This window comes from Brevibacterium yomogidense (assembly GCF_016107685.1).
GTDB classification, from domain to species: domain Bacteria; phylum Actinomycetota; class Actinomycetes; order Actinomycetales; family Brevibacteriaceae; genus Brevibacterium; species Brevibacterium yomogidense.
Map to the genome: position 1 here is coordinate 634,387 of NZ_JABASY010000001.1, position 115,343 is coordinate 749,729.

A 115,343-nucleotide genomic window follows, 5' to 3' on the forward strand; every position below is an offset into this window, starting at 1 on the left:
CACGTGCCCGCACCTCGAAGGCAAGACACACACCATCACGTCCGCAGCCCCTCTCGTAGGATGATCGCGGACTCCCGCTACGCCGTCCGCGCTTCGCGGCGACGTCCCCCACCAGGAGAATCGATATGGCAGAACGGACAGCCCCCGCGGCGCACCTGACGGACGACGACCTTGCGATCATGACCTCAGGCCGCCCCTACCTGGGTGGCTGGGGCACGGGAGCGCCGTGGATCCTCACCCCCGAAGCACTGACCGAGTTCCGCGGCCGCATGCTGGCGATGGCGACGCACGAGCACGCGCACTGCTTCGATGCGGAGCAGGAGGAACTGGGCTACGTCGACTCGGTCCCCCCGCTCGTGCAGCTGACGGCGTACCTGTTCGAAGCTCTCCAGGGACCTTTCGTCGTGCTGGACGACACGGCGTACAACACTGTGATGGAGGGTTTCAAGCCGGGTGGCGCGGGGAACGGGCGCAGCCTGGCCATCATGTTGTGGCCGGCGTCGTTCAACGGGATAACGTCCGTGTGGCGGATACTGCGCAGGTACAACGACATCGAGACGACTGCCACGATCATCGTGGAGATGCTTGACGTGCTGGGCGATCTTCCGCCCTTGGCGACTGCTGCGCACGCCGCAGCGAAGGCGGTGAGTGCGGCGACGAGCATTCCGCAAGCTCAGCTCGACGCCGCAGACGATGCGCAGCTCGCACTGCACTTCGCAGGGTCTCTCGACGTCGACGAACTTGCCGCAATACCGTGGCTGCGTGGCCCCGAACACGCGCTGGCGACACTCTCCGGGGAACTCGCCGCGTCTGCGAAGGCGCTCGCAGACGCAGACATCCACCTGCCTGCTCTTGAAGAACTGCTTGTGAGCGAGCTGGTGGCAGTGGAGGGCAGCGTCGCGCCCGAGTTCAGGACGATGTTGGGCGGAGCAACGTTCAGGCGCGTGAGGGAACGAGTCTCTGCAGGGGAACCCACCGAGGTCGACCGGTCCACGCTCTCGAACCTCTTGGTCCGAGCGATCCGGGGTGGCAACGCTGGGCCGGCTCACCAGTGGACGACAGCGGCCCACTGGATACTCCTCGCCGCGCGGGACCTGAGCGGTGCGGACCTGGCCCTTTCCTCGATCGACCTCCCGGACTTCGCGGACGACCTCAGCGATCTCCTCAGAGACCAGGGCCAGAGCGTGCCCGACTCTGGCGACTCAGTGGAGCACGGCAAGGCTCCGGTGCCTGGTGGACCTTCGGAGCAAGATGAAACAGGCGCGGATACGGACGATCCCTGGACACGCCTCGACGGCATGGTGGGCCTCAGCGGTGTGAAGTCGACAGTGCGCAGGGCGCTGCGCGGCGCGGAGCTCGCGCAGCGGCGCCGGGAAGCGGGCATCACCCTCAAGCCCCCGGCACGGCACCTGCTCTTCCTGGGCAACCCGGGGACGGGGAAGACCGAAGTCGCGCGCCTCATCGGCCAGATCTACCGCGACAGGGGAGTGCTGCGGACCGGAAAGCTCGTCGAGGCCTCACGCGCAGACCTTGTAGGCGAAGGCATCGGTGAGACAGCGCCGAAAGTGCGGAAGAAGTTCGCCGCTGCGATGGGCGGAGTGCTCTTCATCGACGAGGCGTACACCCTCAACGTCGAAGGGCACACCGATTACGGGAAGGAAGCCGTCAACGAGCTCATGACGCTCATGGACAACCACCGCGACGACGTCCTCGTCATCGCTGCCGGCTATCGCGAACAGATGCAGACGCTGCTGCGGGCCAACCCGGGACTGGAATCGCGATTCGGCAACCGGGTGATCTTCGACGACTTCTCCGACGACGAGCTGGTGGAGATCTTCGAGGGGATGGTGCGGGACGCACACCTGGAGCTGGAGGACGGAGTCGTGAAGGAGGTCCGCTCCACGCTGCCGCGCAAGCGAACTCCGCGCTACGGCAACGCCCGCGAGATGCGACGACTCTTCGAAGCGACCGTCGAGCGGCAGGGGATGCGGCTGAGCGGCCGCCTGGACGACCTCACGGATGAAGAGGTCCGCACCCTCACCGTCGCGGACGTGAGGGAGGACCGGCAGGACGACGAGCAGCGACGCCGCATCTTCGTCTCCGCGGAACGTGACCTCAACAGCCTCGTGGGCCTGGAGCAGATCAAACGGGAGGTCGGCGGGCTGGTCGACGAGGTGCGGATGGAGGAGACGCTGCGAGCGGCGGGTGTGAGCGCAAACGACGACGCACGACACATGCTGTTCCTCGGGAACCCCGGAACCGGCAAGACGGAGGTTGCGAGGATCCTCGCACGGATCTACCACGGACTGGGCCTGCTGTCGCAGGGGCATCTCGTCGAAGTCCACCGATCCGACCTGGTCGCCGGATACATCGGCCAGACGGCGCTCAAGACGGAGGCGAAGATCGAATCCGCGATCGGCGGGGTGCTCTTCATCGACGAGGCCTACAGCCTCGTGAACGATACGGAGAACGACTTCGGTCAGGAGGCGGTCGCCAAGCTGCTGACCTTCATGGAGGACTACCGGGACGACCTCGTCGTCATCGCCGCCGGCTATGGAGACGAGATGGACGACTTCCTCGCCTCCAACAGCGGACTGCCGTCCCGGTTCCCCGTCCACTTCACATTTCCCGACTATTCCGACGACGAGCTGGTCGACGTCCTCGTCCGCTTCGCCCATGCGGACAACCGCAACGTGGGGCCCGAGGCCCTGGCCGAGGCCCGATCCATCCTGGCGACAAAGCGGAATATGCCGGGATTCGGCAACGCCCGCGACGTCCGCACCCTCTACGCCTCCGCGAAACGGCACCAGATCAGCCGTCTGGCAGACGAGCTCTCCTTCCAGGAAGTCACTCCCGAACGCGTGCGGACGCTGCTGCCGGTCGACCTGGCGCGGGCACTGGTCTGACGGGTGCGAGTAGTCTCGTCGGGACGAGTCCAGAGCAGGAGAGGGTGCGGGGATTGAAGATTCTGATCGTGGGCGCAGGCGCCACAGGTGGCGCGTACGGTGCCAGGCTCCTCGACGCGGGGCGCGATGTGACGTTCCTCGTGAGGGAGCGCCGCGCACAGCAGCTCCAGCGTGACGGGCTGCGCTTCCGCGACCCGGAAGGGGAGCGCCGGTACGACGTGCGGGCGATCACGGCTGTCGATGACGCGTACGACCTCGTCGTCGTAGCAGTGAAGGCGCCCGCTCTGCCAGCGGTCATCGAACAGATCCGCCCCGCCGTGGGCCCTGCGACCCGCATCCTGCCGCTGCTCAACGGGATGCGGCACATCGACCAGCTGGCGGATGCGTACCCCGGCCATGCGATCGGCGGGCTCGTGAAGATCATCGGCACGATCGACGACACGGGGACCGTCCTGCAGATGACACCTATGAGCGCGATGATCATCGGAGCACTGGACGGGAGCACACTCCCCGACGACGTGCGCACCGTGTTCGACGTCCCCGGCGTGAAGCTCGCCGTGGTCGACGACATCCTCGACCGTCTCTGGGAGAAGTGGGCGTTCATCGCCTCCGCTGGAGTCGTCACGTGCCTGTTCCGCGGCGAGGTGGGCGACATCATCGCTGCCGGGGGAGAGCCCCTGGTGCTCCAGGCGATCGCGGAGGCCGAAAGCGTTGCCGCCGCAGCAGGCCACCCCGTCAGCGACGAAACCCACGCGCAGGGCGTGCAGACACTCACGGCAGCAGGCTCGCGCTTCACCTCATCGCTGTACCGCGACCTGCAGCAGGGTGACCCGCAGGAGGCGGAGCACATCCTGGGCGACCTGGCGGAGCGGGCACGCACTCACGGGGTGGCGACCCCGCTGCTGGACGCGACCGTGGTCCAGGTGCGCGCCCACGAGCAGGCCCGGCTCCGGCGGGAGCGCGAAGCCGAAAGCGCTGTGTGACCGCGAGCTGATCGTCGCGGCGCTCACCCCATGAGTGTCATACCCGATGTCCAGCCCCAGAACGCGTGCGTCGGCGGAAGGAACCGGCAGAGGACTGCGAGCAGCGCGGGCGCGGACCCGGTGACGACGGCGACGGCAGTGAGTGCGGCGACCGATCACGATGATGAACGGCGCGAGCACGGGGAGGATCCACCGACCGGACTCCGTAGGGTTCCGCGCTGTCATGGCGGAGTGCTGGAGCGCGTCTGTGTCGAGGCCCGTCGCCCCCGCGCACACGTCATGACTGTTCTGCGAGCGCCTTGAGTGCGTGCTGGACCGTGCTGAATCCCGTGAGGTCGGCATTCCCCGGGTCGCCCCACACGACGATGACGCGCAGCGGTTCCTCTCCAGTGTTCACGAGGTCGTGGTCGGTCCCTGCCTTGCTGAGCATCGCGTCGCCAGGGCCCAGCCGGTGCACCTCGCCGTCCAGAGTGAGGGTCGCGGTGCCGGAGACCACCAGGTAGACCTCCTCCAACGGCGGGTCGTCATGCGTGTGCATCCCTTCGCTGGCGCCCGGGTCCAGTGTCCACATCTGCACCGATACGGGGAGATCCGATTCCTTGACGAAGTAATGCTTGATCGTGGTTCGCCCCTCCCCGCCATGCAGGGTGAGGTCGAATGCGTAGTCACCGTCTCGCTCGATCATGTCCTTCAAGCCTCCTTGCATGAGGAACGTGGTGGGGCAATCGTGTCATCGAAGCACCCCGCGTCGCATCGTCGTTCCTCGGCTCATGGAGCAGACTGGCGGCTCACGGCGTCGGCTGGCGGCTCAGCTCGATCTGGCGGGCCGCCTCATTCAGCGCCGTGAGCGCCGCCTCCACCATCGGGCGGCGGCCACTGCCGCGACGGATGCCGGTGAGGATGCGGCGTGACGGTACGGGGTCGCCGGTCAGGGGGATGCGCACCACGGCGTGACCCGCAGGCAGGCGGGCCAGTCGAGGGACCAGGGACACTCCCAGCCCTGCGCCCACCAGCGCCGCGCCCGTCTCCCATTCCCGGGACAGGTGCGCCGCGGTGGGGTGGAATCCTGCAGCGGAGCACGCGACCATGACCAGCCGGTGGTAGGTGCTGCCGGGCTTGTCGACGATCCAGTCCTCCTCCGCCGCTTCGATGAGCGCGACGGAGGTGCGGCCCGCCAGGCGGTGGTCTGCCGGCACCAGCAGGTCCAGCGGGTCCTTGAGGAGGTCGTGCTGGACGAACCGCGGATCGTTGCGTGCGGGCAGCGGCTCTGTCGCGACGACCACTGCGACGTCCGCCCGTTCCGCCAGCAGCAGCTCGAAGCACTCCTCCGGGTCCGCCTCGATGATCGTGATCGCGCCCTCCGGGAACGCCTCCGTCACGGCGTATGCGGCTGCCGGGAGCAGGGAGCCCGCCGCCGTCGAAAAGCCGCACAGCGTCAGGCTGTCATCCTGGTGGTCCTCGTCGGCCCGCAGCAGATCGCCCCGCATCTCCTCCCACCGCGCACTCAGTTCGTGCGCGTGCTCGAGCAGGATCCGCCCGGCCGCAGTGAAGCGCAGGTTGCGGCCCTGTTGCTCCACGACCGCCACGCCCAGGTCCTCCGACAGCGTCTTGAGCTGGTGCGACACAGCGGACGGGGTGTACGAGAGGGCCTGCGCGGTGGCCGTCACCGTGCCCTTCTCCGCCAGCATCCTCAGCACCGTGAGCCGTCGATCGATCATGCGCTCATTGTGCCCTGTGCGTTGAAGGCGGTCACCGGCGATCCAGGCCACTGAAGACCATGCAGATATTCTGCATGGTCTCATCGAATTCCATTCGCTTTTCTTTCCGCTGATCTCGCCGGACACTGGGGGTACAGCCCGGGCATCCGTCGGCAGAGTCGCCGACGCCCCCACTCCGGGCGGATCCACTGCATCGACGCAAGGAGGGACCGACAATGACGACGATCCCACGGGGCTCGACCAGCGCACAGGACGCGACCACCCTGGCGACGGAGTACACCCGGGGCACCTGGGAGCATGCGGTCGCGCACCGGCGGCCGGGCTACTCGCTGGAAGCCCCGTTCTACACGGACCCGGACTACTACCAGAAGGACCTCGAGGCGGTATTCCAGAAGACGTGGATCTTCGCCGCCTCCGTTGCGGAAATCCCTGAGCCCGGCGACTACATCACCCTCGACGTGGGGCGGGCCTCCGTCATCATCATCCGTGACGACGACGAGCAGGTCCGCGCCCACCACAACGTGTGCCGCCACCGCGGCGCCCGCCTGCTGACCGACACCACGGGCTCCGTCGGCAACATCGTGTGCGGCTACCACCAGTGGACGTATTCGCCGGAAGGCGACCTCATCCACGCGGGCGTGCAGGCGCCGGACTTCAACCCGGCCTGCTTCTCCCTGCTGTCCGTCCACGTCAAGGTCATCGCGGGCCTCATCTTCCTCTGCCTCGCGAAGGACGCGCCCGACGACATCGACGACGTCGCCGACCGCATCAGCCCCTACATCGCCCCGCACGCCCTGGAGCGCACGAAGGTCGCGTTCCAGGAGGACCTCGTCGAGCACGCCAACTGGAAGCTCGTCATGGAGAACAACCGGGAGTGCTACCACTGCGAGGCCGGCCACCCGGAGCTCACCTGCACCTTCTTCCCCACCTACGGCTACAAGGTGGAGGAGATCCCCAAGCGGCTGCTGCCCGCCCACGACCGGTACCTCGCCGCAGAGCAGCTGCTGAGCGTCAACGCGGACCGCAACGGGCTGCTCACGGAGGCGATCGAGGAGCTGAGCGGTCGTCCCACCGGGTTCCGCATCCAGCGGGAAGCCCTGGACGGGGCGGGGGAGTCGTACACGAAGGACGGGGCGTCCGCCTCGAAGAGGCTGCTGGGGTCGTTCGACACCCCCGTGCTGGGGCGCCTGTCGCTGCACGTCCAGCCCAACACGTGGTTCCACTTCCTGGGCGACCACGTCGTCACCTTCACCCTCGTGCCGCTGGGCGTGGACCGCACCCTGGTCCGCACCACCTGGCTGGTCCACGAGGACGCGGTCGAAGGCGTCGACTACGACCTGCCGACCCTCACGGAGGTGTGGCACATGACGAACGCCCAGGACGCGGAGCTGTGCGCCCGCGCCCAGGTGGGCATCAGCAGCCCCGCCTACCTGCCGGGGCCCTACGCCCCGCACGAATACCAGGTCGAGGAGTTCGTCACCTGGTACATCGAACGGCTGCGGGAGCACGCGGGCATCGAGGCCGCGCCGGCAGCATCAACACTGGCAGCGCCGGCGGGCACGGAGGAGGCGGCACCATGACGACGTACTACGACGGCGGAGGGGCACCTGTCACCGGTGCCGCGACCGGATCCTGGTCGCCCTCGCTCCCCGCCGGGTTTCCCCGCGACGAGTTCACCGGCGACCTCGTCTGCTCGGGCGTCACCCCGGTCAGCCACGACGTCGTCGACCTGAGCTTCCGTGCGTGCGACGGCGGGACCCTGCCGTTCTCGCCCGGCCAGTACTACACGTTCACGTTCCCGCAGCTGGGCGTGGACCGGTGCTACTCGGTGAGTTCCGCGCCGGCGCTGGACGGCGGTGGGGTCGAGGAGTTCACGATCACGGTCAAGCGGGTGCCGGGCGGGCCGGTCTCCACGTTCCTCCACGAGCACTTCCGGGTGGGCGACACGGTGCGCGCGGACGGCCCGTACGGCGTGTTCGGATCCGACGTGCGGCCCGGCGCGGGTGCCCTCTACCTGTCCGCCGGCAGCGGCATCACCCCGTTCCTGTCGATGATGCGGGCCCGCCGCGCGCTGCTGGAGCAGGGTGAGCGGACCCTGCCGCTGTGGTCTTCCGTCGTGCACGTCCACGCCGCGCACACGCCGGCGGACCTCGTCCACCGCGCCGAGGTCATGGCCATGTCCGACCGCCACGCCACCACCGTCATCCCGGTCTGCTCGGCAGACTCCGCCGCCGAGGCCTGGGCCGGCGTCCGCGGCCGCCTCACCTCCCAGAAGCTCGTGGTGCTGGTCCCGGACCTCGCGGATCGCGAGGTGTTCATCTGCGGGCCCACCCCCTACATGGAGGCGGTGCTCGCGATGGTCGTCGACCTGGGAGTGCCGCACGATCGGATCCACCTCGAGTCCTACGTGTTCGGGGAGACGCCCCGCGTGCCGCAGCCGGTGCTCGAACCGCCGGGGGAGAGCGGCACCCCGGATTCCGCGGCGGCATCGAATCTCGCAGTGACATCGGGCCCAGCAGCGGCGCCGGCTCCCGCGGCGGCGTCAGACTCAGCTGCGGCGTCGGACCCCGCTGCGGCGTCGGACCCAGCCGCAGCATCGACGCCGGCAGTCGCTCCCGTGGCACTCGCCGACCCTCAGGTGCGGCCCGACGAAGGGGACGCGGGCGGGGGAGGTGAGGGGACCTCGGCGGCGGTGTTCTCCATCGAGTTCCGCGGTGCCGGCTGCAAGGTCGAGTGCCCACGGGGGATGACGATCCTGGAAGCCGCGCGGCAGGCGGGTGTCGCCCACCCGTCGTCGTGCGCGGAGGGAGTGTGCGGCACGTGCAAGGCGACGAAGGTGAGCGGTGAGGTGGACATGGACCACGCCGGCGGCATCCGGCCCCGGGAGATCCGGGAGGGCAAGATCCTGCCGTGCTGCTCCGTGCCGCTCACGGATGTCGTCATGGAGTGACGGCGATGGTGAAGCATCCCTGGTCAGAGGAGACGCGTGTCATCTATGAGGCCGCCGCCACTGCGCGCGGGGCGGAGGGGGACGCGCGGGCGATGCTCGGGGCGAAGCTCGCACACATGCGGGTGCAGCGCCGACTCTCCCAGCTGGCGCTGTCCCTGGCGAGCGGCGTGCAGCAGGCAGAGATCAGTCGCATCGAGAACGGTCGGGGCAACCCCACCCTGGCGACGCTCGAAAGGCTCGCAACCGTGCTCGGTGCGAGGCTCGATCTCGTGGACGTCGACGAGCCCGACACCGCGCGGTGCCTCGTCGACGCGGGTGACGGGAGCACAGTGGCCGACCTCGTGTGACGACCCTCCCGGTGACGTGAGGGCCCCAGTCCTACCCAAGAGACGTTTTGTGACGTTTAGACTCGAGATATGACGATGCTGCCCGGATCGCCGCTGGCCCGTGTGGTGATGTGTGTCTACCCGCACTGCGGCCGCACCCGCTCCGGGACAGCTGCGACGCGGCACACCCAAGACACCTAGCCGGGTAACCGGGTTCACAGGAGAGAATCATGTCCGACGCCATCCGCACCTCGCATGCAGGTTCGCTGCCGCGCACCCCTGCACTCATCGAGGCCAACGCCGCGAAGGCCAACGGCACTGCCGGTGCCGACTACGAAGCGCTTCTCACGGAGAGCGTGGTCGACCTGCTCCAGAAGCAGAAGGACCTCGGTATCACAGAGCCGAACGATGGCGAATACGGTCACGCGATGGCGTCCCAGTTCGACTACGGGGCGTGGTGGCACTACTCGTTCAACCGCACGAACGGCCTCGAGATCTCCGGTGAGGGCCTGTGGAACCTCCCGGCGCAGGTGAGCGAACCGGGCAACATCAAGCTCACGAGCTTCGCGGACCGCCGCGACCGCAACCTCTTCCCCGCCGCCTACAGCGACCCGGACGCAGGCACGGACACCGGCTCGCAGCCCGGATTCCCCATCGCGGTCGGCCCCATCTCCTACGCGGGTCAGGACGCGGTCGCCCGCGACATCGCGAACGTGAAGAAGGGTCTCGAGGCCGCGGGCTACGAGACGTCGCGCGGATTCCTCAACTCCCTGTCCCCGGCATCGGCCGCGCGCATCGAGAACGAGCACTACGGGTCCTACGAGGAGTTCGTGTGGGCGTGGGCGGACGTGCTGCGCGAGGAGTACCTCGCCATCACGCAGGCGGGCCTCACGGTGCAGATCGACGACCCGTCGCTCGCGGAGAACTTCGACCAGATCAACCCGGAGCCGTCCTACGAGGACTACCGTGCCTTCACCCAGCTGAGCATTGACGCGCTCAACCACGCGCTGCGCGGCATCGACCCGCAGCAGGTGCGCGTCCACACCTGTTGGGGATCCTGGCACGGCCCGCACGTCACGGATCTGCCGTTCTCCGTCATCGTCGACCAGGTCCTCACGATCAACGCCGCCGGCATCACCTTCGAGGCGGCGAACGTGCGCCACGAGCACGAATGGAAGATCTGGAAGGACGTCACCCTGCCGGACGACAAGTACATCATCCCCGGCATCGTCTCCCACTCGACGAACGTCGTCGAGCACCCGGAGCTCGTCGCGGACCGTGTGAAGCGCTTCGCGGAGCTCGTGGGCGCCGACCGGGTCGTCGCGTCGACGGACTGCGGCCTGGGCGGCCGCGTGCACCCGGAGATCGCGATCGCGAAGCTGCAGTCCCTGGTCCAGGGCACTGAGATCGCATCCGAATCCTTCAAGAAGACAGTGCTCGTCTGAGTCGACGAGGACACGAGGACTGGAGAACACACGACGGGGTCGCTCCGCGAGGACAGACGGAGCGGCCCCGTTGTGCGTCGGCCCTCATCCCGGGACCTCCGGCTCAGCAGGTTCCTCGGCCCCGAACACACACCTCCCACTCGACCACAGAGACGTGCACGTCAAGGAGACAGCCATGACCACTTCCGCACCCACCCCCGCCTCCGGCATCGCGCCGGCCACCGCACCCACCCTCACGGAACGCCTGGACGACGGCCCCGTCATCATCGCGGAGGGCTTCCTCTTCGAACTCGAGCGCCGCGGCTACCTCACTGCCGGTGAGTTCGTGCCCGAGGTCGCACTCGAGTTCCCGGAGGCGCTGCGCGCCCTCCACGTCGACTTCCAGCGTGCGGGCTCCGACATCGTCGAAGCGTTCACCTACAACGGCCACCGCGAGAAGATGCGGGTGATCGGCAAGGAGGACCTGCTGGAGCCCCTCAACCGGTCCGCCCTGCGCATCGCCCGCGAGGTCGCGGATTCCCGCCCGGGCGACCTGGTCGCCGGCAACATCTCGAACTCCAACATCTGGGATCCGGCGAACCCGCAGAGCCAGGCCGAGGTCCGCTCGATGTTCGAGGAGATGGTCGGCTGGGCCGTCGAGGAAGGTGCCGACATCATCGTCGGCGAGACCTTCTACTACGCAGGTGAGGCGCTCGCCGCACTGGAGATCGCCAAGGCCAGCGGCCTGCAGGTCGTTCTCACGCTCGCCCCGATGGCGTTCGAGGAGATGGCGGACGGTGTGAGCGTCGTGGAGACGGCGCAGCGCCTCGAGCAGGCGGGTGCGGACGTGGTCGGCATGAACTGCTTCCGCGGGCCGGACACCCTCCTGCCGTACATCCGGCAGATCCGCGAGGCGGTGTCCTGTCATGTGGGCGCGCTGCCCATCCCGTACCGGACGACGCAGGAAGAGCCGACCTTCTTCAACCTGAGCGACCCGCACGCGCGCGTGCCCGCACCGCAGGGTCGGACGTTCCCCACGGCGCTCGACCCGCTGTACTCCAACCGCTACGAGATCAGGCGGTTCGCAGAGGAGGCGTACGAGATCGGCGTCAACTACCTGGGTGTCTGCTGCGGTGCGTCCCCCGCGCACATCCGCGAGGTCGCCGAGGCCGTGGGCCGTGTGACCGACGCCAGCCGGTTCTCCGAGAAGATGGCGAACCACTTCATGTACGGCAGCAACGAGCGGCTGCCGGAGCACATCGTCGCACTGGGCGACCGCGCCTGAACCTGCCCGCCCTGAGCTGACGCACCGGGAACTCCGGCTCACCCGGAGCCGAGCCGGACGCATTCTGAGCCGGAGCCACTCGGAGGCGGCTCACCCGGAGGTGCGCTGTGCCCTCCCCGCGTCATCGGCCCCCACCTGTGTTGACAGGTGGGGGCCGATGCGTGATCGTAGGGTCCGGCGCAGATCCACCGCCCAGCCCGCGCACCGGCCCCAGCCCGGACGCACAGGTGAAGGGGAGCAGATCCTCGGATCGCCGCACGATGATCGTGCAGCACGGTACACCGGTGAACAGGACATGAGTCACGCGCCGTGCAGGCTGGGGATGCTCGTGGCGCGGGAAGACTGCACATGACTGCTCACAGCGACTTCAAGAAGCTCGTCCGCGCACGGATGGATCGCACGGGTGAGAACTACACGACCGCGCGCGCCGCGCTGGAACTCGACCGCGATGCCGCGCGTGCACAGCACGAACGACTCGTCCGCTCCCATTTCGAAGACGGCCGTTTCGAGGATGGTCGGCTCCTGCGCATCCCCGCCCGCCGCCGCGCACGGTTCGCGGTGCTTCTCGAGCTGCTCAGCCGCTTCACGCCGGGGCGCACCTACACGGAGACCCAGGTCAACGGCATCCTGCGCCCCGCCCATGACGACGTCGCCTACCTCCGCCGCGAGCTCGTCGACTACCGGCTGCTGGAGCGCGACGGGCTGGGCACCTACTGGGTGACGACGACACCTCCTGTGCGCGATGCCAACGAAGCACAGGAATCCGGCGACTGGGAGAAGATCTGGCTGCCCGAGTTCCTGGGTGCGGGCGCGGCGTGACCCGCCGGGGCGTCAGTAGTCGTACGACTCTTCGGGGGCGGCTCCCGGTGCGATCCGCTGCAGGTGGAGGTGCCGGGCGAAGCGGATCACGGGGCGCAGGAGCATCTCCGCGCTGCCGATGACGAAGAGGACGGTGCCCGCCGTCTGCGTCGTCTCGGAGAAGAACATGAAGCTGCCCACGAGGAACCACAGTCCGATGAGGACGTCGTTCGCGATGCTCAGCGCCTCGTAGCGCTTGCGGATGACCAGCTGCTCGTGTCCGAAGTGGAGGACGAAGTCGTTCCTCCCCTTCGCATCGTCTGATCGGGCCATCTTCGGCATCATCCTTCTTCTGCTCAGTACCGGGGGCGGACCCACACTTCGCTGATGAGTGCGTCCTCGGGTGCGTCGACGACATGGCGGACGGTGCGTGCGACGCTCGCCGCATCCAGCCGGAAGTCCCTCTCCGTCACCGGGTAGTCGTGCGGCGCTTTCGCCGTGGCCATGGGCGTGTGGGTGGGTCCCGGCGCGACAGTCGACACCCGCACGCCGTCGGCGGACACCTGCTGGCGCAGCCCGTCCGTCATCGCCTGCAGCGCGTGCTTCGACGCCGAGTACACCGTGTGGAACGGCACGGACGTGCGCGAGGCGCCGGAACCGATGAACACGACCGTCCCCTTCACGGGCCGCAGCCACGGCAGCAGGGCCCGCGAGATCTCCGCGGGGGAGATGACGTTCGTCGCGAAGGACTCCCGCCAGTCGTCCGGGGTCGCGTCCTCGACCGTGAACCGCGGTGCGATCGCCGCGCAGTGCACCAGCACGTCGACCCTGCCCAGCGGGGTGATCTCCTCCACGAGGATCTCCGCCGCCGTCTCCGGATCCTCCAGATCCGCGAACACGGGGATCACCAGCGCCCCGTTGCTGGGAGGCGCGGCGGCGTGTGCGGTGGCGGCGGCCTCGGGCGCGGAGCCGGAGGCCCGGTCCACGACGGCGTGCAGCCGCTCCATGTTGCGCCCCACCGCCACGACCGTGTGGTCACGCGCCAGGTCCAGGACGATCTCCGCACCGATCCCACTGGAGCCCCCGGTGACGACGGCGACCGGTGCCGCAGACTTCGACCGCCTGCTCGACAGGTCGAGGACATCGGCGTCGAGGTTGGAGGGAGCGGGCGTGAGCGGCCCGCCGGAACGTGTGAACGGGGAGTGCGGCATAGACCCCATTGTCGCGCACGAATCGACCGAGCGGTACGTGATCTGAACGGCATCCGTCTCAGGGAAGGGCTCAGTCGAGAACGCACCCCGGACATCGGCGACGGCGGAGGCCCCGCACAGTTAATGTGGATACTGGACAGTTCTCAAATGGAACGGCGGTGCACTCATGCTGCGGTGGACACGGGCAGCGACGGCTGTCGCGATGATCGGGGCTCTCACGATCAGCGGAATCACCCCCGGCGCGATCGGCGCCGATGCCCAGACGAACACGCCCATCGGGGACTTCACCGCGGCTCCGTCACCGTCCCTCGACTTCACCGGCGCACCCTCGCCGTCACCGGACTACACGGGGGCGCCCTCACCGGACCCCGACTTCACGGGGGCGCCGTCGCCCACACCCACGGACCCGGCGCCTACCTCGCCGGCTCCCGCCCCCACTTCACCTGCTCCCAGTCCGACCACCGACCCCACGCCGGACCCGGATCCGAGCGAACCCGAGCCAGGCCCGAGCGAACCTGCGATGACCGCCTACGAGGCGCTCGTCGCCCTGGATGCGCGCAGCGAGACCTGGACGGGACCGGACGTCCTCACGACCCTCGCCCGGGTGCGCGTCGACTCCGACGCCGCACACGCCGTGGACACGACCGTCGCGACCGCGCACGTCGTGCTCCCGGCAGATGCGCAGGGCACCGTCGAGGTGTCGCGCGGCGGACGCGACCTCACCGTCACCCTGCCCCACCCGACGACGGGGGACGCAGCGGAGGAAGCGGCCGTCGGCGTGGTGGAGTACCGCAACAGCGAAGGGTTCAGCTCGTTCCCGATCGTCCGCGACGACGCCTCGATCAGGCTCACCACCGTCGTCGTGGAACCCGACGCTCCGACCGACTACTCCTACACGATGGGCGGCGACGCCTCCCACGTCATGCCGACGTCCGACGGCTACGCCCTCTTCGACGACGGGACCGGCATCTACACCGGCGCGGTCGTGCCCAGCTGGGCCTTCGACGCCGACGGCAACGCGGTGCCCAGCCACTACGAATCCCGCGGTGGAGTGCTCACCCACGTCATCGAGCACACCGGCGAGGGCGTCGTCTACCCCGTCGTGGCCGACGCCCACATGGGTGAAGGGCTCATCAACCTGGTCGAGAGGACCACGGCGGAAGGCGCTCCCCGGTATAAAGTGCGCCCGTCCTCGTGGGGGATCGCGGTCGCCCGGGACTTCGGCGACGGAGTGCTCGACCGGCCGCTGCGCGGCTCCTACATGATGCGCACGGAGATGTGGGACGAGGCCGTCGCGAAGGGATCCGGCGACTCCGTCTCCCTCAAGCAGCAGTTCGACTGCCACGCGGTGTTCGCGCCCCTCAAGCACACGTGGAACCTCGAAGCGTTCCGGCCGCCCAACGACGACTGGTACGAGGAGAAGTCCGGCTGCAACTGGTGGTGAGGACGACCGGACGACCGGACGACCGGACGTCCGCGGGGTCGACGGGGCGGTCGGACGATCGGGCAGACAGCCGGTCGGACGACTGCGCGGTGGACAGGTCCACCAGTCTGCGCAATGGTGGGAAGCAGGTGGCCGCGCTGCGGGGTACCTTGCTCGACCACCCGTTCCGATCCATTCGACGATGAGGAGACGACATGAACACCCCGGAGAACATCGCTTACACGGCACGCGCAGAAGTCACGGGAGGTCGTGACGGGCACGGCGCCACGGACGACAAGACGCTCGAGGTCGACCTCCGCGCACCCAAGGAGATGGGCGGCGCGGGCGGCGGCACGAACCCGGAGCAGCTCTTCGCGATCGGCTACGGCGCCTGCTTCCAGGGAGCCCTGGGCCTGGCGGGCAAGGAGATGGGCGTCGACACGTCCGACTCCGTCGTCAACGCAGAGGTGGGCATCGGCAAGGAGGGCGAGAGCTTCGGTCTGAGCGTCAAGCTCTCCGTCAGCCTGCCGGGCGTCGACAAGGACCAGGCGCAGAAGCTCGTCGACCGCACTCACGAGCTGTGCCCCTACTCGAAGGCCACCCGCGGGAACATCCCCGTCGAGGTCGTCGCAGTCTGAGCCGTGCGACACGTGGTCCCCGGTCGAATGCTTCGACCGGGGACCTTCTTGTGGGGCCGCGAGCGCCGCTTGCTCAGATCGCCAGCGTCTGGAGGTCCAGCACCTGCGTGTCGAGCGGACGGGGGATCGCTGCGAGCAGCCGCTTCGTGTACGGGTCCTCCGGCCGCGCGAACACCTGGTCCACCGGCCCGGACTCCACCTGCCGCCCCCGCGACATGACGGTGACGGAATGCGCGATCTGCCGCACCACCGCCAGGTCGTGCGAGATGAACAGGTACGTGAGCCCCAGCTCCTCCTGCAGCCCCTGGATGAGGTCGAGGATCTGCGACTGCACCGTCACGTCCAGCGCGGACACGGCCTCGTCGAACACGACCAGCCGCGGTTCGATGACCAGCGCGCGGGCGATCGCGATGCGCTGCAGCTGCCCGCCGGACAGCTCCCGCGGACGCCGCGACGCCAGCGCCGGATCCAGCGCGACCGTCTCCATCGCCTGCGCCACCCGGTCCGTACGCTCCGCCTTCGACCCGATCCGGAAGTTCCGCAGCGGCTCCGCGATCGACGCCCCCACCGCATGTGCAGGATCCAGCGCGCTCGCCGGGTTCTGATGCACCAGCTGCACCGTCTTCCGGAACTCCCGCAGCTGCTTCTTCGTGAGGGCCTCCGCCTGGTAGTCGCCTACCCGGATCGTGCCGGACTGCGGCGTGTAGAACCCCGCGAGCGCTCGCCCGATCGTCGACTTCCCCGACCCCGATTCGCCCACCAGGCCCAGGGTCGTCCCCTCCGGCACGGTGAAGCCCACGTCCTCGATGCCGATGATCGCGGACCCTGCGGCCTCGCCCTCGTGCACCTCGTCCGTCTCCTCCCGCGGCACCCGCGCGAACACCTGCGTGAGTCCGCGGACCTCGACGAGGTCGGCAGCGGGAGATGAGGGCACCTCGGCGGTGGTGCCGGTCGAGGTCGGGGCGGCACCTGCGGCGCCGGGCACTGCCGGCCCGGCACCTGCGGAACCGGACACTGCGGGCCCGGCACCCGTCGACGGTCCTGCTGTGGCGGCCTCGCCGGCCCCGGGCGCACTCCGCACCGCCCCGCGCAGCGTCTGCATCGACGGCGCGTCGGCCAGGAGCCGGCGCGTGTAGTCGCTCTCCGGCCTGCCCAGCAGGCGGCGCGCAGGGCCGCGCTCCTCGACGATCCCGTTGCGCACGACGACCAGGTCGTTCGCCCGCTCCGCCGCGACCGCCAGGTCATGGGTGATGAAGAGGATGCCGGTGCCGGCGTCGCGGCGCAGATCGTCCAGCAGGTCGAGGATCCGCTTCTGCACCGTCACGTCCAGTGCGGACGTCGGCTCGTCGGCGATGAGCAGCTGCGGGTCCAGGCTGATCGCCGCCGCGATGAGTGCGCGCTGCCGCATGCCGCCGGACAGCTCGTGCGGGTACTGCTCCGCCCGCATCTGCGGCCGGTCGATCCCCACCCGGTCCAGCAGCTCGTGGACGCGGGCCCGCCGAGCATCCGCCCCCAGCCCGGTGTGCAGCCGCAGCGACTCCGCGACGTTCGCCCCCACCGTCTTGAGCGGGTTGAGGGACGTGCCCGGGTCCTGAGGGATGTATCCGATCCGTGCCCCGCGCACCCGCTGCCACTGGGTGGGTGACAGTGTCCGCAGATCCAGCTCCGGGTCGTCACCGTGGGCCCCCAGCTGGATGTCACCGCTGGTGACCTGCGCGTTCGCCGCGAGCAGCCCGATGACCGCACCCGCCGTCGTCGACTTCCCCGACCCGGATTCGCCCACGACCGCGGTCACGGCGCCGGCCCGGATGTCCAGGTCAATGTCCCTGATCGCCGCGGTCGGCTCCCCGGACCGCGTCGCATACGACACTCCCAGCCCGCGGACAGTGAGCACGGAGGCCGCGCCCGAGGCCCCGGTCGCCTCCGCGAACGACTCCGGGTACTCGATGGAGTAGTCGATGCCGATCCGGCTCTGGTACTTGGCGGGCGTGCCGGTGCCGATGCCGCGGGAACCGGGTTTGACGGGTGGGAGGTGGGGGGAGGGCTGCGGGAGGTGGGAAGACTGCGGGGAGTGGGGAGAAGACCGAGGGGGGTGGGACCTCGACTGCGGGGGGTGGGACGAGTTCGGCTGCTCGGGGAGGTCGCTGCTCATTCGGCTGCCTTTCTCAGTGCGGTGCCCAGGCGGTGCGTGGAGACCACGACGGCCATGACGATGAGGCCCGGGAGGACGGTGAGCCACCAGGCGGTGGCGACGAAGTTGCGGCCTTCCGCGATGATGAGGCCCCATTCGGGGGTGGGAGCGGGTGCGCCGTAGCCCAGGAAGCCCAGGGTGGAGATCTGGAGGATCGCGCTGCCGACCTGCAGGACTGCAAGAGCGAGCACCGACGACACCGCGTTCGGCACGACGTGGCGCAGCAGCACCGACCAGTAGGTGCCGCCGGATCCGTAGGCGGCCTGCACGTAGTCCGCCTGCATGATCGTGACGGCCTGCGACCGGGACAGGCGGGCGAACTGGGCGATGGCTGTGATGCCCACCGCGATGGCGACGTTGACGATGCCGAAGCCCAGCACGATGACGATCGTGAGGCTCAGCAGCAGTGCGGGGATCGACAGGAGCACGTCGACGATCCGCATGAGCACTTCGCCGACCCAGCCGCCGCGCGAACCGGCGATGAGTCCGATCGCGGAGCCCACGACGAGCCCCACCCCCACCGCGATGAGCGCGGCGAGCAGCGAGCGGGACGCCCCGTGGACGACGCGCGAGTAGACGTCGCGGCCGATCTGATCGGTGCCGAACCAGTGCTCCGCCGACGGGCCGAGCAGTGCAGCGGTGTCCCCGCCGTCCACCGGATCGTGGCCGGTGAAGAGGCCGGGGACCAGTGCCCAGATGATCGTGACGCCCAGGATGACCGCGGCGATGATTGTGCCCGGCGTGAAGAAGCTGCGCACGGTGGAGGGGCGGCCGCTGCGTCCCCGGCCCCGGCCCAGGCGCCCCGGACCGCTCTGATCGGTCGATGTCTGTGCGGTGGTGGAGCGGGCATCGGCGCCCGCGAGTTCGACGGTGCTCATGACGTGGCTCCCTTCAGCTGTCTGCGTGCCGCCTTCCCCACCCGACCGCGGTGGCGCAGGCGCGGGTCGATGAGCGGGTAGAGCAGGTCGACGACGAGGTTGACGATCACGAACCCGACCGTCGCGATGACGACGATCGCCAGCAGCACCGGGTTGTCCCGGTTCGCGACGGCCTGCGCGGTGAGGCTGCCCAGGCCGTTGCGGCCGAACACCGTCTCCGTGACGACGGCACCGGCGACCAGCTCACCGAACAGCAGACCCGCGATCGTGAGGGCCGGCAGCGTCGCGTTGCGGATGACCGCGTTGACCAGCAGCCATCCCTCGGAGGCCCCCTTCGCGCGGGTGACGTGGACGAAGGACTGGGCCCGCACCTCGGCGACGGCCCGGATGAGCACCTGCGCCAGCGGTGCCGACAGCGGGATCGCAAGGGTGAGCGTCGGCAGGATGAGTGCCTCGACGGGCCCCGGGTCGACGACGTTCACCCAGCCCAGCTGGAAGCTGAGCACCTGGATGATGACGATGCCCAGCCAGAACACCGGCACGGACACGAAGAGGCTGGGAGCGGAGTCGATCGCGGTCGCAAGCCACGCCGGCTTGCCGTAGGAGGCGAGCACCGTGACGATCAGCGCCAGCAGGACCGCGGCGACGAACCCGCACAGTGCGAGCACCGCGGTGGACGGCAGGGCTGCGGCGATGAGTGTGGCGACCGCGGCACCCGAATTCACGGAGAAGCCGAAATCGCCCCGCAGGAACCCGGTGAACGACTGCCAGTACTGGATGTACCAGGGGGCATCCGCACCGTAGGAGTCGCGGATCGCCTCGACCTGATCCGCGGACAGTCCCAGGGCGGGGTTCGCGAACCGGGCGAGCACGCCGTCGCCGGGCAGGATCATGAGCAGCAGGGCGGCGAGCGTGTACGCGAGGAACAGGACGAGCACGGCCTGCCCCAGGCGGGACGCCACATAGCGGAGTGTGGGGGACAAGATCAGGCGCTCCTCTCCTGGTCCGCGAGCCAGACGGAGTAGAACCGGGGGCGGCCCACCGGCTCCGTCGCGAAGCCCTGCACGGCGCGGCGGAAGCCGAACACCTGCGGCTCCTCGAACAGCGGCACCACCTGGGCCTGGTCGACGAAGTGGTCCTGGAGCTCCGCGACGGCGGCCTCACGGTCCTCTGCGCGGGCGGAGCCGGTGACCTTCGCGAGGATCCGCTCGACCTCCTCATCACCCCACTCGCCGGTCTCCGCGTCCTCGTTGAGGAACGCGTTGCGGTTGTCGACCGACCACTGGCTGGCGACCACGTCGTAGTCCGCGCGCGCCACCATCGAGTGGTAGATCTGCACGCGGTCCAGGTTGGCGGAGTCGATCGTCTGCTGCGCCTGGTCGCCCTCGTTGATGAGGAGCCGCACGCCCACGCGGCGGAAGTCCTCCTGGACGAGGCTCTGCACCTCCCGCGACCGCGGCTGGGGCAGGGCGATGTTCACCCGCACGCTCAGCATGGTGCCGTCCTTCACGCGGTAGCCGCCGTCCGCGGGTCGCTGCCAGCCGGCCTCGTCGAGCAGCGCGTTCGCCGCCTCCGGGTCGTACGCCCACGCTCCGGGCGCTTCGACGTAGCCTGCCGCACCGCGGGCCAGGATGCCGGTGGCGACGGGGTAGTTGTCGGTGAAGAGTTTGCTGACGATGCGCTCCCGGTCGATCGCGGCGGTGAGCGCTCGGCGCACCCGGAGGTCGGACAGGACCGGGTCGCGCTGGCGGAGCGTCATGCAGTTGTTGATGCCGTTGGTGGGCTGCGCGAACAGCTGGATGCCCTTCTCCACGATGCGGGCCTCGTCCGGCGCCTGGACGTCGCGCACACCGTCGGCCTGTCCGGACACCAGCGCGCCGATCCGCACGGAGTACTCCGCGTTCACCAGGTAGTCGAGCCCGTCGAGGTACGCGCGGCCCTGGTGCTCGAAGTGGGGCGGGGCCCAGTCGTAGTCCTCGCGGACGCGGATGGACAGGCGGGTGCCGACGACCTCCTCCGCGATGTAGAACGGGCCGGACGTCGCGACCCCGGTCGCCCGCCCGGGGCCGAACCCCTCCGAGTCGAGGTCGAGAGTCGCGGATGACAGGAGCCCCTGATTCATCGTCGACGTGGCCTGCGGGAAGCCGGGCGACGGCGCGTCGAACCGGAAGACGACGGTGCGGTCGTCGAGGACGTCGCTGCCCGCGTAGTTCGTGATCTGCTCCGAGATCGGCAGCCCGCGCGCGTTGTCGCCCAGCCCGAACAGGTCGAAGTTCTGCGCGACGTTCTCCGCGTCCAGCGGGGACCCATCGGAGTAGGTGACCCCCTCGCGGATGCGGAAGGTGAACTCCGTGGCGTCGTCGTTGACCTCCGGCAGCTCCTCCGCGATCCACGGGTGCAGCTCGAGGGTCTCCTCGTCCTGGTACAGCAGCCGGTCGGTGATGTTGTTGACGATGCCGCCGTTCGGGTAGAACCCGGCCTGCGGCGGGAACAGCGTCGTCCACGTGAGCGGCTCGAAGTACCGCAGGACGCCACCCGGCACCGGTTCCCCCGTCACGTCGAGAGGCGACGTGTCCGTGGGCGTGCAGGCGGCCAGCGTGAGCAGGGCGCCGAGGCCCAGGCCGCCTCCCAGCACCGCTCGCCGGGAAACGGGCTGGGCGGGAGTGGAAAGGGCGGGAGCGGAAAGGGCGGAGCCGGGACGAGCGGGGATGAAGCGGGCGGGGGTGGATCGGGCTGGGATGGAGCGGTGGTTCAGAGGAGGCACGGAGGTCTTTTCGTCCGAAGAGCGCGGGAAGCCCAAGCGTGGTGAGCACGCGAAGGTACAGGAGTCACGCGAGGTGCGGTCGCACGCGGGCAGGGGCACAGGAGGCCGGATGCGGGTGCGTGAGGGGGCTGACGGCCGGGGCCGGCAGGTCAGCTCAACAAGACGACGTGGTGACGACCATGTTGTCGATGTGCCGGCGGCGCCAGCACAGCAGGGTGTCGAGTCGTGTCATCACGTAGGAGATCACACCACCGATCGCTTGAAGTGTCAACTGATCGCTGACCTGTCACTTCTCCTGTGCGTTCTGCCGAATCTGTGGCCACCCGCCACTTCCCGCGATAAAATCAGGGGAGCTTGCATCTTCAATGAAGGAGGCCAGCGTGACCGACGGATCAAGCACACGAGGCGGAGTCGGCGGAACCGGGCATCCGGGCCGCCCCGGCGATGTGGAGGACCTCAACGGGTACGACGGCATGACGGCCGACCACAACAAGCAGCGGATCGAGGAGGCGGACGAGAAAGTGGCACCCGCACCAGACGAATCCAGCGGTGTCGAGTCGATCGACAAACTGAACGAAGGGGTGCGCCAGGTCTTGGGCGACGCCCAAGTCGACTACAGCGAAGCCGAGCTCTACATGGAGTCGGACGAGGCAGCGATCGACGCCGCCGCCGCAGTGCATGGCGACCGCGTCGAACGGTTGCCCGACGGCACACACGAAGTGCAGTCCGTCGCGAAGGGCCCCGCCGACGACCCAGCGGGCGGCTGGGCCGACAAGCCCGTCGGGCGCAAGGGAGACCGGGTGTTCAAACAGAATGCTGACGAAGCGGACGAGCAGAGAAGCCACTGGGGCGAATGACGCTGAACCCGGGTGGGCAATGCCGGACCGGGGTTCAGCGGCGCTGAACCGGGACGGTAGAAGCTGAACCGGGAGAAGGGGCCGAGTGCGCAAGCGCTCGGCCCCTTCTCGTGCCCCGCGTCGCTGTGCTGGCGCCGTGCCGCCGTGCGCCGCGCCATACGCGATGCTCTTTGACTTGCGCACATGGTGAGTTGTGCGGGCCAAACACCTGGAATACCGTCGGAGGAAATCAAGCGGTGGGCGTGCCCCACCGCGGTCTCGGAGCGGTGGAGGTGCGTGATGGCGGTTTCGCCTCGGCGGAATGCGTGGAAGACGGTGAGTGCGGCAGCTGGTGCGGCGACGCTGCTGGCGCTCACCGGGTGTGCGGGCGACGCGGCAGGCCAGGGCTCCGATGGTGGTGACCCCGCCGGTGAGGGCCTGCCGGTCGTGCTCACGACCTTCACGGTGCTCGCGGACATCGCGCAGAACGTCGCGGGGGAGCAGCTGGAGGTCGTCTCCCTCACGAAGCCGGGCGCGGAGATCCACGGCTACGAGCCCACCCCGGCGGATCTGCGCCGCGCGCAGGACGCGGACCTCGTTATCGACAACGGCATGGGTCTGGAGGCATGGTTCGACCGGTTCTTCGCGGACGTCGACGCCCCGCGCGTGGTGGCCTCCGACGGCATCGACCCCCTCGACATCGCGGAAGACGCATACGCGGGCGCACCCAACCCCCACGCGTGGATGAGCCCCCTGAACGTCCAGACCTACGTCGACAACATGGAGGACGCCTTCGCGGAGCTGGCCCCGGAATCAGCCGACGAGTTCGCAGCGAACGCGGAGGCCTACAAGAGCAGCCTGCAGGACGTCCACGACGAACTCATGAGCGACCTGGAGGAGGTTCCCGCCGGTCAGCGGGCGCTCGTCACCTGTGAAGGGGCCTTCAGCTACCTCGCGCAGGACGCGGGGCTCGACGAGGCGTATCTCTGGGCAGTGAACGCGGAGGGCGAGGGCACTCCGCAGCAGGTCCGCGACGTCATCGAGTACGTCGACGGGAACAGCATCCCGGCGGTGTTCTGCGAATCGACCGTGTCGGACGCCGGCATGCAGCAGGTGGTTGCCGCGACGGACGCGGAATTCGGCGGGACGCTCTACGTCGACTCCCTCTCCGAACCCGGTGGCGAGGTCCCCACCTACCTCGACCTCATCCGCTACGACGCGGAGACCATCACCGCCGCTCTCACCGGAGGCGCCCAGTGACCGCGCGGCGACCGGCAGGCACCCCGGAGCCCGCGACCACCCGGGAACCCGCGACCACGCCGGAGTCGGCCCCACCGGAGTCGGCCCTGCCGGAGTCGGCGCCACCGGTGCCCGCGCCGGGCCTCGAAGTGGTCGACGCCACCGTGCGGTACGGCAGCCTCCTGGCGCTCGACGACGTGAGCCTGCGGGTGGACTTCGGTCGGGTCTGCGGCCTCATCGGGGTCAACGGGTCCGGGAAGTCGACGCTGTTCAAGACGATCATGGGGCTCGTCGCCGCGGACGCCGGCAGCGTGCGTATCGCGGGGGAGTCGATCGCGCGTGCCCGCACCAGGGCGACCGTGTCCTACGTCCCGCAGCACGAGGACGTGGACTGGGGCTTTCCCGTCTCCGTCCGCGACGTCGTCATGATGGGCCGCTACCCGCATCAGGGCTTCACGCGGCGACCGCGCGCCGCGGACCGTGCGGCGGTCGCCGACGCGATCGAGCGGGTCGGCCTGTCCGACCTCGCAGGTCGGCAGATCGGGCGACTGTCCGGCGGGCAGAAGCGGCGGGTGTTCGTCGCCCGCGGCATCGCCCAGGGGGCGCGGGTGCTCCTCCTCGACGAGCCGTTCGCCGGCGTCGACACGACCTCCCAGTCCCTCATCACGGACCTCCTGCGGGAGCTCGCCGCAGACGGCGCGGCGGTGCTCGTGTCCACGCACGACCTCACGACGCTGCCGGACCTCGCGGACGAGGCGGCACTGCTCCTGCGCCGGCTCGTCGCCCAAGGACCACCCGCGGACGTCCTCAGGCCGGACGTGCTCTCCCAGGCCTTCGGCCTCTCGATCCAGGACGGTACCCCGTGATCCCCGCTCTCCTCACCACGACCATGACCCCTCTCGCCACCCTCACGGCCCCTCTCACCACCACCTCTCCCGCAGCCGTCACCACCGTCCTCAGCACGGTGACGACCTGGCTGACGGAGCCCCTCACGTACGACTTCATGCTGCGGGCGATGGCGATCACGGCGGTGGCGGCGTTCGTCTGCGCACTGCTGTCGTGCTGGCTGATCCTCATCGGCTGGTCGCTCATGGGCGATGCCGTGTCGCACGCCGTGCTGCCCGGTGTGGTCCTCGCCTACATCGTGGACCTGCCGTTCGCGGTGGGTGCGGTGGCGTTCGGCCTCATCGCGGTCCTGCTCATCGGCATCGTGCGGGACACCAGTCGGATCAAGGAGGACGCCGTCATCGGCATCGTCTTCACCGCGCTCTTCGCGCTGGGCATCGTCCTCGTGTCCGTCACTCCCAGCCACGTCGATCTGGGGCACATCGTGTTCGGCAACCTCCTGGGGGTGTCGCCCTCCGTGCTCGTCCAGGTCGCTCTGCTGGCGGGGATCGTGTCCACGGTCCTTCTCCTCAAGCGCCGGGACCTCATGCTCATGGCGTTCGACCCGGTCCACGCCCACGCGATCGGTCTGAGCCCCCGTGTGCTGAGCGGCCTTCTGCTCGTGATGCTGGCGCTCACCTCGGTGGCGGCGCTGCAGGCGGTGGGGGTCGTGCTCGTCGTCGCGATGCTCATCATCCCCGGCGCCACCGCGCACCTGCTCACGGACCGATTCAGTCGGATGCTCGTCATCGCGGCGACGGTCGCGGTCGTCTCCTCGCTGGCAGGTGCGTACCTGAGCTACTGGTGGGACACCTCGGCGGGAGGGATGGTCGTGCTCGCGCAGGCGGCCGTGTTCGCGCTCGTCTACCTCTTCGCACCCCGCGAAGGTGTGGTGACCGGGCGGATCCGTGCGCGTCGCAGAGCCGCCGCGCCCGCATGATGTGTCAGCATGGCGGGTGGACAGACGCACCCCTGTGAGTTCGGGTGCGGCCTCCGCGGATCGATGTCGCGGGCCGCACTCCACTTCCCCACGAACAGAGGTTCACTACATGCATTCGCGACCCCTGGGCGCGCTGGTCGGCGGAACGACCGCGCTCCTCTCCCTGCTCACGCTCTCCGCCGGACCCTCGCTCGCCGCGATCGACGAGCAGCCGGAGACCTCCGAATCGGACCTCCTGGGCGTCGACGAGGAAGGCCTGGGGCTGCCCGGCGCCCGCTCCTCGTCGACCGCGACCTCCGCCGCCACCCGGACCCTCACAACGAACCTGCCGTCCCTGCTGCGGGCACCCGCCGCACAGACACAGGCGTCGGCGGCGTTCACCCAGGCGATCGCCCACCACGTGCGAAATTCCGGTGCCGCAAGTGCCGCAAGTGCCGCAAGTGCCGCGGGTGATCGAGGGCCGGCGCCGGCTGCTGCGGTCGGTGGTGCTGCTGCGGGCGGTGCGCACGCGGCGCCCACCGGGGGTGCGACCGGTGGTGGGAGCGCGGTCGGTGGTGCGCAAGCGGCGCCCGCCGGGGCATCCCCGAGTGAGTTCGAATCGTCCCCAAATCTGTCATCCACGGACGAATTGCACTCACTCGGTGGTGGTGCGGCGGCGACGACCGCCTCGGACACGGCGATCGAATCGGCCGAGCCCCAGCCGTACGGCTCGGTCGCCGAGACGACGGAGGACGGCATCGCGATCGCCGCGCTGTCGCAGGAGATGGTGCTGCCGGACGATGCGCCGGCGGTCGTCGGCCTCGTCTACGACGAGCAGTCCGACGTCGAATTCGAGGTCCGCACCCAGCAGGACGGTGAGTGGTCCGACTGGAACCACATCCACGTCGAGGATGCGGACGACGGCAATCCGGGCACGGACCCCTACTACGTGGTCGGGGCGGAGAGTCTGCAGGTGAGGATCCTCGGCGACGACTGGGACCCCAGCGGCACCCGGATCCTCCTCGTCGACCCCAAGACGAAGGAATCCGACGCCGAGGCGGTCCGCGACAACCAGCCCATCGCCCCTCCCACGGAGGTGCCCGCTGAAGCTCCCACTGAGGCTCCCACTGAGCCGCCCACAGAGGTGCCCGTCGAGGACGGGACGCAGGCGGAGCAGGCGGCGGCGCACCCCGGCCACAGGACGAACGGCGCCGCGTGCACTGGCGCAGGCTGCTCCTGCCCGCAGTGCGCGGGGGCCGCCGTGGCGAACGCGGGGATGACGGTCAACGCGGGACTGGCCGTGGAGACCGGGCACACGGCCGGGCGCTCAATGACAGCCAAGAACTCTGAGACGGCCGGAAGCACTGCGACAGCCGGGACCACCGCGCAAACCGGAAGCACTGCGACAGCCGGGACCACCGCGCAAGCCGGGACCGCCGCACGTGTTGTGAACACCTCGGCGTCCGTGAAGAAGGTCGACAAGCCGACGGTCCGCAGCCGGAAGGACTGGGGTGCGGACGAGAAGCTCGGCAGCACGGACCCGGCGATCGCCTCGGAGGCGACCGCCGCGGTCGTCCATCACACCGACGGGCAGAACGACTACGACGCAGAGGACGTGCCCGCGATCCTGCGCGGCATCCACACCTTCCACGTGGACGGCCGCGGCTGGGACGACGTGGGCTACAACATGTTCGCGGACTCCTACGGGCGGCTGTGGGAGGGCCGGGCCGGTGGCCTGGACAAGGCGGTCGTGGGCGCGCACGCGGCCGGCTACAACACAGGCACCTTCGGGATCTCCGTCCTGGGCTCCTACGGGTCGAAGGCCCCGCCGCAGAAGACGCTCGACGCCGTGAGCGGTGCGATCGCCTGGAAGCTGTCGCTCAGCGGGACGTCCGCGGACGCGAAGACGACCGTGTCCGGCGACACGATCCGCACCGTCGTGGGCCACCGCGACGTGGGAGAGACGAGCTGCCCGGGCGGGGCGTTCTACGAGAAGCTCGGCGGCGTGCGGTCCACGGCCGTGGAGATCCAGGAGGGGAAGCGCAGCGTCGACCCCCAGGACGACAAGGCCGAAGACAAGAAGGCCGACGACAAGAAGAAGGACGAGAAGGCCAAGGACGAGAAGTCCGGCGAGGCCGGGGACGACAAGGCGAAGGCCGAAGACAAGAAGGGCGGGGACGGGTCGGGTGACGACGACCTCGGCGGTGGGGTCCAGGACCTCATGCCGGGCGTCGAAGAGGACTGAGGGGCCGCCCGATCCCGGCGGATAGGCTGAGGCCATGTCCGTCTCCCAGCTGTCGATCAGCACGCAGAACTACCTCAAGGTGATCTGGAGCCTGCAGGAATGGTCGGACGCACCCGCGTCGCCCGGGCGGATCGCGGAGAAGACGGGGCTGCACCTGTCGACGGTGTCCGGGGCGATGCCCAAGCTCGCGGAGCAGGGACTCGTCGAGCACGTGCCGTACAGCGGGGTGAGGCTCACCGACGCCGGTCGCGCGATCGCCGTCGCGATGGTGCGGAGGCACCGGCTCATCGAGACGTTCCTCGTCCGCACGCTGGGGTACGGCTGGGAGCAGGTGCACGACGAGGCCGAACACCTGGAGCACGCGGTGTCCGACTTCATGATCGACCGGATCGACGCCGTGCTGGGCCACCCCGCGCGGGACCCCCACGGCGACCCGATCCCCGCGGCGGACGGGACGGTGGACCGGCCGGAGGCGACACCCCTGTCCGAGGTCGCCGCGCGCCTCACCGATGCGGCCGAGCGGGCGCGGGTGCGGGTGGAGCGGATCTCCGACGAGGATTCGGGCCTCCTGCTGCACCTGGCCTCCCGCGGCATCACCGTGGGCGCGAGCCTGGAAGTGGGAGGCGGGGACCCGTACTCGGGAACTCTCCTCGTCGAGGTCGTCGCATCGGCAGGCACTGCGGAGGGAGGCGCCCAGGTGGACGCTGCCGGCGACGGGGGCCCGATGGATGTTGAGGACGGTGCGTCGCAGGCGACCCCCTCGGGCGTGGTGCCGGCCACGGTCGCGGAGCCGACGAGCCTGAGCGTCGACGCCGCCTCGCACGTCTACGTCTCACCCCTATAGGGCTCAGCCTTCCCTCCTCTCTGGTCCCACCCCTGTGAACACGCGCTCTTCCCACGCCTCACCAGCCCTTCCCACCCCTGTGAGCGTGCAACGTTCCCTGCGGATGTGACGTCAGCACCACCACACGGCGCCGAGGGTCGGTAGGGTCGCACCATGGCGATCACGACAGCATTCGACCACCTCGTCTACGTCGTCCCGGATCTAGCGGCGGGAGTCGAGCAGTTCGCGCAGACCACCGGGGTGCAGCCCGTCTACGGCGGTGCGCACGTGGGGAAGGGGACGGCCAACTACCTGGTGCGCCTGCAGCCCGCCGGGTGGGAGGAGACTCCGCGGCCGCTCACCTACCTCGAGATCCTCGGGCCGGACCCGGAGCAGGACCTCGACGACGGTGTCGAGCGTCCGCTGGGTGTCGACGACGTCGACGCGCCGCGGCTGCAGACGTGGGCGATCCACCCGGACGGGTTCGACGCCGTGCTCCAGCGTGCGGAGGCGGAAGGCGTGGACTTCGGCGAAGCGCGCGACATGTCACGTCGGACCCCCGAGGGCGACCTCCTGGAGTGGCGCCTCACGACCCGGGGTGCCCTGCCGTTCCACGGACTCCAGCCGTTCCTCATCGACTGGGGCGACTCCCCGCACCCGGCCTCACGCGACCTGCCCGTCCTCACCCTCGAATCGCTCACCCTCACCCATCCGGACGCCACCGGGCTGCGGCCCCACCTGGGTGTCCTGGGTGCGAGCGGCACCGAGGTCGAAGAAGGCCCCGCACCCGCGATGCACGCCCGGCTGGGGACCCCGAACGGCACGGTGACGATCTGAATGGCCAGTGACGCCGCGCGTCCGCCAGTGGATGATTCTGGTCCGGCAGCCGGTTCCGCTCCAGTTGACAGTTCTGGTCCGGCCTCCGGAGAACCTCCGGGGTCCGGTTCCCCCACGGCACCCGGCGTCGTCCGCACCTTCGATCACCTGGTCGTCGCGGTGCCGGACCTCGCCGCGGGTGTCCGCGAGTTCGAGCTGCTCACCGGGGCCCGCACCGTCCCCGGCGGCAGCCATCCCGGCCGCGGCACCGCGAACCACCTCGTGCCGCTCATCCCGCGTGGCTGGGAGGGCGCGCCGCTCACCTACCTCGAGATCCTCGGCCCCGATCCCGCGCAGGACCCCGCGCTCGCCGCTCGCTCCCTGCCGGGCGTGACGGGACTGTGCGCGCAGCGGTGGGCCGCCCACCCCACCGGCTTCGACGCGGCCGTCGCCCGCGCGGACCAGGCCGGGGTCGACTACGGCGACGTGTTCGACATGAGCAGGCACACCCCGGACGGCGGCCTGCTCGCGTGGCGGCTCACCCGCCGGACACCCCTGGCGCACGGCGGCGCGCAGCCGTTCCTCATCGACTGGGGCAGTTCGCCGCACCCGGCGCACGGACTGCGCCCGCAGCCCACCTCGTCACAGTTCACGACTGCAGACCCCGCCGCCTCCGACCCCGCCGCCTCCGACCCCGCCGCCTCTGACCCCGCCGCCCCCGCTCCTGCCGCCGAGGCGCCGGTCACCCTCCTCCTCGAGCGTCTCGAGTTCTTCGGTCCGGATCCGGAGCGGCTGTCCGACGCGATCCGCGTGCTCACGGAGGAGCAGGTCAGCGTCGAAGCTGCCGCGGAGTCGGGGTTCCGCGCGACCATCAGTGGACCGCGAGGGGAGCTGACGCTCACGAGTGTGGGCGTCCACCCCTGAGAGAGGTGTTCGTCAGTCCTCCGGGAGGCAGCCCTCCGGAAGGAGGCCCCCGGTGGCGCCAGGCCACCGGTGTGTCCGGGAACGCGGAGGCCCGCCGCTCCCCACAGGGGAGCAGCGGGCCTGCGTGACACGAGTGCGGCGGAAGCGCCGCCTGCATCAGTCGGGGCCGGCCGGGGTCAGTCGGAGCTGGCCCGCATCGGTCGGAGCCGGTCGGCGTCAGTGGGAGCCGCCCGGGATCAGTCGAGCTTGAGTTCGCCCATCTCGTCCCAGCCGTTGCCGTCGACCTGACGGGAGATGATGCGGGGCGTCTTCGTGAGGTGGGGCCGGATCGCCTCGAGCCCCTTCTTGAAGTGGTCGCTGTTCACGTGGGGGCCTGCGCCCTCATCGGTGAAGCCTTCGACGAGGATGAACTCCTGGTCGTTCTCCAGGCTCTTCGACCAGTCGAAGAAGAGGTTGCCCTCCTCCGCACGCGTGGCCTCGGTGAACTCGCGGACCGCTTCCGGGAATTCGGCGACGCTCTCCGGCTTGACCTCGAAGCGGACGACGATGAAGTACACGATTCCTCCTGGGGTGTCGGCTGTCTGAGTGTTCCGGACCAGCTGATCATGGATCGCCGGGTCCGTCACCGCCATCCTCTCACTGGCTGAGAAGCCGACGCACGGCACGGCGTGCTGAGAGCCCACACGCCCCGTGCGGTGCGTGTCCGGACCGGGCAGTGCCGGTCAGACGCGGTCAGGCCCGGTCGGGCCGGTCCCGCCTCACGCGTGTTCGGGGTGCAGCGGGGAGTGCGGTGCCGACACGTGGTGGAGCAGCGCGTGCACGGTCGCATCCGTGAGCCGCCACCGCCGGTGCCTGCCGTCCCGGCGGGGGACAGCGATCTCCAGGTCCTCCAGCTTCCGCAGGGCCTGCGTGACGGCGTTCGGGCTGACGCCCACCGCATGCGCCAGGTCGGACACGGACGCCTCCGGTGCTGCATGCAGGGCGACGAGCAGCTTCAGCCGTGTGGGGTGGGCGCACACGGTGAACGCACGCTCCCATTGCCCCAGCTGCGGCTCGAGGCTCGTGACCGCCTCGACCGCGATGTCGCGGTGCTGATCGGAGCCCTCCGTCACCGGCGCCTTGACGCCCGTGATGACGTGCTGGAGCTGGACGTGATGGCCCGGCACCGCTCCGCGGGCCGTATCGATCTCCAGGATCTCCGTGAGCGGAGTCGCCGTCACGTGCAGGAATCCGGCCTGCCGCACGACCGCCACCGTGTCCTCGATGCTGGAGGACTCCGCCAGCGGCAGCTCGCGCGCAACGCCCGCGCTGTAGTGTTCGGCGAACCTCTCCGTCTGGTTCGCCTCGATGCCGTACGGGAACCACGGTGCGTCGACGACCGCGATCGTCCCTCCCGGCCGCAGCAGCCGCTTCCAGTTCGTGAGCGCCGCCAGCGGATCCCGGAGGGTCCACATGACGTAGCGGTTCACGATCGCGTCGAAGCTGCCGGGCGCGAACGACGGTTCGACGGCGTCGTCCTGACGGAAGTCCGGAGCCGGACGCCCCTCGCCTGCGCGATCCGCAGCCCTTGCCCGGGCGATGTCGAGCATGCTCTCCGACAGGTCTGTGCCGACGACCCGCTTCCCGAGGTCCGCGAGGAGGAACGCGAGGTACCCGGAACCGGTGCCGACGTCGAGCACGTCGACCGCGGCCTCGGGCAGCGCCTCCGTGAAGCCCCGCCCCCACGCGGCGTGGTCCACACGGAGGCGGTCACGACTCTGCTGGTGTGCGTCGTACTCCCGGGCACGACCGTCCCAGTAGTGGGTGAGGGTCGGCTGGACGGTGCGGTCCGTGCTGACAGGGCGGGTCATGGGACTCCTTCCGCGGGTGCTCACGGCACGTGCGCAGTGAGAGGGGAGAACAGCAGATTGGGTGTGCCGTGGACGTCGACGCGTAGACGTGCCGGATGAGCTCCGGCTCAAGGCCCTCCTGCGGCGTGCCTGCTGGTCCTCGTCCGCCATGAACTCCTCATCGGTGGCCGACGAGTTCTTCACGGGGGACACGGTCTCCGTCTGCTCGCCCTCGATCTTCTGGGAGGGTGCCGCCTTCTGACGGTAATCCTCGTGGCGCTCCGCCAGATCCGGGTCGCGGGCGATGTCGTAGCCGGCGCTGCCGCCGATCGCCTCCGTGGAGAACATGGAGACGGTGGAGCCCACTGGCCCGTTCACCTCGTCGCGGAGGCCGTACACCTCACGCGCACCGCCCAGCTCCACGAGGTGGACGCTGCGGGCGTCGCCCGGTTCGAAGCGCACGGCGGTGCCGGCGGGGGAGTCCAGGCGCATCCCGCGGGCTGCGAGGCGGTCGAACTGTAGCTGAGGGTTCGCTTCGGAGAAATGGTAGTGGGAACCCACCTGGATCGGCCTGTCGCCGCGATTGACGACATTGATGATCCGGGTCTTCTCGTCCGCGTTGCAGGTGATGGGTTCTTTGCTCAGGATGTATTCGCCGGGAATCACGACAGCCTCCGCTCAGCGTATGGGTTTGTGGACGGTGACGAGCTTCGTGCCGTCGGGGAACGTGGCCTCCACCTGGACGTCCGGGATCATCTCCGCCACCCCGTCCATGACGTCCTCGCGGGACAGGAGCGTGGTGCCCCAGTTCATGAGATCGGAGACGGTGCGGCCGTCGCGAGCGCCTTCCAACAGCTCCGCGGTGATGAGCGCCACCGCCTCCGGGTGGTTGAGCCTCAGGCCGCGTTCACGTCGCCTCCGGGCCAGATCAGCTGCGACGACGATGAGCAGCTTCTCCTGTTCGCGCGGTGTGAGGTGCATGCCACTCCTTCAGTTCAGGCTGCAGCTGAAGGGCCGTCCCCCGGGCGGTGGTGCCACCCGCTCCGGGTGACAGGAACCTTGCCGCGAAGAGTCTGCGGGGCAGGCCGGCTCCTCCAGCGATCACAACTCCTTCGACAGTAGCGAACCGATCGGCGAAAAGATGTTCGGGAACCTTCCGGGAATACTCCGAACAATGCGGGGACCAGCATGGGCGCGTGCTTTCAGGGAAAAGCCCGGTAGTCCATGTTTCGAAAAGAGGAATCGCTTCCTTCGTTAGGTGAGGCGCGACTGCGCAGGATGTTTCCCCCTCCCTGTGTGAGAATCGGTGCATGTCGCAGTCAGGCGTGGTGTCCGGCGGAGACCCGAACGCGGAGCGGGGGCCGGACGGCTTCGGACCTCCTCCGCGGGACCCCAAGCCCGGTCCCCTCAAGCGGGCGGTCGCGGTGATTGACGCGATCGCCGCTCACGGCAGCTCCACTGCGAAGGAGCTCTCCGAGCACACAGGCCTGCCGCTGCCCACGGTCTACCGCATCGCGAACGAGCTCTGCGGCGTCGACTACCTCGTCCACCTCCGCAGCGAGAAGCGGTTCGCGCTGGGCTATGCCCTCCACGACCTGGCTGTCCGCCTCCATGATGACTTGGGGGTCGTCCCCCAGGTGCGGCGTGAGATCGCGGCACTCCAGCAGACTACGGGCATGGCCACCTATCTCGCGATCCATCGCGGCATGGACTTCGTCATCGTCCACGTCGTCGACTCACCCGCCTGTCGCCGTCTCCGTCCCATGACCTTCGGCTTCCGCGAGAACCCTCACGCAACGGCGTTCGGGAAGCTGGGTCTGTCTGACCTCGATCCGGCTGCCCGCCGTGAGCTGCTGGGCGACGGCCCATTCCCCGCCCTCACCCCGCACACCCTCACGGACCCGGACGAGCTGGCCGCGGAACTCGACTCGATCGGGGCAGATGGTGTCGCATGGGAGACGGAGGAATTCACCGTCGGCACCCGCTGTGCGGCTGTCCCGCTGCGCACGGAGCTGGGGACCCTCATCGGCTCCGTCGCGCTGTCCGCCCCGGTTGCGGCCTATGCGGGCCGAACCACGCACGTCGAACACCTCCTGCGCGCCACCGCCGCCCGCGTGAGCCGGTTCTACCGGCTGGGCACCCCCTGAGCCTCCTGTCGAACCGCTGCTGGAGCGTGATTCTCATCCAGCGATATAAGCCCCTTCTGCGGCGTGAGGCACGCGCCTAGCCTGACGTCAGCACGCAGGCACCATGCCGGCACGCCGGATCGCTCCGGCCCGTCAACGACGACGAAGGAGACACCATGGCCTTCCCCGGCCCGTACCCCTCGAAGTATCCGCAGCTCAACGAGATGGCGTTTACGGACGAAGCACGCGGTGTGCTCGTCCACATCATCCGCGCCGCCTTTCCGCATGAGGCGATCCCGCTGGGTCCCTACGAGCGCATGGCCGACCGCATCATCGAGATGGCCGACGAGTCGACCTGGTTCCGCATCAAGCTCCTCCAAGGGGTCCAGACCCTCAACGACCTGGCGGGCGGCGCGTTCGCCCAGTTGGGCCTCGAGGACGCGGGCAAGGTGCTCCTCCACGTCGAGAAGACCGACTTCTTCGGGTTCATCCGCCGCTCCACGGTCCTCGAGATGTACGAGGACGAAGAGGTGTGGGAGGTGCTCGGCTACGAAGGCCCTTCCTTCGACCAGGGCGGCTACCTGCACCGCGGGTTCGACGACCTCGACTGGCTGCCCGACCCGCGGATCGACGAATACGACGGCGAACCCCTTGTCGAGGTGCCGGCCGGCCCCGCCGCGGCACTCGCCTCCGCGACCCCACCGGTGGGCGACGGGGGAGGCGGCGGCGACGGCGACCTCGGGCGCGGTGACGACCCCGGCCGCAGCCGGGACCTGAGTGACATTGGAACGGACAGCGGCGTCGAGACGGCGGCGAACACGGCAGGGACCCAGGTGGAGCCCGGCCGCACGACGGAAGGTGCGTGAGAGCAGTGGCGCGAATCGATCACAACGACGAGGCGATCGTCATCATCGGATCCGGTGCCGGCGGCGGCACCCTCGCCTACGAGCTCACGGCGAAGGGACTGCCCGTCGTCGTGCTCGAGGCCGGGCCGTACCTGCGCAACGAGGACTATGTGAACCTCGAATGGGAGGCGTTCAACCAGATGGCGTGGCTCGACCCGCGCACCACGTCCGGGTCCTGGCGCGTCTCCCGCGACTTCCCCAACCTGCCAGCGTGGATCGTCAAGGCGGTCGGCGGGACGACGACGCACTGGTCCGGGGCGACCCCGCGGTTCAAGGCCCACGAATTCAAGGCCCGCAGCACGTACGGCCGGGTGGACGGCGCGAACCTGCTGGACTGGCCGCTCACGCTCGAAGACCTCGCACCGTACTACGACCGCGCGGAGAAGGCGATGGGCTCGACCCACCGCCACGGCCGCCCCGCCCTGCCGGCGAATAACAACTACAAGGTCTTCGCGGGAGGCGCGGAGCGCGCCGGCTACAGGCACTACGCGACGGGCCCCTACGCGACGAACGCGGAACCGTACGACGGGCGCCCCGCCTCCGTCCAGGACGGCTTCAACTTCCAGGGCGACAAGAACGGTTCCAAGTGGTCGACGATGGTGCGGGAGATTCCGCGGGCGGAGAAGACGGGTCTGCTCGACCTGCGACCGGAATCGCAGGCGGTGCAGATCACCCACGACTCGAACGGGCGCGCGGACGCCGTCGTCTACCTCGACGCGGACGGCAACCTGCACCGGCAGGCGGCGAAGGTCGTCTGCGTCGCGGGCAACTCGATCGAGACGCCGCGGCTGCTGCTCATGAGCGCGAGCGCGCAGTACCCTGACGGGCTCGCGAACTCGTCCGGGCAGGTGGGCCGCAACTACATGCGCCACCTCACCGGCAGCGTGTACGGGCAGTTCGAGAAGCCCGTGCGCATGTATCGAGGCGAGACGATGGCCGGGCTCATCGCGGACGAATCGGTCCACGACCCGTCCCGCGGGTTCGTCGGAGGCTTCTACATGGAGACGATCTCCCTGGGCCCCGCGTTCCTCGCGAGCTTCATCGACCCCGGCGCGTGGGGGAAGGAATTCGCACAGAGGATCGATGCCTACGCGAGGACGGCGGGCATGTGGATCGTCGGCGAGGACATGCCGCAGGAGTCCAACCGCGTCACCCTCAATACGTCCGTGGAGGACGCGTTCGGGCTGCCCGTGCCGAACGTCCACGTGGACGACCACGCAAACGACGAGGCGATGCGGGAGTACGCGTATGCCGCCGGTGAGCGTGTGTACCGGGAAGTGGGCGCGGTCGGCACACACCGGACACCGCCGTATCCGTCCACGCACAACCTTGGCACTTGCCGCATGAGCGAACGGCCCGAGGACGGCGTCGTCGACCGCTGGGGACGCGCCCACGACGTGCCGAACCTCTTCGTGTCTGACGGATCGCAGTTCACGACCGGCGCGGCCGCCAACCCGACGCTCACGATCGTGGCGCTTGCGATCCGCCAGGCGGAGTACCTGGCCGACCAGCTCGCGACCGGCGGTGTGTGAGGCGCGGGTCGTGGAGTCCCGTACGGGATGAGCCGGGCGTAGGCGGGGCGGGAGCGTGAGGTGGGCCGGGTCAGGTGCCGGCGGCCTCGGCGGAAGACCGCGACTGGGCGTGGAGCGTGATCGCGACGGCGAGTGCGGCGCGTTCGTGCCCGTCGTCCAGGTCGACGGCCAGCAGCTCCTCGATGCGGGTGCGCAGCGTCTGCATCGTGTTCCTGTGCACGCCCATGCGGGCGGAGGCGGCCGTGACGGACACGGTGGCCACGAGCGCCTCGAGCGCCGTGACCAGCTTCGCCGCGTCAGGAGCCGTGAGCAGCGGGTCCAGGATCGCCGAGGTGACGGCGTTCTGCAGACCCATGGGAATGAGGTTGACGATGTCGGTGAGGTCCGGCGAGTTCGCGTATCGGAGGCCGACGGGCGGTTCGGCCCGGACGAGGAGGGCGGTGGACAGCGCCGCCCGGTCCTCGCCGGACAGGGGTTCGCCGATGAGGATCCCGTCGCGCGTGCCGGGCGCCAGGGCGCCGCGCAGTTCGGCATCCGCCGGCAGTTCCGCAGTGCGGCCGTCGTCCAGCGGGGACACGGACGCGAGGATGATCGTCCGGCCCTCGACGTTGAGCGTGAGGGTGTGGAAGGCGTCGCCGATGAGGGCCGCGAACCGGCGGGCGAGCAGCTGCTGACGCAGCGGTGTCCGCGCACTCACCCGGATGGGCTGGATGAAGCCGGACGGGGGGACCCCGCTGGCACCCACCTCCGCCTTGACCTTCTCCGACGCGCCGAAAGGATCGGACAGCAGCTGGGCCAGATCGATGCCGAGCGAGGCGCCGACCGTCGTGAGATGCCGGGCGAGCACCATCGCGATGACCGTCGCGGCGGGGGACAGGAGCAGCCTGGCCTCCACCGGGTGCTGCACCCGGGCCCGCAGGGTCCACGTCGCCTCGCCCGCCAGCGCGAGAGGGATCTCCAGGAGGGTCGTGTCAGGGTCCGGCGGCTCCGCAGCGGTGGGTTCGGCCACGTGCGGGTCGTCCAGGAGGTGGAGGTCCGCAGCGCGGGTGCGCGCGGTGACGAACTCCTCCCCGACGTCGTCGACGATCGTGAGGTCGATCCCCGTGTGCGCGCGGATGATCTCGAGCAGACCCTGCACGTCGTCGTCGATCGCCGCCTGCCGCGTGCACTGCTCCGCGATCTCCCACGCCCTGCGTGTGTTGCGGTAGCGGGCTTCGGCGATCGTCTGCATGACCGTCTGCTGCATGCGGAGGAAGGGGAGGTCCTCGGGCACGACGAGGACGGGCAGCCCCCGCACGTTCGCCGCGTTGCGCAGGGCGGGCGGCACGCGCATGTGGTGGCGGCTCACACCGAACGCCAGTGCTGCGGCGCGGGCGCTCACGAGTCCGTCGACGTACAGCTCCAGCGCCCATTCGTCCGAGGCCTCGAACGCCATGCCGGTCGTGAGGACGAGTGTGTCCGGTTCCAGGTACGCGGCCGGTGCGAGGGATTCGGTGGCGACGACTGCGCGGACGGGCCGGTCCAGCATCTCCGGTGACGACGGAGTCAGGAGTTCCACGTCCAGGGACGTGTCGATGATGAGATCTCGAATCTTCATCGTTCTGCCGTCCTTCTGCTGGCGGGGACCCGCGAACGGCGGTGGGTGCGGCATCGGTCGCGGAGCGTGACCTCCATTGTGCACTACGCACTGGTAACAGGCGGAAGTTCAGCATTCTGTCCAAAGTCCACGGCCTCGTGGGTCCTAGGCTCAGGGACACCACGGAGGCGCCGAGCGAACGGAGGGAACGCAATGCAGATCGTGAGTGACGCGGCGCATGCTGCGAGGAATCCGTCCGAACCGGCGCTCACACCGCTCTGGATGGCGGACGGACCCCCGGTGTGCACGACGATCGACGGCGAGCACTTCCCGTTCGTCACCCCCGTCCGGGACGGATGGTCCCACCTGCTGCTGCCCGTGCGCCGGTCCTACCGCGCGCAGCTGGAGATCGAGCAGGCGCACGTGGTGCTCTGCCACCTCCTGCCGGGCGTGGACTCCGTGGGGCTCGCCTTCTGGCCGGACCTGGCGCGGAAGCGCGCTTCCGCGTTCACACTGGACAGGCGCGACGGCGACGGCGTCGTCGACCCCCACGATCCCGGACTGGTGACCGTCCGCGACGACCGGTACCTCGTGGACACGTTCACGGGCAACGGCGCGGACCTGCTGCTGCGGCTGGACGACGGTGCGGGCGGCTTCGAATGGCCGGGCCTCATCTGGAACCGCGACCGCACGTGGGTCGTGGATTCGGGGCCGGGGCGCGCCTTCTCCCTGCTGTCCGCGCCTCCTCGGATCTGCGAGGAGATCGCATCGGATCCCAGGTCCGGAGGAGTCTCCTCCCTCTGACACGCAGCCGGGCCGGAACCGGGTCCTCAGAAGCCCGTGTGGAACCTGTCCCTGACGACGCGCAGCCGGGCCGCGCCCCGGTCGTGACGACCCGGTTGCAGCCCGGCTGCTGCCCTGTTCCTACGAGTCGAAGCCCATTCCGACCGCGTCGAGGAGCTTGAGCAGGGGCCCCCGCTTGCCGCCGTTCTCGTCGGAGCGGATCATCGCCTTCGTCGTGAGTGTCACCCCGGCCCACGCGAATGGCTCCGGTGGGAAGGGTAGGGGCATCTTCCGCACCATCTCCAGCTGTGTCAGCTCCGTCTCCTCACCGGAGAGCAGGTCGAGCATGACGCGACCGCCGAACCGGGACGCGCCCACCCCCAGCCCGGTGTACCCGGCGGAGTAGGCGACCCTGCCGCCGTGCGCGGTCGTGAAGAACGGGAAGAACCGCGAACACGTGTCGATCGCCCCGCCCCACTTGTGGGTGAAGCCCAGTCCCTCCAGCTGCGGGAACGTCTCGAAGAAGTGGCGGGCGAGGGTGTCGAACGTCTCCGGCCGCTGGTCGTACTTCCAGCTCACCTGCTTGCCGTAGTGGTAGACGGCGTCCCACCCGCCCCACAGGATGCGGTTGTCCGCGGTGAGCCGGAAGTAGTGGAAGCGGTTGGCGGCGTCCGACAGCCCCTCACGGTGCTTCCAGCCGATCGCCTCCATCTGCGCGTCGCTGAGCGGCTCCGTCATGAGCGCGTAGTCGTAGACGGGCACGGTGTGCAGCCGGGTCCGCTTGAGCAGCGACGGGAAGACGTTCGTGCCCAGGGCCACGTGGTCCGCGGTGACACTCCCGTCGTCGGTCGTGAGGAGGATGCGGGACCCGTCGCGGTCCAGCGACCGGACGATCGAGTTCTCGTACACCTCGACGCCCAGGTCCTGTATGACCCGCTGCAGACCCCAGCACAGCTTCGCGGGGTCGATGATCGACGCCGTCCGCGTCTCCCGCAGCCCGCCCAGGTACTGCGGGGAGCGGATGTGGTCGCGCAGGGCCTCCGCGTCCAGCCAGTACCGGCCGCCTGCGGGATCGTGGTCCGGCGCCATCGCATCCACCTGGTACTGCTCGGTGGCGACGTTGATGATGCCGGTGCGCTCGAAGTCGCAGTCGATGCCGTAGCGGTGGACCGCCTCTTCGATCGCGTCGAGGTTCTCGATGCCCAGCTCGATGAGGCGGTCGTTCTCCCTCGGCAGGTGCTGCTTCCCGTTGTCCGGGCCGTGCGTGAGGCTCGACTCGCAGAACCCGCCGTTGCGCCCGGACGCGGCCCAGCCGATCCGGCCGCCCTCCAGCAGGATCACGCGCCTGCCGGGGTCCGCCTCCTTCGCGAGGAGTGCGGTCCACAGCCCCACGAAGCCGCCGCCCACCACGGCCAGGTCGGTCGACCTCGGGCCCGTGAGCGCGGGCAGGCGAGCGGGACGGTCCGGGGTGTCCAGCCAGTACGGGATGGTCGAGGCGGAAGCCAGCGATGCAGTCGGTTCCATGGTGTCCTTCCGGCGGGGGATCACCCCGCCATGGTCTTGATGATCTCTGTGGACGACGATCCGGAGCGCCGCAGCACGTACCCGACGACACCCAGGGCGAACAGGGTGAGCAGGAGCATGATCGTCGACATCGCCGCGACCTCCGGCCGCAGTGCGACGCGGACGGACGCGAAGATGTAGACCGGCCACGGGGTGTAGCCGGGCTGCTGGACGAAGCTGGACAGGATCGTGTTGTCGAGGCTGAGTGTGAACGACATGAGTGCTCCGGCGAGCACCCCGGGTGCGGCGATCGGCAGGGTCACGTCGCGGAACGCCTGCCAGGGGCTCGCCCCCAGGTCACCGGCGGCCTCCTCGAGGGACGTGTCCACGCCCGCCATCCGCGCACGGACGATGAACGTGACGATCGCCATCGAGAACATCGCGTGCGACACGACGAGCCGGACCATGCCGTTGCTGAACGGGGTGAGGCCCGCGTCGACCCCCAGGGTGACGAACCAGGGGAGGAACGCGATGCCGTCGACGATCTCCGGGGTGACGAGCGTGAAGACGAGGACCCCGGTGAGGCCCAGCGCCCACCACGCGCCGCCGCGTGCCCGGGCCAGCGCGATGCCGCCCACGGTGCCGAGGATCGTCGACAGGAGCGCCGCCCCCACCGCCGCCTGCAGCGACGTGACGACGGAGGACACGATGATGTCGTTGTTGACCGCGTTGACGTACGCGCCGAACCCGAATCCGGACCAGCGGGCCAGGACTCGTCCGCTGTTGAACGAATAGGCGACGATGACCGCGATGGGGGTGAAGAGGAAGACGAAGACGATCGCTCCCCACACCGCGAACAGGGTGTTGCGCAGCCGTGCGCGCTTCTGGCCTCCGTAGGAGCGGGTCCGCCCGCCCGTGTGCGTCGTGCTCATGCCGGCACTCCTTCCAGCTGGACGCGGGTGAGTCGGTGGAACAGGGCGCGGCCGGCCCACAGCAGCAGTCCTGCCACGGCGACCACCAGGAGGGTGACGGCCATGAGGGAGACCGCCATCGCGGAGCCCAGCGCCCAGTTCTGGGCCGTGTTGAACTGGTTCGCGATGATCTGGCCGATCATCGAGCCGCTCGCACCGCCCAGGACGGACGCGGTGATGTAGTCACCGGTGAGCGGGACGAACACCAGCACGCAGCCGCTGATGACGCCGGGCATCGCCAGCGGCATCGTCACGCGGAAGAACGTGGAGATGCGGCCTGCGCCCAGGTCGTAGCTGGCCTCCCGCAGCCTGACCCCCGCGGTGTCCATCGCGACGAACAGCGGGAGGATCATGAGCGGCAGGTAGTTGTAGACGACGCCGATCTGGACGGCGGAGCGCGTGTAGAGGATGTCCAGCGGTGCGGCGAGGACGCCCAGCGCCTGCATCCAGTCGGACAGGAACCCGTCGGGCGACAGCATGATCTGCCAGCCCAGGGTGCGGACGAGGAAGTTCGTCCAGAACGGCACCATGACGAGCGCGAGCATGAGGCCCCGCCGCTCCGGTGACACCTTCGTCGCCAGCCAGTAGGTGAAGGGGATGGAGATGGCCAGGCACAGGAGCGTGCCGACGATCGAGATCCGCAGGCTGGCGAGCAGCGTGGAGAGGACCGCCCCGGAGAACACCTCCCCGTACCGGTCGAAGCTCAGCTGGTCGGTGGCGACCGTCGTGTACTCGTCCGGCTTGTGGCCGAAGCTGTAGAAGAGGACGAGCGACACGGGGACGACGAAGAAGAACACGACGTACGCCCATGTAGGGAAGGCCAGTGCTCCCGGCCCCAGGACTCTTGCAGCCAGTCGTCTCATGCTCCGCTCCTCGCCTGGGCGTCGGTGAAGATCTCCACGCGACGCTGCTGTCCGCTGTTGAATTCGCTCGCGACCAGCCGGTCGAGCACCTCCTGCGGTGGGAAGACGATCTCCGGGTAGTCGAACTCGTCCTCGACCGCCGGGTCGGCGAGCACGCTCGATCCCGTGTGGTAGCCGATGTAGTCGACCTGTGCCAGGGCCTGGTCCGGTCCGATGATGTAGTCGATGAACGCGTGTGCCGCGTCCGGGTTGGGCGCCCCGGTGGCCAGGCACCAGTTGTCCATCCAGAGGTTGGCGGTCGGGGTGGGGAACACGAACTTCCAGCGGTCGGGGTCCTCGGCCTCCATGATCCCCTGGCGGGCGTCGCCGTTGTACGCCTGCATGAGGACGAACCCGCCCTGCGCCATCGCCGTGTTCGCGTTGCCCAGGTAGGCGCGTGCGGTGGGCGCCAGCTGCTCGACGACGATCTCCGCGGCTTCGTCGAGCTCCTTCTCGTCGACCGTGTTGAGGTCGTAGCCGAGGGCCCCCAGCGCGATCGAGACGAGCTCCCACGGGTCCTCCAGCAGCATCGTCGTGCCGTCGGCCTCCGCCTGTGCGACGTCGATGAAGTCCTGCCAGCTGGTGAGCTCCCGGTCGACGACGGTCGTGTCGTAGACGAACCCGGTCGTGCCCCACGCCTTGCAGACGGAGTAGTCGTTGTGGGGGTCGAAGTCCTGCCCCAGGAAGTTCGGGTCCATGTGCTCGATGTTGGGGATGAGGGACAGGTCGAGCTTCTGGATGAGTCCGTGCTCCGCCATGTCCGGGACCCGCAGCCCGGTCGGGACGACGACGTCGTAGCCGGAGGTGCCGCGTGCGGCGGCGAGCTTCGCGATGAGCTCTTCGTTGGAGCCGTACGCGTCGACCTGCAGCTTCACGCCATGCGCGCCGGACCACGCGTCGAGCACGTCCGGGTCGTCGTAGTCGCCCCACGAGTACACGTTGAGCATCGATTCGAGCCGTCCGTCCGCCTGCGGGCTGGTCGCGACGCGGTCGCCCGTCTGGCAGCCGGCCAGCAGTCCCAGCCCCGCGGCACCCGCTCCCGCGAGCAGTCCGCGTCGACTGAAACCGCCGCCGAGGCCGCCGCCGGCTCCCAGCCTGCGGATCACCTGCCGTGGTGCCAGGATCGACATGCGCTCACTCATCGCGGAACACCTGCACTGCCTCGGGCGCCCAGCTCAGCTGCGCGCGATCGCCTTCGTGGACCCCCGCCGTCGTCGTGAAGGGGACGCGGGCCAGCACCTCCGGGCCGTGGTCCAGCCGGACGAGGTACTGGACGACGTCGCCCAGGAAGGATTCTCCGACCACCACGCCGGAGGACGTGTTCGGAGCCGTCGCCGCCCCCGCGAAGGGGACCACGCTGATGGATTCGGGACGGATGGCAGCGCGAACGCGCGTGCCGGACGCCATCCCGGCCACGGCCTCGGCGGTGGTCTCCAGGGGAGTGTGGTCCGTGGTGAGGGGGACGGCCCGCCCGTCTGCGGCCGGGCTGCCCACCTGCGCGTCGACGAAGTTCTGCTTGCCGATGAAGCCCGCGACGAACGAGTTGGCGGGGCGCTGGTAGATCTCCTCCGCACCGCCCACCTGCTGGATCTCCCCGTCGCTCATGACGACGATGCGGTCGCTCATCGCGAGCGCCTCCTCCTGGTCGTGCGTGACGAACACGAAGGTGAGGCCCAGATCCGTGTGGAGACGGATGAGCTCCAGCTGCGTCTCCTCCCGCAGCTTCCGGTCGAGCGCGGACATCGGCTCGTCGAGCAGGAGGACGCGCGGCCTGTTCACCAGGGCGCGGGCCAGCGCGACACGCTGCTGCTGACCGCCGGACATCATGGTGGGCTTCCGCTCCGCGAACCCGCGCATGCGGACCATCTCCAGCGCCTCCGCCACGCGGGTCGCGATGTCCGCCTTCGGCACCTTCGCCCGCTTGAGGCCGTACGCCACGTTCTCCGCCACCGTGAGGTGAGGGAAGAGCGCGTACGACTGGAAGACCGTGTTGACGGGGCGGCGGAACGGCGGCAGCGCCGTGAGGTCCTCGCCGTCCAGCTCGATCTCCCCGTCCGTGGGGTGCTCGAAGCCCGCGATCATGCGCAGGAGCGTCGTCTTCCCGCAGCCGGACGGGCCCAGGAGCGAGAGGAACTCGCCGGCCCGGACCTCGAGGTCGACGCTGCGGATCGCGGTGTGCTCGCCGAACTGCTTCCGCACTCCGCGCAGCGAGAGCGCTCCGCCTGTGGGCGATGCTGCTCTGTCGGTGTGGGTGAGTGCCCTGTCGGCACTGGCCTCATGTGTCGTCACTGTCGTGTCCTTCCGGGGAAGCGTGCTCCGGTGGTCGAGTGGCGGCTCGCAGTCACACAGCTCCGTGTGACCCACGCCATGTCGGTGACGTCACGCTAGCATGTCCCGGCCGAGCGGACAACGGTTTGCGTTTCGATAACTGTTCTTGGAAGCGGGATCCGTCGTGGTCTGGGGGTTGCAAGGACGGAATCCGTGAGCGATAGTGTGTGGAGGGAGGTGCGCAGTGAGCGACAACGGACAGGGCGCGGGCGGACGTCCCGGCGGACCCGCAGAGTTGCGGGCGGCGGGGTCACCCGTCCGGGCAGTGGGATCGGACCGGCATGCGCGGTTCGGCGATGTCGACCTCGACGAGAAGTCGAAGGCGATCATCGAGGTCCTGCAGCATGACGGCCGCAGACCCTATGCGGAGATCGGCAGAGAGGTCGGGCTGTCGGAGACGGCGGTCCGCCAGCGGGTCGCGCGGCTCGTGGAGAACGGGACGATGCAGATCGTCGCCGTGACGAACCCGCTCCAGCTGGGATTCCAGCGTCAGGCGATGATCGGCGTGACCGCGACCGGCGATCTGAGGGAGACCGCGCGAGCACTGGAGGAGCTGCCGCAGGTCGACTACATCGTCCTCACCGCGGGCCGTCACGACCTCCTCGTCGAAGTCGTGTGCGCCGACGACGACGAACTGCTCGACGTGCTGGGGAGCGTCCGCGCCCTGCCGCACGTCCAGCGCACGGAGACGATGACCTACCTCAAGGTCTGGGACCAGATCTACAACTGGGGGACACGATGAGTACGGACACGATGAGAACGGGCACGATGAGAACGGGCACGATGAGTACAGACATGCAGGCCGGCATCCGCGATCACCTGTGGATGCACATGGCCAATCAGAAGCACCTCTACGAGGGCGGGCGCACCCCCGTCATGACGCACGGAGAGGGCGTGTACCTCTTCGACGACGAGGGGAACCGCGTCCTCGACGGACTCGCGGGGCTGTTCACCGTCCAGGTGGGCCACGGCCGTGAGGAGATCGCGCAGGCGGCGTACGAGCAGACGAAGAAGCTCGCCTTCATGCCGCTGTGGTCGTACGCGCACGAACCGGCGATCGAGTTGGCGGAGCGGCTGGCACGGTACGCGCCGGGAGACCTCAACCGCGTCTTCTTCACCTCCGGCGGCGGAGATTCCGTCGAATCCGCTCTCAAGCTCGCGAAGAACTACTTCCAGCTGCAGGGGAAGGCCGGCAAGCACAAGGTGATCTCGCGGGCCACCGCCTACCACGGCACTCCGCACGGCGCGCTGTCCGTCACGAGCCTGCCGGGGCTGCGCAACCAGTTCGCGCCGCTGGTGCCGGGTGCCCACAAGGTGCCCAACACGAACTTCTACCGCGCGGACGACCGGTTCGCGGGCGACGAGAAGGCGTTCGGCCGCTGGGCGGCGGACCGGATCGCAGAGGCGATCGAATTCGAGGGCGCGGATTCCGTCGCCGCGGTGTTCGTCGAGCCCGTCCAGAACTCCGGCGGATGCTTCCCGCCGCCGCCCGGCTACTTCGAGCGGGTGCGGGAGATCTGCGACGAGTACGACGTTCTGCTCGTGTCGGACGAGACGATCTGTGCGTTCGGGCGGGTCGGTTCGATGTTCGCGTGCGACGACTTCGACTACGTCCCGGACATCATCACGTGCGCGAAGGGGATCACGAGCGGGTATGCGCCGCTGGGCGCGATGATCGCCTCCGACCGACTGTTCGAGCCTTTCGGCCGCGGCGGGGAGACCTTCTACCACGGCTACACGTTCGGCGGACACCCCGTCGCCTGCGCCGTGGCGATGGCGAACCTCGACATCTTCGAGAAGGAGGGGCTGAACGCCCGGGTCCACGAGAAGGCGGGCGCGTTCCGCACGACGCTGGAGAAGCTGCACGACCTCCCGATCGTGGGCGACGTGCGCGGAGCCGGCTACTTCTACGGCATCGAGCTCGTGAAGGACAAGGACACGAAGGAGACGTTCACGGAGGAGGAGTCGGAACGGATCCTCAAGGGCTTCGTGTCGCAGGCGCTCTACGAGGGCGGGCTGTACTGCCGTGCGGACGACCGGGGCGACCCGGTCATCCAGCTGTCGCCGCCGCTCACGTGCGGTGAAGAGGAGTTCGACGAGATGGAGCGGATCCTCCGGTCCGTCCTCACGCAGGCGTGGGACAGGATCTGAGGATGCCGACGGCCCGAGTTGTGACGGTACGAGGAGGGATCATTCGATGAGCCAGGGATATCGCGTACAGGATCCGACGACCGGGGAGGTCGTCGAGGAGTTCGACACGATCGCGGATGCGCAGCTCGACACGGTGCTCGCGACCGCCGTCGACGCTCAGACGGAATGGGCGGCGAAGACGATCGAGGAGCGTGCGGAGGTGGTCCGCGCGATCGCGGACCTCTTCGAGGAGCGCAAGGACCGGCTCGCCGCGATCATCGGCGAGGAGATGGGCAAGCGGGCGTCGGAGGGCGTCGAGGAGGCGGAGTTCTCCGCGGAGATCTTCCGCTACTACGCGGACAACGCGGCGACGCTCGCGGCGGAGCAGCCGATCGAGACGCCCAGCGGTTCCGCTGTGCTGCAGCGGCTGCCCGTGGGCGTGCTGCTGGGGATCATGCCGTGGAACTTCCCCTACTACCAGGTGGCACGGTTCGCGGCGCCCAACCTCATGCTGGGCAACGGGATCATCCTCAAGCACGCGGAGATCTGCCCGCGGTCCGCTGCCGCGGTGCAGGACATCCTCACGACCGCGGGGGTGCCGGAAGGCGTCTACACGACGGTCTACGCGAGCCACGACCAGGTGTCCACGCTCATCGCGGACCCGCGGATCGCCGGCGTCTCGCTCACCGGTTCGGAGCGGGCAGGTGCGCAGGTTGCCGCGCAGGCGGGACAGCACCTCAAGAAGGCCGTGCTGGAGCTGGGCGGGTCCGATCCGTACGTCGTGCTCGACACGGACGACGTGGCGGAAGCGGCGGCCACGGCGTGGGGCACCCGCATGTACAACACGGGGCAGGCCTGCAACTCGAACAAGCGGATGATCGTCATGGACGACATCTACGACGACTTCGTCGCTGAGCTCACGAAGCTCGCGGAGCGGATGCGTCCGGGCACGTGGAAGGAGGACGACGAGGACGTCTACCAGCCTCTGTCGTCCCGGCCCGCGGCAGAGAAGCTCGCCGAGCAGCTGGAGCGGGCGAAGGCCGCAGGTGCGCAGGTGCGCACCGGTGGTGAGCTGTCCGCGGACGGCGCGTACGTGTCGCCTGCCGTGCTCACGGACGTGCCGCGCGGTACGGAGATCTACTACGAGGAGCTGTTCGGCCCGGTCGCGACGGTGTTCCGGGTGGCCAGCGACGAGGAGGCACTCCAGCTCGCCAACGATTCCCAGTTCGGTCTGGGAGGGGCGGTCTTCTCCACGGATGAGGCACGTGCGAAGCGTGTGGCATCCGGGTTGGAGGTCGGCATGGCGAACGTCAACACCCCGGCGGGTGAGGGCGCGGAGCTCCCGTTCGGTGGGGTGAAGCGGTCCGGCTACGGCCGCGAGCTGGGCCCCGTCGGCATGGACGAGTTCGTCAACAAGCGCCTGTACTACGTGGAGGGGTGAGCTCGTCCGGCGTCGTGGGGTGACCCTGTAGGTACCGGAGGGGTGACGGCGGGAGGGCTGCGGGTCAGCCCTCCCGCCCGATCGTCTCCGCGATCCATGCGGGCGCGTAGGGCGACGTGCAGCTCGGGGGAGTGGGGTAGTCCTCGAGAACCTCCTGCTGCCCGACAACGCGGGCAGGTCCAAGCCTTCCGGGTCCTTCACGACACGGTTCGCCGTGAACGCCCACGCAGCGCTCTCCACATCGGGATCCGTATCGCGGTGCCATGCCAGGCGCAGAGGCTCCGCGTGCCTGCTCTTCTGCACGACGTAGCTCACGAACCAGTCGTGCGCCTTGGGAGTGCGGGTCTGCCGGATCATGGCGGGAGGGTGACCCGGCCCCGCAGGCCCGCACGAGGCGCAGCGGGAACCGGCTCAGAGGAGTGCGCGTACTCGCTGCACGATGCTGCGACTGCTGACTCCGTAGCGCTCCTGCAGCGTGGGCAGCGCCCCTGCGTCGAGGAACTCGTCCGGAAGTGCGACAGGAGTGACCTTCTTGAACGTTCCACTGAGAGCCAGTTCGTGTGCGACCGCGTCGAAGAGCCCTCCGATCACCGTATGGTTCTCCGCAGTGAGTACGAGCCTGTCCTTCGCGATCTCCGCGAGGACCGTGTCCGTATCGAAGGGTTTGAGAGTGGGGGAGTGGAGGACGGCGACCTCGACTCCGTCGACCTCGAGCTGCTTCGCCGCCTCGAGCGCGTTCTCCGTCATCAGTCCGGTCGAGATGATGAGGACGTCGTTCCCGTCCCGCAGGAGCTTTGCCTTCCCGAGCTCGAATTCGTAGTCGTACTCGTCGAGAACAGTGGGAACCCTGCCCCGGAGGATCCGCGTGTAGGTCGGTCCGGGGTGCGCGGCGAGCTGCGGCACTGCTTGCCGGATGTCGACGGAGTCGCACGGGTCGACGATGGTCAACCCGGGGATCGACCGGAGGAGCGAGACGTCTTCCGTGGCCTGGTGTGAGGGGCCGTAACCGGTCGTGAGCCCCGGCAGCGCGCACACCATGTTCACGTTGAGCCCGGGTTCAGCGATGTCGAGGAGCAGGAAGTCGTACGCCCGGCGGGTCGCGAAGACGGAGTAGGTCGACGCGAATGGCGTGAATCCCTCCATCGCCAGGCCGGCCGCGGCTCCGAGCAGGGCCTGTTCCGCCATGCCCACCTGGTAGAAGCGATCAGGCATCTCATCACGGAAGATGTGGAGGTCCGTGTATTTCGCGAGGTCCGCGGAGAGGCCGACGATGCTGTCGTCCGTCCGGGCGAGGTCGATGAGGGCGTGGCCGAGCGGAGCGCTGTCCGTGCGCTGCCCCTCCTTCGCAATCGAGGCGTCCATGGCGCCGGACGTGAGCTTTGTGGTTGCGCTCATGCTTCGAAGTCCTCCTTGAGCTGTACGCGTGCCAGGTCCCATTCGTCGGCCGACACCTTCATGAAATGGAGCTTCTCCCTCTGTTCGAGGAACTTCACGCCGCGACCCAGTTGGGTGTCCGCGATGAGGACACGGGGGCGCGGCGCATCGAGAGAGCGCAGCTCCTCGAGGTGGGTGAGCACCTCCGCGACAGAGTTGCCGTCGCAGCGGCGAACCTCCCATCCGAACGCCGTGAACTTGTCGGTGACGGATTCCATCGACAGCATGTCGGTGCTCTTCCCGTCGGCCTGCTGGTCGTTGAAGTCGACGATCGCGATGAGGTTGTCGAGGCGGTGGTGAGTGGCGACTGCGGCGGCCTCCCAGGTAGACCCCTCACCGAGCTCCCCGTCGGACAGCAGGTTGTAGACGAAGGAGCCCGATCGCTTGCGCTTGAGGCCCAGGGCCACCCCATTGGCGATGACGAGTCCGTGGCCGAGGGACCCTCCGGAGATCTCCACGCCCGGGGTGTACGTCCGCATCGACGACATCGGGAACCGCGAATCGTCGGCGGCGTAAGTCTCGAGCTCTTCCTGAGGGAAGAACTTGGCCTCGACGAGCGCAGCGTACAGCGCGATGGCGTAATGACCGATCGACAGCAGGAACCGGTCGCGTCCCTCCCACTCCGGGTGCTGTGGGTCGAGGGTCAGCTGATCGGAGTAGAGCACGGCGAGGACATCCGCGATGTCGAGCGCCTGGCCGATGTACCCCTGTCCCTGGACTTCCGCCTGGGTCAGAGCGTTCTGCCTGATCCGATAAGCGGCCTCCCTGATGCGGGTGACGCGCTCCTCCGCGATCGGCGTGGCGTCGTGCTGTGCTGTCATCGGTGTCCTCTCTGAGAATGAGTGCGGTGGAAGAGGGCTTGCAGGTGTCCCGGTGTTCTTGCACGACACGCGGTACGTGCTCTCACGCGAAGATCCAGGCGACACCCACGACGAGTCCTCCTGCGACGCCGAGTGCGGTGACGAGAACCGACCACGTGCGGAGGCCATCGAGAACGGACAGGCCGAGGTAGCGGGTGACGATCCAGAACCCGGAGTCGTTGATGTGGGACAGGGTGATGGCGCCGCAGCCGATCGCCAGATTCAACAGCGCGACCTGGTAGCTCGAGTAGTCTCCGGCTGCGATGGGAGCTGCGAGCAGGCCAGCTGTCGTGATCGCGGAGACGGTCGCTGATCCTTGCGCGGCACGGAGGACCGCCGCGAGGACGAAAGCGAGGAGGATGAGGGGGAAGCCGAGGGCCGTGAACAGGTCGGCCACAGCCTCGCCGATGCCGGTTTCGTTGAGCACCGCGGCGAAGACTCCTCCGGCGCCGGTCACGAAGACGACGATGGCGGCGGGGCCGAGCGCGCCGTCCATGAGCTCACCCATGCGCGAGACGCTGTAGCCACTCGGGATCGCGAGGACGATGAGCCCCACGAGCGCGGAGACGAGGAGTGCGAAGGCCGGCGCGCCGATGAGTGACAGCATGGCTGCCGCAGTCGTTCCCTCGTCGACGAACGAATTCCCGATGGTGCCCGTTCCGATCATGAGGACGGGGAGGACGATCACGAAGAGCACGGCAGCGGCCGAAGGCTTCCTGGTCTGCTCGCGTGCGCGGGTGCGGACGAAGTCCCCGTCCTCGGGCCCGTGCAGATGATTCGCGGCCGATACGGCGGCTCCCTCCGCGCCGGCGCCTTCCGTTCCGAAGGTGTCGTAATTGTGCTTGGTGTCCGGGAGCATCTCGAAGTCGTGCGCCGTCAGCCTGCGTGAGACGAGATACCCGACGATCCCCACGGGGACGCACAGTGCAAGACCGAGCAGGGTGATGAGACCCATGTCTCCGTTCGTGATCTGCGCGCTGCCGACGATGCCGGGGTGCGGCGGCACCGTGACGTGGACGAAGAGCATGAGGGCGAGCGGCAGGCCGAACGCCAGAGGCGACTTCATCCCTGCGGCGCGCGCGAAGCTGTAGACGATCGGCACCAGGATGATGAACGCGACGTCGAAGAAGATCGGAATCGAGATGATGCAGCTCGCGATGGTCAGTGCGGGTGCGACGCGAGTGGGTCCCAATGCGCGTGTGAAGGTGCGTGCGAGGACTTCGGCTCCGCCGGTCTTCTCGACGATCGCGCCGAGCATCGCGCCGAGGCCGACGAGGAGCGCGACATTGCCGAGAGTGCTCCCCAGGCCTTCCATGACGAGGGGGATGACATCCGCAGGGCCGATCCCGGCCACGAGTGCGGTCGCGATGGACACGATGAGCAGCGAGAGGAACGCCGGCAGCTGCACCCGGATGACCATGACGAGCAGGAGCAGCACGGCGACGACGGCCGTGACGATGAGGAACAGCGGTGACATGGGGCTCACTCCTCGTCGAGGTAGGTGCGGATGACCTGGGAGTCGTCCCTCGCGGTGAGCCCGGCGTCGGCGGCCCTCACGAAGCGGTCCCGGGCTGCGCGCACGAGGGACGCGTCGAAATCGAGTGACTCCGCGATGTCCGCCACAAGGCCGGAATCCTTCACGAAGATGCTGACCGCGCTCGTGACTTCTGCGTCGAGCCCTTCGAGCATGCGGGGTCCGCGGTCGCCGAGCATCCACGAGCCGCCCGCCCCGGTCTGCACAGCGTCGAGGGCGGCGTGGGGGTCGAGGCCGAGCTTCTCGGCGAATGCGAGCGCTTCTGCGGCAGCTGCGAGGTGCACCGAGCAGAGCAGCTGGTTGACGGCCTTGAAGGACTGGCCGTCACCGATCCGAGTTCCTGCGGATACGACACGGCCGAAGGCGGACAGGAGCTCTTCGTGCTCGGCGATGAGGTCAGCAGGTCCCGACGCGAAGAGTGTGAGTGCGCTGCGCTTGGCGCCCGCAACGCCACCTGTGACCGGCACGTCGAGGATGCGAACAGCGGCCTTCTCGGCGATCCCGGCCGTGGCGACGACGGCTTCGGGTCCCACCGTGCTCATCACGATGAGGGTTGACCCCGGGCGCATCCGGGCGATCAGCCCGGAGTCGCCTTCGACTGCGGTGCGCAGCTGTTCCGGCGTCGCGACCATGACGACGACGACGTCCGCCTCCGCAGCGGATGTCGGGGTGGCTTCGACGTCGAGTCCCGCAGCGGATGCGCGTTCGCGGGACGCCTCGAACGGATCGACACCGGTCACTGAGGCGCCGAAGGATTTCAGCTGGAGCGCCATCGGCAGTCCGATCGCGCCGATACCGACGAAGGACACTCGCGGGGGAGTGCTGAACGACATTGTTCCTCCTGGGGTTCGCGTCCACCCGCAAGGCGAAGCGGGATCGTGGTCAGACCATATTGGTCTGACCAATCAGGATCAGTAAAGCACTTCGTGAGAATGAGCGCAATGATCGATTCCGGCGGGGAGGGTGTCCGTGATGATCAGGCGAGGAGGCCGCGATGGACGTCGAAGTGAAGGCGGATCGCCGCCGAGATCGCGGTCGGGTGGCCGGATTCGAGAGCGGTGACGATCTCTTCGTGCACGCTGTCGGTCCGGAATACTTCGGGTTTCGAGCCGCCGTTCGCGGCCGTTTCCGCGGCAAGCGCGTGTCTGCGACGGTCGAGGATGTCGGAGCGCAGCGCGCCGTCGAGGCTGTCGATGACGAAGGTGAGGAGAGCGTTGTCCGCCTGCCGGAGGAGGAGGCGGTGGAACGCGAGATCGGCCTCGCACCCAGCGGCCGCGTCTCCGTTCGCGGAGGCGGCGTGCATGTCGTCGATGAGTGCTCGCAGCTGTGCGGCGATGCCCTCTTCCAGGGGGGTGCTCAGCTGAGGGAGGACCCCGATCTCCAGCATCTCGCGGAATCTCTCGATGTCGTCGATCGGCAGCTGGCCCGACTTCTCCATGAGTGTGAAGACGTTGGACTTCTCGTCGGCGTCCGGCACGCGGAGGACTGTGCCGGAGCCCTGGACGCGCGAGAGGAGGCCGACGGTCTGCAGGCCGGCCAGATACTCGCGCACCCGGGGTCGGCTGAGATTGGTGAGCGCTGCGATCTCCCGTTCGGTGGCGACGCGAATGCCGTCCTCCGTGGGGCGTCCCGTGGCCGCGAGCACTTCGACGAAGTCCGCTGCGGACTCGATCTGCCTGGGTTCCATCGTCCTTCCGTTCGTCTGGGCGCGGAAGCGGCAGAGCGGAGCCCGGTCGGCGTTCCCGTCCTGCGGCATCCGAGCCGGTGCCAAGGTCGACCAATGGTCTCATGCGGGTGAGCCGACCGCGGCTTCACGTCATGTGCAGCCCGCCGTTGATGTGCACGGTCTGACCGGTGATGAGCGCGGCCTCCTCGCTCACGAGGTGGCGGATCGTGGCGGCGACGTCCTGCGGCGTCGCGATCGCGTCGAGCACGGAATCCGCGGCCATGCCCTCCTTGCGCTCGGGTGTGAGCGTCCCTCCCATGAGGTCCGTGTCGACCGGGCCGGGGGCGATCGCATTCGCGGTGACGCCGCGGCGTCCGAGCTCGCGAGCGATTCCGCGCATGAGGGCTTCGACGGCCGCTTTGGAGGCGGAGTACGGGGTCTTCGAGTACGTCCCGCCCCCACGATGCGATGAGACCGAGGACAGTGAGACGATCCTTCCGACCCCGTTGTCCGTGAGCGTGCGTGCGACGCGTTGGGTGACCCAGTGGACGGCGTCGAGGTTGGCGGTGAGCACGTGCCGCCACTCTTCCGGCTCGACTTCGAGGTACGGGGTCGGGGACGAGACGCCCGCGCAATTCACCAGTGCGACGATCTGTGGTGCGGAGGCTTCGATCGTGTCGATCGCCCTGCTCGCTTCGGCGCGATTCGCGAGGTCCGCGCCGGCTCCGACCGCTCGGACCGCGTGCGCTGCTGAGATCTCCGCCGCGAGCCGCTCGGCCTGGTCTGCGTGACGGGCGATGAGCCCGAGGTTCCACCCTGCCTGTGCGAGCACCCACGCGGTGCGGCGTCCTATGCCGCGTTCGGACCCCACTCCCGTGATGATGGCGGTTCGTCGGGCGGGGAAAGCGGACGGCATGGCGGTCTCCTCGGGGTTGGTGGGCAGCACAGTGGACGGAAGCGACAGTACATCTCAGCGTCCGCAGGGCACGAGCGACCGGGGGCGCCGCCGTGCTCATGTTTGCAAGACATGCAAGATCATGTGAATGCATCCGCCCTGTGCTCGCGTCTCCTCAGTGTTTCATCACAGGGTTCCCATTGCTGTGACCGAAAACAGGCGTGACTCCAGTTCCAAGGGCTGCATCATGAAGGGTCAAGACATGGCCATCTCGCACCTGTGATGCTGAAGAGGGGGCGCGTGTTCCCACTGAGGGCGGAATCACCGAGGAGGCACTCGACAGCATTGCCTTCACTGCAGAGGGGCCGGTGTCGGTCTTCACGAGGGTCCCCTGTGACCGTGATCATCTGGGGAGTCTGCTTGATCGCTCCGACCAAGAAATGCCCGAACTGGTATCGCGAGAAGGACAAATCCGATCATCAGTAATACGTTGAACGGGCTGTCGAAATAGAAGAATACCGATGCGGACAGGGCGAACGCCAGGGGGAACGAGCAGAGAAACAATATGATCTTCTTGTTCATTGCGGGCGACCTCCATTCTCGACTCGACGCTACGCCTGGCGCGCCCCGCGCGTCGACGGGCGCATTCGCCTATTCGGGTGAATGCAGGTAGATCCGCCACGGCACCACTCGATCATGCTCTGGCTCAGCGTCACCGTTGAGGGCCCCACCAGGGCTGAGCCGCATCGCGCAGAGGCAGGCACAGCAGCTGACCCTGCCGCATCGCAACGAAAACCCCACGACCATCCCACTCTGCAAGAAGGCCTTCACGCCGCGCACTCAGAAGATGTATACAAAACATGCACGATCATGTGAATGTATCCAATCCACTCGAGTGAGGACCGCATGGGCGACCGAACACGTCGCAGGATCCGGTGGCGCGCGCTGCTGCCGACCGCAGGGATGACGGCCGTGGCCGTGGCGCTGTCCGCCTGCGTGCCGCTGCAGGAACTGGGCGAGCCGCCCCAGCGGGAGGACGTCCTCTCCGTCGACTTCGGCGATCGTGCGCCGCAGGACGGCGGCACGCTCGTCATGGCGCTGTCGTCGGAGCCGGACCGGCTCGACCCGACCACCTCGACCTCGCTCTACACGCGCTACGTCATGCAGACGATGTGCGAGAAGCTCTACGACATCGACGAGGACGGCGACGTCGTGCCGATGCTCGCCTCCGACCTGCCGCGGATCTCCGACGACGGCCTCACGGTCGACATCCCGCTGCGCGACGACGAGGTGCTCTTCGCGGACGGCACGGACTTCGACGCGGACGCGGTCGTCACGACGCTCACCCGGAACGTGTTCGACGAGGACTCGATGCGGACGTCGGAGATGGGCCCGGTCGACGACATCACGGCGCTCGACGAGGACACGGTCCGCGTCACCTTCGAGACCCCCTTCGCCCCCTTCACCGCCGCGCTCGCGGACCGTGCGGGCATGATCATGTCGCCCACGGCGCTCGAGGAGAAGGGCGACGGGTTCGGCGACGCACCCGTCTGCGTGGGCGCGTTCGCCTTCGAGGAGCGCATCCCGCAGACGTCCATCAGCGTCGTGGCGGACCCCCACTACTACGCGCGGGAGGACGTCCACCTGGACCGCATCGAGTACCGGATCATGACGGACGCGAACATCCGCGCCGCGAACATCCGGTCCGGCGACGTGCACATCGCGGACAAGATCTCCCCGCAGGACTTCGACGCGCTCGAGCAGGAAGCGGACATCGGCACACTGCAGGTCCCCTCGCTGGGCTACCAGGGACTCACGATCAACCTCGAGAACCAGAACGAGGGCGTCGAGCCCACACCGCTGGCAGAAGAGAGCGAGATCCGCCGAGCGCTGTCGATGGCGGTCGACCGGGAGGCCCTCGTCAACACGGTCTTCAACGGCTGGTACCTCCCCGCCTGCTCGGGGGTCCCCGACACGTCCCCGTACACGTCCGAGGCCAGCCAGGCCTGCCCGGAGTACGACCCGGAGCAGGCGCAGCAGATCCTCGAGGACCTAGGTGTGGAGACGCCCTTCCCGATCAGCATGAAGGTGACGAACACGCAGGACTCACTCCGCTACGCGCAGGCGCTGCAGGCGCAGCTCGCGGAATCCGGCTTCTCCCTGTCGATCACCCCCGTCGAGTACACCGCGATCCTCGACGCGCAGGACCGCGGCGACTTCGAGGCGATCCAGCTGGGCTGGTCGGGTCGCGTCGACCCCCACGGCAACCTCTACTCGTTCCTCTACACGGGTGGCGGCAACAACTACACCGGTCTGGACGACGAGGAGATGAACGGCCTGCTCGACGAGGCCGCGGAGCTCACGGACACGGACGACCGCGCGCAGGCGTACGGGGAGGTCGCCCGTCGCTCCCACGAGACGAACTCGATCATCTACCTGTACCGCGAGCGGTATCTCACCGCGTACACGGAGGACCTCGCCGGCGTGCAGGTGTACGCGGACGGTGTCGTCCACCTGTCCCATGCCGGGTTCGTCGCAGAGGAGGACGACCGATGATCCGCTTCACGGCCGTGAAGATCGGCGAGGCGCTCATCACGTTCTTCCTCGCGTCGATCGTGATCTTCGTGGGTGTCCGCTCCCTGCCGGGCGATCCCGCGCTCGCGATGGCGGGGGAGGAAGCCACCCCGGAGAAGGTCGCGCAGATCCGCGCTGACCTGGGCCTCGACGAACCGCTCATCGTCCAGTTCTTCCGCTTCCTCACGAGCCTCGTCACCGGGGATCTGGGCGAGTCGACGCGGACGGGGCAGGCGGTGACGGAGATGATCGCGTCGACGCTGCCGGTCACCCTGTGGCTGTCCGTCTACGCGATCGTCGTCGCGGTCGTCGCCGGCATCGTGCTGGGCATGCTCGCGGAGAGGTTCCGGGGGCGCCTGCCGGAGGCGTTCGCGAACGCGGTCGCGCTCATCGGCCTGTCCGTCCCGAACTTCTGGCTGGGGCTGCTCGCGATCCTGTTCCTCGCGGTGGGGCTGGGCTGGTTCCCGGCGTCCGGCTACGTGGACGTGCTGTCCGATCCGCTGCGCGGGATGTACTACCTCACGCTGCCGGCCGTCATCCTGGGCACCAGCCTCGCTGCGGTCATCACGCGGCAGACGCGAGCGTCGATGATCGAGACGATGGGCACCGACTACGTGCGGACCGCCCGGGCGAAGGGCCTGTCCCGTCCCCGGATCCTCGTCCGCTACGGACTGCGGAACTCCCTCATCGTGCTCGTCACGATCATCGGTCTGCAGCTGGGCGGACTCATTTCCGGCGCGGTCGTGACGGAGCGGATCTTCGCGCTGCCGGGTCTGGGCAAGCTCACCCTGGACGCGGTGTTCGCCCGCGACTACCCGGTGATCCAGGCGGTCGTCCTCGTCATCACTGTGGCGTACATCGTCATCAACCTGGCCGTCGACCTCCTCTACTCGGTCATCAACCCGACGATCCGGACAGGAGCACAGACCTCATGACTGCGCCCATCGTCACCGCCGAAGCCGGCACACGGTCCGCTGCGCGGTCCCGCCGCCGAGGCGCCCTCGCCTCCGTCGTCCGCACTCCCCTGGGGCTGGTGGGCACCGTCCTCCTCGTCCTCACGGTCGTCGTCGCGGTCTTCGCGCCCCTGCTGGCGCCATCCGGCTTCTCCGAGACGCGGTTCGCGTACCCGTACCAGGTCCCCGGCACCGTCGGTCACCTGCTGGGCACCGACGATCTGGGCCGTGACGTGCTGTCGAGGCTCCTCTTCGGCATCCGCGCCTCCATGCAGGTGGGGCTGCTGGCGGTGGGCCTCGCCGTCGTGGTCGGCACTCCGCTGGGACTGCTGGCCGGCTACTGGAAGGCGTGCGACCGGGTCATCTCCCGGCTCACGGACGTGGCTCTCGCGTTCCCGTTCCTCATCCTCGCGGTGGGCTTCGTCGCGATCGCCGGCGCCAGCCTCACGAGTGCGGCGATGGCGCTGGGGATCGCGCAGATCCCCACGATGATCCGCGTGGTCCGGGGCGAGACGATGCGGCTGAAGAGCGCCGACTTCGTCAAGGCCGCGATCGCGATGGACTCGAGCGTGCCCCAGATCCTCGTGACGCACATCCTGCCGAACGCGGTGAGCGCGATCATCGTCCAGGCGACCGTCATCATGCCGACGGCGGTGATCGGCGAATCGATGCTGTCGTTCCTGGGGCTGGGCATCCAGCCGCCCAACCCCAGCCTGGGCATCATGCTGTCCGACGCGCAGCAGTACATCTACCGGGCACCCGCGGCCGCCGTGTTCCCCGGCCTCGCGATCCTCGTCATCTGCCTCGCGTTCAACCTGTTCGGCGACGCGCTGCGGGACGCGCTGGATCCCGGCTCCGCCCGGACCCGCACGGGCAGGCGGAAGCGGAAGAGGGCTGCCGCTGCGGGAACGGCGGTGGTGTCCCACACTGGAAGCACAGCAGCAGCGCCGCGCACGAGCCCGGACACCGCGCCCGCACACACGACCCGGGACGCAGTCACGGGTGCAGACACGGATCACTCCGCAGACCACTCCACGGACCACGACACAGAGGGAGACCACCGATGACGGCATTCGTCACACCCGATGAGTTCACCACCCGACCGACCCTCGAGGGCACCTTCGGGATGTCCGCCTCGACCCACTGGATCGCGACAGCGGCGTCGCAGGCGGTGCTGGAGCGCGGCGGCAACGCGTTCGACGCGGCGACCGCCGCCGCGTTCGTGCTGCACGTGGTGGAACCCCACCTCAACGGACCGGCCGGCGACATGACCGGCCTCTTCGCGACAGCGGAGGACCCCGGCACGCCCGTCGTCATGATGGGCCAGGGTTCCGCCCCCGCCGGCGCGACGATCGAGCACTACACGTCCCTGGGCCTCGAGCTGGTGCCCGGTGCCGGTGCGCTCGCCTCCGCGATCCCGGCCGCCGTCGACGCGTGGCTGCTGCTCCTCCAGGAGCACGGCACGTGGGAGCTGGCCGACGTCCTGGAATTCGCAATCGCGTACGCGGACGAGGGTCACCCGGTCCTCGCCCGCACGTGCGGCCAGATCGCCGCGGTGAAGGACCTCTTCACGGAGCACTGGCCCACGAGCGCGGCGCTCTGGATGCCGGAGGGGCGCGTGCCGGAGCCGGGCGAGATCATCCGCAACCCCGAATACGCCCAGGTGCTGCGCGACCTGCTGGCGGCCGGGGACGGTCGCGACAGCCGGGAGGACCGGATCGCCGCCGCGCGCGAGGAGTGGCGCACCGGACGGGTCGCGCGCCTCGCATCCGAGTTCGTCCGCACACCCCACCGGCACTCGGACGGCGGGGACTACGCGGGCGTCCTCACGGAGGAGGACTTCGCCGGGTCGTCCGCACGCTTCGACGAGGCCGCGACGATCGAGTTCCGCGGGTACACGATCGCGAAGGTCGGCACGTGGAGCCAGGGACCGGTCCTCCTCGAGGCCCTGCGCATCCTCGACGGGTTCGAGGACGAGCGCCTGGACCCGTCGACGGAGATCGGCGCCCACACGATCATCGAGGCGCTCAAGCTGGCGCTGTCGGACCGCGACGTGCACTTCGGGGACAACGACCTCGACCTCGCGGAGCTGCTGTCCGAGGAGTACATCGCGCAGCGGCGTGCGCTCATCGGCGACACCGCCTCGGCCGAATTCCGGCCCGGCACACCCGGTGGTCGCGAGGGCCACCTGCCTCCGCTCGTCACCGCAGACGAATTCGCCGCGCGGTTCGGCGGTGACACGACCGCAGCGGGCGGCGGCGAGCCCACCGTGCCCGGAGCCTCCGGCGGCGCATCCGCCGTGGCGAAGGCGTTCGCCGGCGGTTCGGGACACATGTTCGCCGTCACGGAGGCGGAGCCGGGTGCCGACGGCAGCGGCGCGGTCCGCGGCGACACGTGCCACATCGACGTCGTCGACCGCTGGGGCAACATGATCTCCGCGACGCCGTCCGGCGGCTGGCTGCAGTCCTCCCCGGCGGTCCCCGGACTGGGCTTCTGCCTGGGCACCCGCCTGCAGATGACGTGGCTCGACGAGGATTCGGCGCAGCCGCTCACACCGGGCCGCCGCCCCCGCACCACCCTGTCGCCCACCCTCATCCTCAAGGACGGGAAGCCGGTCATCGCGCTGGGCACCCCCGGCGGTGACCAGCAGGACCAGTGGCAGCTGCTGCTCGTCCTCCGCCTGATCGTGGGCGGGTACGCACCGCAGGAGGCGATCGACGCTCCCGCACTCCACACGACGTCGATGGCCGGGTCCTTCTGGCCGCGCACGTGGACGCCGGGCGGAGTGGTCGTCGAGGACCGGCTGGGCGACGACGTCATCGCGGGCCTCGAGAAGCGCGGCCACGTGGTGACCCGCGCGGGCGACTGGGCGCTGGGCCGCCTGTCGTGCGTGACGCGTGATCCGGAGACGGGACTCATGACGGCCGGAGCGAACCCCCGCGGCGCCCAGGGCTACGCGGTGGGACGGTGACACCGGTGAGCGGTGACTCGGTGCCCGCCGGTGAGCAGGGCCCCGGCGACGGCCCAGGGGATGGTGGCCGGGGCCTCGGCGGTTCCCGACACGTCGATGGTGACCGGGACCTCGGCGGCGGTGAGCCCGTGCTGGACGTCCGCGGGCTCACGGTCGCATACGGGCGGACGGAGGTGCTGCGGGACGTGTCGTTCCGCCTCGCGGCGGGGGAACGGATCGGGATCGTCGGGCAGTCCGGGTCCGGCAAGTCGACGACCGTCGGCGCGGTGCTGGGGCTGCTCCCCGGCATGGGGCGCGTGACGCGCGGGACGATCGCCTACCGCGGTGAGGACATCACGGACGCGTCGGAATCCCGGATGCGGCAGCTGCGGGGCAGATCCATCGCGCTCGTGCCGCAGGACCCCATGACCAACCTCAACCCGTCGATGCGGGTGGGCGATCAGATCGCGGACGCGCTGCGGACCTACGGTGTCCGCGGCGCGGAGGTCACCGCCTCCGTCGTCCGCCTCATGGAGGAAGCGGGGATCGGCGACGCGGAACGGCGGCGCAAGCAGTTCCCCCACGAGTTCTCCGGCGGCATGCGGCAGCGCGTCCTCATCGCGATCGCGCTGGCCGGGGACCCGGACCTCATCATCGCGGACGAACCGACCTCCGCGCTGGACGTCACCGTCCAGAAGCAGATCCTCGACCACCTGCAGCGGCTGGTCGACGACCGGGGGATGTCGCTCCTCTTCATCACCCACGACCTGGGGGTCGCCTCCGACCGCACGGACCGGATCCTCGTCATGCACGACGGCGAGGTCGTCGAGGACGGCCCGCCCGCCCAGGTGCTGTTCCACCCGCAGGACGACTACACGGCCCGCCTCATCGCGGCCTCGCTCACCCTCGCGGTCCCGCCGCAGGACGAGGGCGCGGCGGTGACCGGGGCCTCGGGCGCGGGAGGCGGAGACGGGGCCTCGGGAGCGGTACCGGACGATGCGGTGCTCGTCGTAAGCGACCTCACGAAGCTCTACCGGATCCGGGGACGCAAGGAGGACCTGCGGGCGCTGGACGGGGTGAGCTTCACCGCCGCGCGGGGGAAGACCACCGCGATCATCGGCGAATCCGGGTCCGGGAAATCGACGACGGCGAAGATCGTGCTGGGGCTGGAGACGGCGACGTCCGGCACCGTCGTGCTCGACGGGACGGCCGCGGACAGCGGGTCGCGAGCGGACCGCTCCCGGCTGCGCCGCTTCACGCAGCCCGTCTTCCAGGACCCCTACTCGTCGCTCAACCCCACGAAGACGATCGAGCGCATCGTCGCGGAACCGCTGGACGTGTTCCGGATCGGGACGCGGGCGCAGCGGCGCGGGCGGGTGAGCGAGCTGCTCGACCAGGTCGCCCTGCCGCAGTCCGCACTGCAGGCGAAGCCGGGCGAACTGTCCGGCGGCCAGAGGCAGCGGGTCGCGATCGCCCGGGCCATCGCGAGCAGCCCCGAACTGCTCGTGTGCGACGAGGCGGTGTCCGCCCTGGACGTGCTCGTGCAGGAGCAGATCCTCGACCTCCTGCGCTCCCTGCAGGCCGACCTGGGCCTGTCCTGCCTGTTCATCACCCACGACCTGGCGGTCGTCGCGGACTTCGCGCACGACGTCGTCGTCATGCGGGCCGGGCAGGTCGTGGAGCGCGGGGACGTGCGGACGGTCATCGAGGAACCGGCGCACGAGTACACTCAGAGCCTCATCGCCGCCGTCCCAGGAGAGCAGCTCACCCGTGTCTGATCCCGTCGCCGTCCGTGTCACCCAGCGGGTGCGTGCGGACATCATCTTCGGGGTCATCCCGCCCGGCACTCGGCTGACGGAGAAGCTGCTGTCCGAGCAGTACGAGGTGTCGCGGGTGCCCGTGCGGGAATGCCTGCGCGCACTCGAGGCGGAGGGTCTCATCGACGTCCGCCCCTACGCAGGTGCGACGGTCGTCGAACCGCAGCCGCAGGACCTCGACGCGCTGTTCGACGTGCGGCTCACGCTCGAGGGCGAGATGGTGCGCCGCACCGCGCGGCGCGCGAAGGCGCAGCTGGAGCAGAACGGGCCGGACGAGGAGTGGTGGGCGCTGCGGCGGGAGATCGGGCGCGTCCTCGACGAGGGCGACGCCGTCCTGCGGGACGGCCGCCCCGACGAGCTGCCCGGACTCAACCAGCGCTTCCACTCGCTGCTGGCGGACATGAGCGCCTCCCCGTCCCTGTCGGGGATCCTCCGCCAGGTGTCGGGGAAGATCGAGCGACTCTTCGCCGCGACCCGGACCTACCGCGGCGATTCCGCGTGGAGCGAGCACAAGGAGATCCTGGCGGCGGTCGACGCGGGCCGTGACGAGGAGGCGGGAGAGCTCATGACCGCGCACCTCGAACGGTCCCGGACCGGGCTGCGCAGGGGTGTGCCGCAGCCGGAGTGAGGTTCAGTCCAGGTGGCGTCACCCAGGCGAGTGGTCGGCGCCGGGACGAGGGCCCGGGGCAGTGACGACCGCATCGGGCGCGGGTCAGTCGAGGTGGCGGGTGCGGTGACCGATCACGGCGACCGCCAGGATGATGACGGCGGTGACGAGGACTCCCAGCCAGAGGTTCGCCTGGAGCGTGACAGCACCCACGAGCGCTCCCACGAGGATGCCCGCGACAGCGAGGAGGCGGCGGGGCCACTTGTCGCCCGTACCGCCGGCGAGCCGCGACTCCGACGCCAGCCCCACCATGGTCGAGGTGACGACGACGGTCGTGACGTCCGTGACGCCGATCTTCCGGGCCGCCGCCGCCTGCATGCCCATGACGAGCGCGAGGACGGACGTCGTGATCGTGCCGATGACGTGGTTCACTTCCGGGTCCCCCACGAGGACGAGGCCCGTGAGCGCGAAGCAGCCGATCGCCACGGCGACCATGACACCGGTCGTGCGGGTGGTCCACTCGCCCTTGGGGGAGGGTACGAGGATCCGGCCCGCGATGACCGCGCCGATGAGGAACGCGAAGAACGCGAGCGCGGGGCGCAGGACGGGGATGCCCGGAGCACCCGCCAGACCCATGCCGAGGATGACGACGTTGCCGGTCATGTTCCCGGTGAACACCTTGTCGTAGCCCAGATAGCCCACCGCATCGACGATTCCCGTCGAGAACGTGAGGGTGAGCATGAGGATGAGGTGCATGCGCGACTTCGTCATGCGGGAATTGTATACAAACAAGTCTTGCTGTCTGTGGGGCTGTCCGCATGCTGGTGAGGCGGGGTGGAAGGGAGCCTCGGTGGACGTATGGGGTAATGCTCATTGCGTATGGGACGGGTAGTCGTCGCTGGTTAGGCTCAGCGCAGTGACAGCGATTCTTCAGCCCCGCATGGACGGCGAAACCCTCCCAGCAAGACAGGTGTGCAATGGCATTCGACCAATCAGAACTGAGAAGCGCGAGATGGTTCGACCGGGGGGATCTGAAGACGTTCGGCCACGTGTCGCGACTCAAGCAGATGGGGTACGACGAGGAGGACTTCCGTGGTCGACCGATCATCGCGATCCTCAACACGTGGAGTGACATCAACCCGTGCCACTCACACTTCCGAGACCGGACCGAACACATCAAGCGAGGAGTCGTCCAGGCGGGAGGATTCCCCCTCGAGCTGCCCGCGATCGCACTCGCGGAGAACTTCCAGAAGCCGACGACGATGATGTACCGGAACATGCTCGCGATGGAGGCCGAAGAGCTCCTCCGCTCGTACCCCGTGGACGGCGCGGTGCTCATGGGCGGTTGTGACAAGACGACGCCCGGTCTGCTCATGGGTGCCATCAGCATGGACCTGCCGGCGGTCTTCTTCCCCGCAGGCCCCATGATGAAGGGCTGCTGGAAAGGCGAAGCCCTCGGCAGCGGATCCGACGCGTGGAAGTTCTGGGACGAGTACCGCGCGGGGAACATCGGCGAATGCGACCTGCGCGGCGTCGAGTCGGGGATCGCCCGCACGCCCGGACACTGCATGACGATGGGCACCGCATCGACGATGACCTCGATCGCAGAAGCCCTGGGCTTCTCGCTCCCCGGGGCGGCGTCGATCCCCGCAGTCATGGCCGACCATTCGCGTATGGCGACCCAGTGCGGACGCGCGGCAGTGGATGCTGTCACCGCGAACCGGCGACCCTCGGACATCCTCACCGACGACTCCGTCCACAACGCCGCGATCACCGCACTCGCGCTGGGCGGTTCGACGAACGTCGTCATCCACCTCATCGCGATCGCACGACGGGCGGGCCTGAACACCAGCACGGAACTGTTCGACGCGCTCGCGGCACAGGTGCCGCTGCTTGCGAACATTCGACCCGCAGGAGCGCACCTGATGGAGGACTTCTACGACGCGGGAGGCCTCACCGCGCTCCTGGAATCCCTGCGCGACCTGCTCCGGCCACACGCCCTCACCGTCAACGGGAAGACGCTGGGGGAGAACATCGCAGGTGCCGAGGTCCACGCACCCGACGTGATCCGCGACCGGACGAACCCCGTGTCGACGACTCCGGCGCTCAGGGTCCTCACCGGCAACCTGTGCCCTGACGGTGCACTCATCAAGCCCTCCGCGATGGACCCGGACAAGATGCACCACGTGGGGCCGGCACTGGTCTTCGACGACTACGCGGAGCTCAAGGAGCGCATCGAGGACCCGACGATCGAGATCACCGAGGACACCGTCCTCGTCCTGCGGGGCGCGGGACCGGTGGGTGGGCCCGGAATGCCCGAATGGGGGATGCTGCCGCTGCCCACACGACTGCTGGAGCAGGGGATCAGAGATCTCGTGCGGATCTCCGACGCGCGGATGTCGGGGACCAGCTACGGGACGTGCGTCCTCCACGTCACGCCGGAATCCGCCGTGGGTGGTCCCCTCGCCGCTCTGCGAACCGGGGACCAGGTCCGGCTCGACGTGACCGCCGGCACGCTTGACGCACTCGTGACGGACGACGAGTGGGAGAAGAGACTCGCCGCGGTGGCCCCCGGCGTCTTCGACGGGGACCGTGGATATCTGCGCCTCTACCGCGCACACGTCGGACAGGCCGACGCCGGATGCGACTTCGACTTCCTCGCGGGTGTGGGGAACCCGGAACCCGACATCCACTGACGCGGGTGGTCCGAGTGCGGCGTGGCCAGGCAGAATCAGGTGCCGCTCGGGCCTCCCGCATCGCCCCGTGAGACCGCGAGATGATGCGCGGCAGCCGCGCACAGGTGGTTCAGATCGTTGGCGATCGTCACATGGCGGAATCCGACTGCCCGTCGGGCCCGGGCGACCTCCCCGCCGGCGGTGTGGATGACGACAGTGATGCCGGCGGCATCCGCGGCGTGCAGGATCCTCTGCAGCGCCGCATCGAACTCCTCGGCGATCGCAGGGTCTCCCAGGCCGTAGCCACCGAGTCCGATCGAGAGGTCGTTCGGCCCGATGTAGAGCCCGTCGAGTCCGGGAGTGGATGCGATCGACTCAACCTCCTCGAGACCGTGGCGGGTCTCGATCATGCAGAGGACGACGGTGCTCTCGTTGATCTCCTCGAGTGTCCCCGTGAGGAACTCCGAGGTGCGAGCGACACCGCGTGACCGCAGACCCAGGGGAGGGTACTTCGACGCGGCCACAGCGGCCTCGGCCTCGGTCCTCTCGTTGACCAGCGGAACGATCACGCCCGCTGCACCCGTGTCCAGCGCGCGACCGATCTCCCCGATCGTGCAGTCGGAGACCCGCACGAACGCGGGGATTCCGCCGACTTCCACAGCCCGCACGGAATCGGCGAGGTCGTGGGCGCTGTAGGAGCCGTGCTGCGCGTCGAGGACGACGTAGTCGTATCCGAGACCTGCGAGGCGTTCCAGCTGCAACGTTCCGGCGGCCATGGCGAAGTAACCGGTGGTCGGATCTGTCGACGTGAGGCGGCTGATGAGGGTGTGCATGTGTCTCCTTCGTAGACTTCACTGTAGGGGGTGGCGTGGGACCGCGTTCTCCTGGACGCGGAATGCGCGACGACGAGGAAGGGAAGGTGTTCGGTGGGTCTTTCGACGGATCAGATCGAATGCTTCATCGCGGTCGCGGAAGAGGGCAACGTGGGGCGGGCGGCACGCAGGCTCTCGATGACACAGCCTCCGCTCAGCCGGAAGATCCAGAGGCTCGAACGTGAGCTGGGGGTGAGCCTGTTCCGACGGGACGCCACCGGGATGAGCCTGACCCCGGCCGGCACTCAGTTCCTCGACGACGCCTACAGGATCACGTCGCTCGTGTCCGCGTCGTTCGACCGGGTCCGCATGGAAGGTCAGGACGTGTATGGGACCGTGGGGGTCGGATTCACCGCGATCTCCACCTACAACATCCTCCCGAAGCTGTTGAAGCTCACGTCGGCCTACCTGCCGAACGTCACCGTGAAGATCTCCGAACGGCTGTCCCCCGTGCAGGTGGAGATGGTGAGCCGCGGACGCCTGGACGTCGGATTCATCCGCCCACAGGAGCTTCCGTCGAATGTGTGCCACAGGGTGGTCGACAGCACACCGCTCGTCGCGCTGGTCCCTGAACGCAGCGCACTCGCGAAGCAGGCTGCGCCGCTGACCCCGGACGACCTCGCCACGCTGCCACTCATCCGCTACGAGCACGACGGCTCTCCGTACCTGGCACGTATGCACGATGAGATCTTCGCTTCTCACGCCGATGCGGGTTCGATCGAAGTGTCGCAAGTGCTGTCCGGCGCCGCTGTCGTCGCAGAGGGGATCGGGGCGATGATCGCGCCGGCGGCCGTCGCGAAGCTGGCCCTGCCGGGGTTGGCGGTTCGTGCCGTCGCGTTGCCGACCTCTGATGTCGAGGTCCCGACCTGGGCCGTGTATTCGCAGGACGCACGGTCTCCGTTGGCTGAGCGGCTGCTGGGATACTTCGACGAGCTCACCACTCACCTCCTGCGTGAGAACAATCGGATTCTGCGGTCCTTGGACTGAACGCCGCTGCGTCTCGACCGGGGCCCCGCGTGGACGGGCGAGACGCGGCGATTCTCACTCAGGGCGTGACGGAGGTTTCTGCCCCGTTCCGGTGGACTCCTCGCCCCCGCTGCCGTGTGACCCCTCGGCGCTTTCGGGGGCGGCGGACTGCGCGGCGCTGACCGGCGGTGCCACGGCGATGGCGGGCGGCAGGCCCTTCCCCGGGCGGCGGAAGGACGCAACCAAGGACAGGACGACGAACAGCGTCACGGTCAACAGGATTCCGAGCGCGACGGGGCGGTCGAAGAAGATCGAGAGGCTGCCGTCGGACAGGGTCATGGTCCGACGGAACTCCACTTCCATGATCGGTCCCAGGACGAAGGCGAGAATGAAGGGCGCCATGTCGAATTGGAGCTTCTTCAGCAGGTAGCCGATGATGCCGAAGACGATGCAGACGACCACGTCGAACATCGAGCTGTTCACCGCGTAGACGCCGAGGAAAGCGACCGTCACGATGATGGGGTTGAGGATCGACGCGGGGATCTTGAGGATCAGGACGAAGACCCTGATGAGCGGGAGGTTCAACAGGAGCAGCAGCGCATTGCCTATGTACATCGAGGCGATGACGCCGAAGAACACCTCGGGGTGCGTGTTGATGAGCTGCGGGCCGGGTGTCACATTCTGCATGAGCAGGGCACCGAACAGCAGGGCCATCACCGCGTTCGGCGGAACACCCAGAGTGAGGAGCGGGATGAAAGCCGAATTCGACGACGCGTTGTCCGCCGTCTCCGTCGCGGCGAGCCCCTCCAATGCGCCCTTACCGAACTTTTCGGGGTGCTTCGAGATCCTCTTCTCCACCCCGTAGGACAGGACGGACGATATCGCCCCGCCGCCGCCCGGAAGGATTCCGACGAAGAACCCCAAGACGGACGCACGGAGGATCGCCCACCGGGTCTGCAGCCATTCGGCACGATTGGGGAGGATCCGTCGGATCGGTTGCGCAGTGGTCGTGGCGGCCCTCTTCTTCTCCATCGTGTAGAAGATCTCCCCCAGACCGAACAGTCCGACCGCGACCGGCACGATGTCGATGCCGGCGGAGAGATCGACACTGCCGAACGTGAGACGAGGGGTGCCCGCCATCGGATCGGTGCCGATCGCGGCGACCAGCAGACCGAGGCCCGCGAGCGACATCGATTTGAGTCGGGACCCCGACCCCACGAACCCGATCATGATGATGCCGAAGAGTGTGAGGGCGAACAGCTCGGGGGCGCCCACTTTCGCCGCGTACTTCGCGAGCAGCGGGGCGAGGAAGGTGAGGCCGATGATCGCGATCGTCCCGCCGATGAAGGATCCGATGGCGGTGATCCCCAGTGCCACACCGGCCTTGCCCTGGCGCGCGAGGGGATAGCCGTCGAGGGTCGTGATGACGGACGAGGCATCGCCGGGGAGCCGGAGGAGGATGGAAGGTACACGGCCGCCGTACATGCTCCCGTAGTAGATGCCGGCCAGCATGATGATGGCTGTGGCGGGTTCCAGGCTGAAGGTCAGCGGCAGCAGGATCGCGATTGCTGCGGTGGCGCCCAGGCCGGGCAGCAGACCGATGACCGTCCCGATCAGCACACCGAGGGTGACGTAGATCAGGTTCATCGGACTGAACGCGACGGCGAAACCGTCGCCGAGGTTGGTCAGCAGCTCCATACGGGATCGTCCAGTTCTTGCTCGTCAGGCGCAGGGCGGGCCTGGGGCGGTCAGAAGGGGAGGGTGAAAGCGGGGAGGCGGACGCTGAGCATGACACCGAAGAGGACGTACGCGATGAAACTCGTCGCGATCGCCACGATGCCCGATCGCAGCCACGACTCCCGGGAGAGCACCTTCATCATGAAGGTGATGAGGAGAACCGACGGGAGGATGAATCCCACGTAGTCGAAGAGGAACGGAAAGAGCAGGAACGCGACGAGCAGGGCCACAGCGCGCCCGACCTCCGGCAGATGGAACCTCTCCTCCTCCTTGTGGGGGAGGAGGGCGGACACGAGCGCCATCGATCCCGTGATCGTCGCGATCGCGATGGGCCATAGGCCGGGCCCGGGGCGTGATATCGACCCGAAGTCCAAGCGCGATCCGACCACCACGAACGCGATACTGATGCCGACCAACAGGAGGGGCCCCAGGCGGTGCGTGTGCTTGTCGTACCATCTGGTCTCGCGGTCTGCGCCGTCGTCGATGTCATCGGTCGGCGTCCTGTCGAGTGCGGGGTCTTGTGCATTCATGTCGACGAGTCGATTCGTCTGCGGACCATGACGCTGCCGCTGGCCTCAGCCATCGATCCGTTCGATTCCGAGATCCTCGAACGCCGTGACGAGGCGCTCCCGCTCCTCCGGAATGAATTCCTCGATGAACGCGGCGCCCTCGTACTCCGGTTCGAGGAGGTAGTTCTCCTCCATGAACTGCTGGTACGCGTCGCTTTCGTACGCTTCCTTCAGCAGCGGCTCGAGCTGGGCGACGACGTCGTCCGGTGTATCCGCCGGGATGGAGATCATGTTGCGCGAGAGGTACCCGGCTCCGTCGGGATACCCCGCTTCGACCAGTGACACGAGATCGGGGAACGCGGGGTGACGTTCCTCCGTGTTGATGGCGAGGCCGGTGACATCCCCGGACTCCAACTGCGGAACCGCGATGTTCATGTCGATGATCCCGACGTCCACCTGCCCCGATGTGACGGCCTGCAGCGAATCAGTCGCCGAGTCGTAGGGGACGGGTTCCGCGTCGAGACCCATGTCGTCCAGCACGGTGCCGAGCGAGAGGTGGGTGACGTGCCCCTGCGCCAGGATCGTGTAGGTGATCCGTTCGGAGACCTGTTCCAGGTCTTCGAGGGACTGTATGTCGCTGTCCTTGTGAGAGACGATGATGTGTGGCTGGTCGTAGAGTGGGCCGACGCTGCGGAAGTCTTCCGGTGTATAGCTCACCTCCTGCACCAGCGGAACACTGGCGAATGCAGAGTTGGGGGTGATGACCATGTTGTACCCGTCTGCGGGGGCTCTCATCGCTTCGGTGATCCCCACGGCGGCCCCGCCGCCGGGGCGGTTGACCACGACCACCTGCTGTCCGGAGATCGACTCGAGTTCTGCGGCGAGCAGCCGACCTGCGGTGTCGTTGGACCCACCCGGGTTGTACGGAACGATGAGTTCGAAGCGGTCGGAGGGGAACTCCGCATCCCCCGCGTCGCATGCAGCGACACTGGTCAATGCCAGAACTGCTCCGATAGAGGCCATCATGCGTGTGCGCAGCTTCATTGTTGCTCCTTGGTCAGAGGCCGAGGATTCTCTCGTGCCACGCATCGCTTTCAGCTGGGACGTTTCCACATCGAATCGGCCCGGGTTGATGCGCGATGCAGTGCTTCGATGCACTTGGTGACCAGTTCTACCACCGGCGGTATGCATGAAATGGACCGACTTGGTATTGAGGTATACGCATCATGCATCACCGGTGTCGATCGGCCGGTCCGCGTCTGCCTCAGGACATCACGTCGAGGAGCGAGCGGACCGCGGGATTCCTGCTGCCCGGCCGCCAGAGCGCGTGGAGCTCGACGACGTCCTCATCGAAGTCGCGGAAGGTCAGGTACTCAACTCCCGGTACCCTGGTGCGCTGAGCCGATTCCGGGACGAACGCGATTCCGTGCCCGCCTGCGACGAGGCTGATCATCGTCATGATCTGGCCCAGTGTGTACCGCATCTGTTCAGGGGCGATATCGAAGTTCCCGACGATGATGTCGTAGAAGTAGCGAGCTTTGGACGCAGAGTGCATGATGATCGCCTGATCGCGGATATCGGCCTTGGTGAGGGCAGAACCGCGCCGTGCCATCTCCGAATCCGCTGGGACGGCCAGCATGAGGCGCTCCTTCAGGAGCAGCCGCGACTCCAGGTTCGGGAGAGGCGTGTGCAGTCGTCCGATCGCCATGTCGATGCGCTCTTCGTCGAGAGCCTGCAGCTGCTCTGCAGTGACCATCTCCACCAGATCGATATCGAGTCCGGGCAGCTCGCGTTTGACCGTGCTGAGCAGACCGCTGAGGGGCCCGAACCCCGCAGCGGCGGTGAACCCCAGGCGGACGAGCCCGAGCTGGCCTGAGGCGACCCGTCGGGCACCTTCCGGCGCACGACCGGCGAGCCCCAGCAGTTTGCGGGATTCGGCGAGGAACAGCTGTCCGGCAGCGGTGAGCTCCACGCCGCGACCGCGCCGATCCAGAAGCTCGGCCCCCACATGACGCTCCAGCTTCTGGATCTGGCGGCTGAGCGGCGGCTGCGTCATGTTGAGCTCTGCAGCCGCCCGTCCGAAGTGGAGATGCTCAGCCACTGCGACGAAGCAGCGCACCTGATCCAACGTGAACATGACCCACACTCCAATGCTCTGAGAGCATCAAGCTAACAGATCGGTGAGTCTCCCGGGGATCGCATCAGGCGTGGTCACGTCCGCACTCGGGCCCGCCTCCTCGCCTGGTTCAGCGCTTCTCGGCCGGTTCGTGGTCGTTGCTCGGATCCATGAGAGCGACCACCGGGCTCTTCTTCCGGAGGATCAGCTTGAGCGCCAGCGGCGCGAGGAGCACCAGTGCGAAGAGGATCAGGATCGTCACGGCGATCGGGTGATTCGTCACCTGGGTGACATCGCCCTGGAACATCATGAGCGAGCGGCGGAAGCTGTCTTCGAGCAAGGAGCCGAGAACGAAGGCGAGCACCAGGGGCGCCGGGTCGAAGCCCATCTTCTTCATGAGGTAACCGATCACGCCGAACGCCACGACGACCAGGACCTCGAAGAAGCGGTTGTTGATGGTGTACGCGCCGATGCAGACGATCATGAGGGTGATCGGGGCGAGGATGGTCGGAGGGACGTCGAGGATCTTCACGAACAGGCCGATCAGCGGTATCGACAGCACGATGAGGATGATGTTCCCCAGATACATCGAGTTGATGACGCCCCAGAACAGGCCGGGATCTTCACTGACGAGCTGGGGTCCCGGGGTGATCCCCTGGATCATGAGCGCTCCGAACATCACGGCCATCGTGGCGTTGGCGGGGATGCCCAGGGTGAGCAGAGGGATGAAGGAGGACGTGGCTGCCGCGTTGTTGCCCGTCTCCGGGCCGGCGACACCTTCGATCGCGCCCTTGCCGAAGCGGCTGGGGTCCTTCGCCAACCGCTTCTCTGTGCCGTAGGAGACCATCGCGGACACCGTGGCACCGCCGCCGGGGAGGAGCCCCAGGAAGAATCCGATGAAACCGCCGCGGATCATCGGAGCCGCGGACTGCTTGAGGTCCGCCCGCGTGGGAAGGACCTTGTCCACCTTGATGCGAGGAGGCAGGGGCTGGTGGCGTCGTTCCAGGGCGTAGAGGATCTCTGTGAGGCCGAAGACGCCCATGGCGATCGGGACGAACTGCAGCCCGTCGGCGAGCTCGAGGCTGCCCGCGGTGTAGCGCATCTCCCCGGTGAACCCGTCGCGGCCGATGACTGCCAGCAGCAGGCCGATCGTGGCCGCGATGAATGCCTTGACTCGCGCGCCGTTGGAGATCGTGGCGACGAGCAGGATGCCGAGCAGTGCGAGCGCCGCGTATTCGGGCGGCCCGAACCTCAGGGCCCATCCCGAAACGATGGGAGCGACGAACGTGAGAGCGACGATCGAGATCGTGCCGCCCAGGAAGGAGGCGATGGCGCCGATGCCCAGGGCTTTTCCGGCCTGTCCCTTCTTGCCCATGGGGTAGCCCTCGATCGCGGTGATCGCGGAGCTCGTCTCACCCGGAATGTTCAGCAGGACGGCGGTCACGGTCCCTCCGTAGATGCCGCCGTAGAAGATCCCCGCGAGCATGATGATCGCGGCGACAGGCTCCATGCCGTAGGTCAGCGGCAGGAGGATCGCGATGGTGGCCGCCTGGCCGAGCCCCGGCAGCACGCCGATGACCATGCCGACCAGGACGCCGATCAGACAGAAGAGGAGGTTCATCGGTTCGAGGACAACCGAGAAGCCCTCGATGACGGGGGCGAAATCCATGGGAGGTCAGTGCCTTTCTCAGGTGCGTGGATCGATCGTCGCGATCAGAAGAGGTGGGGGATCGAGATGCGCAGTCCGGTCACGAACACGAGGTACAGCGCGATCACCGTGACGACTGCGATGATGATCGACTTCAGCAGCTTCTCCCGGCCCAGCACCTTCATCCAGAAGATCATGAGGAGCACGGCCGGGATCTCGAACCCGATGAGGGGCATGAGCTGCACCGCGGCGACGATGCTGATGGCTCCGACTCCCACGGCGGCCGCGTGACGGCTGATCTTCTCCGCGTCCGTGTAGGTCTTCGCGCGGACTGCGAGAGTGCTGCCGAAGACGATCAGGAGTGCGGAGAGGATCGCGGGCCATGTGCCGGCCCGTGGTTGTGTGAGGTTCCCGAAGCCCAGTTCGAGGGCCACTGCGAGTGAGCCGACGCCGAGCAGGGCCACTGCGACTCCGCTCACCAGGTTGGCGACGGTGCCCGCAGGCTCCGCCTGCAGGTCGGTCGAGCCGGCGGGGCTCTCTTCCTCGTGCACCGGACTGCTCGTCACGGTCTCCTCGTGCTCGGTCTGCGTGTCGTCCACGACGTTCTCCTCCGGGTGTCAGTTCTGGGCGCCGCCGAGGTCGATGTCGTTCTCCTCGACGAGTGCGGCGTAGCGTTCGGCGAGGTCGGTCCACTGCTCGCGGACCTCGTCACCGGAGATCTCCGCGGGCGTGAGGAAGTTGTCCTCGTTGAACTGCTTGTAGGAGTCGGTCTGCGTGATCTCCTCGACGCCGTCGCGGAGGGACGACAGGACCTCGTCGTCTGCGCCGGCGGGCATCGCCAGTGCACGGTACTGCGAGACGGGGACGTCGTAGCCCTCCTCCACTGCCGTGGGGACGTCGGGCAGGTAGTCGAGCCGCTCCTCCGAGAACACCACGATCGGTTTGATGGCGCCCGCGTCGATCTGCGGCATCGCTTCGCCCAGCTGGAGCGTGGCGACCTCGACCTGACCGCCCATCACGGCTGTGAGGGCTGGTGCGCCGCTGTCGAACGGCACCTCGTTGCCGTCGACGTCCGCCTCCTCCATCAGGAGCAGCTGTGCGAGCTGGCTGGCAGTGCCCACTCCGGTGGTCCCGTAGGAGACCGATTCGTCCGACTCGACCATGTCGTCGACGGTGTCGATGTCGCTGTCCGCGTTGGCGACCATGATGTAGTCGTCCTGCGACAGGCCCATGACGATGTCGAGGTCGTCGAGGTCCACCGTCTCCTCTTCGGACGCGGTGAGTGAGGTGATGGTGATGAGGGAGGCGTTGAGGAGGACCAGGTCGTAGCCGTTGGCTGCGCGTCCGGCCACGTCCTTGGTGGCGATGGCGCCGTTGGCTCCCGGTTGGTTCTCCACGGTCATGGACACGCCGAACGCGTCCTGGGACCCGTCGGCCACGGCGCGAGCGATGAGGTCGGTGCTGCCGCCGGCCGCCTGTCCGACGGTCAAGGTGATGTTCTGCGAGGGGAAGTCACCGCCTCCTCCTCCGCCGGTGACGTTTCCGCACGCGGACAGTGCGAGTCCGACCGCGGCGGCGGTGGAGATGAGCATCAGTGGGCGGCGAGCGCGGGTGTTCCGGAACATGGTGCCTCCTTGCAGGTAACTTCCGAACCGCGGACACAGGGTGAGTGGTGTCACGGTTGTGAGATTCCTCCTGAGCTTAATGAGAGGCATCAATACCTGTCCAAGCCATTATGCGTATCGAAGAATGCACGGAAGGCATCAGTAATCGTACGACCGATCGCGGAGCGCGAGGCGGGCTCGTGGCTGTCGCTGCCGAGGCGGCAGGCGAAACCGCTCGGTTGACGAGGGGCGGAGGAGTGCGGCTCAGGCCCTGTGTGTCCGTGCCAGGGAGTTGGAGAGGTGGGCGCGCATGCACGCGGCTGCGGCGAGGGGGTCTCCCGCGGCGATCGCGCGGAGCACGCTGGAGTGCTCCGCCTCGACTTCCGCAATGTGGTCCGAGGGGCCGCCCGCCGGGTGTGCCGCCAGACGGTGCGCAGGCATGACGATCATCGACGGTCCGAGCTCTGCCAGGGCGTGCGCGATGTGTGCGTTGCCGCTCGCCGCGGCCACCGCTCTGTGGAAGGCGAAGTCCGCCTCCAGTGCGGCGGCGGGGACGTGGGCCGCCGCCGTGAAATCGGTGAGCGCCTGCCGCATGTCGTCCAGCGCGGAAGAGGAGCACCGTGCCGCCGCGAGGGCGGCCGCCTCGGACTCCAGCGCGATGCGGAACTCCAGGAGCTGCGTCCGCTGCTCTGCCGTGTCCGTGGGGAACGCGGGTCGCTGTGCGTCCGCGTGGTGGCCCGGGGGCGTGAGGGCGAAGCTGCCGCTGCCGCGCTGCGTGCGCACGAGTCCTTCCGCCCGCAGTCGTCCGATCGCTTCCCGCACCACGGTGCGGCTCACCCCGAACCGTTCGATGAGCATGCCCTCGCTGGGCAGTCGGTCACCGGGCCGGAGCGTGCCGGACGCGATCTCCGCGCGCAGTGCCGACGCGACCTGTGTGGTGAGGCTGGTGGACATGGCTCTGATTGTGACAGGCGGGGCGGCCCGCGTCAGGCGCTCTCACGGCGGACGAGCTCTCCCGCGACCGATTCGACCCGTGGTTCGTCGTCCGCGAGCACGATCCGCGCAGCGGCGGCACCCACGTCCTCCAACGGGAAGCGGATCGTCGTGAGGCCGGGGGCGAAGTCCCTGAGGTTCGGGATGTCGTCGAACCCCGCCACGCGCAGATCGTCCGGCACGCGCAGTCCTGCGTGCCGGAGCGCAGCGATCGCGCCCAGTGCCATGACGTCGTTCGCCGCGACGAGAGTCGTTCCCGCGAGGTCTTCCGCTGAGGTCCGGGACAGCAGGTCGCGGACCGATTCATAGCCGCCTTCGCTGGTGAAGGCGTGCTCCATCTCGAGTTCCGGCTCGAGGCCCGCTTCCGCGAGGGCGCTGCGGAAGCCCGCACGGCGTTCGAGGGACGTCACGAGGTCGTCGGGTCCACCCAGGAACGCGAAGCGTGTCTGTCCGTCCTCGACGAGTGCGCGGACCAGCTGATGGCCTGCACCGCGGTTGTCGATCGTGACGGCCCGCGCTCCGTCCAGCCAGTCCTGGCCGATCGTGACGACCCGACCGCCGTTGCGCTGGTAGCGCTCGAGCTCCGACAGGAGGCGCGGGTCGATCTCCGTGCGTCGTGATCCCGCCATGATGATGGCGGCCGTCCGGTGGGACGCGAACGCGCTCACTGCGTCCAGCTGATCTCCGCCGTTCGTGGCCGCGAGGAGGAGCTGGTGCCGGTCCTCCCGTGCCCGGTGCTGCACGCCCTTCGCGATGGAGGAGAAGTACGGGTCGGAGATGTCGTGGACCACCAGGCCGATGAGACCCGTGGTGGACCGCGCGAGGGCCTGCGCCTGCGCGTTCGCGACATAGCCCAACGTTTCGGCGGCCTCGCGGACTCTCTCCGCGATCGCCGGGGCGGGCTTCCGTGCGGAGTCGTTGAGGACCCTCGACGCGGTGGCGAGGGAGACCCCCGCCGCCGCAGCCACCTGTGACAGCGTCACCGCTCTGGACATGACGACACCTCCGTTCTGCACATTCTGGACCCATTCGAGCACTTTGGAAAACGCTTGCCGGTATCCCTTGACACCCCGAGTGCACGGACTTAGATTGGAAAGCGCTTTCCAACTTACATGACTCACACGATGGAGTGGATCAGATGGCTGACACACGGGTGCTCCGCATCGCAATGAATGGGATCACCGGGCGCATGGGCTACCGCCAGCACCTGCTGCGGTCGATCCTGCCGATCCGGGCTCAGGGCGGGATCGTCCTGGACGACGGCACGCGGCTCACGGTCGAGCCCGTCCTCGTCGGCAGGAACGCCGCGAAGCTCGAGGCGATCGCGCTGGAGCACGGGGTCGAGGAGTGGACGACGGACCTCGACGGGGTCCTGGAGGACCCGTCGATCGACATCGTCTTCGACGCGTCCATGACCAGCCTGCGAGCCGCGACGCTGGCGAAGGCCATGCGCGCCGGCAAACACGTGTTCACGGAGAAGCCCACGGCAGAGACACTCACGGAAGCGCTCGAACTCGCCCGCATCCGCCAGGAGGTCGGTGTCACCGCCGGGGTCGTCCACGACAAGCTGTACCTGCCTGGACTCGTGAAGCTCCGCAGGTTGGTGGACGAAGGGTTCTTCGGCCGCATCCTGTCGCTGCGGGGCGAGTTCGGCTACTGGGTCTTCGAGGGTGAGCACCAGTCGGCGCAGCGTCCGTCCTGGAACTACCGTGCGGAGGACGGCGGCGGGATGACCACTGACATGTACTGCCATTGGAACTACGTGCTCGAGGGAATCGTGGGGCCCGTCCGCTCCGTCGCGTCCCGGTCCGTCACGCACATCCCCACCAGGTGGGACGAGGCGGGGCGCGAGTACGAGGCGACTGCGGACGACGCGGCGTACGGAGTCTTCGAGCTGGAGACCCCGGCAGGCGATCCGGTGATCGCCCAGATCAACTCCTCGTGGGCCGTGCGGGTCCACCGTGACGAGCTGGTCGAGTTCCAGGTGGACGGCACGCACGGCTCCGCGGTCGCGGGACTCACCCGCTGCGTTGCTCAACACCGCTCCCACACACCGAAGCCGGTGTGGAACCCGGATCTCCCCGTCACCGAATCCTTCCGGGACCAGTGGTCGGAGGTTCCTGCGAACGAAGAGATCGACAACGGGTTCAAACTGCAGTGGGAGGAGTTCCTCCGCGATGTCGCCGCCGGCCGCGATCACCGCTTCGGTCTGCTGTCCGCGGCACGCGGAGTGCAGCTCGCCGAACTCGGTCTGCTGTCGTCGGCCGAGCGCCGCACGGTCGACGTGCCGGAGCTCGCCGTCCACGCCGCGGCCCACGACGATCATGTGGTGGCTCCGGACGCGGGTGACGCCGGTGCGACGGGCGTCGGTGACCGCGCTGCTGGTGCGGTCGCGGAGGTGGCCCGATGACGGCGATCGTCCTTCCCGCCCCGGACGGCGGCTCGTACGAGCGGACGTTGGGCGCACCGGGGGAGTGGACACTCCCCGCAGCTCCCCTCGAGTCGCGACGCGCGTATGCCGCCGCGCACGTCGTTCCTCGCGCCCTGGCGGACAACGCACCGGGGGCCCCTGCGGACCTCGATTGGGACGCGACGCTCGCGTTCCGACACGACGTCTGGTCGTACGGGCTGGGCGTCGCGGACGCGATGGACACGGCGCAGCGGGGGATGGGCCTCGACTGGGCCGCCACCCAGCACCTCATCCGCAGGTCCACCGCCGAGGCCGCCGCAGCGCTCGCGGCCGGCGCACCTGCGCTGCGCGGCAGGTCGGTCCGCGACCTCATCGCCTGCGGGGCCGGCACCGATCAGCTCGACCCCGCCACCGTGTCGCCGGGGAGCGAGGGGCTCGAGGCGGTGCTCGCCGCGTACCGCGAGCAGCTCGAGGTCGTCGAATCCGCGGGCGCGAAGGCGATCATCATGGCGTCGCGGGCGCTCGTGCGCGCCGCGTCGAGTCCCGACGACTACCTGCGGGTGTACGCCACGCTCCTCGGCGAGGTGCGAGAACCGGTCGTCCTCCACTGGCTGGGGCCGATGTTCGATCCGGCTCTCACCGGTTACTGGGGCAGTGAGTCCGTGGGGGCCGCGACGAAGACGTTCCTCGATCTCATCCTGGCGCACGCGGACAGGATCGACGGAGTGAAGGTCTCGCTTCTGGACGCCCAGCACGAAGAGGGGCTCCGGGCCGCACTCCCGCCGGGGGTGCGCCTCTACACGGGAGACGACTTCAACTATCCCGGCCTCATCCACGGCGACGGAACCCGGCATTCGGACGCGCTGCTGGGAATCTTCGCGGCGATCTACCCGGCGGCGTCGACGGCCCTGCAGGCGTACGACGCGGGACGGCCCGACGACGGTCTGCGCATCCTCGCGTCCACGGAGTCCCTGGGGCGGCACGTGTTCGAGCAGCCCACCTTCCACTACAAGACCGGCATCGCGTTCCTGTCGTGGCTCAACGGCCACCAGCCGGGCTTCCAGCTGGTGGGGGGTCTGCACGCCGGGAGGTCGGTGCCGCACCTGGTCCGCCTCTTCGAGCTCGCGGACGACGCGGGACTCCTGCGGGACCCCGCCCTGGCTGCGGCGCGCATGCGGTCCCACCTGGAGGCCGCAGGCTTCGTCTCAGCGCGCACGGGTGTGCCCACGCGCACGACCGTCGCGTCGTTCCCGCAGGCCGACACCGCACAGAAGTCCCCTCTGCCGGAAGGAGCGCTGTGATGAGCGACTTCGAGCTGTCCCTCAACACCGGCACCGTTCGGGACCTCTCCCTCCGCGAGGCCGTCGACGCGGCGGCCCGCGCGGGGCTCACGTCGATCGGCGTGTGGCGTGACCGTGTCGCGGAGGCAGGACTCGACGAGGCCGCGCGCATGCTGTCGGACGCCGGGCTCACGGTGTCCAGCCTGTGCCGCGGCGGCTTCCTCACGGCGGCGGACCCCGACGGCGTCCGCGCCGCACTCGACGACAACATCGCCGCGATCCGCGAGGCGGCCGCACTCGGCACCGACCGCCTCATCATGGTGGTGGGCGGTCTGCCCGCGGGGGCGAGCTTCGTCGGTGGGAGCGGCCTCGGCGACGACAAGGATCTGCAGGCGGCCCGCGACCGGGTCGCGGACCGGCTCGCGGAGCTCGTGCCCACGGCCCTCGAGTACGGCGTCACCCTGGTCCTCGAACCCCTGCACCCGATGTATGCGGCGGATCGCGCAGTGCTGTCCACGCTGGAGCAGGCGCTCGACCTCGCCGCGCCGCACCCGCCTCGTGCGGTAGGGGTCGTCGTCGACACCTTCCACGTGTGGTGGGACCCGGCTCTCGAGGTGCAGATCGCCCGCGCCGGGTCGGAAGGACGGCTTGCCGCGTACCAGGTGTGCGACTTCAACCTCCCGATCGCCGCCGACGCCCTGCTGTCACGGGGGATGATGGGCGACGGGATGATCGACTTCGGTCCGATCAGCAGATCGGTCGCCGCCGCCGGGTACAGGGGGCCTGTCGAAGTCGAGATCTTCAACCAGGAGATCTTCGACCAGGACCCCGCTCTCACGGTGTCGGTCATGAAGGAGCGCTACCGGCGGCTCGTCCTCCCGTCGCTCACGGAGGTCGCGCACATGCCTGCCGTGTAGCGCCCGTGCACCGGGGGCTGCGAGGCCGCAGACGCCCGGAAGGAGTGGTTGACGTCACTCCTGCCGACCGATACTGTCGAATCCACACCTCGGGAAAACGCTTTCCCGCTCCGTTGATGGGAGAACCGATGACAAAGAAGTCCATCGCACATCACGTGCCGGACGCCTCAGCGCCGCACGTGATCACCCTGAGGTGGCACTCATGAGTGTCATCCAGGAACTCGCGACGAACAAGCTCCCGGAGGGGCAGGCGCCGAAGCGCGGCCGGCGCCGCACGGCCGCGGAATCGCGCGACAACCGTGCCGCCGCCATCTTCCTCTCGCCGTGGATCCTCGGGCTCTTCGGCATCACCCTCGGCCCGATGGCGATGTCGCTGTACCTCGCATTCACGGACTACAACCTCATGCGGGCACCGGAATGGGTCGGATTCGACAACTTCGCGCGGATGATGTCCGACGACCGACTCCACAACTCGCTCGTCGTCACCTTCACCTACGTGCTCGTGGGAGTGCCCCTCCAGTTGGCGCTCGCTCTGGCGATTGCGATGGTGCTCGACCGCGGGATGCGCGGTCTCGCGTTCTACAGGTCCGTCTTCTACCTGCCGTCACTCCTCGGCTCGTCCGTCGCCATCGCGATCCTGTGGAAGCAGATCTTCGGGTCGACGGGCCTGGTGAACCAGCTGCTCGAGATCATCGGGATCCAGGGGATCGGGTGGATCTCCGACCCGCGCACCGCGCTCGGGAGCATCATCCTCCTGCACGTGTGGACTTTCGGCGCACCGATGATCATCTTCCTCGCCGGTCTGCGACAGATCCCGGCGATGTACTACGAAGCCGCATCGATCGACGGCGCCGGGAAGATCTCGCAGTTCTTCCGGATCACCCTGCCGCTGCTCAGCCCGATCATCTTCTTCAACCTCGTGCTGCAGATCATCCAGGCGTTCCAGTCGTTCACGCAGGCGTTCATCGTCTCCGGTGGTCGCGGCGGTCCGTCGGACTCCACGATGTTCTTCACGCTGTACCTCTACCAGACCGGATTCGGCCGGTTCGACATGGGATACGCAGCCGCGATGGCGTGGCTGCTGCTCGTGATCATCGGCGCGTTCACCGCCATCAACTTCCTGGCCTCCAAGTATTGGGTGTTCTACGATGACTGACTCGACCCTCGCCCGCGACACACCGCCGCCCGCCTCAGCAGCGCCATCGCGGGTCCCACCAGCCGAAGATCCGCCCCCGGCGGCGGAGGAGCATCGCAGCGACGCGAAGCGGGTCGTACGCTCGATCCTCAAGCACGTCGCCCTCATCGTCGTCGGCGGGATCATGATCTATCCCCTCCTGTGGATGGTCGCGAGCTCTCTTCGACCCAACGACATCATCTTCCGGGAGCCGGGCGTTCTTCTGGAGACCCTCGAGACGAGCAACTACTCGGACGGTTGGAACGCACTGTCCAACCCGTTCGGGGTGTACCTGTTCAACTCCGCGGTCGTCGTGCTCGGGTGCATCATCGGAAACCTGGTGGCCTGCTCGATGGCTGCGTACGCTTTCGCCCGGCTGGACTTCCGGTTCAAGAAGACGGCGTTCGCGCTCATGCTGCTGACGATCATGCTGCCGTTCCACGTCGTCATCGTGCCGCAGTACATCATGTTCTCCCAGATCGGTTGGGTGAACACGTTCTGGCCGCTCATCGTGCCGAAGCTCCTCGCGACGGACGCGTTCTTCATCTTCCTCATGGTGCAGTTCATCCGGGGGATCCCCACGGACATGGATGAGGCGGCACGGATCGACGGGGCGGGCCACGCACGGATCTTCGGGCAGATCATCCTCCCGATGATGGTCCCCGCCCTCGCGACGACGACGATCTTCACGTTCATCTGGACGTGGAACGACTTCTTCAGCGCCCTCATCTACCTGACAGATCCCGACATGTTCACGGTCCCGGTGGCGCTGCGGGCCTTCGTGGACGCAACCGGTGAGTCCTCGTGGGGTTCGCTGTTCGCCATGTCGATCGTCTCTCTGCTCCCCGTCTTCATCGCCTTCCTCGTGGGACAGAAGTTCCTCGTCAAGGGCATCGCGACGACCGGCATCAAGTGAGTCCGCGTCCCACCGGCTCGCTCCCCGGACCATCCGCTCGACCCTCCGACCGACAGGAGTCCTCCTCATGACCGCCGAACCGACCCCGGAACACGCTCCGACTGCTCTCACGTCCACGGACGGCTCTCCCCTGCGCTACCTCGTCGTGGGGGCGGGGAACCGGTGCGAGATGTACCTCCGGTCGCTGCTCGAGGAGCACGCGGACGTCGCGGTCCTCGTGGGGATCGGGGACACGAACCCCGGTCGGGCGGAGTACTTCCGCGCCTTCGCCGCGGAGCGCTCCGCCGGTTCCGTCATAGTCTTCGACCCGACGGATCTCGAGGCGGTCGTCCGGGCCGAGCGTGTGGACAGGGTCATCGTCACGACACCCGACCACACCCACGCGCAGCTCATCTGCCGGGCGCTGCGGGCGGGGGCGGACGTCGTCGTCGAGAAGCCTCTCACCGTGGACGACGCCGGCACACGCGCGATCGCGCACGCCGTGGAGGAGACGGGCCGCACCGTCGTCGTGACGTTCAACTACCGGTACTCGCCCCGCAACACGGCGCTCAAGGAGGTCGTGCAGTCCGGTCGGATCGGACGGGTGACGTCGATCGACTTCACGTGGATGCTGGACACCGTGCACGGTGCGGACTACTTCCGCCGGTGGCATCGGCTCAAGGAGAATTCCGGCGGGCTGCTCGTCCACAAGTCCTCCCACCACTTCGATCTCGTCAACTGGTGGCTCTCCGACAGCCCCGAGCGCGTGTACGCCTCCGGTGGTCTCCGGTTCTACGGTCCGGACAACGCCGCCGCTGACGGGCGCGTCCGCCACGGACGTGCAGTCGGATCGCAGGACCCGTTCGCGCTCGATCTCCGGACGGACGACCGGCTCACCCGTCTCTACCTCGACAACGAGAAGCACGACGGCTACCGGCGGAACCAGGACGTGTTCGAAGGGGAGATCACCATCGAGGACAACCTCGCTCTGGTGGTCGACTACGCGCAGGGAGCCACACTCAGCTACTCGCTCAATGCGCACTGTCCCTGGGAGGGGTACCGGGTCGCGGTCAACGGGACGCGCGGTCGCGCGGAGCTCGACGTCGTCGAACGCGCCGCGGTGCTGCCTGCCAGCGGAGGGTCACCGGTCGATCCGTCCGTCACTGCAGGACCGGACCACGACGGGGCGCGGCACCGTGGGGACCGACTCGTCGTCCAGGAGCACTGGGGTGCTGCGGAGGAGATCACGATCCACACCGGTGAGGGGAGCCACGGCGGTGGCGACCGACTGCTCCTGGCCGACGTCTTCCGCGGTCCGCACGACGACCCGTTCGGCAGGCCCTCCGACTACCGGGACGGGATCGCCGCGGTCGCCGTCGGCATCGCCGGGAACCGGTCCCTGGAGACCGGATCCCCCGTGCGCGTGCGTGAGCTCGACCTCGGTCCCGTCCTGAGCCGGACGGTCGGGTCCCGACCCGCGTCCGAGGCCGGATCGGGTCCCGACGCGAGGCCGACGTCCGATGCGGTCGCCGGATCGTCTGAGAGCGCGGAGGTCCCGGCGTGACAGTCGTGCTCGTCACCGGCGGATCCGGGAGACTGGGACGCAGCGTCGTCGCGGGCTTCGCGGACGCAGGGCTCTCCGTCACCAGCGCGGACACGACGCTGCCCGACGCTCAGGATCCGCGGGTCGCGTACCGCACCGCGGATCTCACCGACCCCGCGGCGGCCGCCGCGCTGGTCCGTGCTGCCGCGCCCGACGTCGTCGTGGGCCTCGCCGCGATCGCGGTGCCCTTCAGCGCACCGGAGCCCGTCATCCTGTCGGTCAACGCGCTCATCGCCCACAACACCGCCGCTGCCGCAGTGGAAGCCGGCGTCGGCCGGATCGTGTTGGCCAGCAGCCCGACGGTCGTGGGCTACGGTGCACCCGCAGGGTGGCTGCCGGACTCGCTGCCGCTCACGGAGTCGACGCCGACGCGACCCTGGCACGCGTACGGGCTGTCGAAGCTCGTCGCGGAGCAGACTGCGCGCATGTTCGCAGCCGCGTACGGCGCGACGACGCGGTTCGCGTCGTTCCGGCCGTGCTTCGTCATCGCACCGGAGGAATGGTCGGGCGCACCCACGCAGCAGGGGCACACGGTCCGGGAGAGGCTCGCCGATCCTGCTCTCGCCGCGCCGTCCCTCTTCAACTACGTCGATGCGCGGGACGTCACAGACTTCCTCCTGCGGCTCCTCGACCGCATGCACGTCATCTCAAACGGCGACACCTTCTTCGTGGGTGCCGCCGACGCGCTGGCGCGGAAACCGCTCGCGGAGCTCCTGCCGTCGTTCCTGCCGGGGTCCGGAGCCCTCGCGTCGGTGCTCACGGGCACGGAGCCCGCCTTCAGCATCGAGAAGGCCCGGCACGAACTCGGGTGGAACCCTACTCGCGGGTGGAGGGACCAGCTGATCGACACGGGGGACCCGGAGGTCGCACGATGACCATCACACGACTGTCGACCCGGCTGCTCACCGGACGGCTCGGACGCTCCTGGGGGGCCGGTGTCCCTCACAATCACGTCGTGGTCGTCACCGTGGAGACGGACCGGGGCGACCGGGGCACCGGTTTCTCCTGGACGCCGACGATCGGTGCGCGTGCGGTGCAGGCGCTGCTCGAGAACGACATCGCAGATTTCGTGCGGGGACGGGACGAAGCGCCCGAACCGCTCTGGGACGCCCTGCGGAACCACCTCCACGAAGCGGGCCCCGGACTGGCGACCATCGCACAGGCCGGCCTCGACCTCGCACTGTGGGATCTGCGGGCGAGGCGCAGTGGCGCTTCCCTCGCGACCCACCTGGGTCCCCGCCGCGACGACGTCGCCGTCTACGGGTCCGGCGTCAACCTGCACTACCCGCTCGACGAACTCGTGGAACAGGTGCGCGGCTGGGTGGCAGCCGGATTCGACTCCGTCAAGGTCAAGGTGGGGCGACCCGACCTCGCCGAGGACGTCGAGAGGATCTCCGCTGTTCGTGACGTGCTGGGTCCCGGTCGGGGACTCATGATCGACGCGAACCAGCGGTGGGATCTGCCGACCGCGCGGCGTGCGATCGCGTCTCTGGAGCGCTTCGACCTCACGTGGGTCGAGGAGCCGTTGTGCGCGGACGACCTCGCGGGTCATCGCAGTCTGCGTGCGCACACCGACGTGCCCGTCGCACTGGGGGAGAACCTCCACACGGTGCACCGCTTCCACGAGTTCATCGCGGCGGACGCCGTCGACGTCGTGCAGCCGAACATCGTCCGGGTGGGTGGACTCACCCCGTTCCGCCGGATCGTCGAATCGGCCCGTGTGCGCAGCGTGGGGGTCGCCCCCCACCTCCTGCACGAACTGTCCGGGCAGGTGGCACTCACCCTCGCGGAGCCCACCGCCGTCGAAGTGGTCGACGGCGGTCAGTTCGCGACGATGGGACTGCTCGCGGAGCCGTCCCCGGTCACCGTCGACGGCGGACGTCTCAGGGGAACCGGTGCGCCCGGGCTGGGCCTCACCTTCGCAGACGAGTCGCCGACCGTCACAGACGGATGAGCGGGCTGCGGCGTCCGCACGGAGAACCGCCCTGGCCTCCCGCGTTGGGGAGACCAGGGCGGTTCTCCGTGGTGTCGCCGGGCCGTGTGGCGAGCATGCGCTGCGCCTCGCCGCACCGTCGTCGCTCTACACGGTGCTCGTCCGGGACGCCTCCGTGTGGAGCGCCGCCGCCTCGTCACGGGTGAGCGTCCCGTCCACGACCAGCACGCGCACGGACCGTGTGAGCGGTGCCGCCGAGGTCGTGGTGACGCGGTTCTCCCACGCGAGTGAGAGCCCCACACCGGGGTAGCCGGACAGGCGGACGAACCAGGGGTCCCCGGCTGCGTCGCCGCGGCGGAAGACGAGGGTCGCCTCGCCGTCGGCGAATCGACCGCTGACCGCCAGCCAGTCGTCCGTGCTCCCGTGGACGGCTTCTTCCCCGTCCTGGGACGACGTGAAGACCTGTGCGTCCGCCACTGGAGCCAGTCGCCAGAAGAAGCCTCCGTAGCCGCCGTTCGTCCGGCCGTTCGAGCCGGGACTGCCCACGGACACGTCTGCGCGCCCTGCGGGCAAGAGCGTGAAGTCCAGCCCCAGCTCCCACACCCCATGCGCGACGGCGCGGTGGCTCCAGCGGCGCCGTTCTGTCAGGAGCGGGGCGGCGTCGGGGCCGCACCATATGAGCGATTCGTCCCGGGCGCCCGCCGTGTCGGTGCTCTCCTCCACGACGACGCGGCCGTGGTCGTCCCTCCACTCGTAGCGGAGTGCGGAGGCGGTGAACGTGCGCCCGCCCCAGAGGTTCACGCCGGCGACGTCCTGGATCGCGACGCCCACGCCGGTGTGCCACACATGATCCAGTGGCTGCTGGTCGGTGACGACGACCCCACCCGTCGTGCGGACGGGGTGGAGGAACGGACGGGGTGAGTTCGCCGCCGCGAGCTCTGTGCCTGTGCGGTGGACCGCGACCTCGACGGTCCCGCCCGCGGCGTGGGTCGAGTCGGGCACTTCTGCTGCGGCCGGCGTCGAGCGGCCTGCCGCAGTCCCGGTGCGTCCCGCTCCGGGATCCGCCACCCTCATCGTCCCGTCCGTCGGGGGCGGTGCGGCCCACGGAAGGCCCAGGGAGGAGAACCCGGTCCCGGCCTTCACCACCCGTGCGACGGCCTCCTCGATCCCGGGGAGGACTGCACGGCGGACACCGCCGTCCGTTGTCCAGTCGACGAAGCGACCGTCGATCGGCCGCGGTTCCTCCGCGGTGCGGACGGCTTCGAGCACGCGCATGAAGGCTCCCGCCCCCGCGAGCGGCGACAGCAGCGCGGTGCCCTCCCCGCGCGAGCGGATGAGGTCCGTGAGGAGGTCGGTCCTGCCCGTCTCGACCACGCGCGAACCCTCCGCGGTCTCGACGGTGAGCCGGTCACGCGTGTACTCGAACACGATGCGCCCCTCGGTGCACTCCACGAGGACGGTCGGGTCCTGCTGCTCCCGCGCGCACAGGGTGAGACCACACGTCACCGGCGTGCCGGACACCGTCTCCAGGCGGATGACGGAGGTGTCGTCGGATTCGATGTCGTTGACCCGATAGAGCTCCGCCATCACGTCGGCCACGTCGTCCGGGTGGTCGGCTCCTGCGATCTTCAACGCGGTGACGACCGCATGCGCAAGAGGGTTGGTCGCGACGCCGTCGACGACGGGGACGCCGTCGAGCGTGCGCCTGCCGGCCCACGGAGAGCGTGTGTAGTAGTCGACCGACCGCGCCCACAGCCCGACCGCCCCGACGGCGCGGAGTCTGCCGATCTCACCGGATCGGATGATCCCGTCGATGGCCTGCAGGGCATGCGAGCCGAGGCTCTGGAACCCCACCTGCACGCGTGAGCAGGAATCTGCTTCCTCCGCGAGCAGGCGGTGGAACTGCGCGAGATCTGCGACGGGAGGCTTCTCCAGCAGGACGTCCGCTCCCGTGCGGAGTGCGGCAGCGGCCAGATCCGCATGGGTGGAGATCGGCGTGGCCACCACGATGATGTCCGCAACCCGTCCGGACGAGTCCATCTCCTCGATGCTGTCGAACACCGGGACGTCGGGGCCCAGCGCATCCGCAGCGGCGAAAGGATCCACCGCTGCAGTGAGGACAGCGAGCCCCGCCCTCTCCAACGAGCGGATGTTCTCGTGGTGCCGGGCACCGTAGCCGCGGGTCCCCACGAGGCAGATCCGGGCAGGTGGGCGAGCGGAGGTGCCCGCAGCGGGACGGGGGGCGGGCTTCGGCCGCAGGGTCACCGGTGGTCCTCCCGTCATGCGGTCGCGTCGATCGCGGTGACCGGGACCTCGGCATCGGCGACGTCGCGGATGCCGTCATCCAGGCGCTCGCCGGTCGCCGCGTCGAAGACGTGGACGTGCCCCAGGCGCGGGCGGACGTGCACGCGGCTGCCGGCCGCGGGGGGACGACGTCCGTCCACCCGAGCGGTGATGTCGTGACGAGCACCTGCGATCCAGGTGTGGCCGTACACGTACGCGTCCGCGCCGAGCTCCTCGACGACATCGATGTCCACAGCGAGGCCCTCACCGTCCGGCGCGCGTTCCAGATCCTCCGGGCGGACGCCCACGACGACGGTGTCACCGGCGATCGCGGCGAGCACGTCGCGGGCGATCGGATGATCGGTGTCGCCGAACTGCACGCCGTGCTCCGTCGTGGGCAGCTCCAGGAGATTCATCGCGGGGGACCCGATGAAGCCGGCGACGAACACGTTCACCGGCCGGTCGTAGAGTTCGCGCGGCGTGGCGACCTGCTGGAGCAGTCCGTCCTTGAGGACCGCGACGCGGTCCCCCATCGTCATGGCCTCCACCTGGTCGTGCGTGACGTAGACGGTCGTGACCCCCAACCGGCGCGTGAGCGCCGCGATCTGCGTGCGGGTCTGCACACGCAGCTTCGCATCGAGGTTGGACAGCGGCTCGTCCATGAGGAACACCTGGGGCGACCGGACGATGGCGCGACCCATCGCAACCCGCTGCCGCTGGCCGCCGGACAGCGCCTTCGGCTTGCGGTCCAGATACTCCGTGAGGTCGAGGATGCGGGCGGCCTCCTCGACGCGCTCCCGCCGCTCCTTCGCCGGGACCTTCGCGATCTTCAACGCGAAGCCCATGTTGTCCGCGACGGTCATGTGCGGATACAGGGCGTAGTTCTGGAACACCATCGCGATGTCGCGGTCCTTGGAGGCGACGTCCGTCACATCCCTGTCACCGATGAGGATCCGGCCCTCGGTGACGTCCTCGAGACCGGCGAGCATCCGCAGCGACGTGGACTTGCCGCAGCCGGAGGGGCCCACCAGGACCAGTACCTCGCCGTCGGCGATGTGGAGGTCGAGGGCGTTGACGGCGGCCTTGTCGCTGCCGGGGTAGTGACGTGTGGCGCTTTCGAATGTGACGGTTGACATCGTTGTCCCTTTCACGGGCAGGTACGTGCCCGACGGTCCGAAGTGAGGGGAGTGGTGTGCACAGTGGCATCGGTCCTGCAGCCCGTGCTGCAGTCCGGAGTGGGATCAGCCGATCGCGGTCTCCATCTCCGAGATCGCGCGCTCTGCAGCCTCCTCCGGTGTCGTGCGCTCGAAGAGGACGTCGAGCTCGTACCGGTAGAGGATCTCCTGCAGAGCGCTGAAGCCCAGGGGAGGAACGGGCATCGCGGCCCCGAGTTCGGGTTCGATCGACTCGATGTACTCCGCGGCGAGTGTGTCCGCTTCGCTCAGTTCGGGGATGACCGCCTCACGCACCGTGCTGTTCGCCGGAAGGCCGCGGTCCGCCAGGTTGATGAGTCCCGCTTCCTCGCTGTTGATCATGAAGTCGATGAAGGCCTCCACCTCTTCGGGGTGGTCCGAGCGGGCGGAGCCGCTCATGTACATCGCCGACTTGTGGAAGAGGTGCGCCTCCTCGGCGGAGCCGGCGGTGCTCGGGAAGCGGAGGGGGACCAGCTCTGCGCCGGACGAGGCGTTGAGGGCCGCGAGTTGGTTCGACCACCACATCCCCATCGCCGCTTCGCCCTTGCCCGTCAGCGACTGGTCGGGGCCGGGCGACTGGTCCTCCGTGATGACCGATGCCTGCGGCAGTGCGCCGGACTTCGACATCTCGAGCAGCATCGAGTAGTAGCCGGCGGCGTCAGCGGCGTCGAAGCCCAGCGTCCCGTCCGCGTTCGTGAGCTCCTTGCCGTTCTGGCGGAGCCAGATCTGGAGGCTTCCGGGTTCGTTCGGGCTGCCGAACCCGTACGAGTCCGTGTTCTCCGCCACCTGCCGTGAGACGTCTGCGAAGTCGTCCCACGTCCATGTGGTGTCGTCGGGCATCTCGAGTCCGGCGTCCTCGATGATGTCGGGGTTCGTCATCATCGCCATCGCGTTGATGCCGGTCGCGATGCCGAAGAGACCCTCCTCCGTTCGTCCGCTCTCGATGATCGCGTCGTCGACATCGGAGAAGTCCATGTCGCTCAGGTCCATGAGCGCGCCGTTGTCGGCATACTCGCGGAGGTACTTCTCGTCCATCTGGATGATGTCCGGAGCGTCGTTCGACGCGGTCTGAGTGGCGAGCTTGTCCCAGTACCCGCTGAAGTCGCCGTACTCGCCGACGACGGTGATCCCCGGGTTCTGCTCTTCGAAGGCGTCGATGATCTCCTGTGTCTGCGTGTGGCGGGTGTCGGACCCCCACCACGCGAAGCGGAGTTCGACGTCTCCGCTCTCCGCGGCAGCGCCCCCTCCGCAGCCTGTCAGTCCGAGTGCTGACACGGCGAGGACGGCGGTGGCGAGTCGGAGGTGTCGCTTGTTCATGCTGGCTCTCTTCTGCTCTGAAGGGTCTGGCAAGGGTGAAAACGAAGGCGGGGAGGGGAAGCGCCCCAGTGGGAAAGCGTTTTCCCGAGCGTATATGTGACTCCTCTCACCGGTCAAGGGTGAGCGCGAAAGAAGTGTGGAGAGGGGCGGGCGCAGCTGCTCGCCGCGGCTGCGCCCGCCCTGCGGGCGGCAGTCAGTCGTGCGTCACGGTCACCGCATCGGTGGTCCATGCGCGCGCCTGCTCGCTGACGGTGAATCCCAGGCCCGGCCGTTCCGGTACGAGCATGCGTCCGTCGCGGGTCTCGAGACGTTCGTTGAAGAGGGGGTCCAGCCAGTCGAAGTGCTCCACCCACGGCTCTCTGGGGTAGCAGGCGGCCAGGTGGAGATGGATCTCCATCGCGAAGTGCGGCGCGAGATCGAGCCCTGCGCGGTCCGCGAGTGTGAGCAGTCGGAGGAACTGGGTGATCCCGCCGACTCGCGGTGCGTCCGGCTGGATGATGTCGCACGCGTGCGCATCGATGAGTCGTTCGTGCTCGGCGACGGATGCGAGCATCTCGCCGGTGGCGATGGGGGTGTCGAGTGCGTGGGCGAGTGCGGCGTGGCCTTCCGCGTCGTACGCGTCGAGTGGCTCCTCGATCCAGACGAGGTCCAGGTCCTCGAGGCGGCGGCCCAGGCGGAGCGCGGTGGTGCGGTCCCACTGCTGGTTCGCGTCCACCATGAGCGGCACGTCGCCTATGTGCTCGCGGATCGCGCTCACGCGGCGCAGGTCCTCCGCGTTGTCCGGCAGCCCCACCTTGATCTTGATGCCGCCGATCCCCGCCTCGATCGAGGCGGAGGCCGCCTCCTTCACCTCGTCGAGCGACGCGTTGAGGAATCCTCCGGACGTGTTGTAGGTGCGCACTGAATCCCGGTGCGAGCCCAGCAGCTTGGACAGCGGGAGGTCGGCGCGCTTCGCCTTGAGGTCGTAGAGCGCGATGTCGATCGCCGCGAGGGCCTGTGTGGCGACGCCTGATCGGCCGACCGAGGCGCCTGCCCACAGCAGCTTCGTGTAGAGCTTCTCGATGTCGTTCGGGTCCTCGCCGATGGCGGCTCCGGCGACCTCCTTCGCGTGCGCGTACTGCGCCGGCCCTCCGGCGCGCTTCGAGTAGCTGAAGCCCACCCCCTCGTGGCCCTGTTCGGTGCGGATCTCTGCGAACAGGAAGACGACCTCGGTCATGGGGCGCTGTCGGCCGGTGAAGACCTTCGCGTCGGATATCGGTGTGTTCAGGGGGAGCGTGATGGAGGACAGGGTGATCGACGCGATCGCGTCAGGTGAGTACGACATTGTTCTCGCTTCCGTGGAGGGGGATCGGCCTGCGGCGGGCGCCGCCGTAAGCAGTATGACAAGTATCAAACATGGCATACAAGTGCTGTCCACGGCCGACGAGCGATGCTCTGAGTGCATCGAACAATGCGGTAATAGGCTTGGACGGGCATGACCGAACACTCATACGCTCGATGCGACATTCGTCTTCCCGCCGACCAGCGGGATCATCGAGCAAGGAGAAAACGTGAGCACGTTCGCACCTCAGGAACTCGCCGACCACCTCAAGGACGGGCTGCTGTCGTTCCCGATCACGCCCTTCACGAGCGACCTGCAGGTCGACGAAGCCGCGTACCGGAAGCACATCGAATGGCAGTCCAGCCACGACGTGGGCGGACTCTTCGCCGCTGGCGGCACGGGGGAGGGCTTCAGCCTCAACCCCGAGGAGGCCGCCCGCGTCGTGCGGATCGCGGTGGAGTCGTCGCGGCCGGGTGTGCCGGTGCTGGCCTCGGCCGGCGGTGCGGTCGTCCAGGCAGTGCAGAACGTCAAGGACGCGGAGGCCGCGGGAGCCGAAGGTGTCCTCGTCCTGCCGCCCTACCTCACGGAATGCGATCAGGACGGGCTGTTCGCCTATGTGTCCGCCATCTGCGCGGCGACGAACATCGGTGTGATCGTCTACAACCGGGCCAACGCCATCTACTCCGCGGAGACGGTCGCGCGGTTGGCCGACGCCCACACCAACTTCATCGGCTTCAAGGACGCGCTGGGCGACATCGAGCACCTCACCAAGGTGTACGCGAAGAACGGCGATCGTCTCTTCTACCTGGGCGGTCTGCCGACAGCGGAGACCTTCGCTCTTCCTCTGCTCCAGCTGGGGATGAGCACGTACTCGTCCGCGATGTTCAACTTCGTGCCGGAGTTCGCGCTGAGCTTCTACGCTGACGTCCGTGCGCAGAACCGCGAAGCAGTCACGCGTAAGCTCAATGACTTCGTGCTGCCGTACCTGGATATCCGCGATCGCGGGAAGGGGTACGGGGTGTCCATCGTCAAGGGCGGACTCAAGGCCGTCGGCCGCTCGGTCGGGCCGGTCCGTCCGCCCCTGCAGGACCTCACGGAGAAGGACGTCGCGGATCTCGCGGCGCTCATCGAGTCCGCCGGCATCGCACCCGCATCGAACTGAACCGCCGCACGCACCACAGCTCGGGAGGCACCATGACACTCACAGGACATTCGCTCATCGCAGGGGAATCGGTCCCCGGCACCGGTCGGACGACCCAGGCGATCAACCCGGCGACGGGGGAGAGGATCGACCCGGTCTTCACCTTGGTCGGAACCGCCGAAGTGGAGCGGGCCACCCGCGCCGCGGAAGAAGCGTTCCGGACGTACCGCGAGACGTCGCCCGACGTGCGTGCCGGCTTCCTCGAGGCCGCAGCGGACAGGATCGACGCCGTGCGTGACGAGCTGGTCGCCCGCGCCATGCTGGAGACGGGGCTGCCGGAGGCCCGTCTCACGGGTGAGGTCGGCCGGACGACGAACCAGCTGCGCCTCTTCGCGGGAGTCGTCCGCCAGGGCGACTTCCACGGTGTGCGGATCGATCCCGCGCAGCCGGAGCGGACGCCGATGCCGCGTGCCGACCTGCGTCAGCGGAAGGTGCCGCTGGGGCCGGTCGCCGTCTTCGGCGCCAGCAACTTCCCGCTCGCGTTCTCCGCTGCCGGCGGTGACACCGCCTCCGCGCTCGCCGCCGGTTGCCCCGTCGTCGTCAAGGCGCACAACGCGCACCCGGGGACGGGCGAGATCGTCGCGACCGCCGTGTCACGCGCCGCGGCGGATGCGGGCGTGCACCCGGGCGTGTTCTCCCTGCTGTACGGCCCGGGTGCCGAGGTCGGACAGCAGTTGGCGAAGGATCCTCGGATCACCGCCGTCGGCTTCACCGGTTCGCGCGGAGCCGGCCTGGCCCTCGTGGAAGCCGCGGCGTCCCGGCCGGTGCCGATCCCGGTGTATGCGGAGATGAGCTCCGTGAATCCCGTCTTCGTGCTGCCCGGTGCACTCGCGGGCGACGTCGAGGCCCTCGCGCAGGGCTTCCTCGGTTCCGTCACGGGGTCCAGCGGCCAGCTGTGCACATCGCCGGGTCTGCTCTTCGTCCCGACAGGGGACGCGGGTGACGTCCTCGTCGACGCGGTGCGCGCAGCGTTCTCCGCAGCTGCCGGTCAGACGATGCTCACGCCCGGTATCCACGATGCATGGCAGGAGGGAGTCGCGGCGCTGGGCTCGCAGTCAGGGGTCAGCGAACTCGTGACGGGAGAGACGGGCGGGACGCAGAACGCCCCGGCACCGGTGGTGTTCGAGACGACCGCGCAGGATTTCGCGTCGAACGACGTGCTGTCACACGAGATCTTCGGAGCGGCGTCACTGATCGTCCGGTACGGCTCCCCGGACGAACTGCCGGCGATCGCCGCCGGCATGGAGGGGCAGCTCACGGTCACGCTGCAGCTGACGGACTCGGACCACGACGCGGCGAGGGCGCTCATCCCGGATCTGGAGCGGCTGGCCGGTCGCATCCTCGTGGGCGGATGGCCCACGGGGGTCGAGGTCGGCCACGCGGTCGTCCACGGGGGGCCCTTCCCCGCGACCTCCGATTCGCGGACCACGTCCGTCGGCAGTCTCGCCATCGAGCGCTTCCAGCGCCCGGTGAGCTACCAGTCGTTCCCCGACGCGCTGCTGCCGGAGCCACTGAGGGAGTCGAACCCGTGGAACCTCAACCGTCGCATCGACGGCGTGGTGAAGGAGGCCTGAAGTGACGGCTGTACTGAGCAGCACCGGTCCCACGGTCCGGAGCATCGAGGCGATCCCCGTCGCGGGCCACGATTCGATGCTCATGAACCTGTCGGGCGCCCACGGACCGTTCTTCACCCGCAACATCGCCAGGATCACCGACTCCGACGGCCGTGTGGGCATCGGCGAGGTGCCGGGTGGCGACGCGATCCGAACGACGATCGAGGATGCCGCCTCCGTCCTCGTCGGCCGGCCGGTGGCGCGGTTCCGCTCGCTCCTGCGTGAGGTGCACGCACGGTTCGCCGCACGCGACGCGGGCGGGCGAGGGAACCAGACCTTCGACCAGCGGGTGACGATCCACGCGGTGACCGCGCTGGAATCCTGCCTCCTGGACCTGCACGGCCAGCACCTCGGCGTCCCCGTGGCGGAACTGCTGGGTGACGGACAGCAGCGGGACACGGTCCCCATGCTCGGCTACCTCTTCTACGTGGGGCCGGCCGATCGGACCGACCTGCCGTACCGGCGTGAGCCGGACGCTGACGGCTGGTTCCGGCTGCGGCGCGAAGAGTCGATGACTCCGGGGTCGGTCGTCGCACTCGCGGAGGCGGCACAGGCTCAGTACGGGTTCCGGGACTTCAAGCTCAAGGGCGGAGTCCTTGCGGGCGAGGTCGAAGTGGAGACCGTCACGCAGCTCAAGCGGCGGTTCCCGGACGCACGGATCACCCTCGATCCGAACGGAGGGTGGCCGCTTGCGGACGCGATCCGCTTCGGACACATGATGGCGGACGTCGTCGCCTACGCGGAGGATCCGTGCGGCGCGGAGGACGGCTTCTCCGGACGCGAGGTGATGGCGGAGTTCCGCAGGGCGACGGGTCTGCGGACGGCGACGAACATGATCGCCACCGACTGGCGACAGATGGCCCACGCGGTCCGGGAGGCCTCCGTGGACATCCCCCTCGCCGATCCGCACTTCTGGACGATGAGCGGATCCGTGCGCGTCGCCCAGCTGTGCCACGAGTTCGGCCTGACCTGGGGGTCGCACTCGAACAACCACTTCGACGTGTCGCTCGCGATGTTCACCCACGTGGGAGCCGCGGCTCCGGGAGAGATCACCGCGCTGGACACCCACTGGATCTGGCAGGACGGCGAAGGCCTCACGGCAGACCCGCTGCAGATCGTCGACAGTGGGATCGAGGTGCCGACCGCTCCCGGCTTGGGAGTGCAGCTCGATGAGTCGCGGGTCGAAGAGGCCCACGCGCTCTATCAGGAGCACGGGCTGGGCGCGCGTGACGACGCGGTGGCGATGCAGCATCTCATCCCCGGATGGGAGTTCGACCCCAAGCGACCCTGCATGGTGCGCTGAGCCCGACGGGGTGCTGAGGGGACGACACGGGTCGGCGGGAGGACGAGGTTCTCCCACCGGCCCGTCGTCGTGCACACGGTGGGTGAGGCTTCCGTGTCATCGCAGGGAGTCGAACACCTGTCCCAGTTTCCGGATGCCCGGCACGATCCGGGATTCCGCGATGGCGCCGAAGCCGATGCGGATGTGGTGGGTGGCGGGCGGCCGGAAGAAGAAGATGTCGCCGCGTTCGATGATGATCCCCTGGGCCGCAGCGGCCGGCAGGAGACGGTCGACGGGGACGTCCGGACCGACGTCGGCCCAGAGACTCACCCCGCCCGGTGGGAACGAAGGATTCTCCAACGGCAGATGTGCGGCGACCGCCTCCGTGATGAGGTCGTACTTCCGGCTCATCCTGTCCCGCGTCATGCGCAGAGTGCGGTGGTAGTCGCCCGACTGGATGAACAGTGCCATCGCCCGCTGGATCTGGCCGGGGGCGTGACGCACCGTGTATCTGCGTTCCTTCTTCGCCGCCGCGATGAGCTCCGGTGACCCCACCATGAACCCCAGTCGCAGTCCCGGGGACAGGAACTTCGAGAAGGTGCCCAGGTAGACGACGTTGCCGCATGTGTCGAGCGATGTGAGGGACGGGCTGGGTGCTCCGTGGTAGCGGAACTCGCTGTCGTAGTCGTCCTCGATGACGACCGTGCCCGCATGACTCGCGCGCTGCAGCAGGGCATGGCGCCTATCGAGCGACATCGTCACGTTCGTCGGGTTGTGGTGGCTGGGCGTCGTGTACACGACGTCGACACCGGCGGTCGACCCCGGCACGATCGGACCGTCCCCGTCGACCGGCAGCGGCAGGACCCGGGCCCCGGACCGCTGGAAGATGTGGCGGGCGTCCAGGTAGCCGGGGTCCTCCATGAGGATCGCGCGTGTGGGGTCCAGCAGCAGGGTCGCCAGCATCGCAAGCCCCTGCTGCGATCCCAGCGTGATCATGACCTGCGATTCGTCCGCGAAGACACCGCGACCCGGCAGGATCCGGTCGATGATCTGCCGCACCAGCAGGGGGTCGTCGCCTGCGAGGTCGTCCCGGATGCTGTGGTGGAGGTGGGGTTTGTGCAGTGCCTCCCGGAGGCTGCGCTCCCACGCACGGGCGGGGAAGCGGTCGTGCTCCACCTGTCCCGCGATGAAGGGGTAGGGGGCGTCGAACCAGTCGGCGGGCTTGTCGATCTCCGGCAGGTCGTGCCCGCCGGGGACGATGAGTCGTCGCTGCCAGTCGAACGACTCGTGCGGAGCGGAGCTGCCGGTCGCTGACGACGCTTCCGGGACGTGCACGTAGTAGCCGTGGCGTTCCGTGGCCCTCACCAGCCCGCTTGCGACCAGCTCCTGATAGCAGAGGGTGACGGTGTTGCGGGAGATGCCAAGCTGGCCCGACAGGGACCGGGAACTGGGCAGCTTCCCGCCGTGGGGCAACCGGCCGCTCACGATGAGCTCCGACAGCGTGCTCTGCAACTGGCGGTAGAGGGGGACCGCGCTGTCATGGTCGAGATCGACGAAGAGGTCCATAGGTGCCTCCGTTCGACGCGGCCGTGACGAGTCCCGTCGCAGGGGACTGGACCCACTGTATAGGCGCCCTCTGGTCCTGCCGTTCTGTGGGGAACCCGCATACGGTGCACGTGTCGGGCAAAGGAGCATTCCCGCATGTCATCAACGGAGAGTCAGCCGGTCCTGCTGTCCGCAGCGGCCGTCCACCAGAGCTTCGCGCCGGTGCAGACCGCCGAGGCGGTGCTCATCGAGGACGGCCTCGTCACCGCCGCGGGCCCCCTGTCCGAGGTGCGCGGCGCCGCGCCGCAGGGAACGGAGGAGAAGGACCTGACGGACAGCGTCGTCATCCCGGGACTCGTCGAGAGCCACGCGCACCTGGCGTTCACGGGGATGACGAGCCAGTGGGCGGACCTGCGCCCGGAGCAGGTGGCGGACTTCGACGCACTCGCGCAGAAGCTCGCCGCAGCCGGCAGTGTCGACGGCTGGTACCGCGGCTGGGGCTACGACGACACCCTCCTCGCGGAGAAGGAGCACCCGGACCGCACACTGCTGGACCGGGTCTCCACGACGGAACCGGTGCTCATCACACACATCTCCGGGCACTTCGCCGTGGCCAACAGCGTCGCGCTGGAACGCGCCGGCATCACGGCGGAGACCCCCGACCCGCCGGAAGGCCGCTTCGTCCGCGACGGCTCAGGGAACCTCACCGGCCTCCTGTGGGAGGTCGGCGCGGTGGGAGCCCTCAAGTGGCACCTCCCGGAACCGCAGCGCGCAGACGGGCTGCGCGTCGTCGCGGACACCACCGCACGGGCGGCGAGCCGGGGGATCACACAGATCCACGACCTCGGCGTCGGCAGCCAGTTCGGGGCGGACGAAGCGGGCCTCCTGCAGGAACTCGACGCGCAGGGCGGCCTGCCGGTGCGGGTGTTCGGCTACATCGCAGGCGCGCTCGCCGCACCGATGCTCGAGGACGACCCGGGCCTGTTCCGCCACCCCGTGCGCGGCAACTACGCGAACCGGGGCGTGAAGATGTGGGCGGACGGGTCGATCCAGGGACTGTCCGCGGCGCTGCAGGACGAGTACACGTGCTGCCCCGGATCCCACGGCGACCTGCTGCTCACCGCGGACCAGATCGTCGAACGCGCGCGACCGCTCGCGGAAGCCGGTGCGCAGGTCGCCGTCCACGCGAACGGCGACGCCGCGATCGACACCGTCATCAGCGCGCTGCGGCAGCTCCACGGATCAGGGCCGGACGCCGGCATGGAGCACCGGATCGAGCACTTCCAGATGGCCCACCCCGACCACGTGCGCGCCTGCGCGCAGCACCGCATCGCGGTGTCCGTGTTCGCCAACCACGTGTTCCAGTGGGGCGACAGGCACCGGGACATCTTCGTGGGACCGGAACGGGCCCAGCGGATGAACCCGCTGCGCGAATGCGTGGACGCAGGCCTCACGACCGGCGTGCACTCGGACTCGCCCATCACAGACATGGACATCCTCCGCACCCTCCACACGGCAGTGACGCGGCGGACGCGGGACGGGCACGTGCTGGGCGCGGACCAGGCGATCACCCCGCAGGAGGCGCTGCACATCGCGACCGCCGGCAGCGCCGCACTCGTCGGAGCGCAGGACTGGGTGGGCCGGCTGGTGCCGGGACAGGCTGCGGACCTCGTCGTCCTCGACCGGGACCCGCTGCGGGACGTCGAACCGGGGACCAGCCCGTTCGCGGACCTCACGGTGCGCGCCACCATGGTGGGAGGTCGCTGGGTGCATGGCGACTGAGCCGTCGGAGTGGTGGCGCCGCTTCCGACGATACGGGGCGATCGGCACCGTCATCGCGGTCTACTTCGGATTCCACACCCTCGCCCAGACCGCACTCGCGGTCCTGTCCGGCGGCGGGGCGGTCACCGCAGTCGCCATTGCCCTCTACATGGGGATCGGCCTGCTCTTCGACTCGCCCGCCTCCGCCGTGGCCCACCGCAGCGGTCTGCGCATCGTCGTCGTGATCTCCGGGATCGTCGTCCTCGCCAGTTCCCTGGTGGGTGTGCGCGGCGGGAGTCTGGGGTGGTGGGTGCTGCTGCTCGCCGCGGTGCTCGCCGTGTGCTCCTCACTCATCTACATCCCCGCGCTCGCCCACTACTCCGCACTGCTGGGCGACAGTCAGGCGCGCGGACAGCGGTTCGCGGTGTTCATGCAGCGCGGGGGAGCGCTCGTGGCTTCCGGCATGATCGCGATCGCGCTGGGCGCGGCCCGCCCCGAGGTCATGTGGTGGACGATGGTCGCCACCGGTGTCCTGCTGGTGGCGGTGGGCAGCCTCCTGCCGGGGAAGAGGTCCACCGACCCCGGCGGGGTGCGGCCCGGCCTGCGCAGCGTGGGTGTGGCGATCCGGGAGGCGCGGCGGTCGCGCCGACTGATGAGCGGGGTCGCCGTCGCGGCGAGCATGCCTCTGGTGTTCGTCCTCACCGGTTCCGTCCTCGTGCTCGCGCTGCCGGAGCACGGGGGAGCGGTGGGTGTGGGGCTGCTGGTCCGCGAAGCGGTCGCCGTCGTCGCCGCGCTCCTCCTGGGCCGGGGGACCCTGGCCCGTGCGAACCGCGAGTTCGCGCTCACCTGCGCGGTCGCGATCGTCGGGATCGCCGCGCTCATCATGTGGCCCTCCCCGCTCATTGTGGTGCTGGGCATCGCGACGACCGGCCCCGTCATCGCCTCCGCGATCGTTGCGTCCGCGTGGAACACGAACCGTGCCTCACTCGCCTCCGAGCACCCGTGGGCGTGCTTCGCGGCGATGGGGATGGCGGCGCGCGCGTCGGGGCTCATCTCCCCGTTCGTGCTGTCCGCCGGTCTGGCCGGAGGCAACGTGGCGCTCGGCACTGTGGTCGCGGTCGTCCTCGCGTCCCTGGGCTGGGTCTCACTGGGCGCGGACCGTCGCACGACGGGGCGGTGACGCGTCACCGAGGTCGAGTGTCACCGCTGGCGGCGCAGCTCAATACTGACGCTCGAGGTCGATGACCGCTGCGAGGGGCTCCCCGGCGGCGAACGCCCTGATGTTGTGCTCGACGTGACGCGCCAGATTCGCATTCATGTTCGGCGTGGGATTTGCGACGTGTGGGGTGAGGAGTGCGTTCGGCAGCGTCCACAGCGGGTGGCCGTCAGGTAGCGGCTCCTGTTCGAAGACGTCCAGGCCCGCCGCAGACAGACGACCTGTCTGCAGGGCGCTCACCAGCGCCTCGGTGTCGACCAGGCCGCCACGCGCGATGTTCACGAGAACCCCGTCAGACCCCAGTGCCGCGATCTGGTCCGCGCCGATGAGGTGTCGTGTGCTCTGCGTCGAAGCCCCCGCGATGATTGCGTCGTCGGCCCGTGCGAGGACGCCATCAAGGTCCGCGGAGGTGTGGGTCGCCACTGCTCCCTCGACCGGGTTCCCGCTGCGGTTGACCGCGATCGCAGAAGCGCCCAGCGCTTTCAGGAGCGGGATCGTTGCGCGGCCGATCGAACCAGCCCCCACGATGGCGACCGTCCGGCCGCGCAGCGACCGCACGGCGGACCACGTCTCGTCCTTCAGCCACGTCGAGGCGCGAGCCATGCGTGGGAACAGGCGCAGTGACGCGAGCAGTAGTGCGACGGCGTGCTCCGCGACATCGTCGGTGTACGCGCCCACGGCGGACGTCCACGTGCGGGAAGAGTCGATCCGTCCGCTCGCGAACCACGCCTCCACCCCGGCGGACTTCAGCTGCACCCAGCGGATCCGTGCAGGCAGGTCGTCGGGGAAGTCGGTCGGTGTCCCCGTCCACACGAGAGCGTCGGCGTGCGAGAGGGCCGCGGGTCGGGCACCGGCGGCGTCGATCGCCGCATCGAGTTCCGGGGTGGAAGAGGGCAGCACGGCGATCGAGACAGTCATGACTTCACCGTAGCGTCACGGATCGCCGCGATCTCCTCCATGTCGCCCACGACGACCAGCTTCGTCGTCGCCCGGGAGATCCCGGTGTAGAGCATCTTCGGGGCGCGGTCCTGGTCGCGGATCCCGTTGACGCACAGGACGACGGCGGGCCGTTCGAGTCCCTTGAAACCCAGGACGTGGCCGTAGAACACGTCCTCCTGCGCGAAGAACTGCTCCCAGTAGTCGGCGTGGCCGTGCGCGTCGACGGAGTTCTTGTGCTCGGGGTGCCGGCGGCCGGTCGTGAGCAGCGCGATGTCGCCGGGCACCCACCCCTCGTCCATGAGGCGTTCGACGGCGTCGTCCGCCGCGTCGACGGAGTCCGACTCGCCGCACTCCACCCATTCGACGTCGAACGCGTGGTCGTTGCGCACGATCGAGGCCTCCGTCGACAGGTGTGAGAGGACCTCCGCGATCTGCACGGAGTTGCGCAGGTTCTCGTCCAGCTGGAACGGGCTCAGCGAGATGGGGGCGTCGCCTTCGCGGGGGAACAGCCGCTGCTGCTCGTCGGTGAACGCGTAGAGGGTGCCCTCGACCTGGTTGCGGAGGCACGATTGGACGGCCTCCCACCACAGCGAGGAGAAGTCCTGGCCCTCGTCGATGACGATCGCGTCGAACAGTTCGCGCCGGGGCCGGTCGTCCGCGCGGCGCTTGAGCTCCGTCGGCAGCCGCACCTCCCAGAAGTCCGAATCGTCGTCGGCACCTTCTTCCGCTCCCCACGTGAACGCGAGGTCGTGGAAGAGACCCGTGTAGGCCGGGCGCTCCTCGTGCGGCCACTGCGCCACCGCGAGCTGCAGGTACCTGCCCAGACCGCGCGAATAGCACATGAGCGCGACCTTCTTCCCCTCCAGCACGAGGGAGCGGGCCTTCATGAGCGCGAGGTGGGTCTTGCCGGTGCCCGCCCCACCGCTGATCTGCGCCCGAGGGTGGTGCCGGAGGACCCGCAGCAGCCGCTCCTGCTCGATCGCCAGCGAATCCGCGGTGTCCTCGATCTGCCGCGCGAACAGGGGCACGTTCTCCATCGCCGCGTGCGTCCGCCGCAGGGTGCGGATCGTGGGGTCGATCGGGATGAACGGGGAGTCCAGGTCCGGGTCGAAGGCCTCCGTGAGCAGCGCGGCGATCCGCTCGCCCAGGACGTCCAGATCTCTGCCGTCGAACAGTCTGTCCCGCGGCGCGTCCGGCACGTCCCAGTCGTCGGGCAGGAACGTGTACGGGAGGACCGCGGCGTGCACGACGGGTGTGAACACGACGGACAGCCTGTCCCTGAGGTACTTGTACAGCGTGTTCTTCCCGATCATCGCCTGTTCGAGCGGTGAGCGCCGCAGCGGGTGGCGGGCGTGGGCGCTGCCCGTGTACCAGCGGCCGTCGTCGATCCCGACGACGCCGCCCTTCACCTCGAGGACCAGCGCGCCCCGTCCGGGCCACAGGACGAGGACGTCGATCTCCACGTCGCTGCGGTCGTCGGTGAGGCGCTGCCCGTGGAGGAGGACGACGTCGTCCGGGAGCTGAGCTGTGAGCTTCTCCCACACGACGCGCTCCGCCGGGGACGATGCGAAGTCCGGCTCGTCAAGAATGCAGTGCGGCATGACCGAAGCGTAACCGGGCACTGTGCGCAGTGGTCCTCCCACGCCGAACCATCCGATCCGCGATCGGCTCCGAACCCCCCACATGGAACCCCCGAACCGCCCCCGGCACCACGGTGACGCGCACTCCCGGAGCCGCAGCGACCCGCACTCCCGGCCCCGTCGCGACCCGCGCACCTGGTTCCGCACCCCGCTCCGCACCTGGTTCCGCAGCGGGATGCGCCCACAGACCCGGACCCGAGCCTTCGCCTCAGGGCTCGCAGCGACGCTCGTCTTCCTCGGCACCGCGGACGTGCTCGCCCGCCTGCTGGGGGCCTCGACGTCCCCGCTCACCGCGGTGGGTCTGCTGGTCATCCGCGTGATGCCGACCGATCTCGTGAAGCTCGCCATCTCCCTCTTCGGGGAGGCGGACAAGCTGGTCCTCGTCCTCTCCGTGGGGCTCGCGGGGCTGGTGATCGGCGGGTTTGCGGGGCTCCTCCTCCGCACCCGGCCCCGGACCGCACTGCTCGCCCTCACCGCCGCCGAGGCCGCACTCACCCTCCTCGTCGCCCTCCGCCCCGAATCCGGGGCCGGCGACGTCATCGCCGCGGCGCTGGGTGCTGTGCTGGGCGCGTTCGCGTTCCTGCTGCTCCTGCGCGCCGGGACCGGTTACCGGTCCGGAGGACACCCGAACTCGCGGGTCCTCCGCACCAGTAACCGGTCCCCGGAGGATGACGGGCGCGATGGGCGTGGCGGACTCGACGGACGCGACGGACCCGCCGGGCGCGGGGGGAGTGGTGCCCCGACGGGGAGGCGCGGCTTCTTCACCCTGGCGGGGGCGGCGGTGCTCGTGGGGTCGGTGGGGATCGCGTGCGGGCGGACGATCACCGCAGTGGGCAAGGGCGCGGCGGAAGCGGCCCGTCGCATCGTGCTCCCGGCGCCGGCGGTGCCCGCACCCGCGGTGCCGGACGGCGCGGAGGTGGGCGTGGACGGGGTCGCGCCCTTCACGACGGCGCAGGAGGACCTCTATCGGATCGACACGGCGCTCGTGCCGCCCAGCATCGATCCGGACACGTGGGAGCTGCGGGTCGACGGGCTGGTCGAGGAGCCCTTCACCCTCACGTTCGACGACCTGCTGGCGATGCGGCTGGAAGAACACCGCATCACGCTCACCTGCGTGTCCAACCCGGTGGGCGGCGACCTGCTGGGGACGGGCACGTGGACCGGCATGCCGATCCGTGAACTGCTGGACCGTGCGGGCGTTCTGCCGGAGGCGGACATGGTGCTGTCGCACTCGATCGACGGGTTCACGGCCTCGACCCCGCTCGAGGCGATGACGGACGACCGCGCCTCCCTCGTCGCGGTGGGCATGAACGGGGAACCGCTCACGGAGGTGCACGGCTTCCCCGCACGCCTCATCGTGCCGGGGCTCTACGGGTTCGTGTCCGCGACGAAATGGGTGACGCGGATCGAGGTCACCCGGTTCGACCGGGCGGAGGCGTACTGGACGCAGCGGGGATGGGACGCGGAGGCGCCGATCCTCGTCGCTTCCCGGATCGACGTGCCGCGGGGGCTGGAGAAGATGAGCGCCGGTGATGTCGTCGTCGCAGGATCGGCGTGGGCGCAGCAGCACGGGGTGGAGTCCGTGGAGGTGCGGCTGGACGACGGCGACTGGCAGTCCGCGGACGTGGGTGCGGAGGCGAACATCGACTCGTGGCGGCAGTGGCGCATGACGCTCGCGGACGTGGAGCCCGGCCGGCACTCCGTCACGGTGCGGGCCACCGACCGCAGCGGGACCGTGCAGACGGACGAGCGCCGCGACCCCATCCCGAACTCGGCCACAGGCCATCACCGCGTCGAGTTCCGCGTGGAGTGAGGGCGGGACTCCGATAGAGCACTCTCACGCATGTGCGGCCGAGCTGCGAGTGATCTCTCGGAGAGGTTGCTTCAGTCGAACAGGAAGTCGTACAACCACGCACGGACGTCGTGGAGACAGTCCGGAGCCACGGAACCCGTCACCCTGGTGATTCTTGTTCGTGACACGGTTCGCACTTGTTCGGTCATGGCGAACGAAACAGTAGAGAGCCCCGTCGACCGGCCCCGGACCTGCACGTGATTGAGCCACCCACGATCGGTGGATGTCACGGGAACAACAGAGACAAGTGCGTCCACGGTTTCCAGCGCATTCTCACTCGAGACGACGATGCACGGACGTCGTCCGCCCTGCTCTCGCCCCTCTGCCGGGTCAAGGAGGACCCATGCGACAGCGCCGGGGAACAGCGCCGTCATCGCGCGGAGTAATCGTCGTGGGGGAGACCGTCGCCGCTTGTGGTGTCCCATTCAGCGACTTCACGCTCGTACTCCACGAGGAGTGCTGGGTCGGTGGCGTGGATATCCGCTCGTAGTCTGGCAAACCGCTGATCCCGTTCTTCGCGCTCAGCCAGTGCCTGCAGATGTTCCCCCAGCGTGCGGCCATAGCTCTCCGCCTGAGCCTTGAGACGGTCGCGGACCGTCGCATCAACTTTGATCGTCGTGAGTGTCATACCAGCAGTATGACTCGAAGCGGTGGTGGCGTCGAGGCTCGGCCGGCGTCACCGGTTCGAAACTTCCAGAAAGAATCCCCATCCGACCCATCCACCCCACGGACCGCTCCGAACCAGGGGTACACAGCGGAACATCGCACACCGCGAGACGGTGGCCCACCACAGGACGGTGGACCCACCCCACGCCGCTGGACGACGAAGGAGCACGACGATGAAGACAGCAACTGCGGCCAGGACCATGACGACGAGGTCCATGGCGACCCGGGCATTCGCGACCGTCGGCATCAGCGCGATCGGCCTGCTGGGCCTGAGTGCCTGCGGCGGCTCCATGGACGACGGCGCCGAGGATTCCGGTGCGGAGCAGTCGCAGGAGGCCGGTGACGGCATGGAGTCCGACGGCGCCTCCGACGACGGCATGGACGACGGCATGGAGACCGAGGAGGGGTCGATGGACATGGACCTCGTGGGCTCCGGCTGTGAAGCGTATGCGGAGGAGGTGCCGGACGGTGACGGTTCCGTCGAGGGCATGGCACAGGACCCGGTGGCGGTCGCCGCGTCGAACAACCCGATGCTCACGATGCTGACGAAGGCGGTGTCCGGTGAGCTCAATCCGGACGTCGACCTCGTCGACACGCTCAACGGCGACGAGTTCACTGTCATCGCACCGACTGATGATGCGTTCGCGGAGATCCCGGAAGACGATCTGAATGCGCTCGCCGAGGATTCGGAGGCACTCACGGAGGTGCTCACCTACCACGTGATCCCGGGTCAGCTGAGCCCCGACGAGATCGCCGGTGAGCACGAGACGGTGCAGGGCGACATGGTGACGATCGAGGGTGAGGGCGAGGACATGATGTTCGACGACGCCTCGCTGGTCTGCGGCGGCGTGGCCACCGCGAACGCGACCGTCTACATGGTCGACGGCGTGATGATGCCCAGCGGCATGTGACGGTCGGTGCACGACCCCTTCCCCTCTCCACAGCCCCGGGGCGGTCCGATCGACGACGGTTCGGTCGGGCCGCCCCGCGGACGTGCCCTCCCTGGGCGGCGAGTCGTCACCGGGATCGGCAAGGCACCATGTGATGCTGGTTCCATGACGTCCCCCACGCCCGAGGTCCCGGAGACTTCCGGTGCCGGCGCACCCGGCGAGGGCACCCCTGCTGGCGGTGCCCCGGGTGACGGTGTCTCCGACGACGGTGTCTCCCGTGATGGCACCTCTCGTGACGGCGCTGATCCCGACCGCTGCGGGCAGCTGCTGAGTCGGATCCGCGACGGCGACGACTCCGCGTTCGAACCCCTCTTCCGCGAATACGGCGGTGTGATGCTCGCGGCGATCGTCCGCATCGTGCGGGACAGGTCGCTGGGCGAAGAGGTGCTGCAGGAGTGCTTCACGGAGATCTGGAAGCGCGCGACGGCCTTCGACTCCACACGCGGGTCCGGCCGGGGCTGGATCATCACCCTCTGCAGACGACGAGCGATCGACTGCGTGCGGTCCGTCCAGTCCCAGCGGGATCGGGATGTGGCGCAGGGAGTCGGACAGTTGGGTGGAGTCGGGGAGCCGGCGGAGGACACGGCGATCGCGCGGGCGGAGGCGACGCGGACCGCGACGGCGCTGCGCGACCTGGGCGGGGACCAGGCGTCGGCGATCGCGCTCGCCTACTACGAGGACATGTCACACGCGCAGATCTCGGAAGCGCTCGACGTCCCCCTGGGAACCGTGAAGTCCCGCATCAGGGATGGTATGACGAAGCTCAAGACGATGTTGGAGGGAGGGCGATGAGCATGGACCGGGCTGACCGCGAGTACCTCGCCGCCGGATTCGCTCTGGGCGGTCTGTCCGATGACGACCTCGCCGCCGCACAGCATCTCCTCGAGTCGGACCCGTCCTTCCGTCGCGAGGTCGCCGAGTACGAGGACTCGTTCGCGGGCCTCGCGGAGACCGACGCGCCCCTGACCGTGAGCAAGGACGCCGAGGCCGCGATCCTCGCGATCCCGCGGACCGAGGGCGGGCAGTCGGCTTCCGGCGGACCCCCGTCGGCTGAGCGCTCGTCGGCCGGCCCTCCGACGACAGAGGCCTCTGCGGTAGCAAAGGACTCTGAGACCGCAGGGGATTCTGAGGCAGCAAGGCACTCTGAGACAGCAAGGGACTCTGACACGGTGGGGGACCAGCCCGTGTCGCTCGATGCACTCCGCGCGTCGCGGCGGACGTGGCGCGTGGTCGCCGGTGTGGCCGCTGCGGCAGCGGTCGTCGCGATCGCCGGTCTGGGCGGCGCGCTCCTCCACGTGGCGGGGGAGCAGCGGGATCTCGATGAATCACTTGCGCAGTCGCAGGAGGAACTGGACCGGACCGAGCGGCTGCTGAGCGCGTCCGATGTCCGCACGGACACGGTGGATCTGGGGGACGACGGCCGGATGACGGTCGCCTGGTCCGTCAGCGAACAGGTGTTCCAGGTCCGGCCTCACGGCGCGCCGACCGTGTCGGAGGATCGTGTCATGCAGCTGTGGCTCATCGACGACAGCGGCGCCCACAGCGTCGGGTTCCTCGCGGAGGAGGCCGTCTACGTCGACGGCTCGGAGTTCACGGACGGTGCACTCGTGGGAGTCACCGAGGAGCCGGTGGGCGGATCGCCGCAGCCCACCTCGGACCCCCTGGCGGTCGTGGAGCTGTAAGAGAGGGCGGGACCGGCGCACGATGCACCGGTCCCGCCCTTCTGATCTCTGTGTCGCCCGTGCGATCGCGGCCCCGCCCAGTCGGCGGGATCAGCCGTCGCTCAGCTGTCCACGTCCGTCATCGCGTTGCCGCGTGCCTTGCGGCGCTGTGCGAGCTTGCCGTACAGCGACAGGAACACGACGACACCCAGCACGATGTAGAGGATCGCGGTGATCCAGCTGCTCACGAGGACGGCGTAGTCGCCGTTCGAGCTCAGCAGCGCGTCGCGCAGGCTGGACTCCGCGAGCGGACCCAGGACCATGCCGATCATGAGCGGTGCCAGCGGGATGTCGAAGCGACGCATCATGAAGCCGACGATCCCGATGGCCAGCAGCATCCCCAGGTCGAACACGTTGTTCGACGTCGCGTAGATGCCCAGCGCACAGAACACGGTGATGCCCGCGTACAGGTAGGGCTTGGGGATGAGCAGAAGCTTCGCCCACAGCGGCGCGAACGGCAGGTTGAGGATCAGCAGGACGACCATCGCGATGAAGAAGCTCGCGAGCAGACCCCACACCAGATCCGGCGCACGATCGAACAGCAGCGGGCCCGGCTGCAGGCCGTACTGCTGGAACGCGGCGAGCATGATCGCCGCAGTCGCGGACACCGGCAGACCCAGCGCCAGCAGGGACGCCATGGCGGTGCCGGTCGTGGCGTTGCCGGCGGCCTCGGGCGCGGCCAGACCGCGGATCGCACCCGAGCCGAACTGGTTGCGACCGCTGCTCTTGTCGAGGCGCCGCTCCAGGCCGTAGGCCATGAAAGTGGGGACCTCGGAACCGCCCACCGGGACGACACCGAAAGGCAGGCCGATGCCCGTGCCGCGCAACCAGGCGGGGGTCGCCTCGCGGAACTCCCGCTTCGACAGGAAGGGGCGGCCCGACGCGACCATGACCATGGATTCGGGGTCGCGACGCAGACGGGAGGCGACACGGAAGACCTCGCCCAGGGCGAGGACCGCAACCGTGACGGTCACCAGCGAGATGCCGTCGAACAGCTCCGGGACGCCGGAGGTGAAGCGCTCCGTCCCGGTGACCGAATCGATGCCGACCACCGCGATGGCGAGACCCAGCACGAGGGACGCCAGCCCCTTGAGGACGGAGTCGGACACGACGGACGACGTCGCGACGAAAGCGAACAGCGCGAGCGCGAAGTACTCCGCCGGGCCGAACACCGCGGACAGCGACGCGAGCGCCGGTGCGAGGAACACGACGAGGATCGAGGAGATCATGCCACCGGTGAACGCGCCGATCGCCGCAGTCGCGAGCGCCTGGGGCGCGCGCCCGGCCCGTGCCATCTTGTGGCCTTCGAACGTCGACGCGATCGCGGACCCCTGACCCGGGGTGTTCATGAGGATCGCCATCGTCGAATCGCCGAACAGACCGCCGAAGTAGACACCGGCGAACATGATGAACGCGCCGGTGGGGTCGAGCGCGAACGTCATGGGCAGCAGCAGGGCCACCGCCATCGACGAACCGAGGCCCGGCAGGACGCCCACCGCGGTGCCCAGCAGGCAGCCGACCAGCACCCACAGCATGTTCATGGGGGTCAGCGCGGAGCCGAACCCGTCGATCAGTGAGAGAACAGAATCCATGTCAGCGTCCTCCTCCGAAGATGAGTCCGCTGGGCAGGTCCACTGCCAGGGCGACTCCGAAGATCAGGTAGATGGTGCTCGAGAAGAGGAGCCCCAGGGAGATGTCGAAGAAGTAGCGCGTCGAACCCATCGAACGGGCGATGCACCAGAACAGCACGGCCGCCGCGAGGACCCAGCCGATCGGCAGGAGCAGCGCGATGAACACCGCGAAGCCGCCCACGGCCCACGCCAGCCGCGGCCAGTCGGTGTACCAGGCGTGCACCTTCCCGACCTCGGCGGCGTCGGTGAGCACCGCCATCTCCGGCGGCTGCGGCTTCCGGATGATGTCGATGGCCAGGAGCGCCGCGATCGCGTAGAGCGCGACGATGATGAGACCCGGCACGAACTGGGGGCCGGGACGGTCCACGTCCTCCGCCACATCCATCGTGAACTGGCTGATGAGCATGTAGGTCGCGATCACCACCATGAGCAGGGGGATCGCGAGCCCCGCACGGCCGGTCCACCAGCCGTGGTCCTTCACCTCTTCCGTGCCGTACACCTGCGGGTCGATCGACTGACCCGCCTCCACTTCCTGCAGTTCGTCGCTCACAGTCCCAGCTCCTCGAGCAGCTTCGCGGTCTTCTCGTCGTCCTCTGCGATGAAGCGTTCGAGGTCCTCGCCCGTCTCCCACACATCCGTCCACGCATTGCGTTGCAGGGCGTCCTGCCATTCCGGTGTCTCGCGCATCTCTTCGAGGAGCGCGAGCTGCTGGTCGAACTCCTCGTCCGGGACGTCCTTCGTCGCGAGCATGCCGCGCCAGTTCGACAGCTCCACGTCGTAGCCCTGCTCGATGATCGTGGGGATGTCGGTCCCCTCGATCCGCTCCGGACCCGTCACGCCCACGGCGCGGACGCGGCCCGCTTCGATCTGGTCGGACACCTCGTTGTAGCCGGTCGACGCGTAGTCCGCGGTGCCGTTGAGGAGCGCCTGGATCGCCTCACCCCCACCCGACTTCGGGATGAACGTGATCTCGCTGGCGTCCAGTCCGCCCGCCAGGGCGAGTTCGGCGACGACGAGGTGGTCCAGAGATCCCGCGGAGCCCCCGGTCCACGGGTGCGCCTTCGGGTCCTCCGACCATTCCGCCAGCAGGTCCTCGACCGATTCGACGGGGGAATCCGCGGGGACGATGACGACGTCGTAGTCCTCCGCGATCTTCGCGATGGGGCGCACGTCGTCCCACCCCACGGAGGAGTCGTTGATGAGGATGCCGCCGGTCATCGCGGAGCCGGTGGCGAGCAGAGTGTCCGACCGGTTGCCCATCGTCGTGAAGCGGGCCAGTCCGATGGTGCCGCCGGCACCCGGGATGTTGACGACCTGGGCATTGCCGACCAGCCCGGCCGAACGCATCGCCTGCTGCTGTTCACGGACGAACCCGTCCCAGCCGCCGCCCGGGCCCGCCGGTGCGATGAGGGTGAGGTTCGCGGTGATGTCCGGCGCCGCGGTCGCCTTCTTCACGGACACCGTCATCGCCGCGACGACGACCACCGCAGTGATGATCGCGTAGACGGCGAGGACGGTGCGCCGGACGCCTGATGACGTCTTCATGGGGGCCTCTTCCTGGCGGAGTGGGTCTGTCCGAGAGAAGGGAGCGGACGCTGCAGTGTCGCCGGCCGGCCCCCGAGTCGGGCCAACTTTAGCGCGTTCTGTGAGGACCTGGGTAAATCCCTGGTCACGGATGTGAGAGGCGGACCGGCACTGCCGGACTACTTCTGTGTGCGCTCCCAGAGACGACGCAGCAGCTCTTCGCCGAACCCGTCGATCATCACCTCAGGCGCGTCGTCGGTATCGCCGTCGCCGTGCACCTCGCGGTGGAGCTCCTCCATCGTGCGGTCCAACTGCCCGGCCGTATCCGCGGCCGCCGCGAGGCTCGCAGAGAGATGGTCGGGGACATTCCCGTCGTACTTGTACTGGATCTTGTGGTCCAGGCTCGCCCAGAAGTCCATGGCGATCGTGCGGATCTGCACTTCCACCGGCACCGGGACGGGGCCGGACGTGAGGAAGACCGGGACCTCGAGGATCAGGTGCACGCTCTTGTACCCGCTGGGTTTGGGATCCGCGATGTAGTCCTTAATCGTGAGCACCCGCAGATCCGTCTGCGCCATGAGCGCCTCGAGGACCTGATAGGTGTCGGGGATGAAGCTGCAGACGATGCGCACCCCGGCGATGTCGGTGATGCCCTCACGGATCGCTGCCGGCGTGAGGTCCAGGTCGTACCGCAGCGCCTTGTCGAGGATGCTCGCCGGCGTCTTCACGCGGGACTCGACGTGCTCGATCGGGTTGTAGCGATGCAGGTGCACGAACTCGTTCCGCAGGATGGAGACCTTCGTGAGCACCTCGTCGGCTGCGGACCGGTACTCCATGCGGAGGCGGACGAACTCGTCCCGCATCTCCCGGACCATCCGCATGCTCGCCGGTCCCAGCGCGGGCGAGGATCCCTGCCACGGCACCAGAGGCTGTTCGTCCGTCATGCCGAGACCTCTTTCGCCGGGAAGGGTGTGGAGAGCGCGAAGCGCGTCGTTCGCATCTTCCCATAAGGGGAGTGACCACACGGAGACGGGCCGCAGGAGGGAACCTCCTGCGGCCCGTCGACCTCAGCGGGCTGGGACCGAAGTGTCAGGCGTCGGTGCCTGCCGCCTCGGCGTCCTTCGCGGCGTACTTCTCCTCGAGCTTCGCGATGCGCTCCGCATTGGGGCCGTGGCCCTTCTTGTAGACCATGGCGGTGCGCTCGAAGGAGCAGACGACCTCGTCGCGCTGGTTGTAGCCCTCCGTGTGGACGGTGACCATGCCCATCGTCGGACGGGACTTCGATTCGCGGACACCCAGCACCGTCGAGCGGGAGCGGATGGTGTCGCCCTCGAACACCGGCTTGGGCAGGCTGATCTTCTCCCACGCGAGGTTCGCGAACACGTTCTGCGAGATGTCCGTGACCGTCTGCCCGGTCACCAGCGCCAGCGTGAAGGTGGAGTTCACGAGCGGCTGGCCGAACTCCGTGTTCGCGGCGTACTCGTGGTCGAAGTGCAGCGGCGCGGTGTTCTGCGTGAGCAGCGTGAACCACGAATTGTCCGTCGTGGTCACCGTGCGGCCCAGCGGGTGCTCGAAGACGTCACCCACGACGAAATCCTCGAAATAGCGGCCGTTCCATCCGTAGTGCGTCGTCATGCTCGGTTCCTCCGTGCCTGGGGTGCGAGTGTGAAGCCGGTGGCTTGCACGGCTCCGGCCCGGCGGGGTCGGAGCGTGATCGCCACCATCGTACGGAGACCGCACCGGTCGGGGCGCGGCCGACCGTATGGCAGACGACGGTCCGCTCCGTGAACCGCGTGTGGCACCCCGGAATGAGCGTGCGGTCCTCCGTGCACCACGTGCGACGCCCCTGAAAGCAGTGAGGCTCCCCTGAAGGACCAGGGGAGCCTCACGCCGGGGTGGACGCTGATCAGTCCGGAGGCGATCCGGACTGATCAGCGGGTGGATCAAGAGGTGGAGATCGTCCAATCGCCGTCCGCGTCCACGACGACGACCGACGGCCCCTCGACAAGATCGCCGGACCCCGAGTAGTCGCCGATCTCATTGACGACGAGGTTCGGGTAGTCGCCGCCCTCCTGGCTGATGATGAAGTTGCTTTCGCCGTGGTGCTCGAGGTCGACCTCGGCGTCTGGACCGTCGTAGAGGAAGACCTTCGCGCCGGACCCGGACTCGGGGAGCTCAGGGGCGTCGGCGACAGGCATGATCTTCAGTTCCCAGTCGTCATCCGCGTTGACGCGGATGGCTGTGGGTGTCCGGGAGTTGTAGTCCTCGAGCCCGACGACGGACTGCCCGGTCTGACCGGTGGAGAGCCACACGGAGTTCGACCCCGTGATGTCGCCGCTGTCGTCGACTCCCTGCGCGCTGATGCTGTAGTTGTCGCCGGTGTCCGTGATGGTGAAGATCGCTGCGGTGACGCCGTCGGGCAGCGCGACGAGATCATCGCCTGAGCCGGTGACGGTCTCGGCATCGAACGTGCCGTACGTGGAGTCGGCCCAGTCCGCTGCGGCGCCTGATGCCGGCTCGTCGCCCTGCGCGTCGTCAGCCTGTGTGTCGCCGCCTGCCGTGTCATCGGCGGCATCGTCCTGCGTTCCGTCGTCCTGATTGGAGTCATCGGACGTCGTCGTGTCGTCCGTGGACGGCGGCGTGCTGTTGCTGAAGGTGACGATGCCGGTGGTGGTGAGCACGACGAACAGGATGATGTTGAGGACGATGCCCAGCAGCCAGACGCCGATCGTGATGATCCACGCCTTCTTCTTGTGACGGTCGTAGCCGGCGAGCGGGCGGCCCTCACGGTCCTTCGTCGCGCCGATGAGATGCATGATGAGGTCGATGAGCGCCCAGACGCCCAGACCGCCCGCGGT

General features: G+C 68.7%; 100 protein-coding genes and 1 pseudogene (1 of these 101 running past the window's edge). 50 read left to right on the forward strand and 51 right to left on the reverse strand.

Annotation, left to right across the window (positions count from 1 at the left end; genetic code table 11):
- The first annotated feature begins 125 nt into the window (after positions 1-125).
- Both JFC09_RS02670 and JFC09_RS02675 read left to right on the forward strand, forming a co-directional pair.
- Positions 126-2,906, forward strand: a complete 2,781-nt coding sequence (locus JFC09_RS02670) for an AAA family ATPase (protein ID WP_198392411.1) — start codon at positions 126-128, stop codon at positions 2,904-2,906.
- A 53-nt stretch (positions 2,907-2,959) separates the two neighbouring features.
- Positions 2,960-3,889, forward strand: a complete 930-nt coding sequence (locus JFC09_RS02675) for a ketopantoate reductase family protein (RefSeq protein WP_198392412.1) — start codon at positions 2,960-2,962, stop codon at positions 3,887-3,889.
- Between the two features lie 277 nt (positions 3,890-4,166).
- Here JFC09_RS02675 and JFC09_RS02680 read toward each other — a convergent pair whose 3' ends face one another.
- Entirely contained in the window at positions 4,167-4,574 is a 408-nt protein-coding gene (locus JFC09_RS02680) for a cupin domain-containing protein (RefSeq protein ID WP_198392413.1), read from the reverse strand.
- 103 nt (positions 4,575-4,677) lie between these two features.
- Positions 4,678-5,607, reverse strand: coding sequence for a LysR family transcriptional regulator (locus tag JFC09_RS02685; RefSeq protein ID WP_198392414.1), 930 nt, complete (start codon positions 5,605-5,607; stop codon positions 4,678-4,680).
- Positions 5,608-5,822: 215 nt separating this feature from the next.
- Between JFC09_RS02685 and JFC09_RS02690 the strand changes: the two genes are divergently transcribed.
- The 6 genes from JFC09_RS02690 (at position 5,823) to JFC09_RS02715 (ending at position 12,411) form a co-directional block, all read left to right on the forward strand.
- Positions 5,823-7,187 (forward strand): aromatic ring-hydroxylating oxygenase subunit alpha, encoded by a 1,365-nt coding sequence (locus JFC09_RS02690; RefSeq protein ID WP_198392415.1) that lies wholly within the window; start codon positions 5,823-5,825, stop codon positions 7,185-7,187.
- Positions 7,184-8,557, forward strand: a complete 1,374-nt coding sequence (locus JFC09_RS02695) for a flavin reductase family protein (RefSeq protein WP_198392416.1) — start codon at positions 7,184-7,186, stop codon at positions 8,555-8,557. Before JFC09_RS02690 ends, JFC09_RS02695 begins: the two co-directional genes overlap by 4 nt.
- 5 nt (positions 8,558-8,562) lie before the next feature.
- Positions 8,563-8,904, forward strand: a complete 342-nt coding sequence (locus JFC09_RS02700) for a helix-turn-helix domain-containing protein (RefSeq protein WP_198392417.1) — start codon at positions 8,563-8,565, stop codon at positions 8,902-8,904.
- A gap of 209 nt (positions 8,905-9,113) precedes the next feature.
- A complete protein-coding gene (locus tag JFC09_RS02705; protein ID WP_198392418.1) occupies positions 9,114-10,328 on the forward strand; it encodes a cobalamin-independent methionine synthase II family protein in 1,215 nt (404 codons plus the stop codon).
- Positions 10,329-10,503: 175 nt separating this feature from the next.
- Positions 10,504-11,592 carry a homocysteine S-methyltransferase family protein gene (locus tag JFC09_RS02710; RefSeq protein WP_198392419.1) on the forward strand — a complete coding sequence of 363 codons (1,089 nt, stop codon included), beginning with the start codon at positions 10,504-10,506 and terminating at the stop codon, positions 11,590-11,592.
- Positions 11,593-11,940: 348 nt separating this feature from the next.
- Complete coding sequence (locus tag JFC09_RS02715; protein WP_198392420.1) at positions 11,941-12,411, forward strand: DUF2087 domain-containing protein; 471 nt, start codon at positions 11,941-11,943, stop codon at positions 12,409-12,411.
- Positions 12,412-12,423: 12 nt separating this feature from the next.
- Here JFC09_RS02715 and JFC09_RS02720 read toward each other — a convergent pair whose 3' ends face one another.
- Both JFC09_RS02720 and JFC09_RS02725 read right to left on the reverse strand, forming a co-directional pair.
- A complete protein-coding gene (locus JFC09_RS02720; RefSeq protein WP_198392421.1) occupies positions 12,424-12,723 on the reverse strand; it encodes a YrhK family protein in 300 nt (99 codons plus the stop codon).
- 23 nt (positions 12,724-12,746) lie between these two features.
- Positions 12,747-13,601 (reverse strand): SDR family NAD(P)-dependent oxidoreductase, encoded by an 855-nt coding sequence (locus JFC09_RS02725; protein ID WP_198392422.1) that lies wholly within the window; start codon positions 13,599-13,601, stop codon positions 12,747-12,749.
- 166 nt (positions 13,602-13,767) lie between these two features.
- Between JFC09_RS02725 and JFC09_RS16625 the strand changes: the two genes are divergently transcribed.
- Both JFC09_RS16625 and JFC09_RS02735 read left to right on the forward strand, forming a co-directional pair.
- Positions 13,768-15,045 carry a DUF2599 domain-containing protein gene (locus tag JFC09_RS16625; protein ID WP_198392423.1) on the forward strand — a complete coding sequence of 426 codons (1,278 nt, stop codon included), beginning with the start codon at positions 13,768-13,770 and terminating at the stop codon, positions 15,043-15,045.
- 194 nt (positions 15,046-15,239) lie between these two features.
- Positions 15,240-15,662 (forward strand): organic hydroperoxide resistance protein, encoded by a 423-nt coding sequence (locus JFC09_RS02735; RefSeq protein ID WP_198392424.1) that lies wholly within the window; start codon positions 15,240-15,242, stop codon positions 15,660-15,662.
- 73 nt (positions 15,663-15,735) lie between these two features.
- On the opposite strand, the gene JFC09_RS02740 is transcribed toward JFC09_RS02735, so the two are convergent.
- From JFC09_RS02740 to JFC09_RS02755, 4 genes are read right to left on the reverse strand one after another with little or no spacing between them, the layout of a single operon-like run.
- Positions 15,736-17,814, reverse strand: a complete 2,079-nt coding sequence (locus JFC09_RS02740; protein ID WP_232483026.1) for a dipeptide ABC transporter ATP-binding protein — start codon at positions 17,812-17,814, stop codon at positions 15,736-15,738.
- Entirely contained in the window at positions 17,811-18,731 is a 921-nt protein-coding gene (locus JFC09_RS02745; RefSeq protein WP_198392425.1) for an ABC transporter permease, read from the reverse strand. The genes JFC09_RS02740 and JFC09_RS02745 overlap by 4 nt, the downstream gene beginning before the upstream one ends.
- Complete coding sequence (locus tag JFC09_RS02750; protein WP_332839618.1) at positions 18,728-19,714, reverse strand: ABC transporter permease; 987 nt, start codon at positions 19,712-19,714, stop codon at positions 18,728-18,730. The genes JFC09_RS02745 and JFC09_RS02750 overlap by 4 nt, the downstream gene beginning before the upstream one ends.
- A 2-nt stretch (positions 19,715-19,716) precedes the next feature.
- A complete protein-coding gene (locus tag JFC09_RS02755; protein ID WP_198392782.1) occupies positions 19,717-21,441 on the reverse strand; it encodes a TIGR04028 family ABC transporter substrate-binding protein in 1,725 nt (574 codons plus the stop codon).
- A 434-nt stretch (positions 21,442-21,875) separates the two neighbouring features.
- Here JFC09_RS02755 and JFC09_RS02760 point away from each other — a divergent pair, with 434 nt between their 5' ends.
- The 8 genes from JFC09_RS02760 to JFC09_RS02795 all read left to right on the forward strand — a co-directional run bounded on the left by JFC09_RS02760 (position 21,876) and on the right by JFC09_RS02795 (position 30,182).
- Positions 21,876-22,352: a hypothetical protein gene (locus JFC09_RS02760; protein ID WP_198392426.1), complete on the forward strand. Its 477-nt coding sequence runs from the start codon at positions 21,876-21,878 to the stop codon at positions 22,350-22,352.
- 279 nt (positions 22,353-22,631) lie between these two features.
- Entirely contained in the window at positions 22,632-23,591 is a 960-nt protein-coding gene (locus JFC09_RS02765) for a metal ABC transporter substrate-binding protein (RefSeq protein ID WP_198392427.1), read from the forward strand.
- Positions 23,592-23,698: 107 nt separating this feature from the next.
- On the forward strand, positions 23,699-24,436 hold the full coding sequence (locus tag JFC09_RS02770) for a metal ABC transporter ATP-binding protein (RefSeq protein ID WP_198392783.1): 738 nt from the start codon (positions 23,699-23,701) through the stop codon (positions 24,434-24,436).
- Between the two features lie 137 nt (positions 24,437-24,573).
- Entirely contained in the window at positions 24,574-25,395 is an 822-nt protein-coding gene (locus JFC09_RS02775) for a metal ABC transporter permease (protein ID WP_232483131.1), read from the forward strand.
- Between the two features lie 109 nt (positions 25,396-25,504).
- Positions 25,505-27,619: an N-acetylmuramoyl-L-alanine amidase gene (locus tag JFC09_RS02780; protein WP_198392428.1), complete on the forward strand. Its 2,115-nt coding sequence runs from the start codon at positions 25,505-25,507 to the stop codon at positions 27,617-27,619.
- A gap of 34 nt (positions 27,620-27,653) precedes the next feature.
- Positions 27,654-28,463: a metal-dependent transcriptional regulator gene (locus tag JFC09_RS02785; RefSeq protein WP_198392429.1), complete on the forward strand. Its 810-nt coding sequence runs from the start codon at positions 27,654-27,656 to the stop codon at positions 28,461-28,463.
- Between the two features lie 153 nt (positions 28,464-28,616).
- Complete coding sequence (locus tag JFC09_RS02790; RefSeq protein ID WP_198392430.1) at positions 28,617-29,279, forward strand: VOC family protein; 663 nt, start codon at positions 28,617-28,619, stop codon at positions 29,277-29,279.
- A complete protein-coding gene (locus tag JFC09_RS02795; protein WP_198392431.1) occupies positions 29,280-30,182 on the forward strand; it encodes a VOC family protein in 903 nt (300 codons plus the stop codon).
- A gap of 236 nt (positions 30,183-30,418) precedes the next feature.
- Here JFC09_RS02795 and JFC09_RS02800 read toward each other — a convergent pair whose 3' ends face one another.
- From JFC09_RS02800 to JFC09_RS02810, 4 genes and pseudogenes are all read right to left on the reverse strand, one after another.
- Positions 30,419-30,739 carry a putative quinol monooxygenase gene (locus JFC09_RS02800; protein ID WP_198392785.1) on the reverse strand — a complete coding sequence of 107 codons (321 nt, stop codon included), beginning with the start codon at positions 30,737-30,739 and terminating at the stop codon, positions 30,419-30,421.
- Between the two features lie 201 nt (positions 30,740-30,940).
- Positions 30,941-32,182 carry a metalloregulator ArsR/SmtB family transcription factor gene (locus JFC09_RS16630; RefSeq protein WP_408610938.1) on the reverse strand — a complete coding sequence of 414 codons (1,242 nt, stop codon included), beginning with the start codon at positions 32,180-32,182 and terminating at the stop codon, positions 30,941-30,943.
- 42 nt (positions 32,183-32,224) lie between these two features.
- Positions 32,225-32,677 (reverse strand): annotated as a pseudogene (locus tag JFC09_RS16635) (urease subunit beta); the annotation flags it as partial.
- A 12-nt stretch (positions 32,678-32,689) separates the two neighbouring features.
- Positions 32,690-32,992, reverse strand: a complete 303-nt coding sequence (locus JFC09_RS02810; RefSeq protein WP_198392433.1) for an urease subunit gamma — start codon at positions 32,990-32,992, stop codon at positions 32,690-32,692.
- Between the two features lie 329 nt (positions 32,993-33,321).
- On the opposite strand from JFC09_RS02810, the gene JFC09_RS02815 reads away from it, so the two are divergent.
- The 3 genes from JFC09_RS02815 (at position 33,322) to JFC09_RS02825 (ending at position 36,574) form a co-directional block, all read left to right on the forward strand.
- The gene (locus tag JFC09_RS02815) at positions 33,322-34,158 is read left to right on the forward strand and encodes an IclR family transcriptional regulator (RefSeq protein ID WP_198392434.1); all 837 of its coding nucleotides are present in this window, start codon (positions 33,322-33,324) and stop codon (positions 34,156-34,158) included.
- A gap of 155 nt (positions 34,159-34,313) precedes the next feature.
- Positions 34,314-35,003 carry a hypothetical protein gene (locus tag JFC09_RS02820; RefSeq protein WP_198392435.1) on the forward strand — a complete coding sequence of 230 codons (690 nt, stop codon included), beginning with the start codon at positions 34,314-34,316 and terminating at the stop codon, positions 35,001-35,003.
- Between the two features lie 5 nt (positions 35,004-35,008).
- Positions 35,009-36,574, forward strand: coding sequence for a GMC family oxidoreductase (locus tag JFC09_RS02825; protein ID WP_198392436.1), 1,566 nt, complete (start codon positions 35,009-35,011; stop codon positions 36,572-36,574).
- A 70-nt stretch (positions 36,575-36,644) separates the two neighbouring features.
- Here JFC09_RS02825 and JFC09_RS02830 read toward each other — a convergent pair whose 3' ends face one another.
- Positions 36,645-38,171: a PucR family transcriptional regulator gene (locus JFC09_RS02830; RefSeq protein WP_198392437.1), complete on the reverse strand. Its 1,527-nt coding sequence runs from the start codon at positions 38,169-38,171 to the stop codon at positions 36,645-36,647.
- A gap of 192 nt (positions 38,172-38,363) precedes the next feature.
- Here JFC09_RS02830 and JFC09_RS02835 point away from each other — a divergent pair, with 192 nt between their 5' ends.
- Positions 38,364-38,954 carry a hypothetical protein gene (locus JFC09_RS02835; protein ID WP_198392438.1) on the forward strand — a complete coding sequence of 197 codons (591 nt, stop codon included), beginning with the start codon at positions 38,364-38,366 and terminating at the stop codon, positions 38,952-38,954.
- A gap of 120 nt (positions 38,955-39,074) precedes the next feature.
- On the opposite strand, the gene JFC09_RS02840 is transcribed toward JFC09_RS02835, so the two are convergent.
- The 5 genes from JFC09_RS02840 to JFC09_RS02860 are packed head-to-tail and all read right to left on the reverse strand — an operon-like array spanning position 39,075 to position 44,598.
- Positions 39,075-40,457, reverse strand: coding sequence for an NAD(P)/FAD-dependent oxidoreductase (locus JFC09_RS02840; protein ID WP_198392439.1), 1,383 nt, complete (start codon positions 40,455-40,457; stop codon positions 39,075-39,077).
- Positions 40,458-40,477: 20 nt separating this feature from the next.
- Positions 40,478-41,368: an ABC transporter permease gene (locus JFC09_RS02845; protein WP_198392440.1), complete on the reverse strand. Its 891-nt coding sequence runs from the start codon at positions 41,366-41,368 to the stop codon at positions 40,478-40,480.
- On the reverse strand, positions 41,365-42,270 hold the full coding sequence (locus tag JFC09_RS02850) for an ABC transporter permease (protein ID WP_198392441.1): 906 nt from the start codon (positions 42,268-42,270) through the stop codon (positions 41,365-41,367). The genes JFC09_RS02845 and JFC09_RS02850 overlap by 4 nt, the downstream gene beginning before the upstream one ends.
- On the reverse strand, positions 42,267-43,451 hold the full coding sequence (locus JFC09_RS02855) for a polyamine ABC transporter substrate-binding protein (protein ID WP_198392442.1): 1,185 nt from the start codon (positions 43,449-43,451) through the stop codon (positions 42,267-42,269). Before JFC09_RS02855 ends, JFC09_RS02850 begins: the two co-directional genes overlap by 4 nt.
- On the reverse strand, positions 43,444-44,598 hold the full coding sequence (locus JFC09_RS02860; RefSeq protein ID WP_198392443.1) for an ABC transporter ATP-binding protein: 1,155 nt from the start codon (positions 44,596-44,598) through the stop codon (positions 43,444-43,446). The genes JFC09_RS02855 and JFC09_RS02860 overlap by 8 nt, the downstream gene beginning before the upstream one ends.
- Before the next feature lie 304 nt (positions 44,599-44,902).
- On the opposite strand from JFC09_RS02860, the gene JFC09_RS02865 reads away from it, so the two are divergent.
- The 3 genes from JFC09_RS02865 to JFC09_RS02875 are packed head-to-tail and all read left to right on the forward strand — an operon-like array spanning position 44,903 to position 48,208.
- Positions 44,903-45,379, forward strand: a complete 477-nt coding sequence (locus tag JFC09_RS02865) for an Lrp/AsnC family transcriptional regulator (protein WP_198392786.1) — start codon at positions 44,903-44,905, stop codon at positions 45,377-45,379.
- A 41-nt stretch (positions 45,380-45,420) separates the two neighbouring features.
- Positions 45,421-46,788 (forward strand): aspartate aminotransferase family protein, encoded by a 1,368-nt coding sequence (locus JFC09_RS02870; RefSeq protein ID WP_232483027.1) that lies wholly within the window; start codon positions 45,421-45,423, stop codon positions 46,786-46,788.
- Positions 46,789-46,834: 46 nt separating this feature from the next.
- Positions 46,835-48,208 carry an NAD-dependent succinate-semialdehyde dehydrogenase gene (locus JFC09_RS02875; RefSeq protein WP_198392445.1) on the forward strand — a complete coding sequence of 458 codons (1,374 nt, stop codon included), beginning with the start codon at positions 46,835-46,837 and terminating at the stop codon, positions 48,206-48,208.
- 411 nt (positions 48,209-48,619) lie between these two features.
- Here the strand turns inward: JFC09_RS02875 and JFC09_RS02880 are convergent, their stop codons facing one another.
- The 7 genes from JFC09_RS02880 to JFC09_RS02910 all read right to left on the reverse strand — a co-directional run bounded on the left by JFC09_RS02880 (position 48,620) and on the right by JFC09_RS02910 (position 55,179).
- Positions 48,620-49,603: a transketolase family protein gene (locus tag JFC09_RS02880; RefSeq protein ID WP_198392446.1), complete on the reverse strand. Its 984-nt coding sequence runs from the start codon at positions 49,601-49,603 to the stop codon at positions 48,620-48,622.
- Positions 49,600-50,463, reverse strand: coding sequence for a transketolase (locus JFC09_RS02885; protein ID WP_198392447.1), 864 nt, complete (start codon positions 50,461-50,463; stop codon positions 49,600-49,602). Before JFC09_RS02885 ends, JFC09_RS02880 begins: the two co-directional genes overlap by 4 nt.
- 82 nt (positions 50,464-50,545) lie before the next feature.
- A complete protein-coding gene (locus JFC09_RS02890) occupies positions 50,546-51,979 on the reverse strand; it encodes a GntT/GntP/DsdX family permease (RefSeq protein WP_198392448.1) in 1,434 nt (477 codons plus the stop codon).
- A 5-nt stretch (positions 51,980-51,984) separates the two neighbouring features.
- Positions 51,985-52,869 (reverse strand): NAD(P)-dependent oxidoreductase, encoded by an 885-nt coding sequence (locus JFC09_RS02895; protein WP_198392449.1) that lies wholly within the window; start codon positions 52,867-52,869, stop codon positions 51,985-51,987.
- Positions 52,870-53,012: 143 nt separating this feature from the next.
- Positions 53,013-53,723: a FadR/GntR family transcriptional regulator gene (locus JFC09_RS02900; protein ID WP_198392450.1), complete on the reverse strand. Its 711-nt coding sequence runs from the start codon at positions 53,721-53,723 to the stop codon at positions 53,013-53,015.
- Positions 53,724-53,847: 124 nt separating this feature from the next.
- Positions 53,848-54,618, reverse strand: a complete 771-nt coding sequence (locus tag JFC09_RS02905; protein WP_198392451.1) for an SDR family NAD(P)-dependent oxidoreductase — start codon at positions 54,616-54,618, stop codon at positions 53,848-53,850.
- 357 nt (positions 54,619-54,975) lie between these two features.
- On the reverse strand, positions 54,976-55,179 hold the full coding sequence (locus JFC09_RS02910; protein WP_198392452.1) for a hypothetical protein: 204 nt from the start codon (positions 55,177-55,179) through the stop codon (positions 54,976-54,978).
- Between the two features lie 324 nt (positions 55,180-55,503).
- On the opposite strand from JFC09_RS02910, the gene JFC09_RS02915 reads away from it, so the two are divergent.
- From JFC09_RS02915 to JFC09_RS16305, 6 genes are read left to right on the forward strand one after another with little or no spacing between them, the layout of a single operon-like run.
- On the forward strand, positions 55,504-57,153 hold the full coding sequence (locus tag JFC09_RS02915) for an ABC transporter substrate-binding protein (protein ID WP_198392453.1): 1,650 nt from the start codon (positions 55,504-55,506) through the stop codon (positions 57,151-57,153).
- Positions 57,150-58,106 (forward strand): ABC transporter permease, encoded by a 957-nt coding sequence (locus JFC09_RS02920; protein WP_198392454.1) that lies wholly within the window; start codon positions 57,150-57,152, stop codon positions 58,104-58,106. The genes JFC09_RS02915 and JFC09_RS02920 overlap by 4 nt, the downstream gene beginning before the upstream one ends.
- Entirely contained in the window at positions 58,103-59,191 is a 1,089-nt protein-coding gene (locus JFC09_RS02925; RefSeq protein ID WP_198392455.1) for an ABC transporter permease, read from the forward strand. The genes JFC09_RS02920 and JFC09_RS02925 overlap by 4 nt, the downstream gene beginning before the upstream one ends.
- Entirely contained in the window at positions 59,188-61,095 is a 1,908-nt protein-coding gene (locus JFC09_RS02930; protein ID WP_198392456.1) for a gamma-glutamyltransferase family protein, read from the forward strand. Before JFC09_RS02925 ends, JFC09_RS02930 begins: the two co-directional genes overlap by 4 nt.
- A 5-nt stretch (positions 61,096-61,100) precedes the next feature.
- Positions 61,101-62,852, forward strand: a complete 1,752-nt coding sequence (locus tag JFC09_RS02935; protein WP_332839620.1) for an ABC transporter ATP-binding protein — start codon at positions 61,101-61,103, stop codon at positions 62,850-62,852.
- A complete protein-coding gene (locus JFC09_RS16305) occupies positions 62,845-63,519 on the forward strand; it encodes a GntR family transcriptional regulator (RefSeq protein WP_198392457.1) in 675 nt (224 codons plus the stop codon). Before JFC09_RS02935 ends, JFC09_RS16305 begins: the two co-directional genes overlap by 8 nt.
- A gap of 84 nt (positions 63,520-63,603) precedes the next feature.
- Here the strand turns inward: JFC09_RS16305 and JFC09_RS02945 are convergent, their stop codons facing one another.
- The gene (locus JFC09_RS02945) at positions 63,604-64,269 is read right to left on the reverse strand and encodes a YoaK family protein (RefSeq protein ID WP_198392458.1); all 666 of its coding nucleotides are present in this window, start codon (positions 64,267-64,269) and stop codon (positions 63,604-63,606) included.
- A gap of 206 nt (positions 64,270-64,475) precedes the next feature.
- Between JFC09_RS02945 and JFC09_RS02950 the strand changes: the two genes are divergently transcribed.
- On the forward strand, positions 64,476-66,194 hold the full coding sequence (locus JFC09_RS02950; protein ID WP_198392459.1) for an IlvD/Edd family dehydratase: 1,719 nt from the start codon (positions 64,476-64,478) through the stop codon (positions 66,192-66,194).
- Positions 66,195-66,229: 35 nt separating this feature from the next.
- Here JFC09_RS02950 and JFC09_RS02955 read toward each other — a convergent pair whose 3' ends face one another.
- Positions 66,230-67,006 carry an HpcH/HpaI aldolase family protein gene (locus JFC09_RS02955; protein ID WP_198392460.1) on the reverse strand — a complete coding sequence of 259 codons (777 nt, stop codon included), beginning with the start codon at positions 67,004-67,006 and terminating at the stop codon, positions 66,230-66,232.
- A gap of 93 nt (positions 67,007-67,099) precedes the next feature.
- On the opposite strand from JFC09_RS02955, the gene JFC09_RS02960 reads away from it, so the two are divergent.
- Positions 67,100-68,032, forward strand: a complete 933-nt coding sequence (locus JFC09_RS02960; protein ID WP_198392461.1) for a LysR family transcriptional regulator — start codon at positions 67,100-67,102, stop codon at positions 68,030-68,032.
- A 54-nt stretch (positions 68,033-68,086) separates the two neighbouring features.
- Here JFC09_RS02960 and JFC09_RS02965 read toward each other — a convergent pair whose 3' ends face one another.
- The 9 genes from JFC09_RS02965 to JFC09_RS03005 all read right to left on the reverse strand — a co-directional run bounded on the left by JFC09_RS02965 (position 68,087) and on the right by JFC09_RS03005 (position 77,613).
- Positions 68,087-69,709, reverse strand: a complete 1,623-nt coding sequence (locus tag JFC09_RS02965) for a tripartite tricarboxylate transporter permease (RefSeq protein ID WP_198392462.1) — start codon at positions 69,707-69,709, stop codon at positions 68,087-68,089.
- 50 nt (positions 69,710-69,759) lie between these two features.
- Positions 69,760-70,278 (reverse strand): tripartite tricarboxylate transporter TctB family protein, encoded by a 519-nt coding sequence (locus tag JFC09_RS02970; protein WP_198392463.1) that lies wholly within the window; start codon positions 70,276-70,278, stop codon positions 69,760-69,762.
- Between the two features lie 45 nt (positions 70,279-70,323).
- A complete protein-coding gene (locus tag JFC09_RS02975; RefSeq protein WP_198392464.1) occupies positions 70,324-71,301 on the reverse strand; it encodes a Bug family tripartite tricarboxylate transporter substrate binding protein in 978 nt (325 codons plus the stop codon).
- A gap of 220 nt (positions 71,302-71,521) precedes the next feature.
- Positions 71,522-72,394, reverse strand: a complete 873-nt coding sequence (locus JFC09_RS02980; protein ID WP_198392465.1) for a LysR family transcriptional regulator — start codon at positions 72,392-72,394, stop codon at positions 71,522-71,524.
- Between the two features lie 109 nt (positions 72,395-72,503).
- The gene (locus tag JFC09_RS02985; RefSeq protein ID WP_198392466.1) at positions 72,504-74,042 is read right to left on the reverse strand and encodes a tripartite tricarboxylate transporter permease; all 1,539 of its coding nucleotides are present in this window, start codon (positions 74,040-74,042) and stop codon (positions 72,504-72,506) included.
- A gap of 44 nt (positions 74,043-74,086) precedes the next feature.
- Positions 74,087-74,620, reverse strand: coding sequence for a tripartite tricarboxylate transporter TctB family protein (locus tag JFC09_RS02990; protein ID WP_198392467.1), 534 nt, complete (start codon positions 74,618-74,620; stop codon positions 74,087-74,089).
- An 18-nt stretch (positions 74,621-74,638) separates the two neighbouring features.
- Positions 74,639-75,646, reverse strand: coding sequence for a Bug family tripartite tricarboxylate transporter substrate binding protein (locus tag JFC09_RS02995; RefSeq protein ID WP_198392468.1), 1,008 nt, complete (start codon positions 75,644-75,646; stop codon positions 74,639-74,641).
- Between the two features lie 243 nt (positions 75,647-75,889).
- Positions 75,890-76,579 carry a FadR/GntR family transcriptional regulator gene (locus tag JFC09_RS03000; protein WP_198392469.1) on the reverse strand — a complete coding sequence of 230 codons (690 nt, stop codon included), beginning with the start codon at positions 76,577-76,579 and terminating at the stop codon, positions 75,890-75,892.
- A gap of 32 nt (positions 76,580-76,611) precedes the next feature.
- Positions 76,612-77,613, reverse strand: a complete 1,002-nt coding sequence (locus tag JFC09_RS03005) for a LacI family DNA-binding transcriptional regulator (RefSeq protein ID WP_198392470.1) — start codon at positions 77,611-77,613, stop codon at positions 76,612-76,614.
- A 143-nt stretch (positions 77,614-77,756) separates the two neighbouring features.
- Between JFC09_RS03005 and JFC09_RS03010 the strand changes: the two genes are divergently transcribed.
- The 8 genes from JFC09_RS03010 to JFC09_RS03045 all read left to right on the forward strand — a co-directional run bounded on the left by JFC09_RS03010 (position 77,757) and on the right by JFC09_RS03045 (position 86,851).
- Positions 77,757-79,028: a Gfo/Idh/MocA family protein gene (locus JFC09_RS03010; protein WP_198392471.1), complete on the forward strand. Its 1,272-nt coding sequence runs from the start codon at positions 77,757-77,759 to the stop codon at positions 79,026-79,028.
- Positions 79,025-80,329: a dihydrodipicolinate synthase family protein gene (locus JFC09_RS03015; RefSeq protein WP_198392472.1), complete on the forward strand. Its 1,305-nt coding sequence runs from the start codon at positions 79,025-79,027 to the stop codon at positions 80,327-80,329. Before JFC09_RS03010 ends, JFC09_RS03015 begins: the two co-directional genes overlap by 4 nt.
- The gene (locus JFC09_RS03020; RefSeq protein ID WP_198392473.1) at positions 80,329-81,225 is read left to right on the forward strand and encodes a sugar phosphate isomerase/epimerase family protein; all 897 of its coding nucleotides are present in this window, start codon (positions 80,329-80,331) and stop codon (positions 81,223-81,225) included. The genes JFC09_RS03015 and JFC09_RS03020 overlap by 1 nt, the downstream gene beginning before the upstream one ends.
- Before the next feature lie 202 nt (positions 81,226-81,427).
- Complete coding sequence (locus JFC09_RS03025; RefSeq protein ID WP_198392474.1) at positions 81,428-82,381, forward strand: carbohydrate ABC transporter permease; 954 nt, start codon at positions 81,428-81,430, stop codon at positions 82,379-82,381.
- Positions 82,374-83,315, forward strand: coding sequence for a carbohydrate ABC transporter permease (locus tag JFC09_RS03030; protein WP_198392475.1), 942 nt, complete (start codon positions 82,374-82,376; stop codon positions 83,313-83,315). The genes JFC09_RS03025 and JFC09_RS03030 overlap by 8 nt, the downstream gene beginning before the upstream one ends.
- A 67-nt stretch (positions 83,316-83,382) precedes the next feature.
- A complete protein-coding gene (locus JFC09_RS03035; protein WP_198392476.1) occupies positions 83,383-84,858 on the forward strand; it encodes a Gfo/Idh/MocA family protein in 1,476 nt (491 codons plus the stop codon).
- Entirely contained in the window at positions 84,855-85,772 is a 918-nt protein-coding gene (locus JFC09_RS03040; protein WP_198392477.1) for an NAD-dependent epimerase/dehydratase family protein, read from the forward strand. The genes JFC09_RS03035 and JFC09_RS03040 overlap by 4 nt, the downstream gene beginning before the upstream one ends.
- Positions 85,769-86,851: a mandelate racemase/muconate lactonizing enzyme family protein gene (locus tag JFC09_RS03045; protein ID WP_198392478.1), complete on the forward strand. Its 1,083-nt coding sequence runs from the start codon at positions 85,769-85,771 to the stop codon at positions 86,849-86,851. The genes JFC09_RS03040 and JFC09_RS03045 overlap by 4 nt, the downstream gene beginning before the upstream one ends.
- 126 nt (positions 86,852-86,977) lie before the next feature.
- On the opposite strand, the gene JFC09_RS03050 is transcribed toward JFC09_RS03045, so the two are convergent.
- The 4 genes from JFC09_RS03050 to JFC09_RS03065 all read right to left on the reverse strand — a co-directional run bounded on the left by JFC09_RS03050 (position 86,978) and on the right by JFC09_RS03065 (position 92,947).
- Entirely contained in the window at positions 86,978-89,095 is a 2,118-nt protein-coding gene (locus tag JFC09_RS03050) for a DUF6807 family protein (protein ID WP_332839621.1), read from the reverse strand.
- 14 nt (positions 89,096-89,109) lie between these two features.
- Positions 89,110-90,249, reverse strand: coding sequence for an ABC transporter ATP-binding protein (locus JFC09_RS03055; RefSeq protein ID WP_198392480.1), 1,140 nt, complete (start codon positions 90,247-90,249; stop codon positions 89,110-89,112).
- Positions 90,250-90,354: 105 nt separating this feature from the next.
- Positions 90,355-91,623, reverse strand: a complete 1,269-nt coding sequence (locus JFC09_RS03060; RefSeq protein WP_198392481.1) for an ABC transporter substrate-binding protein — start codon at positions 91,621-91,623, stop codon at positions 90,355-90,357.
- Positions 91,624-91,816: 193 nt separating this feature from the next.
- On the reverse strand, positions 91,817-92,947 hold the full coding sequence (locus JFC09_RS03065; RefSeq protein WP_198392482.1) for an L-talarate/galactarate dehydratase: 1,131 nt from the start codon (positions 92,945-92,947) through the stop codon (positions 91,817-91,819).
- 226 nt (positions 92,948-93,173) lie between these two features.
- On the opposite strand from JFC09_RS03065, the gene kdgD reads away from it, so the two are divergent.
- The 3 genes from kdgD to JFC09_RS03080 all read left to right on the forward strand — a co-directional run bounded on the left by kdgD (position 93,174) and on the right by JFC09_RS03080 (position 97,061).
- Positions 93,174-94,106, forward strand: coding sequence for a 5-dehydro-4-deoxyglucarate dehydratase (gene kdgD, locus JFC09_RS03070; RefSeq protein WP_198392483.1), 933 nt, complete (start codon positions 93,174-93,176; stop codon positions 94,104-94,106).
- Positions 94,107-94,138: 32 nt separating this feature from the next.
- Positions 94,139-95,719: an aldehyde dehydrogenase (NADP(+)) gene (locus JFC09_RS03075; RefSeq protein WP_198392484.1), complete on the forward strand. Its 1,581-nt coding sequence runs from the start codon at positions 94,139-94,141 to the stop codon at positions 95,717-95,719.
- A gap of 76 nt (positions 95,720-95,795) precedes the next feature.
- Entirely contained in the window at positions 95,796-97,061 is a 1,266-nt protein-coding gene (locus JFC09_RS03080; RefSeq protein WP_269770453.1) for an enolase C-terminal domain-like protein, read from the forward strand.
- Between the two features lie 96 nt (positions 97,062-97,157).
- Here JFC09_RS03080 and pdxR read toward each other — a convergent pair whose 3' ends face one another.
- A complete protein-coding gene (pdxR, locus tag JFC09_RS03085) occupies positions 97,158-98,606 on the reverse strand; it encodes a MocR-like pyridoxine biosynthesis transcription factor PdxR (RefSeq protein ID WP_198392485.1) in 1,449 nt (482 codons plus the stop codon).
- 135 nt (positions 98,607-98,741) lie between these two features.
- Between pdxR and JFC09_RS03090 the strand changes: the two genes are divergently transcribed.
- Complete coding sequence (locus JFC09_RS03090; RefSeq protein WP_198392486.1) at positions 98,742-100,367, forward strand: amidohydrolase; 1,626 nt, start codon at positions 98,742-98,744, stop codon at positions 100,365-100,367.
- The gene (locus JFC09_RS03095; RefSeq protein ID WP_198392487.1) at positions 100,357-101,526 is read left to right on the forward strand and encodes a hypothetical protein; all 1,170 of its coding nucleotides are present in this window, start codon (positions 100,357-100,359) and stop codon (positions 101,524-101,526) included. The genes JFC09_RS03090 and JFC09_RS03095 overlap by 11 nt, the downstream gene beginning before the upstream one ends.
- Before the next feature lie 39 nt (positions 101,527-101,565).
- On the opposite strand, the gene JFC09_RS03100 is transcribed toward JFC09_RS03095, so the two are convergent.
- Both JFC09_RS03100 and JFC09_RS03105 read right to left on the reverse strand, forming a co-directional pair.
- Positions 101,566-102,480 carry a D-isomer specific 2-hydroxyacid dehydrogenase family protein gene (locus JFC09_RS03100; protein ID WP_198392488.1) on the reverse strand — a complete coding sequence of 305 codons (915 nt, stop codon included), beginning with the start codon at positions 102,478-102,480 and terminating at the stop codon, positions 101,566-101,568.
- The gene (locus JFC09_RS03105) at positions 102,477-104,102 is read right to left on the reverse strand and encodes a nuclease-related domain-containing DEAD/DEAH box helicase (protein WP_198392489.1); all 1,626 of its coding nucleotides are present in this window, start codon (positions 104,100-104,102) and stop codon (positions 102,477-102,479) included. The genes JFC09_RS03100 and JFC09_RS03105 overlap by 4 nt, the downstream gene beginning before the upstream one ends.
- An 82-nt stretch (positions 104,103-104,184) precedes the next feature.
- Here JFC09_RS03105 and JFC09_RS16645 point away from each other — a divergent pair, with 82 nt between their 5' ends.
- A complete protein-coding gene (locus tag JFC09_RS16645; RefSeq protein ID WP_269770437.1) occupies positions 104,185-105,954 on the forward strand; it encodes a molybdopterin-dependent oxidoreductase in 1,770 nt (589 codons plus the stop codon).
- A gap of 71 nt (positions 105,955-106,025) precedes the next feature.
- Here JFC09_RS16645 and JFC09_RS03115 read toward each other — a convergent pair whose 3' ends face one another.
- Both JFC09_RS03115 and JFC09_RS03120 read right to left on the reverse strand, forming a co-directional pair.
- Complete coding sequence (locus tag JFC09_RS03115) at positions 106,026-106,418, reverse strand: type II toxin-antitoxin system PemK/MazF family toxin (RefSeq protein WP_332839622.1); 393 nt, start codon at positions 106,416-106,418, stop codon at positions 106,026-106,028.
- Complete coding sequence (locus JFC09_RS03120; RefSeq protein ID WP_198392491.1) at positions 106,364-106,621, reverse strand: hypothetical protein; 258 nt, start codon at positions 106,619-106,621, stop codon at positions 106,364-106,366. The genes JFC09_RS03115 and JFC09_RS03120 overlap by 55 nt, the downstream gene beginning before the upstream one ends.
- A gap of 211 nt (positions 106,622-106,832) precedes the next feature.
- Between JFC09_RS03120 and JFC09_RS03125 the strand changes: the two genes are divergently transcribed.
- From JFC09_RS03125 to JFC09_RS03135, 3 genes are all read left to right on the forward strand, one after another.
- Positions 106,833-107,570, forward strand: a complete 738-nt coding sequence (locus JFC09_RS03125) for a fasciclin domain-containing protein (RefSeq protein ID WP_408610936.1) — start codon at positions 106,833-106,835, stop codon at positions 107,568-107,570.
- A 144-nt stretch (positions 107,571-107,714) separates the two neighbouring features.
- Positions 107,715-108,401, forward strand: a complete 687-nt coding sequence (locus tag JFC09_RS03130) for a sigma-70 family RNA polymerase sigma factor (protein WP_198392492.1) — start codon at positions 107,715-107,717, stop codon at positions 108,399-108,401.
- On the forward strand, positions 108,398-109,291 hold the full coding sequence (locus tag JFC09_RS03135; protein WP_198392493.1) for an anti-sigma factor domain-containing protein: 894 nt from the start codon (positions 108,398-108,400) through the stop codon (positions 109,289-109,291). Before JFC09_RS03130 ends, JFC09_RS03135 begins: the two co-directional genes overlap by 4 nt.
- Positions 109,292-109,392: 101 nt before the next feature.
- Here JFC09_RS03135 and JFC09_RS03140 read toward each other — a convergent pair whose 3' ends face one another.
- The 6 genes from JFC09_RS03140 to JFC09_RS03165 all read right to left on the reverse strand — a co-directional run.
- Positions 109,393-110,922 carry a tripartite tricarboxylate transporter permease gene (locus JFC09_RS03140; RefSeq protein WP_198392494.1) on the reverse strand — a complete coding sequence of 510 codons (1,530 nt, stop codon included), beginning with the start codon at positions 110,920-110,922 and terminating at the stop codon, positions 109,393-109,395.
- A gap of 1 nt (position 110,923) precedes the next feature.
- A complete protein-coding gene (locus JFC09_RS03145; protein WP_198392495.1) occupies positions 110,924-111,511 on the reverse strand; it encodes a tripartite tricarboxylate transporter TctB family protein in 588 nt (195 codons plus the stop codon).
- Positions 111,508-112,506 (reverse strand): Bug family tripartite tricarboxylate transporter substrate binding protein, encoded by a 999-nt coding sequence (locus JFC09_RS03150; protein WP_198392496.1) that lies wholly within the window; start codon positions 112,504-112,506, stop codon positions 111,508-111,510. The genes JFC09_RS03145 and JFC09_RS03150 overlap by 4 nt, the downstream gene beginning before the upstream one ends.
- Positions 112,507-112,664: 158 nt before the next feature.
- On the reverse strand, positions 112,665-113,429 hold the full coding sequence (locus tag JFC09_RS03155) for a GTP pyrophosphokinase (protein ID WP_198392497.1): 765 nt from the start codon (positions 113,427-113,429) through the stop codon (positions 112,665-112,667).
- A gap of 145 nt (positions 113,430-113,574) precedes the next feature.
- Complete coding sequence (locus JFC09_RS03160; RefSeq protein ID WP_198392498.1) at positions 113,575-114,120, reverse strand: MaoC family dehydratase; 546 nt, start codon at positions 114,118-114,120, stop codon at positions 113,575-113,577.
- 308 nt (positions 114,121-114,428) lie between these two features.
- On the reverse strand, positions 114,429-115,343 hold the 3' portion of the coding sequence (locus JFC09_RS03165) for a TM2 domain-containing protein (protein ID WP_232483029.1). 561 nt of this gene lie beyond the right edge of the window; only the last 915 of its 1,476 coding nucleotides appear in the window; the start codon falls outside the window, past its right edge; it ends in the stop codon at positions 114,429-114,431.

Bases quoted from the DNA above. Each gene is read 5' to 3' on its own strand.
- JFC09_RS03065 (WP_198392482.1), bottom strand. From the start codon at position 92,947: ATGTCGTACTCACCTGACGCGATCGCGTCGATCACCCTGTCCTCCATC.
- JFC09_RS02765 (WP_198392427.1), top strand. From the start codon at position 22,632: ATGGCGGTTTCGCCTCGGCGGAATGCGTGGAAGACGGTGAGTGCGGCA.
- JFC09_RS02950 (WP_198392459.1), top strand. From the start codon at position 64,476: ATGGCATTCGACCAATCAGAACTGAGAAGCGCGAGATGGTTCGACCGG.
- JFC09_RS02780 (WP_198392428.1), top strand. From the start codon at position 25,505: ATGCATTCGCGACCCCTGGGCGCGCTGGTCGGCGGAACGACCGCGCTC.
- JFC09_RS02785 (WP_198392429.1), top strand. From the start codon at position 27,654: ATGTCCGTCTCCCAGCTGTCGATCAGCACGCAGAACTACCTCAAGGTG.
- JFC09_RS03020 (WP_198392473.1), top strand. From the start codon at position 80,329: ATGAGCGACTTCGAGCTGTCCCTCAACACCGGCACCGTTCGGGACCTC.
- JFC09_RS02745 (WP_198392425.1), bottom strand. From the start codon at position 18,731: ATGAGCACCGTCGAACTCGCGGGCGCCGATGCCCGCTCCACCACCGCA.
- JFC09_RS02740 (WP_232483026.1), bottom strand. From the start codon at position 17,814: ATGAGCAGCGACCTCCCCGAGCAGCCGAACTCGTCCCACCCCCCGCAG.
- JFC09_RS02995 (WP_198392468.1), bottom strand. From the start codon at position 75,646: ATGTTCCGGAACACCCGCGCTCGCCGCCCACTGATGCTCATCTCCACC.
- JFC09_RS02890 (WP_198392448.1), bottom strand. From the start codon at position 51,979: ATGTCACCGCTGTTCCTCATCGTCACGGCCGTCGTCGCCGTGCTGCTC.
- JFC09_RS03060 (WP_198392481.1), bottom strand. From the start codon at position 91,623: ATGAACAAGCGACACCTCCGACTCGCCACCGCCGTCCTCGCCGTGTCA.
- JFC09_RS03160 (WP_198392498.1), bottom strand. From the start codon at position 114,120: ATGACGACGCACTACGGATGGAACGGCCGCTATTTCGAGGATTTCGTC.
- JFC09_RS02830 (WP_198392437.1), bottom strand. From the start codon at position 38,171: ATGAAGATTCGAGATCTCATCATCGACACGTCCCTGGACGTGGAACTC.
- JFC09_RS02790 (WP_198392430.1), top strand. From the start codon at position 28,617: ATGGCGATCACGACAGCATTCGACCACCTCGTCTACGTCGTCCCGGAT.
- JFC09_RS02670 (WP_198392411.1), top strand. From the start codon at position 126: ATGGCAGAACGGACAGCCCCCGCGGCGCACCTGACGGACGACGACCTT.
- JFC09_RS16645 (WP_269770437.1), top strand. From the start codon at position 104,185: ATGGAACCCCCGAACCGCCCCCGGCACCACGGTGACGCGCACTCCCGG.
- JFC09_RS03015 (WP_198392472.1), top strand. From the start codon at position 79,025: ATGACGGCGATCGTCCTTCCCGCCCCGGACGGCGGCTCGTACGAGCGG.
- JFC09_RS03100 (WP_198392488.1), bottom strand. From the start codon at position 102,480: ATGACTGTCTCGATCGCCGTGCTGCCCTCTTCCACCCCGGAACTCGAT.
- JFC09_RS03130 (WP_198392492.1), top strand. From the start codon at position 107,715: ATGACGTCCCCCACGCCCGAGGTCCCGGAGACTTCCGGTGCCGGCGCA.
- JFC09_RS02985 (WP_198392466.1), bottom strand. From the start codon at position 74,042: ATGGATTTCGCCCCCGTCATCGAGGGCTTCTCGGTTGTCCTCGAACCG.
- JFC09_RS02885 (WP_198392447.1), bottom strand. From the start codon at position 50,463: ATGACAGCACAGCACGACGCCACGCCGATCGCGGAGGAGCGCGTCACC.
- JFC09_RS02975 (WP_198392464.1), bottom strand. From the start codon at position 71,301: ATGAAGCTGCGCACACGCATGATGGCCTCTATCGGAGCAGTTCTGGCA.
- JFC09_RS03150 (WP_198392496.1), bottom strand. From the start codon at position 112,506: ATGAAGACGTCATCAGGCGTCCGGCGCACCGTCCTCGCCGTCTACGCG.
- JFC09_RS02965 (WP_198392462.1), bottom strand. From the start codon at position 69,709: ATGGAGCTGCTGACCAACCTCGGCGACGGTTTCGCCGTCGCGTTCAGT.
- JFC09_RS02680 (WP_198392413.1), bottom strand. From the start codon at position 4,574: ATGATCGAGCGAGACGGTGACTACGCATTCGACCTCACCCTGCATGGC.
- JFC09_RS02810 (WP_198392433.1), bottom strand. From the start codon at position 32,992: ATGCACCTCACACCGCGCGAACAGGAGAAGCTGCTCATCGTCGTCGCA.
- JFC09_RS02910 (WP_198392452.1), bottom strand. From the start codon at position 55,179: ATGAACAAGAAGATCATATTGTTTCTCTGCTCGTTCCCCCTGGCGTTC.
- JFC09_RS02895 (WP_198392449.1), bottom strand. From the start codon at position 52,869: ATGTCGTTCAGCACTCCCCCGCGAGTGTCCTTCGTCGGTATCGGCGCG.
- JFC09_RS02815 (WP_198392434.1), top strand. From the start codon at position 33,322: ATGTCGCAGTCAGGCGTGGTGTCCGGCGGAGACCCGAACGCGGAGCGG.
- JFC09_RS02900 (WP_198392450.1), bottom strand. From the start codon at position 53,723: ATGGAACCCAGGCAGATCGAGTCCGCAGCGGACTTCGTCGAAGTGCTC.
- JFC09_RS03005 (WP_198392470.1), bottom strand. From the start codon at position 77,613: ATGTCCAGAGCGGTGACGCTGTCACAGGTGGCTGCGGCGGCGGGGGTC.
- JFC09_RS16630 (WP_408610938.1), bottom strand. From the start codon at position 32,182: ATGGCGGACGAGGACCAGCAGGCACGCCGCAGGAGGGCCTTGAGCCGG.
- JFC09_RS02695 (WP_198392416.1), top strand. From the start codon at position 7,184: ATGACGACGTACTACGACGGCGGAGGGGCACCTGTCACCGGTGCCGCG.
- JFC09_RS03030 (WP_198392475.1), top strand. From the start codon at position 82,374: ATGACTGACTCGACCCTCGCCCGCGACACACCGCCGCCCGCCTCAGCA.
- JFC09_RS02835 (WP_198392438.1), top strand. From the start codon at position 38,364: ATGCAGATCGTGAGTGACGCGGCGCATGCTGCGAGGAATCCGTCCGAA.
- JFC09_RS02880 (WP_198392446.1), bottom strand. From the start codon at position 49,603: ATGAGCGCAACCACAAAGCTCACGTCCGGCGCCATGGACGCCTCGATT.
- JFC09_RS02945 (WP_198392458.1), bottom strand. From the start codon at position 64,269: ATGACGAAGTCGCGCATGCACCTCATCCTCATGCTCACCCTCACGTTC.
- JFC09_RS02845 (WP_198392440.1), bottom strand. From the start codon at position 41,368: ATGAGCACGACGCACACGGGCGGGCGGACCCGCTCCTACGGAGGCCAG.
- JFC09_RS03025 (WP_198392474.1), top strand. From the start codon at position 81,428: ATGAGTGTCATCCAGGAACTCGCGACGAACAAGCTCCCGGAGGGGCAG.
- JFC09_RS02685 (WP_198392414.1), bottom strand. From the start codon at position 5,607: ATGATCGATCGACGGCTCACGGTGCTGAGGATGCTGGCGGAGAAGGGC.
- JFC09_RS02915 (WP_198392453.1), top strand. From the start codon at position 55,504: ATGGGCGACCGAACACGTCGCAGGATCCGGTGGCGCGCGCTGCTGCCG.
- JFC09_RS02795 (WP_198392431.1), top strand. From the start codon at position 29,280: ATGGCCAGTGACGCCGCGCGTCCGCCAGTGGATGATTCTGGTCCGGCA.
- JFC09_RS02925 (WP_198392455.1), top strand. From the start codon at position 58,103: ATGACTGCGCCCATCGTCACCGCCGAAGCCGGCACACGGTCCGCTGCG.
- JFC09_RS03120 (WP_198392491.1), bottom strand. From the start codon at position 106,621: ATGACACTCACGACGATCAAAGTTGATGCGACGGTCCGCGACCGTCTC.
- JFC09_RS02705 (WP_198392418.1), top strand. From the start codon at position 9,114: ATGTCCGACGCCATCCGCACCTCGCATGCAGGTTCGCTGCCGCGCACC.
- JFC09_RS02955 (WP_198392460.1), bottom strand. From the start codon at position 67,006: ATGCACACCCTCATCAGCCGCCTCACGTCGACAGATCCGACCACCGGT.
- JFC09_RS03140 (WP_198392494.1), bottom strand. From the start codon at position 110,922: ATGGATTCTGTTCTCTCACTGATCGACGGGTTCGGCTCCGCGCTGACC.
- JFC09_RS02775 (WP_232483131.1), top strand. From the start codon at position 24,574: ATGCTGCGGGCGATGGCGATCACGGCGGTGGCGGCGTTCGTCTGCGCA.
- JFC09_RS03095 (WP_198392487.1), top strand. From the start codon at position 100,357: ATGGCGACTGAGCCGTCGGAGTGGTGGCGCCGCTTCCGACGATACGGG.
- JFC09_RS02690 (WP_198392415.1), top strand. From the start codon at position 5,823: ATGACGACGATCCCACGGGGCTCGACCAGCGCACAGGACGCGACCACC.
- JFC09_RS02930 (WP_198392456.1), top strand. From the start codon at position 59,188: ATGACGGCATTCGTCACACCCGATGAGTTCACCACCCGACCGACCCTC.
- JFC09_RS02725 (WP_198392422.1), bottom strand. From the start codon at position 13,601: ATGCCGCACTCCCCGTTCACACGTTCCGGCGGGCCGCTCACGCCCGCT.
- JFC09_RS02980 (WP_198392465.1), bottom strand. From the start codon at position 72,394: ATGTTCACGTTGGATCAGGTGCGCTGCTTCGTCGCAGTGGCTGAGCAT.
- JFC09_RS16625 (WP_198392423.1), top strand. From the start codon at position 13,768: ATGCTGCGGTGGACACGGGCAGCGACGGCTGTCGCGATGATCGGGGCT.
- JFC09_RS03125 (WP_408610936.1), top strand. From the start codon at position 106,833: ATGAAGACAGCAACTGCGGCCAGGACCATGACGACGAGGTCCATGGCG.
- JFC09_RS03035 (WP_198392476.1), top strand. From the start codon at position 83,383: ATGACCGCCGAACCGACCCCGGAACACGCTCCGACTGCTCTCACGTCC.
- JFC09_RS03080 (WP_269770453.1), top strand. From the start codon at position 95,796: ATGCTCATGAACCTGTCGGGCGCCCACGGACCGTTCTTCACCCGCAAC.
- JFC09_RS03090 (WP_198392486.1), top strand. From the start codon at position 98,742: ATGTCATCAACGGAGAGTCAGCCGGTCCTGCTGTCCGCAGCGGCCGTC.
- JFC09_RS03155 (WP_198392497.1), bottom strand. From the start codon at position 113,429: ATGACGGACGAACAGCCTCTGGTGCCGTGGCAGGGATCCTCGCCCGCG.
- JFC09_RS02905 (WP_198392451.1), bottom strand. From the start codon at position 54,618: ATGCCGTCCGCTTTCCCCGCCCGACGAACCGCCATCATCACGGGAGTG.
- JFC09_RS03135 (WP_198392493.1), top strand. From the start codon at position 108,398: ATGAGCATGGACCGGGCTGACCGCGAGTACCTCGCCGCCGGATTCGCT.
- JFC09_RS02970 (WP_198392463.1), bottom strand. From the start codon at position 70,278: ATGAATGCACAAGACCCCGCACTCGACAGGACGCCGACCGATGACATC.
- JFC09_RS02820 (WP_198392435.1), top strand. From the start codon at position 34,314: ATGGCCTTCCCCGGCCCGTACCCCTCGAAGTATCCGCAGCTCAACGAG.
- JFC09_RS03075 (WP_198392484.1), top strand. From the start codon at position 94,139: ATGACACTCACAGGACATTCGCTCATCGCAGGGGAATCGGTCCCCGGC.
- JFC09_RS03045 (WP_198392478.1), top strand. From the start codon at position 85,769: ATGACCATCACACGACTGTCGACCCGGCTGCTCACCGGACGGCTCGGA.
- JFC09_RS03000 (WP_198392469.1), bottom strand. From the start codon at position 76,579: ATGTCCACCAGCCTCACCACACAGGTCGCGTCGGCACTGCGCGCGGAG.
- JFC09_RS02870 (WP_232483027.1), top strand. From the start codon at position 45,421: ATGAGTACAGACATGCAGGCCGGCATCCGCGATCACCTGTGGATGCAC.
- JFC09_RS03010 (WP_198392471.1), top strand. From the start codon at position 77,757: ATGGCTGACACACGGGTGCTCCGCATCGCAATGAATGGGATCACCGGG.
- JFC09_RS02735 (WP_198392424.1), top strand. From the start codon at position 15,240: ATGAACACCCCGGAGAACATCGCTTACACGGCACGCGCAGAAGTCACG.
- JFC09_RS02855 (WP_198392442.1), bottom strand. From the start codon at position 43,451: ATGAGTGAGCGCATGTCGATCCTGGCACCACGGCAGGTGATCCGCAGG.
- JFC09_RS02850 (WP_198392441.1), bottom strand. From the start codon at position 42,270: ATGAGACGACTGGCTGCAAGAGTCCTGGGGCCGGGAGCACTGGCCTTC.
- JFC09_RS03105 (WP_198392489.1), bottom strand. From the start codon at position 104,102: ATGCCGCACTGCATTCTTGACGAGCCGGACTTCGCATCGTCCCCGGCG.
- JFC09_RS03115 (WP_332839622.1), bottom strand. From the start codon at position 106,418: ATGGGACACCACAAGCGGCGACGGTCTCCCCCACGACGATTACTCCGC.
- JFC09_RS02720 (WP_198392421.1), bottom strand. From the start codon at position 12,723: ATGGCCCGATCAGACGATGCGAAGGGGAGGAACGACTTCGTCCTCCAC.
- JFC09_RS02875 (WP_198392445.1), top strand. From the start codon at position 46,835: ATGAGCCAGGGATATCGCGTACAGGATCCGACGACCGGGGAGGTCGTC.
- JFC09_RS02715 (WP_198392420.1), top strand. From the start codon at position 11,941: ATGACTGCTCACAGCGACTTCAAGAAGCTCGTCCGCGCACGGATGGAT.
- JFC09_RS02920 (WP_198392454.1), top strand. From the start codon at position 57,150: ATGATCCGCTTCACGGCCGTGAAGATCGGCGAGGCGCTCATCACGTTC.
- JFC09_RS03055 (WP_198392480.1), bottom strand. From the start codon at position 90,249: ATGTCAACCGTCACATTCGAAAGCGCCACACGTCACTACCCCGGCAGC.
- JFC09_RS02700 (WP_198392417.1), top strand. From the start codon at position 8,563: ATGGTGAAGCATCCCTGGTCAGAGGAGACGCGTGTCATCTATGAGGCC.
- pdxR (WP_198392485.1), bottom strand. From the start codon at position 98,606: ATGGACCTCTTCGTCGATCTCGACCATGACAGCGCGGTCCCCCTCTAC.
- JFC09_RS02710 (WP_198392419.1), top strand. From the start codon at position 10,504: ATGACCACTTCCGCACCCACCCCCGCCTCCGGCATCGCGCCGGCCACC.
- JFC09_RS02840 (WP_198392439.1), bottom strand. From the start codon at position 40,457: ATGGAACCGACTGCATCGCTGGCTTCCGCCTCGACCATCCCGTACTGG.